Origin of the sequence: Pseudomonas sp. NPDC089734 (genome assembly GCF_044748865.1) — a bacterium.
Classification (GTDB): domain Bacteria; phylum Pseudomonadota; class Gammaproteobacteria; order Pseudomonadales; family Pseudomonadaceae; genus Aquipseudomonas.
This window is the reverse complement of sequence record NZ_JBIVGV010000008.1, coordinates 152133-241415: the sequence shown is the minus strand read 5'-3', so window position 1 is coordinate 241415 and position 89283 is coordinate 152133. Positions and strand designations below refer to the sequence as shown.

Here is an 89283-nt window from a genome sequence, read left to right as displayed (position 1 = left end):
ATGGTGCGTTTCAAGCGGCGTTTCCGACGTCTGTTCGTCGCGCCGTTCGAGGAGTTCGATGCGGTGATCACGCTGCTGCCCAGCGGCTACGGTTCCCACGACTATGCAATCACCCTCTATCACCGCTACACCAATACCCGACTCTGTCTCGCCACCAAGCTGCATACCCTCGGGCTGGACAAGGCCAATGCCCTGGCCTTCTGGGACTGCCTGCAACGCTACATGGACGTCACCCAGCCTTTGCCCGACCTGCCCGTGCTGGAACAAAGCCGCCACCTGGACCCCGTCACGGTCGCCCATGACGCTCATACCCAACGCAAACCCCGCCGCTGGCGCGACCAGGCCACCCGAGGCTGGAAATCGAACGGAGAAAAGAAACTGAACGAACAGTTGCAGCGCTACCCCTGGCAGCAACACCCCTGCGTCATCAAGACACGACTGAGCGAAGAACTGACCATCGAAGCCTGGTACCGCCGCCAGGAAGCCAAGGGCATTTTTGCAACGCCCAAGGCTGAGAACTTTGCACTCCACCTTGATGACGATGAGTGACAGATATGAACACCTATGCCAATAGCGCTTACCGAGGCGACAACAATGAATCTCTGCCTCTACCAAGATGGCGCAGCCAACTCAATCGAAGCGGACTATCCAGTACTCACATTGCCTTCGGCCATTACGCCGAACTGGACTCGGCGACAGAAATCACACGACAACTGGAATGCGAAAAAAACAGGACTCAAAAGAAACAGAAAAAGCTCGCCAGGCAACAAGACATATATTGCGATGCCAAGTGTTGGCACTTCCAGAGATCCAGCAAAATCGCCAGACTGCTGGACGTTTTAGAAATGATGTGCATTGCCTTCTCATTGATGAGCTGGGGAGTGGGAGTTATCTATTCATCTTTGGAGGAGCTTGGCTTCATTAGATATCCAACCGAAACAGCCTATTTCATGGCAGCAATACTGACACCTTTAGTCATTCTCTCCATTGGCACCCACATGGATGAAAAAAGACTCGCTCACGTTATTCAAATCTGCGGATTCATTATCAGTTCCAGCTTTGTCCTCTGGGCAAAAGGTAGTCTGTGGGGGAACAGCATGATACAAGTTGCCCTATGGCTAGGTGCCTTTCTCTATTTCATGGCCGCCATTGGCTTCAATTGCCTGTTCTGGCTATATGACACCTTCAGTAAGCATGACGGAAGCGAGTTCAATCGAGGAGACGGGATGGTGCGCTTCAAGCGGCTCTGTCAGGGCTTGTTCGTAGCCCCCTTTGAAGAGTTCGATCCGGTGCTGACCACACTGTCCGCAGGTTACGGCTACACGATAACGCTGCATCACCGTTACACCGACAACAAAGTCTGTCTGGCAGACAGGATGCATTCATTGGGTCTGGACACAGCCAATGCCCTGGCCTTCTGGGACTGCCTGCAACGTTACATGGACGTCACCCAGCCTCTGCCCGATCTGCCCGTGCTGGAGCAAAGCCGCCACCTGGACCCCGTCACGGTCGCCCATGATGCACGCACCCAACGCAAACCCCGCCGCTGGCGTGATCAGGCCATGAACGGCTGGAAAACCTCGGGAGAAAAGAAGCTGAACCAACAGTTGCAGCGCTACCCCTGGCAGCAACAACCGTGCGTTATCAAGGCACGGCTGAGCAAGGAACTGACTATCGAAGCCTGGTACCGCCGCCAGGAAGCCAAGGGCATTTTTGCAACGCCCAAGGCTGAGGACTTTGACTATCCTTTCGACTTTGAGAACGGCTAGGTGAAGAGGATCACCTGGCCGATTCGGAATGCCCCTGGGCCATGGCTACCACGACCTTGCGCTTACCGGTAAACGGCGAGCGCGCGTGGGCCGAGAGCATGTTGTCCAGCATCAGGACATCGTTTTCCAGCCACGGGAAGCTGATGGTGCATTCGTCGAGCACGCCACGGACTTCATCCAGCAGGCCCTCCTCGATAGGTGAGCCATCACCGTAATAGACGTTGCGCGGCAAGTCTTCTTCGTCCACGACATCCAGCAGGGTTTCGCGCACTTCCGGTTGCAGGTTGGAGATATGGAACAGGTGCGCCTGGTTGAACCAGACCATGTCCTGAGTCACCGGATGACGCGCCACGGCCTGACAGATCTGCCGGGTACGCAGTTCGCCATCGTCCTTCCATTCACACTGGATGTTGTGGGCGCGGCAATAGGCCTCGACGACACTTTCATCTTCGGTGTTGAACACCTGGCTCCAGTCCACATCCAGACCGTTACCAAAGTTACGGACGTACATCAGTTTCTTTTCGACGAAACGATCACGGATCCGCGCCGGAATGCGGCGGTAGATTTCACGGCTGTCTGCGATAGGGGTTTCACCACCGGTTTCGGCAGCAATCATGCTGTAGAACCAGATACGCATCGGCCATTCCAGTGTATAAGCCTGCTCGTTGTGCAGTGGAATGCTCTGGTGGGCCGGGTATTCGGTGGAGGTGTAGACACCTTTGGTCACGTTGCTGCGTGGCGTGGAACCGAACTCATAAGTGAGCAACGGATCGCCGAACCCGGCGGCAAACTCACGGAACGCCTCGGCGCCTCCGACGTTGAAGCCCCGGAACAGAATTCCGCCACAGCGATACAGGTGCTCGGCAACCAGTGGCTTGAACTCGCCCAGGGTTTCCATCAAGTCCAGACCCGGCTCGGGTGCCTGAACCAGCATGGGCAAGGTACCCGCCCCTGCCTGCAGTGGCCGGATATTCAAACTCAACGTATGACTCATGATGACTCTCCCTTGATGGCAAAGCGTCCGAGCCCCAACGGCCTGACGCAACACCGACGTCCTGATTGAACGTATCGGGCCGCCTGAAAATTAGGCTTTCCCGGCAGATGAGCAGCGCATCCATGCTCCCTGGAAACATTTACTTTCATTTGCACACAATAAATACTTACACCTATTTCATTCTCATTCGTCTTTATAAGATGCGGCGGCAGCATCGGCAAAAAGGCCATGACCGTTTTTCTCAAGAAGGAGCCCGTGTTATGCACAGGGAGGCTCCAAAACCGTGAATCGAGACCGTTTACACATGTCAAAGAAGTCCCGTTCCAAAATCTGGTTTCTGGTCCACAGCTGGCTGGCCTTACCGATCTGGTTTTTCGTGCTGATCGTCTGCGTCACCGGAACGCTGGCCGTGGTCAGCAAGGAAATCATGTGGCTGGCCAACCCGGAAATGCGGGCTGTCAAGCCATCGGACGATGCGCCACGCCTCAGTTTCGAGCAGATCAGGGCCACGATAGAGCGTAACGAACCGAACCTGATCATCGGGACCATGATGCAGCCCGACGGCGAGTATTTCGCCCTGAGCGTCAACGTGACCTACCCCGACGGACGCTCCGTGCCGGCCTATGTGAACCCGTACACCGGACTGATCCAGGGCGTCACGCCTTCGTTCGACTTCCGGCGCTTCACCCGTGCCCTGCACGGCTGGTGGCTGGTGCCGTTCACCAACGGGTATTCCTGGGGCTGGTACCTGGTATCGATTCTCGGCCTGCCGATGCTGGTATCGCTCATCACCGGGCTGGTGGTCTACAAGAAATTCTGGAAAGGCTTCCTGAAACCCACGCTGCGCTTCAAGCATGGCGCGCGTATCTTCTGGGGCGATTTCCATCGCCTGAGCGGCATCTGGTCGATCTGGTTCATTGCCGTCATTTCGATCACCGGCACCTGGTTCCTGATCCAGGCCCTGCTCTGGGATAACCAGATCAGTATTTCCAGCAAATCCCAGGCGGCCTCGATCATTCCCCACAGCAGCGTGCCTCTCACCGCGGATGGCAGCCCGGCCCCCACCATCAGCCTGGACAAGGCCGTCGAAATCGCAAAACAGCGGATTCCCGGCCTTGAAGCCAGCTTCATCAGCCCGCCCAGCAACGCCTACAGCAACATGGAGGTCGGTGGTCGCAGCTGGTATCCCCTGATGTATCAGACAGCCGAGATCAACCCGTACAGCGGTGAAATTGCCACCTCGCACCTGCTGTCGGACCGCAACAAGCTGGAGTTCGTGACCGAATCCATGCGTCCGCTGCACACCGGTGACTTCGGCGGTATCTGGATCAAGCTGATCTGGGCCTTCTTCGGTCTGGTGTTGAGTATGATGGTCCTCAGCGGCCTGCTGATCTGGAGCAAACGCACGGCGCTGGCCACCCTCAACGCCCTGAAGCGCGACGCCAAGGCCGAACAGACAGCCCTCAAGAAACAGCAACAGCCGCGCCCGACCCTGGCTACCGAGATTCCGGAGAACACCCTGTGAGCAAGGCCGCAACCGTACAACCCGCATCGTCTCTGGGTCAGTTCTGGAAGAAATGGCGTTTCCACATCAACATCCTGCTGGTGCTGATTCCATTGGGTTTCATGCCCAAGTATTTCGCTGACAATGCCCTGTCCCGTGGCGACAAGGGGCTTGGGCAGCGCGACATCGGTGAGGTCCAGGTCGGCCCCTGGAGCATGAAACTGGCCGAAGAGCGCAATGAGGCCCCGATCTTTTCCGGCGCCTCGGGCTACATGAAAAACTTCAATGCTTCGCTGTGCGAAAGCTGTGCCGATCAGGTCAAGGCCACTTACCTGCGGATCGGCAAGCCGCGCAGCCTGCGCACCGCCGGGGTGATTTTCTTCGGCGTGGCCTACCGCATGACAGCGTTCATGCAGATCCCGGAAAACACCGACCCCGATCTGGACCTCTGGATCACCATGGAAGGCTGGGACGGCTCCGTGCATCAGACCTCCATTCCTCTGCAACAGGCCTCCCCTACGACCGTAGCCTGGCTGAAAAAACAAGGAGCCCAAAAATGATCGTACGCTTCCCTCTACGCTGGCTGGGTTTCAGCGCCCTTTGCCTGCTCGGCGCGGGCCTGAGCAACAATGCCCTGGCGCACAACCCCATGTGCGAATGTAAACAGATCGACAGCGAGCAGATTCGCTGCACCGGCGGTTTTTCCGATGGCAGCGGCGCGCCGGGCGTGACCCTGGACGTCATTGGCTATGACGAAACCATTCTGGTGCCCGGCAAACTGGGGGCCGATTCGACCCTGACCTTCAAACGCCCTTCCGCCGAGTTCTATGTGTTGTTCGATGCAGGCCCCGGCCACGTCGTGGAAATCGACCAAGCCGATATCGAGGCCCCATGAGCACGCCGACCCGACAGATCGTCCGACCGGCCGGAGCCGGCCACGAAACGCTTTACGTCCTGCTGCTGTGCCTGTTGATCCTGAGCGTGGCCGCCACGGTGGTGGGCCTTCGCGGCGAAAAGCATGAAGCCGACGCGGTCGCCAGCCATCAACTGGATGCGCGTCGCGACCTGAGTGCCGCCGAACAAGGTATCTATGCCGACCTGCGCGTGACCCTGGATGAAATCCGGCTGCTGACGCAGGAACAGCAGACACCGGTCACCCCGCAACAACTGAGCGACGAAGGCTTTGCTCCCTTTGCCCAGGACGCCAGTTCCGTCAGCCGTGGCAACCATGCCTGGCAAATGCTGGAGCAATCCTATCTGGGCCTGAGCCAGGCACCGACGGTCGCTGGATCGTTTCTGATGCGCGTCCATGCCGACGATAAAGGCGAAGCCGATATCTGGATCAACCGTCAGGCCTCTGCGACTGCGCCCACCGACCTCGGTGACAAGGCTTTGATCAGCGCAGGCTGGAAACAGGTCGTCGCGCAATACGATGCCGGGGTCACCCGCGAGCATCGACACTGAACCCACGCATTCACTGAAAAGAAGACCGCTTGCCCATGCCCATTTCATTGAAACGCCGTCCATTGCTGCGCGTCGTACTGGTTGGCCTGCTCGCCACACTGCTCGCCCCTCTGGTCAATGCCGACCCGGCCAAGCGCCTGCGCATCGGCATCACCCTGCACCCCTACTACAGCTATGTCAGCAATATCGTGGGCGACAAGGCCGATGTGGTGCCGCTGATTCCTGCCGGTTTCAATCCGCACGCCTATGAACCCCGGGCCGAAGACATCAAGCGCATCGGATCGCTGGATGTGGTCGTACTCAACGGTGTTGGCCATGACGACTTTGCCGATCGCATGATCGAAGCCAGTGAAAAGCCGGATATCGCCACCATCGAAGCCAACGCCGATGTGCCGCTGCTGGCGGCCACCGGGATCGCGGCCCGCGGCGCAGGCAAGGTGGTCAACCCGCATACCTTCCTGTCGATCAGCGCGTCCATTGCCCAGGTCAACAACATCGCCCGCGAGCTGGGCAAGCTTGACCCGGACAACGCCAAGACCTACACCGCCAATGCCCGTGCCTACGGCAAACGCCTGCGTCAGATGCGCGCCGACGCCCTGGCCAAACTCACCAAGGCCCCCAATGCCGACCTGCGGGTTGCTACGGTGCATGCGGCCTATGACTACCTGCTGCGCGAATTCGGCCTGGAGGTGACGGCCGTGGTCGAACCGGCTCATGGCATCGAACCCAGCCCGAGCCAGTTGAAGAAAACCATCGACCAGTTGCGTGAGCTGGACGTGAAAGTGATTTTCTCGGAGATGGACTTTCCGTCCACTTACGTCGACACCATCCAGCGTGAATCCGGGGTCAGGCTCTACCCGCTGTCACATATTTCCTATGGCGAATACAGCGCCGACAAGTACGAGAAGGAAATGAAAGGCAATCTGGACACTGTCGTCCGGGCCATTCAGGAGGCAGGCGCATGACCGCTGCCGAACCGATCTCCCTCGCCAGTCGCGGGCCGGGCATAACCTTCGCGGATGTCAGCCTGACCCTGGGTCGCACCACCATTCTGGACCGCATCAACTTCAACGTACGGGCCGGTAGCGTACACGCACTGGTCGGGCCGAACGGTGGCGGCAAAAGCTCACTGATCAAGACCCTGCTCGGGCAGATGCCCCATCAGGGTCAGCTCAGCCTGCAATGGCCCGACGCTCCCGGCCTGATCGGTTATGTGCCTCAGGCGCTGGAGTTCGATCGCGGCCTGCCCATGACCGTCGATGACTTCATGGCTGCCATGTGCCAGAAACGCCCTGCGTTCCTCGGCCTGTCCCGTCATTACGCGAAAGCCATTGGCGAAGCCCTGGAGCGCGTCGGCATGCAGGACAAGCGCAAACGACGCATGGGCGCATTGTCCGGTGGCGAACGCCAGCGTGTGCTGCTGGCGCAAGGCCTGATTCCTGCACCGCAACTGCTGGTGCTCGACGAACCCATGTCGGCGCTCGACGAAGCCGGTATCCAGGTCTTTGAACGTCTGCTCGGCGACTGGCGTCAGGCGGGCATTACCGTGCTGTGGATCGAGCACGACCTGGAGGCCGTCAAACGTCTGGCCGACCATGTCACAGGCCTCAATCGCCGCGTGCTGTTCGATGAGCCGGCCCAGACCGCCCTTACCCCCGAACGGCTGCTGACGCTGTTTTCTGCCCACCCGCGCACAGCGGACACCACCGGGAGCGCTGCGTGATGGATTACGAAAGCTTCCGTCTGTTCATTCAAGGCCTGGCCTCCTCCGGCTACCTGCCCGAAGCGCTGGCCTATGGCTTCGTGGTCAACGCCCTGATTGCCGGCCTGTTGATCGGCCCGGTACTGGGTGGCCTGGGCACGCTGGTGGTGGTCAAGCGCTTCGCGTTCTTCTCCGAAGCCGTGGGCCATGCGGCCCTCACCGGCGTGGCCATCGGCATTCTGCTCGGCGAACCCTACACCGGCCCTTATGGCAGCCTGTTCGGTTACTGCCTGTTGTTCGGCATCGTGCTCAACTACCTGCGCAACCGCACCGGCCTGGCACCGGATACCCTGATCGGCGTGTTTCTTTCGGTCTCCCTGGCACTGGGCGCAAGCCTGCTGTTGATACTGGCCGGCAAGATCAACATCCACATTCTGGAAAACGTCCTGTTCGGCTCGGTCTTGACCGTCAACGGCAATGACCTGCTGGTGCTGCTGATTGTCGGCTCGCTGGTCATGGGGCTGAGCCTGCCGCTGTACAACCGCATCATGCTGGCCAGCTTCAACCCGCAACTGGCCGCCGTACGCGGTGTCGCGGTCAAGGCACTGGATTACCTGTTCGTGATCCTGGTGACCCTGATCACCGTGGCCGCCGTGAAAGTCATCGGTGCCATTCTGGTCGGTGCCTTGCTGGTGATCCCGGCCGCCGCTGCAAGGTTGCTGAGCCAGTCGCTGAAAGGCTTCTTCTGGATTTCGGTCTCCATTGCCACCGTCAGCACCTTGTGCGGCATCCTGCTGCCTATCGTCTTCGACCTGCCCGTTCCGTCCGGCGCGGCGATCATTCTGGTGGCCGGCATCGGCTTCGCCCTGGCCGCCATCGCTCGCGGCACGGTCCCCAGCCTCAAAGGGAATATTGGATAAATGCCTACTCTGCGCACATTGACCCTCGCCCTGGCCCTCACCGGCCTGTTCAGCCATACCTTGCAGGCCGCCGAAACCAAAAGCACCAGCCCGGAACCGGTTCGGGTCCTGGCCAGCCTGCCCATCACCTACGGGCTGGGGCAGATCCTGCTCAAGGACAGCGGCGTGGTACTGGAGCGTGCTGCCGCAGCCAACCTGCCGGGCTCGCGCCAGACCGCCTATTTCACCGGACGCGGCGCCGAGGCCCTGCGCAAGCTGAGTGTCGAAGCTGATGCCGTGATAGGGCTGCGCTCGATCTGGGCCGATGACCCGCTCTACCCCAATGCCCGTCGCAGCAATATCCGCATCGTCGAAATCGACGCCGCACGCCCGGTGGATGGCAGCCTGCCAGGCATCGCCGTCCAGCCCGGTCAGGGCACGGACGGTTTGAACAGCCAGCCGTGGCTGGCCAGCAATAACCTGGGACGCATGGCGGATGTGATGGCCGCCGATCTGGTGCGCCTGGCCCCGGCCGCCAAACCGCGTATCGAAGCCAATCTGGCAGCCCTCAAGCAGCAGTTGCTCAAGCTCAGTGCAGAGAGCGAGGCCAGTCTGGCCAGCGCCGACAACCTGAGCGTGGTCAGCCTGTCCGACCGTTTCGGCTATTTGATCAGCGGGTTGAATCTGGAGCTGATCGACACTCAGGTGCTCACTGATGAGCAGTGGACGCCAGAAGCCCTGCAGAAGCTGACCGCGACGCTGAAGGACAATGATGTGGCGCTGGTGCTGGATCATCGTCAACCGCCGGAAGCCGTGAAGGCTGCCGTGACTGCGGCGGGCAGTAAATTGCTGGTGCTGGGAATCGATGGTGAAGATCCGCTGGCCGAGTTGCAGGGAAATATCGGTCAGGTGATCGCCGGATTGAAAAAATAAATACCACCACAGTAGGAGCGAATTTATTCGCGAAAGCGGGGTCTCACCGGCCTCTTCGCGGATAAATCCGCTCCTACCTCTAAACAAAAACGCCCCGACAATCATCGGGGCGTTTTGCTTGTTGCGTCACTCAATCAATGTGCAGCAGCCTGGGCTTCCATCTTCTGGCGCAGGCTCAGAGGACGCATGTCAGTCCACACCTCTTCGATGTAGGCCAGGCATTCCTTCTTGAAGCCGCTCTTGCCCACGGTGCGCCAGCCGTTGGGGATGGCCTTGTAATCAGGCCAGATGGAATATTGCTCTTCGTGGTTGACCACGACCTGAAAGACGATGTCGTCGCGGTCGAAAACTGAAGTCATTGCTGTTCTCCATGGTTATATCAGTGCCGCTGCACTCATTCACAACGGCTATGTAGAGTGAACGTATCGCTACGCCAAAAAATTAAAGACTGGTCACCGCCGCCGAAAGCGCTCGCCCGAAGATCCCGGCCACTTCGTCGATCTGCTCGGCGGTAATGACCAGCGGCGGCAGGAAGCGCACCACGCTGCCATGGCGACCGCCCAGCTCCAGGATCAGCCCGCGCTTGAGGCACTCACGCTGCACCAGGGGTGCCAGACGGGCGAAAGCCGGTGGGTGTCCCAATGCATCGAGGGTGCCGTTCGGGTCCACCAGTTCGACGCCCAGCATCAGACCGCGACCGCGAATATCCCCCAGTTGCGGGAAATCGCGTTGCAGGTCGCGCAGGTGCTTGGTCAGGCGCGCACCGACAGTGTTCACGTGCTCGCAGACGTTGTGCTCCTTGAGATAGCGCATCACCGCAGAACCCGCGGCCATGGCCATCTGGTTACCCCGGAAAGTGCCGGCATGGGCACCCGGTTGCCAGGCATCCAGCCATTCGCGGTAGACCACGACGGCCAGCGGCAGGCTGCCGCCGATGGCCTTGGACATCACCACCACGTCCGGAATGATGCCGGCGTGCTCGAAGGCGAACATCTTGCCAGTACGGGCAAAGCCGCTCTGGATCTCATCGACGATCAGAGCAACGCCCGCCTTTTCGGTGATTCGGCGCAGGCCGCGCAGCCAGTCCAGATCCGCAGGAATGACACCGCCCTCGCCCTGCACCACCTCGACAATCACCGCAGCCGGTAGCTGCACCCCGGCTTCGGGATCGTTGAGCAGGTTTTCGAGGTAATTCAGGTTGGCCTTGACCCCTTGCTCACCACCCAGCCCGAACGGGCAGCGGTAGTCGTAGGGGTATGGCATGAACTGCACACCGGAGCTGAGCAAGGCACCCAGCGGTTTTTTCGGCCCCAGGCTGCCCATCAGGCTCAAGGCCCCCTGGCTCATGCCGTGATAACCGCCCTGGAATGACAGCACCGTGCTGCGACCGGTCGCGGTACGCACCAGCTTCAATGCCGCTTCCACGGCATCGGTGCCGGTAGGGCCGCAGAACTGGATTTTCGCTTCCTGCGCCAGCGCTGGCGGCAACAGGCCGAACAGGTCCTGAACGAACTGATCCTTGACCGGTGTGGTGAGGTCCAGGGTATGCAATGGCAATTCGTCGCTGAGAACCTGCTGGATGGCCTCGATCACCACCGGATGGTTATGCCCCAGCGCCAGCGTACCGGCACCGGCCAGACAATCGATGAAGCGACGCCCTTCGACGTCCTCGACATGAAGCCCCTTGGCACGCTTGAGCGCCAGAGGGATGCGTCGCGGATAGCTGCGAGCGTTGGACTCCTGGCTGTTCTGCCGGGCCAACAGTGGCGATTCGTCGAACTGGTAGAGCGTCTCGGCTGGCCCCGGTACGAGCCGGGCCGGCTGATCTTCAATAAACCTGGTAGCGACTGACATCTATGCAACCCTCAATACGCTGTTGATAAGCGAAATCGTTAAGTGTCCTGATGCTCAACCCGGGGGTCGTGCATCAGGCATTTATTCCTTTATTGAAAAACGCGCCAGTGGGCTGCGGATTTACACCCTGTTACGTGTTTTTTATCCGCAGCTCCTTCGGCCCGACGAGAGGCTGAATCACAGCCCCTCCAGTTCGGCCATCAGGTCGGCAAGCCGGTCGAATTTCTCCTCGTCGACCTTCTGCCCGCCCATCCCTTCCAGATGCTCAGCCAGGCCTTGAATGGTGTTGAACTCGAACATGGCGCGCAGCGGCACATTGCGTTGCAACACTTTCTGGGCACGGGTGACCACCTGGGTCGCCAGCAACGAATGCCCGCCCAGCTCGAAGAAGTTGTCCGTGATACCAACGCGCTCGACCTTCAGCACATCGGCCCAGATCGCAGCCAGTTGCTGCTCCAGTTCGGTCTGCGGCGCCACGTACTCGTTCTGCACCTGGCTGACATCCGGCTTGGGCAGAGCCTTGCGGTCCAGCTTGCCGTTCGGGGTCAATGGCATGGCGTCGAGCATCACCAGATGGCTTGGCACCATGTAGTCCGGCAGGCTGGTCTTGAGATGGCTTTTCAGCTCATCGCGCAGCAGGTCCGGGTCCTGGGCATTCCCACGCGGTACCAGATACGCCGCCAGCACCTTACCCAATGGCCCGTCGATATCCAGCACCACGGATTCACGAATCGCTTCGTGCTCCTGCAGGCGGGTTTCGATCTCGCCCAGCTCGATGCGGTAACCGCGGATCTTCACCTGATGGTCGACCCGGCCCACGTACTCGAGCACGCCGTCGGCACGTCTGCGCGCCAGATCGCCCGTGCGGTACAGACGCTCGCCCGGCGCACCGAACGGGTTGGGCACGAAGACCGGTACGGTGCGCAGCGGATCGCTGACATAACCGCGACCGACACCGGTCCCGGCCACGCACAGTTCACCCACGGCCCCCAGCGGCACCAGATCCAGCGCCTCGTCGAGCAGGTACAGACGGTTGTTGTCCGTCGGCGTACCGATCGGCAGGTAAGTGCTGCGGGTCGACGCCGGATCGACGCGGAAGAACGCCACGTCATCGGAACACTCGGCCGGGCCATAGGCGTTGACCAGTCCGATATCCGGGTAGCGTTGCAACCATTGATTAGCCAGTTCCGGCGGCATGGCCTCACCGGTCGGCAACATCCAGCGCAGACCGTCGAGGCTCACGCGCTCCTCGGCCAGCAAGCCTTGAATCAGGGACGGCACGCTTTCCAGTACCGTGATTTTCTGGGTCTGGACATGGCTCAGCAAAGCCTGCGGATCACGGGCAATATCGTTCGGCACGATGTCCACCCGCGCACCGAACAGCGGCGCGGCAAGGAACTGCCAGACCGAAATGTCGAAGCTCTGCGAAGCGGTCTGGGCGATCACATCGGCATCGCTCAGGCTCAGGTAAGGCACCTTGCTCAACTGGTTGTTGAGCATGCCGCGCTGCTCGACCATCACGCCTTTAGGCAAGCCGGTAGAACCCGAGGTGAAGATCACGTAGGCCAGGTTGTCCGGCGCGCTGTAACGGCCCGGATTGTTCCGGGCCTGCTCGCCCTGCTGCACCGTTTCCCAGACCAGCAGACGCGGACGATTCGCTTCGGCGATATCGGCCAGCAGGGCCTGGGCCTGTTCATGGCATTCGGCACTGCAGACCAGAACCGGCGTGCGGCTTTGTTCGATGATGCCGCTCAGACGCTGGTTCGGCAGCGCCGGGTCCAGCGGCAGGTAACCGGCACCGGCCTTGAAGCTGCCGATGATCATGCCCAGCAACTCCGGACCACGCTCGGCCAGCAGGGCAATCGGCTGATCGAAACCGGCACCGGCTTCGATCAGGGCATGACCGAGACGGTTGCTGAGGGTGTTCAGTTCGGCATAGCTGTACTGACGGTCCAGGCAACTGACGGCAACGCGTTGCGGATGGGCGTCGACCTGCGCCTCGAACAGCTCGACGTAGCTGCGCTCCAGCGGGTAGTCATGAGCGCTCTGGTTGCAGCCGTCGAGCAGGAATTCACGCTCCGTTTCGCTCAGCAACGCCAGTTCGGACATGTCGCCATGGAAGCCCTCGATCAACGCCAGCAACAGGCGCTTGAACTCGCCCAGCATGCCTTGAACGGTGCTTTCGTCGAAATAGCGCTGGTCATAGGACAAATGCAGCCCCAGGTCATCGCCGGGGTAGCAGACGGCGGTCAGCGGGTAGTTGGTGTGGGTACGGCCCGAATCCGAGGTGGCATTGAGGCTTTGCGCACGGTCCAGTACCGAGACTTCCACCGGTGCGTTCTCGAACACGAACAGGCTGTCGAACAACGGCTGGCCCTTGGGCAGCTCACTGTTTTCCTGGATGGTCACCAGCGGCAGGTATTCGTATTCGCGCAGCTCCATGTTGCTTTCCAGCAGGCCATTGAGCCACTGACGAACGCTGCAACGCTGGTCGTCCTGCGGCAAGGCCACGCGCAGGGCGATGGTGTTGATGAACAGGCCCACAGTGCGCTGCATCTGCGGCATGTCCACCGGCCGCCCGGCCACGGTGACACCGAACAGCACGTCGCGATCGCCACTCATGCGCCGCAGGGTCAGGGCCCAGGCCGCCTGGGCAAAGGTGTTGACGGTCAGCTTGTGCTGCTGGGCCAGTTCACGCAATCGCACGCCGTCCGTAACATCCAGACGGGTGTAGCAGTCACCGACCACCATGCCGCCGCTGTCACCGGCATGCTCACGCAGGAACGGACGGTCGCTCGGGATCGGCGTCGGACGCTCGAAGCCCTTGAGGTTATTGCGCCACCAGTCGCGGGCCTGCACCAGACCACGGCGTTGCAGCCAGCCGATGTAGTCGCGATAACGAGGCGGTGCCGCCAGTTGTGCATCGCGCCCCTCGCCCAGAGCGGTATAGATGTCGAAGAAGTCGTTCATCAGCAGCGAACGGCACCAGGCATCGATCAGGATGTGGTGGTTGCTCATCATGAACCAGTAGCGAGCGTCGTCCACGCGGATCAGGCGCAGGTGGAACGGCGGCTGATTGAGCAGATCAAAACCGGCCTCGCGCTCGGACTTGAGCAAGGCTTGCAGACGTGGCTCCTGCTCGTCCTGCGCCACATCGCGCCAGTCCAGATAATCGATCGGCGTATTGCCCGGTTTATGGATCACTTGCAGCATGGTTTCGCCGATGTTCCAGCAGAACGAGGCACGCAAGGCTTCATGACGGGCAATAACCGCTTGCCAGGCCTGGTCGAAACGCTGCGGGTCCAGTTCGCTGTTGATGCGGTAGCGATCCTGCATGAAATACAGACCGGTGCCCGGTTCCAGCAGGGTGTGCAGCAGCATGCCCTCCTGCATCGGGGTCAGCGGGTAGACGTCTTCGATACTGTTGGCCGGAACCGGCAGCGCATCCAGATGCGCCTGATCCAGCGCCGCCAGCGGGAAGTCCGAAGGCGTCAGGCCGCCGCTGCCGTCTGCCAGACAGTGAGCGATCAGCGCCTGCAATTGCGCCAGATAGGCCTGTGCCAGCTCGGTAATGGCCTCGGTCTGATAACGCTCGCCACTGAAGGTCCAGCGCAGTACCAGTTCGCCGCCATACACCTGACTGTCGATGCTCAGTTCGTTCGGCAACGGCGCATTCGCATCATGGGCCGCCCCCGCCGACTCTTCCACCGGCCGGAACAAGGCATCGCTACCGAAACTCTGGTCGAACTGCCCCAGGTAGTTGAAGGTGACAGGCGCGGTCGGCAGGGTCTGCATGGCCTGACGATTCGCGTCATCGGCCAGATAACGCAGGACGCCATAACCCAGTCCCTTGTGCGGCACCTGACGCAATTGCTCCTTGATGTGCTTGATCGAATCGCCCGGCCCGGCATCGGCAGTCAGTGCCGGAGTCAGACGGACAGGATAGGCACTGGTGAACCAGCCAACCGTACGGGTCAGGTCGATCTCGTCGAACAGCGTTTCGCGGCCATGGCCTTCCAGCTGGACCAGGGTCGAGTCCTGACCGGTCCAGCGGCAGATCACCTGGGCCAGCGCAGTCAGCAGCAGGTCGTTGACCTGAGTCCGATACGCGCTCGGCGCCTGTTGCAGCAACTGACGGGTGCTCTGGGCATCCAGACGCACGCTGACCGTCTGCGCATGCCGGTTCTGCCCGCCACCTTGCGGTGCATCGCACGGCAGTTCGACAGCCGGACCGCTCAACTGGTCTTGCCACCAGGACAGTTCTTCGCGCAACGACTCACTGCCCGCATAGGCTTTCAGACGTGCCGCCCAGTCCCGGAAAGCGCTGGTCTTGGCGGGTAACTGAATGGACGTGTCATCGCTCAATTGGCGATAGGCGACTTGCAGGTCGTCGAGCAGCACGCGCCACGACACGCCATCGACGACCAAGTGGTGAATGGCCACCAGCAAACGTTGCTGCCCTTGCGGCCCGTCCACCAGCAAGGCGCGCAGCAGCGGGCCATTTTGCAGGTCAAGGCTGCGCTGGGTGTCGGCGAACAGCGCCGCGCACTCGCTCATGTCGGCAACCTGCGCCTGAATCAACAGGCTTTCAGCCGTGAGTTCGCGGTGTTCGGCCTGCCATTTCCCGGCGTTCTCACGGAAGCTCAGGCGCAGGGCATCATGTTGCTCCAGCAGCGACAGCAAGGCCTGCTCAAGACGACGAGGCTCAAGCGCAGTGGTCGGCTCCAGCACCAATGCCTGGTTCCAGTGCTGACGCTCAGGTACAGGTGTCTCGAAGAACCAGTGCTGAATCGGCGTCAGGGCCGACTCACCGCTCAACAGGCCTTGCTCGGCCACCACCTGCTCGCTGGTGGTGGCGACAGCGGCCAGGGTCTGCACGGTCTGATGCTGGAACAGATCCCGTGGGCTGAAGTGAATCCCGGCCTGACGTGCCCGACTGACCACCTGAATCGACAGGATCGAGTCACCGCCCAGCTCGAAGAAGTTATCGTTGAGGCCGACTTTCTCGACGTTCAGCACCGCGCACCAGATACCCGCCAGGGTCTGCTCCAGCTCGCTGGTCGGTGCCACGTAGTTTTGACGATTGAGCTCAGGGTCCGGTGCCGGCAAGGCGCGGCGGTCGAGTTTGCCGTTGGCGGTCAAGGGCATGCTCGCCAGCAGGATCAGGTGCGTGGGCACCATGTAGTCCGGAAGCTGTGCTTTCAAATGCGCCTTGAGCGACTCACGCAGTTGCGCCTGTTGCTCCTCGCCCTCTTCGGCCACATCACTGACCAGATAACCGGCCAGTTGCTTGCCCGACGGCGTATCCAGCGCCAGCACCACGGCTTCGCGGATGGCCTCATGCTCCAGCAGGCGGGTTTCGATCTCGCCCAGTTCGATACGGAAACCACGGATCTTCACCTGATGGTCGATCCGGCCCAGGTATTCCACCAGACCATCGGCGCGCTGGCGCACCAGATCGCCGGTGCGGTACAGACGACCGCCGTTGCCGGTGAACGGGTCCGCGACAAAGCGCTCGGCCGTCATCGCTGCCCGCTCGTGATACCCCTGAGCCAGACCCGCACCGCCGACATACAGCTCGCCGGTCGCACCTTGCGGCACCAGCGCCAGATCGGCATCGAGAATGTAGGCCACACGGGCACCGACCACGCTGCCGATCGGCACGCTGGCTTCGCCCTCTTCCAGGTACGCCGGTGCCAGGCTGGCCAGCGGCATGACCACGGTTTCAGTCGGGCCATAGGCGTTGAAGAACAATTCAGGCTTGAAGACCGCACGGATGCGCTGCAAATGCTCGCCGGTCAGCGCTTCGCCACCGGTGATGCACATGCGCACCGGCAGGGTCTGGCCCTGAGTCGACAGCCATTGCGCCAACTGGCTGCCATAGCTTGGGGTGAAACCGAGAATGTTGACCTGCTGGCTGCGGATCAGCTCGCAGATCTCTTCGGCGTCCCATTGGCCCTGGGCGCGCAAGACCACACGTGCGCCGCTGAGCAGCGGCACCAGCAGACGCTCGGTGGCAGCGTCGAAGTTGATCGAATAGAAATGCAGCTCGCAATCATCGGGACGCATCTCGAAACGACGGATCACCGCCTGGCAATGCATGGCGATTTCGCCATGGGATACCACCACGCCCTTGGGCTTGCCGGTGGAGCCAGAGGTGTAGATCAGGTAGGCCTGATGCTGCGGCAGGCTGATGAACGGCAATTCGTCCGTCGGGTATGCCGCCAGCGCAGGCAAGTCATCTTCCAGGCACCAGCGACCGACGCCCTCCGGCAACTCGCCCAGCGCGTCGAACAACGCAGCATCGCTCAACAGCAGGCCAATGCCGCTGTCTTCGATCATGTATTGCAGACGCTCCAGCGGGTATTCCGGGTCCAGTGGTACATAAGCGCCACCGGCCTTGAGGATCGCCAGCAGGCCGACCACCATGTCCAGCGAACGCTCCAGCGCCAGACCGACACGCACTTGCGGGCCGACGCCACGCTCGCGCAGCATCCAGGCCAGACGATTGGCACGGCCCTCCAGTTCGGCATAACTCAGGGTTTCACCGGCAAAGGTCAGCGCCGGTGCATCGCCACGCGCCCTGGCCTGTTCGGCAAACAGGCTGTGGATGCACTGATCCAGACGCTGTTCGCCCGCTTCGATGCCCAGGCTGTCGAGCAATTGCTGACGCTCGGCGTCCTGCAACAGCGGCAGCTCGCTCAGACGCTGTGCCGGATCGGTCAACAAGGCTTGCAAGAGATTGAGCAAATGCCCGGCCATTTGTGCAATGCGTGGCTCGTCGAACAGGTCGGTGCTGTAGGTCAGGCAGCAACCCAGGCGGTGATCCAGTTCGGTGACTTCCAGGTTCAGGTCGAACTTGGTCGCACGGGCATCGTTGACCAGGTATTCCACGGTCATGCCCGCCAGTTCGCGGCTCTGCTGGAACTCCCAGCGCTGCACGTTGCACATCACCTGGAACAGCGGGTTATACGCCGCACTGCGCGGCGGTTGCAGGGCTTCGACCAAATGATCGAACGGCAGGTCCTGATGGGACTGGCCTTCGATGACCGTGTGACGGACCTGCTCGAACAGTTGATCGACGCTCATCTGCCCGTCGAGCTGCACACGCAGCACCTGGGTATTGAGGAAGGCACCGATCAACCCTTCGCTTTCCGGACGAATCCGGTTGGCCACCGGAGCGCCGATACGCAGGTCGGTCTGGCCGCTGTAGCGATAGAGCAGTGTCGCCAGGGTGGCGGTCATGGTCATGAACAGGGTCAGGCCATGGCTGGCGTTGAAGGCGCGCACCTTCGCCGCCAGTTCATCGCTCAGGTCGAAACGATACAGCTCGCCCTTGTGGCTCTGCACCGGCGGACGCGGACGGTCACTCGGCAGTTCCAGCAATGGGTGCTCGTTGCCCAGTTGCGCAGTCCAGTAATCCAGTTGGCGTTGACGCTCGCCCGCTTCCATCCACTGACGCTGCCAGACGCTGTAATCCAGGTACTGCACCGCCAGAGGCTCCAGCGGCGAAGGACGACCTTCAAGGAACGCTTCGTAGAGCAGCCCCAATTCGCGGGCGAAGATGTCCATCGCCCAGCCTTCAGTGACGATGTGGTGCAAGGTCAGGACGAAGTAATGCTCCAGCTCGCCCGCCCGGACCATGCAGGCCCGCAGCAATGGACCGGTTTCCAGATCGAACGGCGTGTGCGCCTCGCTGTCGGCGAATTCCTGCAGGCGGCGCTGGCGGGCTTCGCCTTGCAGCGCCGAGAAGTCCTGCCATTGCATGCGCAGGCCGGTTTCCTCGGAGACTTTCTGGCAAGCCACACCATTGACGCTCGGGAAGGTGGTGCGCAGGGTTTCATGGCGCAGGATCAAGGCCTGCAAGGCCGCTTCGAAGCATTCGATGTTCAGCACGCCGTTCAGGCGCGCCATCCCGCCCACGTTGTAGGCCGGGCTGTCCGGCTCCATCTGCCAGAGGAACCACATCCGTTGTTGGGAGTAGGACAGCGGCACTGGCTGATTGCGGTCGATCCGGGCAATCGCCTGTTGGCTGTTGCGGGCGCCGGAGGCCTGAATGGCCTGGACCTGCTCGACAAACGCGCCCAGCTCGCTGGCCTCGAACAAGGCACGCAGTGGCAGCTCGATGTCGCAGGCCTGACGAACCCGGGAAATGATCTGGGTGGCCAGCAACGAGTGCCCGCCCAGAGCAAAGAAGTCGTCACGCAGGCCAACACGCGGCACACCCAGCACTTCGCGCCAGATCGCCGCAACGTGTTTTTGCAAGCCGGTTTCAGGCTCGACGTGCTCACGGCTCTGCCAGACCGGCTCGGGCAAGGCACGACGATCCAGTTTGCCGCTGGGGCTCAAGGGCATGCTGTCCAGACGCACCAGTTGCGCCGGAACCATGTATTCAGGCAGCTCGAGGGCCAGAGCGCCCTTGATGCGCTCAATCTGCCCGGCCTCGGCTTCCTGCTCCAGCGTGGCGGTGTAGTAACCGATCAGTTGCGGGCCGGCAGCCGTTTCACGGATCAGCACGGCCGCCTGGCCGACACCGTCCTGAGCCAGCAGACGCGCCTCGATTTCCTGGGGTTCGACCCGGAAACCGCGCAGCTTGACCTGCTGATCCAGGCGTCCCAGATATTCCAGCGAGCCATCCGCCGCCCAGCGCACACGGTCACCGGTGCGATACAGACGCGCGCCCTCCTCGCCGGACGGGTCGGCCACAAAACGCTCAGCCGTCATTCCGGCACGGCCCAGATAACCACGGGCCAGACCGATGCCACCAATGCACAGTTCACCGGCCACGCCACGTGGCACCGGGTTCAGGTCGCTGTCCAGCACCCGGCACAGCACGTTGCCCAGAGGACGACCAATCGGAGAGCGCTCGCCGTCCGCCACCTGACAATGCCAGTGCGTCACGTTGATCGCGGTTTCGGTCGGGCCATAGCGGTTGTGCAACTGCACGTTCGGCAGTTGTTCCAGCACCCGGTTACGCAGCTCGGCCGGCAAGGCCTCGCCACCGGAGAACAACCGGCGCAGGCTGCTGCACTGCCGGGCCAGAGGCTCGTCGATGAACAGTTGCAGCAATGGCGGCACGAAATGCAGCGTGGTCACGCCGTATTCCTGGATGCGCTGCGCAATGCGGTGCGGATCGCGATGCTCGCCCGGCGAAGCAATGAACAAGCGGCAGCCGGTGATCAGGGGCCAGAAACACTCCCACACCGAGACGTCGAAACTGATCGGCGCCTTCTGCATCAGCACATCGGTTTCATCCAGCGCATAAGTGGCCTGCATCCATTGCAGGCGCTCGGCCAGCGCAGCATGGGTATTGCCCACGCCCTTGGGCTGACCGGTGGAGCCGGAGGTGTAGATCACATACGCCAGGTTGTCGCCCTGAAGGTGCAGGCCCGGCGCACTGACCGGCCAGTTATCCAGGTGCAGGGTGTCCATGGCGATGGTGCTGACGCCTTCGGCGCTCGGTAGATCGCCCAGCAGATGGCTCTGGGTCAGCAACAGGGACACGCCGCTGTCGCTGAGCATGTAGGCCAGTCGCTCGGTCGGGTAATCCGGGTCCAGCGGCACATAGGCACCACCGGCCTTGAGAATGGCCAGCAGGCCGATCAGCAGTTCAGGCGAGCGCTCGGCGGCAATCGCCACCTTGATGTCCGGACCGACGCCCTTGTCGCGCAGATAATGCGCCAGACGGTTGGCCTGGGCATGCAGGCTGGCGAAATCGAGGCTGCCGCCCTCCCACATCAGGGCAATGCGCTCAGGGGTTTGCTGGACCTGACGATTCAGCAGTTCCGGCAACCAGTGTCCGGCCGGCGCACAAGGCGCAGCGCCCCAGCGTGCCTGTTCGGCCTGTTCATCGGCGCTGAGCAGTTGCACGTCGCCCAGCACCGTGTCGGCCTGCTCGCAGACCTGCGTCAACAGGCGCACGAACTGAGCGGCCATGCGCACGATGGTGTCGCGCTCGAACAGCTCGTCGGCATAGTCGAAGGACAGGTTCAGACGACCGTTACGATCTTCTTCGCTGTGCAGTTGCAGATCGAACTTGGCTTCACGGCTGTGCCATGGCAACTCTTCGGCCAGCAGCCCCGGCAGACGGCGCAGAGCACTCAGGTCGCGCTGCTGATGGTTGAACATGACCTGGAACAACCCCTGCTCACGGGCCTGCGGGAAGGCTTCGACCAGTTGATCGAACGGCAGGTCCTGATTCGCCTGAGTCTCCAGAGCCACCTGACGTGTCTGCGCCAGCAAGGCGGAAAATGGCAGGCGCGAATCCAGTTGCGCACGCAACACCAGGGTGTTGATGAAGAAACCGATCAGCCCCTGGGTTTCCTGACGCGGACGGTTGGCACCGGGCACCCCGATACGGATATCGGTCTGCCCGGTGTAGCGATGCAGCAGGCTCTGGAAACCGGCGAGCAACACCATGAACGGTGTCGATTGGTAGGCCTGGGCAGCATGTTTCACCGCGGCACTCAGCTCGTTACTCAGACGCAGGCTGTAACGTGAAGCGCTGTGTTGCTGGCGAGCCGAACGCGGATGATCGGTGGCCAGACTCAGGGTCGGCTGCTCGTCGCCCAGTTGCGCTTTCCAGTAATCGAGCTGGCGCTGGGCTTCGCCACGGGCCAGCCAGTCGCGCTGCCACTGGCCATAATCGGCGTAACGCACCGACAACGGTGCCAGTTCCAGGGTCTGCCCTTGGAGGGCGGCACCGTAAAGACGCGAGAATTCGTCGATCAATACATTCAGCGACCAGCCGTCGGCCACGATGTGATGCAGCGTGACCAGCAATTGATGCTCTTCATCGTCCAGCTTCACCAGCGTCACGCGCAGCAACGGGCCGTTGACCAGATCGAACGGCAGACGCGCCTGCTCTTCACGAATGGCCTGAGCACGGGTCTGACGCTCTTCGCTGGACAGGTCGCTGATATCGATCACCGACAGCGGAAGTTCGCTGGCCGTATCGATGCGTTGCAGGGCCACGCCATCCTGCTCGTAGAAACGGGTGCGCAGGGATTCATGACGCTCGACCAGACGCTGGAAGCTGCTGCTCAGGGCCGTGACGTCCAGCTCGCCGCGCAGGTGCAGGCCGCCAGGAATGTTGTAGGCGCTGCCTTGCGGGTCCAGTTGCCAGAGGAACCACAGGCGGTTCTGGGCCAGGGATTGCGGCAAGGCCTCATGACCCGGCAAACGGGCAATGGCGTCCTGAGTCTGGCCATCGCGTTGCAGCACTTCGATCCGGGCGACCAGCGCGGCCAGGGTCGGGGCCTCGAACAGCAGACGCAGGTTCAGCTCGATACCCAGCGCTTCGCGCAGGCTCGCGACCACCTGGGTCGCAATGATCGAGTTACCGCCCAGCAGGAAGAAGTGGTCGTCGGCCGCCACTTCTTCGACCTGCAAGTGCTCACACCAGATTTTCGCCACCTGCGTCTGCAGATTGGAGCTGGAGGCTGAAGCGGCCTCCTTGGCGGCGGCGACGCTTTCAGGGAAGACCGCGTAGCTGTCCAGACTGCCATCGGCCAGTCGGGTACGGCAGGCAGAACGTTGCAGCTTGCCGCTGGAGGTCTTGGGCAGCGCACCCGGATTGAGCAGCACCACCACGCTCGGCGCTTCCTGGAAGGCTTCGGCCACCGCCTGACGAATCCTCTTGATCAACGCTTCGGGCGTCAGGGTTTTCTGCACGCTGCGACCGACCTCCGCCGCAATGCCGATCCCCTCGCTGCCTTGCTGGGTCACGGCAAACGCCGCCACCCGGCCCTTTCGCACCACATCGACATCGCGCTCGACGGCCTTTTCGATGTCCTGAGGGTACAGGTTGTGTCCACGCACGATCAGCATGTCTTTCAGGCGACCGGTGATGTACAGCTCGCCATGGCGCAGGAAACCCAGATCGCCAGTACGCAGCCAGGTACGACCTTCGTGCTCGACGAACGTCTTGGCCGTGGCCTCGGGGTTGCGCCAGTAGCCATGGGCAATGCTCGGACCACAGGCCCAGACTTCGCCCACGCTGTTTTCGCCCAGTACCGCCAGGGTCTGCGGATCGGCAATCAGGACGCCGTGCTCAGGCTGGCTGGTACCGCAACTCATGACCGGGTTGCCATCACCCGGCTCGGCCACGTTGCGGGCCAGAGCGCGCTCATCCAGACGCAGCGACGGAATGCCCTTGCCCCGCTGACCACCGGCCACGAACAGCGTGGCTTCGGCCAGGCCATAGGAGGCGAAGAAACTGTCCGGGGTGAAACCGCAGACAGCGAATTTTTCGGCGAAGCTGTCCAGGCTGTCCTGACGGATTGGCTCGGACCCCGAATAGGCCACGCGCCAGCGGCTGAGGTCCAGGCGCGCCAGGGCCGAATCGCTGACCCGCGAGCTGCACAGCTGGTAGGCGAAGTCCGGACCGCCACTGATGGTGCCGCCGTATTCGCTGATCGCTTCCAGCCAGCGCAAAGGCCGGGTCAGGAAATAGGCTGGGGCCATCAACACGCACGGCACGCCGCTGAAGATCGGTTGCAGCAGACCGCCGATCAGCCCCATGTCGTGGTACAGCGGCAGCCAGCTGACGATCACATCATCCGGGTTGACGTCAATCCCGAAGCCGCCGCGAATCAGCAACTCGTTGGCGACCAGGTTGCCATGACTGACTTGAACGCCCTTGGGCAAGGCCGTGGAACCGGAGGTGTATTGCAGGAAGGCGATATCGTCACTGACCAGCTCAGGTCCCTGCCAGCCTTCGGCAATGGCGCTGTCGAGGGTATCGACGCACAGCAGTTGCGGCGCATCGGCAGTCACCAGCTCATCCATCTGCAACAAGGCCGGGCGCAGGTCCGAACCGGTCAACAGCAGGCGCGGCTCGGCATCGGCGATGATCGACAGCAAACGCTCCTGGTGGTGACGGCGATTGGACTCCGGCGGATAGGCTGGCACGGCGATGACACCGGCATACAGGCAACCAAAGAATGCAGCCACGTAGTCCGGGCCGCTGTGGAACAGCAGAATCGCACGATCCCCCGGCACAGCTTCGGCCTTGAGAGCCGCCGCGATGGTCCGCGCCCGCAGGTCCAGATCATGGTAGGTCAGCACAATGCCCTGGTCTTTTTCGTCGGTCAGAAAACGCAGGGCCAGGCGGTCCGGCGTCTGCTGTGCACGACGCTGAAGGGCTTGGGCCAGGGTATCGGGGAGTTCAAACGCATCCATGATGGGGTTCCTGCTGTATTCGGCTTGCCAAATGAGGTCTGGATTTCAAGAAAAAACGCGCGCTCCGACAGGCAGAGACGCGCGCAAGGCAATAGGGGGTTAACCGGCAGCCCGGGCCATATGCCGCGCTGCGCTGTTGCGCCAGCGGGCCAGGTGTTGTTCGGCGTAACGCCGCAGATGGCGAAGCAATTGCGCCTGCTCATCGATCAGGTAGAAGTGATGGCCCTCGAACATGTCCAGCGAGAAACCGGTGCGGGTTTCTTCCTGCCAGTCGAGCAGTTCCTCGACGCTGACGCTGTCCTGCTTGCCGCCAAACACATGGATCGGCACGCTCAAGGGCTCGCGCTCGCCGTATTTGAAGCTGCCGCAGACCAGGAAATCGGCACGCAGGATCGGCAGCATCAACTGCATCAGCTCTTCGTTGGCGATGACGTTTTCACTGGTGCCTCCGAGCTCCCGCAGGCGGGCGATCAGTTGTTCGTCGGTCTTTTCCAGGGCGTACTCGCTCACGTCGCGACGTACCGGCCCCGCCGTTGCCGAGGTGAACATGGCCAACGGTGCAGGCAGGCCACGCGCCCGCAGGACATGCGCCAGCTCGAAAGCCAGCAGGCCGCCCAGGCTGTGCCCGAACAGGGCATAGGGTTTATCCAGCTCAACGCTGATTTCATCGGCCAGACGATTGGCCAGTTGCACGATATCGGTGTGCAGCGGCTCGTCCATGCGCATGCCGCGGCCTGGCAGCTCAAGCGGGCGAACGCTCAGCCACTCGGGCAACTTGCGCCGCCACGAGCTGTAAAACATCGCACTGGCCCCGGAAAAGGGCAGGCAGAACAGCGTCAGGTTCGAGGGAGTGCTCATATCAGACCCTGCCATCCGGTACGCCGATGAAAAAGCTGCGATGCGCGCGATCGAAACCCATTGTGTCCTCCTGATTGGTCCATGGCCGCAGTCGTGGACTGGCCTGTCATCAATGAGAACGGATGGCATCTGGAAATAATTAGTCGCATCTGAGCGATGCGCGTCAAAAGCGCACAGAGGGCCGAGTCGCACCTCACGAGGGCACTGAATCGTCTTCGCATTTGACAATAATTATCATTAAGACTAGTTTAGCCGCCCATCAGTTGGTGCCACCCCTCTGCCGGACACCTTCCCCAACGATTTCGCAGCAAGGTGAATTCCATGACGGAACAAGTGCTCACAAGTAAGTGCGACTCACCCTTACTCCAGGTTTTTATCGATAACTACATGCTGCTGGTCAAGATTGCCGCCCGCATCGTAGGTTGCCGCTCGCGTGCAGAAGATGTGGTACAGGATGCCTTTTTCAGGCTGCGCTCCGCTCCCCAGATGACCCTGTCGTTCAAGGCCCAGCTCAGCTATCTGTTCCAGATCGTGCGCAACCTGGCCATCGATCACTATCGCAAGCAGGCCCTGGAGCTGAAATACACAGGCCCCGAAGATGAAGGCTTGAATGTTGTGGTCCAGGGGGCATCACCGGAAAGCGCGCATATCAACTTCTCCAGCCTGGAGAAAATCGCCGACGCCCTGTCGGAGCTGCCGGACCGCACCCGGTACGCCTTTGAAATGTACCGCCTGCACGGCGTACCGCAGAAAGACATCGCCAAGGAGCTGGGCGTATCCCCTACCCTGGTGAACTTCATGATCCGCGATGCACTGATTCACTGCCGCAAGGTCAGCGGCGTCAGAAACTGACTTCGATTTCAGACACGCCAAAAAGCACATCCGGAGCAAAGGCTCCGGATGTGAATCAGACTCACGAGGTTTTGAATCAGCGGCTGACCTGATACTCAGGCTGCACTTCCGGCATGGCCGAAGAGTGGTGGTTCAGGATCTTCCACTGCCCGCCCACACGCTCGTACAGGAAGGTGTAACGCGCCTGCACCTTGCTCTTCTTGCCATCGGCAGCGGTCAGGGTGAAGGTGTAGACACCGCTGTCCACTGCTGCGTCCGCACCCAGGCGACGGATTTCACGGTAGTTGATCTCACCGGCCGGCTTGAGTGCCAGGAAGTGATCGAAGTAGTCCTTGATCTCTGCCGGGGTGGCACGCACCTTGTTGGAAACGGTCGGCTGCAATACGGCGTTCGATGCATACAGGCTGACGACCGTCTGAGGGTTGCCGGTTTTCAGCGCCGTGTTCCAGCGATCGAACAAACCTGCGATTTCCTGGTCTTTCACGTCAGATGGCTGCTCGGCCACCATGCGATAGGTGTATGGTGCGCTGTCTGCTGCCTGAACCAGTGGAGCACTCAGAGCAAAAAGCATGACCAGGGCGGTTTTTTTCAGTTTCATAGCAACACTCCTACCAGGGATCTGTTCAGGGATTCAGTGAGTGCTACTTTGCCGTTGCGAAGAATGTCGGCCATCGGCCAAACGGGGTTATTTGTCTATGCCATTCGGCAGATAGGCACCTTGTGCCATGACAGGTTCTAATAGCGCCATCATGTTGTGCCCGCGCGGGCATGAATCCACGCAGGAGCACTCTCTCGATGCACACCTCTCCCCATGATCCTGCAAGTGCGCTGGCCATCCGCACCCAGTATCGCCAGTCGCAGAGCCGCGCTGCACGTCTGAGGCTGCTGGTGGACACCGGACAGGAATTGACCCAACTGCCACCCGAAGCCATGCGTCAGTGCGTACTGCAAAGAGCCTGCGCCTTTGTCGCGATGGACCACGGATTGTTGCTGGAATGGGGCGAAGACAATTCAGTGCGGACAACCGCCAGCCACGGCAGCGAAGAACGCCTGCGCTGCGTGGAAATCGTGGCCGACACCCTGGCCATCGGGCCGCAATGGCTGGAACGGGCCAATACCGCCCTGCCCAACGTGCTGATGCTGCCGCTGCGCGGGGCCGACGATGTGTCCTTTGGCACGCTGGTGCTGGCCAACAGCGTGAACATCAGCGCTCCCGACAGTGAAGACATCGAATCCCTGCAACTGCTCGCCACCCTGCTGGCCGCGCATCTGGAAAACAACCGCCTGCTCGAAGCCCTGGTCGCGAGGGAGCGCACCATGTCCGAGCTGGTCAATCAGCTGTTTACCGCGCAGGAAGATGAACGCAAGCGCATGGCCTATGACCTGCATGACGGGCTGGCGCAAACCCTCGCCGGGCTGCATCAGCGTCTGCAGGGTTTCGCCGGGCGCTGCCCGGAACTGCCTGCTCCGCTGGACACCGATCTGCGCGCCATCCTGACCCTTGCCCAGCATTGCGTCGGCGAAGGCCGGCAGTTGATCAGCGGATTGCGCCCCAGCGTGCTGGACGACTTCGGCCTGCTGCAGGCCGTCGACAAGGAAGCAGACCGTCTGCGCGAGGCCGGTATCAACGTACACTGGGGCTCACGCTCCATGACCCGCCTGCCCAGCCACCTGGAAATCGCCCTGTTCCGTATTGCCCAGGAAGGCATCAACAACATCCTCAAACATGCCCATGCCGACAGCGTGCACCTGGCGCTGGAACTGAATGAAACCAACGCTTCGCTGCTGCTGGAAGACAACGGCTGTGGCTTCGTCACCGACCAGCAGTTCAACAGCGGCGGCGTCCAGAAACTGGGGCTGGTGGCCATGCAGGAGCGCGCCAGCCTGCTCGGCGGCCGACTGGTCTACGTCAGCAGCCCGCAATCCGGAACACGCCTGCGCGCAACTGTCCCTCTCAACACAGACAAGGCAGCATAATGACAAATACCTTGCGACTGGTCCTTGCGGACGACCATGAAGTGACCCGCACCGGCTTCGTTTCGCTTCTGGCGGGACACCCCGAATTCGAGGTGGTCGGCCAGGCTGCGGATGGCCAGCAGGCCATCGAACTGTGCGAACAGACCCAACCCGACATCGCCATCCTCGACATCCGCATGCCGGTGCTCAACGGCCTTGGCGCGGCGCGCATTCTTCAGCAGCGCATGCCGAAACTCAAAGTGGTGATCTTCACCATGGATGACAGCACCGACCATCTGGAGGCCGCCATCAGTGCCGGGGCGGTCGGCTACCTGCTCAAGGACGCCAGCCGCGACGAAGTGATCGCCAGCCTGCAACGTGTCGCCCGCGGCGAAGAAGCCCTCAACAGTGCCGTCAGCGCACGCCTGCTGCGACGCATGACCGAGCGCAACACCGGCAGCACAACGATGCCGGAATCCCTGACGCCCCGCGAACGCCAGGTGCTCGGACTGGTCGCCGGCGGCTTCAGCAACCGTGAAATCGGTGAAAAGCTCGGCATCACCACCGGCACCGCCAAGGCTCACGTCGAACGAGTCATCGGCAAGCTGGGGGCCTCGGACCGAACCCAGGCCGCCGTTCGAGGCGTGGCCCTGGGGCTGGTGAGTCAGGCACCCGGCGACTGGAGGTGACCTTGCTCAACGCCCGACGCTGGGAGGACCTGCCGCTACGCGGCAAGGCACTGGTGGCCATTTCCCTGCCGCTGATCATCCTGATGCTCTCGCTGATGCTCATCTACATTGCCGAGCGTCAGACCACCCGGGCCGAAGAAGATGTACGCCGGGTGCTGCTCGTACAAGGGGATATCCAGAGCGTCCACACCCAGCTCGCCGAGGCGGCCGCCAGCGTACGCGGCTACCTGCTGACACGACGCGAAGACTTCCTGCCGGGCTACCTGAACGCCCAGTCGCAGATCGAAGCGGCGCTGGACCGGCTCAACAGGAATGTGCGGGACGAACAGATGCGCGAGCACCTGAAAGCCATCAAACCCTTGATCGAAGACAAGGTCACCGGCCTGGAAGCCTTGCGCAACATGAGCCTGGAAGGACGGGAGTCGATTGCCGCCATCCTGATCGAAAACAAATACATTCTGGATGAACTGCGCGACCGCATCCGTACCATGCGCGAGCGCGAAGACACCCTCCTCGCAGAACGGACGGCCGAAGCAGCCGACACTCGGGCACACCTGATGTGGTCGACCTTTCTGGCCGCGGCCTCAGGGTTGTTCGGGGCCATCCTTGCCGTGCTGATGCTGTCCCGTGGCATCGTGGCCAGGGTGCAGCAGGTACAAGGCAATGCCCAGCGTCTGGCCCTGGGTCATCCGCTGATGCCACAACCGCCGGAAAACGACGAGATCGGCCAGCTAGGCACCCGTCTGGTGGAAGCAGGGCAATTGCTGGCCGAACGCGAACGGGCACTGCGTGACAACGAAGAGCGCTTGCGGCTGATCATCGAAGGCGTGAAGGACTACGGCATCTTCGCCCTGGATACCCAAGGTTATGTCACGACCTGGAATGCCGGCGCGGAACGCATCAAGGGCTATACCGAACAGGAAATCCTCGGCCGGCATTTCTCTTTGTTCTACCTGCCCGAAGAATGCCCGCAACACCCGGAGATGGCACTGCGCGAGGCCACGCTCAACGATCACTACATGGAAGAAGGCTGGCGCTGCCGCAAGGACGGCAGCCGGTTCTGGGCCAGTGTCGTCATCACCGCCCAGTACGACAACAGTGGCGCATTGCGCGGGTTCTCCAAGATCACACGGGACATTACCGACCGTCGTGCCGCCGAGATCGCCCTGGGCACGGCCCGTGAAGAAGCGGAGCGCGCCAGCCGGGCCAAGAGCGAGTTCCTGTCGCGCATGAGCCATGAGCTGCGAACCCCTCTGAACTCCATCCTGGGGTTTGCACAATTGCTGGACATGGATTCCACCCACCTCCAGAAACCCCAGATCGGCCATATCCTGCGCGCCGGGCAACACCTGCTCACGCTGATCAATGAAGTGCTGGATATCGCCCGGATCGAAGCCGGTCATCTGTCGCTGAATCTGGAGCCCGTGCTGCTGTCCGAAGTGCTTCAGGAAGCCTTGAGCCTGGTATGGCCCATGGCGGCAGATGGTGATATCCAGCTGGCCGAGCTGCCGGAACTGGGCGACGGCTGCGGTGTTATCGCCGATCGCCAGCGCCTGATTCAGGTCCTGCTGAACCTGCTGTCCAACGCCATCAAGTACAACCGCCCCAAAGGGCTGGTGAAGATCGAAGTCAGCCAGCAGGCCGAACGGGTCGCGATCACCATCAGCGATACCGGCAAGGGCATTGCGCTGGATCGCCTCGATCAATTGTTCAAGCCCTTCGAGCGACTGGAGGCCGACCCCAATGTGGAAGGCACCGGGCTGGGGCTTGCCTTGAGCAAAAGTCTGCTGGAAACCATGCAAGGCAGCATGACCGTGCAAAGCACGCCGGGACAGGGCTGCCGGTTCACGCTGGAATTACCCGGCGTCCAGATCGCAAAAACGGAAGCCCCGCTGCGCAGAATCAGTACGATCCCCGTAGAGTCACACCCGGCCCGGGTCGAATACTATGGCAAGGTGCTGTGCATCGAGGACAACCTGTCGAGCATGGCCCTGATCGAAACCCTGTTGCAACGTCGACCCGGCGTTCAACTGCTCTCCAGCATGCAAGGACAACTGGGCCTGGACCTGGCCCGGCAGCATGCACCGCAATTGATTCTTCTGGACATGAATCTGCCGGATCTCACCGGTTGTGAGGTATTGAAGCGTCTGCGTCAGTCGCCTCTCACTATCGACATACCCGTGCTGATGATCAGCGCCGACGCCAGTGACGGCACCCTGCGTGAACTGCGCCAGGCCGGAGCAACGGCCATCCTGACCAAACCCATCCAGGTGCCGGCCTTTCTGGCCCATCTGGACCAATACTTACCGGAGCCTGCATGAGCGGCGATTTCCGTATCCTGATTATCGATGACCAGCGGCCCAATCTGGAGCTGATGGAGCAATTGCTCGCCCGGGAAGGCCTGACCAACGTCCTGAGCAGTACCGAACCCCTGCGTACGCTGGACCTGTTCAACAGTTTTGAGCCTGATCTGGTGATTCTCGACCTGCACATGCCGGAGTTCGACGGCTTTGCCGTGCTGGAACAACTGAACCGGCGCATCCCGACCAACGACTATCTGCCGATCATGGTCCTGACCGCCGACGCCACACGGGACACCCGCCTGCGAGCCCTGGCACTGGGAGCCAGGGATTTCATCAGCAAGCCTCTGGACGCACTGGAAACCATGCTGCGCATCTGGAACCTGCTGGAGACCCGTGCGCTCTACAAGACATTGCGGCAGATGCTGCCACCGCACAAGATTGAACTGCTGCGCCAGTATCGGACACCGGCGCAGCCCTGAGCTCATCCTTACTTGATGAGAATCACCGGTACCGACACTTCATGAATCACGCGGTTGGCGACGGAGCCCAGCAGGAACCCGCCAAAGCTGCCCAGACCACGAGTGCCCATGACCACGGTGTCGCAACCCAGCTCGCTGACGGCCGACTTGACCTGATCGGCCACGTTCCCCAGATCCACATGGGTCTGATGGGCGATATCGGCCGACTTCAGAAGCACGACAGCCTCCTCGAGAACCCGGTTGGCTTCGTTGTACAGCCCGGCCCTGACACCCTCGATCATGTCAGGTGCCAGATAGTCGCTGTAGACAACCGGGCTGGCCTGCACATTGAGCAAATGAACTTGCAGCGGACGCGCAAGGTGGCTGGCCAGACCGATAACGTACTCCAGTGCATGTTTGGAAGGGGTCGATCCGTCGAAAGGTATCAGAACTTTGTGCATGTCATCTCTCCTTGAGTGGTGTATGGAATCAACATAGTCCCCTTCGGGACTAACGGCCACTGTAAAAGAGGCTTTAGTTGATCCAGAGCAAGCGCGTCATGATTATTTTCGCCGGATGTTTACTGCCACCCCGGGCAGAGGTTTGACGAACTTACTCAGGCATCTGGAGTCATCCTTGGGAAGTGTCAAGAAAATGCCTGTCATGGCCAAAAGCCGGTAACCGGCACTCTGGAGCACACAAGGCATGGAACCTTTCTGGAACAGGCCGCTTTCAGATCGCCAACTGCTGACGTTCATGCTGGCTGCCCTCTTTTTCCATATCATTCCCTTCCTGATGGCCGACGTTTCTTATATCGACGACCACTGGATATCCCAATACGCCCATGGCAGCTGGCTTGAACAGGGTCGCCCGCTGATCAAGCCGATCTACCAAGGGCTGACCTTCACTGCCGGTGCTCCCAATCTCTTTCCTCTGCCTCTGTTGATAGCCATAACGAGCATGGCTTTCGCCATGACAAGACTGGTCAGGCATTACTTCTCGACACCTTCCTTACTTCATGCACTGGTACCGCTGCCACTGTTCTATAACCCGTTCTTTCTGCAAAACCTGTCTTATCAATATGACGGCCCTGCAATGATCCTGAGTATGGCCACGATACTGTATGCCCTGACCTTCACAAACTCATCCGCCCTGATAAAAGTATTGGTACCGGGCTTGATGATTGCCATTGCGCTATCACTTTATCAACCAAGTCTGAATGTATTTCTGGGACTGTTCTGTATTGAACTTGTCAGGTGCCTGGAACAGAAAAAGTCTTGTCCGGCCACTTTAAAGTGTCTGGTTACAGGCTGGCTGCAACCGGGTGTCGGGCTGGTTATTTATCTGGTCAGTGTTTCTGTATTCATCAACAGCGGTCGCGATCAATTCTTGCCATTGAACAGTCACTGGGGACCGGAAATGATCGAGCGTCTGTTCTTTTTCAGTGAGAAGATCAGTCTTCTCTTCACGACGGGAAGTCTGTCATTCGGTATTCCGCTGCTGATCCTGGCCCTGTTGGGGTATGGTCAGATCCTGTCTGCCTCATGGAAAACAGCTGTCGGCCATTCGGACAAAACATGGGTTGCCACGCTCGGCCTGCTTTTACCCTTTGCCTTGCTGCTGGTTATTCCCGGCTTTTCTCTACTGTTGAAGGACTTCAATCCTCAGGCCAGGGTCTTGATGGGCTTTTCCACCCTGGGGGTCGCACTCTTTTATCTGGTCCACTCTGTCAAAACGAACCGACATTACCCGTTCGGCCTGATCCTGATAGCCCCCCTTGTCTTCATGACATCCCTGTCCTATGCCTATGGCAGGGTGTTGGTTCTGCAAAAGGAACTCAGTACCCAGGTGCTGTATAGCCTGACTTACGATCTGGAGACCCAACCCCGCCTGAAACAGATTTCGCGGTTCCATTTCAATGGCAGCCCGTTCGAGAACTGGCTGCCGGCAGCAGAAGGCACTTTCAGGTGGATGCCGGTCATCAAATACATCCTGAATGCCAACTATCTGGTCATGCCGCAAATGCTGCCGCGAGCTGGCGTTACGCAGATCGGCCTTTTTACAACGAAAGCTCCAGACCTGGATAAAGGCTTCGGCGCGCCCTTGGTCGACCGCAGGTTCTACAGCATTCATGTCCGTGACGAAGAGGCCTATATCGTCATGAAAAAGATTGCAGAGCCTGAGCACTATCCTTGGAAACAATGAAAAGCTCCCCGCTCCGGCCTTTAAAACGGGTGGTATTGATACAGCCAGGTTTCCGACAGCGTCTGCTCGCCCAGACGCAGATACAGACGAATCTCCACAGGGTCTTCGCCTTCTACAGTCAGATCGAACTGAGCGCGCCAGTGCCCCGCCACACCGTCGGGTATGGCTTCGGTGAAGACATAGGAAAATGTCCCCCGCGAAGCCGACAGCACCGCCTCGGGCGAAGTGCCGAAAGGCAATGTTTCCAGCGGGCCGCCCATGAACTCCACCATGAACTTGCGAACCCCTTGTGGTCGTGGCTGGCCGGGCTGACCGCCATTGCCCAGACGCGTTGCCACACAACGCGCCATCCCGGAAGGATAAGGCTCATCGGCCAGCCAGTGCAGGCGATAGTGCAACCGGTAATCACTACCCGGCCCGGCGATGGCCCTGGGCACCCACATGGCTACGATGTTGTCGTGAATTTCATCGTCGGTCGGGATTTCGACAAGCTGGACGGCCCCCTCTCCCCACTCCCCCAGAGGCTCGACCCAGACACTCGGACGGCGCTCGTAATGCACGCCGTCCAGATAATGGGAGAAGTCCCGATCCCGCTGAAGCAAGCCGAATCCTCTCGGGTTGTTATCAGCAAATGCTGAAGCCATGGTCCGGGAAGGATTATTCAGGGGACGCCAGATGTGCTCCCCCGCGCCAGTCCAGAGGGCCAGTCCATCGGAGTCATGCACTTCGGGTCGCCAGTCGACAGCCGTTTTCTTGGCCTGCTCGCTGAACCAGTACATCGAACTCAAGGGTGCAATCCCGAAACGCTCGACCTCACGACGCATGAACAGCGCCGCCTCGATTTCCATCACAACCCCTGCCCCACGCCCGATCACGAACCGGTAGGCACCGCACAGGCTGGGGCCATACAGCAGCGCATAAAGGGTGATGGCGTCGGCCTGGTCGTCAGAAGGCGTTTCCAGCCAGATGTGAGTGAAATCGGGAAACTCCTCTGGACGGTCCGCCTGCGCAACGTCCACGGCAATGCCCCGTGCCGACAGACCGTACTGATAAAGCTCGCCGATGGCCCGAAAGTAAGAAGCGCCCAGAAACGCGACCCAATCGTTGCTGCGCCAATCCAGCTTCTGCGGGTCGCCACGGCGGCTTTCCTGCACCCGGAATCCGGCAAAGCCACCACCCGCCGGAAGCTGCCGGGCCGGGCTGTCGGCAGGCATGTCGAAATAAGCCTTGTCGTAAAGCAGCTCACGAGCAATGCCCTGCTCGACCACATGGAAACGGACAGGCCGGGGAAAGAACTTGCCCGGATGAAAGAACGTCACCGGAAACTGTCCCGGCCCCTGGGCAAACAGCGCGAACTCAGACCGGAAATGAATCTTGCCCAGGGCTTCGTAATCCAGCTTGTCCAGCAACTCGGCCGGAGGGGCGGAAGGCACGATATAGGGTTGCGATGCGGTTGCCCGCGCACGCTCTATCAGGGCCTCAAAGGAAAAGGGTTCGGGAGCACCCGTTTTCAGGCTCTCATCGGCCCGGGCAGGATTGATACCTGATACGACAAACAACGCAGATATCGATGAAAACTCCAGGAAGTCTCGTCGATTCAACATGGTGAATTGCCGCTGGTGGCTGAACAGAAAGCTTAGAACAGTCTATTGCAACCACCCTGCCTGCGGACGGCTGGCAAGGCTCAATGCCCGGCCAGAAACTCCGCCGCCTGATCCAGCAACAGCAAAGGATTTTCGGCCTTGTGAATGTCTACCGACAGCAATTGACGAAAGCGTCGTGCACCCGGAAAACCATGGGCCATTCCCAGAATATGCCGGGTGATATGGTGCATCGTGCCACCACTCTCGATATGCGCCGCGATATAAGGTCGCAACGCTTCCAGAGCCCCCGAACGAGTGATGACCGGCTCGCTGCTGCCGAACAGTTGGCGATCCACCTCGGCCAGCAGATAAGGGTTGTGATACGCCTCGCGCCCCAGCATCACACCATCGAAGGTCTGCAAATGCTCACGGCACTGCTCGAGGGTCTTGATCCCGCCGTTGAGAATGATCTCCACATCGGGAAAATCCGCCTTCAACTGCGCGGCCACGTCATAGCGCAAAGGCGGAATGTCCCGGTTTTCCTTGGGCGAAAGCCCCTCCAGAATCGCGATACGGGCATGCACGGTAAAACTGTTGCAGCCTGCCTCATGGACCTTGCCGACGAAATCGCACAACTGGGCATAACTGTCACGACCATTGATCCCGATCCGGTGCTTGACCGTCACCGGAATCGACACCGCATCCTGCATGGCCTTCACACAATCGGCCACCAGCTCGGGATGCCCCATCAGGCAGGCCCCGATCATGTTGTTCTGCACCCGATCACTGGGACAGCCCACGTTCAGGTTGACCTCGTCATACCCCACCTCTTCAGCCATGCGGGCACAGGTCGCCAGATCCGCTGGATTACTCCCGCCCAGTTGCAAGGCCAACGGATGTTCAGCCTCGTCATAACGCAGAAAACGCTCACGATCGCCATGAATCAATGCACCGGTGGTGACCATCTCGGTATACAGCAAGGCATTCTTCGACAGGAGCCGCAGGAAGAAACGGCAATGACGGTCAGTCCAGTCCATCATCGGGGCGACGGAGAAGCGGCGGGATGGAGAGATCGTTTTATCGGAGTGTGTTGCTGACATGTTCAGTCGAAAGCTCGGGGGTGAAATAGGGCGATATTCTAGCATTGTCATATTTGCCGAGGGTAAATTGCCCAAGCACTGTCAGCCTGTTTTTCAAATGGACTGACCGATTACGCATGACGGACAGATACCCCGAGCGCTCTAAATCCGGCGAACCCTTCTTGTGAGAAATGGGCGTAGAGTTTCTATTCAAATGCTTTTACGCTCTAATACATGCCATTAGAGTGCCACTGTATTACCCAGCATGACCGCCCTTCAACACACAGGGCCCAGGCTGAAATCATGGAAGAGTATGCAAAACGATAGCGCTGCGCCCACCACCAAACAGATTAAGTACGCAGAGACATTAGCCAAAAAGGCTGGCATCCCCTTACCTGCCGAGGCCCGCAGTAATAGAGCGATGTGCAGCGACTTTATTGCTCAATGCAAAGGAAATACATCGCTTGCCCCCCAAGCTGCGGCGCCCGAAAAACCCACCGATGCCCAGCGCAAGTATGTCAATGATATTGCCAGCGGCCTGCCCGACCTGATTACCCCCCGACAATTGGCAGAAGCCCTGGAAAGTGCCACTGCATCCCAGGCATTTATCAGTGCTTACAAGGCTCAGCTTACCGAGAAAAACGAAGAAAAAGCCGAGTCAAAGGCCAGACAGAAACTTGAACAGGCCATCGCAAACCTCGACATCATTACCCCGGCATTGCGCAAAAGTGTCGCTGAAGCACCTTCTACTCAGGAAAAACTGGAGGCCGTCAAAGCCTACAAGTCTGGGGGTAAACATGGCTTTACTCAGCTGGATGCCACAAAGCTTGAATCGATCAATCTCAAATTGATGGGTTACTGGCTTGAAGGACTGAAAGCCACAGCATTCGATGCCATGGGAGGACTCGACAACCTGTTGGGAGACAAGCCCGATCATTCGTTTTGCGTAGATGAATTGCTCAAGCGCTTGTTGACCGTCGGTTGCAAAGATCTGAATTTTGAACGGCCTCAGTCTCCGCCTGTTCGACACCTTGTGCTCAAACTCGAAAAGATCGTTAAAGGCAAGCCAACTTCCTGGGTATTGAGCGTGCTCCCTCTGGAGGCTGTTGCGCAGGAAGAGTCCGATGTCTGTGGCTGGACACTGGCCAGGGAACGTGTACCACTGTTCAACCGTAATCTGCTGGGCGAAGTATCCCGCCTGCCAGGATTATCGTTCGATGAGGTCGACGACTATGACCAATGGATTCATGAGCAAATGTCGCTCAAGAACGAAAGCATTGAGGGACAGTCACCCGAGCAGACGCTGAACAAGGCACTGAAACTATGGGATAAAGCGTTCCTGATCCTGTCCGACTCTAACGGCGTAGCGGACTGGATCAAGCGTTTTAAAAAGACTCAGGCCAACTTCCCGGCCTTGAAGAACTACAAGCCTGTATTTGCCCTTGTCGACGGTGGTGCTGTCAAAGGCGCGTCTCAACATGTATGCAACACTTATGAACAAGTGCTGGCTGACATGTCAGTGATGGACAGCCCCGAACTCAGCCTGTTCAAGCGTATATCGCAGATCGACAGACCGGACAATCTTCTCCCTTATGTTCCCCGGGAAGAACAGGCCTTGCTGGACCACCTGCTGGCCTATGTCGGCCATATGGACTCGTTCAAGAACGGCAAGCGCGAGGCTTACGCTCTGGACCCGGCACAGCGCGATGCGCTGATCGCGCTGGAAAATACGGATGTCGGCCAGTTGCTCGCCGTCAACGGACCTCCGGGCACCGGAAAGACCAGTCTGTTGCGCGGCGTGATTGCCAGTGCCTGGGTCCAGCCTCTTTTATCGGAAAGCAATGAACCTGACTGCCCGGTAATCATCGCGTGTGCAGCGACCAACCAGGCCGTGACCAATGTCATTTCCAGCTTTCAGGAAGCTCCGGGGCAACCGCTGTTTGCCACAGATGGCAACAGGCTCGATAGCGTTGCAGCGGACCTGGACAGCCGTTGGGTCCCTCACCTCAATTCCTACGGCTGGTTTGCACCGCCCAGTGAGAAAAACGAGCAGACAAAACGCGACTACGGACACTTTCAATGGATAACCCGAAAAACTCATCGGACACCCTGGACATTCAACGGGGGCGTTCAGTCCTTCGACGGCATGACCGCACAGCAACTCGAATCAGGTTACCTGCGATGTGCCAGGGACTACTTCGACAAATCATTGAGCCTTGAGGAGGTCGTTGCTCACCTTCACGAAAAAGTCCGTAGCGGCCACCATGGCATGGTTGATTTGCATCGGTGCCTGACTCAGTGGCTTGCTCTATTGAATGGGCTTGAACAGGTTGCTCCCTGGACTGCTCAGCATGAATCGACGCGCCAGCAACTGCGAACACATCAGCAGGCCCGTACAGCAGAGTTCAATTCGTGCGCTCAACTGCAAAATGAAATTGACGCAATCAATGTCCGGCTTGCACGGCTTGAACCGATCATCGATTTCGATCAACCCAGTCATGGCTATGCACAGCTATTGGCACAGCTGCCTTCTGATGATGCTCTCAATGACCACAGTGTTTATATCCGTACCCGACAAACCCTGACAGTGGCGCATCGGCTCAGTGCCAGGCTCAAAGAACTGCACATCGGCAGTGTCAGACAGTGGATTGAAGACAAGGTAACGTCGATATTCGCCCCTGGGGCCCACGATCGACGGCTGAGGGAAATCGCTGACGCATTGCAGGCGTGCGGGGTAGACGTTTCGGCGGCAACGCCAGGTTTTGATGAGTACGGCAATCTGCTGACTGCCCGTATTCAAGACCTTCAGAGCCAGATGCAAGTCCAGGCGGCTGCAGGGCTGTCGATGTATATGAGCCGCTATGCCGTCGATTTATCCATGGACATTGGACAGCGTAATCGCTGGGCCGCGCTGATCGAAGGTCACCGTAGCGACTTACGGCATGCAAAGGCAGGACTGATGACGCAGCTCAGGATGCTGGAGCAACAACATTCGGATGTCGATGCCCGGCTATCCGAGCTTCAATTACAGTGGGAAACCTGTCAGGCCTTTTTCACACAACTGGCGTCAGCGCGCGAAGCACTGAATCAGTCACTGCACCGGTTAGGCCTGAATCTTGCGCAACCTTCGATACTGATCGACAGCCTGGACCAGGTGGGCGCTTGCGCACAGGCTGGTGAACCTCCCCCGGCAGCGTTTTTCAAGAAAGTGGCGCTTCTGCTTAAACAGCTACAGGACTGGCTTGATGTAAACGTACGCACGGCCTTGTTTCATGGTGCCGCACGCTACTGGGAAGGACGCTACATTATTTCGCGTCACACCCTGGCAAAGAACCTTGAGAAGGACGAAACATGGGTCGCCTCCAACATCATGCAATTGCGTGAAGTGGCAATGCTGGGCCCTGTGTTTGTCGTCACTGCGTATTCGGCCCCGAAGCTGATGCGATGTGACGTTCGCGACCTGAGCACTCAGTCTCAGCCCTACCTGTTCGGGGCCGCTGACTTGTTGATTGTCGATGAGGCCGGGCAAGGCACTCCCGAGATTGGTACCAGTGCGTTCATGTTCGCCCAAAAAGCCATTGTCGTTGGCGATATCGCTCAACTGGAACCTGTGTGGGCCATGGAAAAAGCCAGCGATACCCGCCTGGTGCAACGATTTGAACTGACTGCACACATCAAGGCTCAGAATCAGGTGCCCTATAAGGCACTGGAACCCAGCGGCGCCTTGCTTGCCAGTGGCAGTGTTATGCGTATGGCACAGAAAGTCTCGCAATGGTTCGATCCGGACTTCACCGAAACACCAGGCCTTACCCTGACCAATCATTACCGCTGCCTCAGCCCTATCATCACGATTTGCAACGACATGGTATACGGTGGCGATCTTACGGTTGCGACCCGCAGCCCCGCGAAGCTGTGGCGACCGGAGTTGCAGCGACTCGGCTTCCTTGTGACGGAGGAGGTCAAAGACACCAAGCACCCTGCAGGGTCACGCCGCAACGAAAAAGAAGCCCAGTGCATCGCCCAATGGATTCATGAAAATGAATCCAGCCTGGTCCGGCACTATGGCGAACCTCTGGCCAAGGTTCTGGCCATCGTGACGCCGTTCAAGGGGCAGGTTCCGATCCTCAAGCGCGCCTTGGCAGAACGCTACGGTGTTCATCACAACATGGATGATGAAAAGGCACTGCACAATGTCATGGTGATCGATACCGTGCACTCCTTGCAGGGAGCCGAGAAACAGATCGTGATTTTTGCGATGGTTGATACCCATGAGCCGGGTACAAGCCATTTTTACGATAAAGGCGCAAATCTCATTAACGTTGCGGTTTCCCGAGCCAAGGAAATGTTCATCGTGGCGCTGTCGCAAAACGCCCTTAACCATGGACGCAGCCTCAAACCCGACACCTTGGAAAAACCCAGCGATTACCTATGGCATGCGATCGCTACCAATGGCTCAAGACTCAATCAACGCCGTTTGGTGCTCGTGGAGTCACCACACAAGTGTGGCGCTATCCATGCCGCACTCGGTGATGGCATCGAGTGGGAAATACAAGCCACCGAAGGCCATATCGCACAACTGGAGCAACCCGACAAGTGGGACGCCAGGCACTCATCCCACCCTCTCTGGAGTCCGTTAAGCGAAACGGGCACGAGGATTTTCGAGCGCCTGGCCAACTTGTGGCCGGATCTGGAGACGATATATCTGGCCACAGACGCCGATGCCGAAGGAGAGCTGATTGCCTGGCATTGTCTGCGAACGCTGAAAGAACGCCTGAGATCTGCACAGATTCTCTCTGCGACCTCAGGCCCTGAAGTAAAACGTGTACGCTTCAATAATCTGAACCCGCAGACCTTGCGCGAAGCCTTCGAGCAGGCAGCGCAGGGACTGGATGCCGGGCTGGTGAAAAGCGCCCTGACACGCAGCCTGCTCGACCATCTGTTACATACGCAATATCCGGCGAAGATCGGTCATGGCAAGCCGAATGCTACGGCCAGAGGTATCGGTCGTGTGCAGCTGGGCGTATTGGATCTCGTCAGACAGTCAACTCAGACACCTATTCGATATGCGGTGCAGGTGGAGATTCCCATGGAGGATGGCCGTGCCTTGAAAACCTTTGCATGCCCCTCTTCGGAATCTGGCACCTCGATCTGGACGACAGAAGAATCGAAGGCTGCAAGCAAGGCACAGCAGGTCATTGAAAAAAAACTACGAGGGCACGACGGCAACTTCGCAATGCACGCTTCCCTGGGTCCCCTGCAGCAACTGGACACTTACCCGGCGCTCAACACCGCACGAATGCTGGCCTTGGGCTGGCGCGCTGGACGGCTCTGGCCGGATCGCGTGATGGAAGCGCTACAAGCCCTCTATGAAGGCCAGACAGCCATTTCCGAGTCCCAAACAAATACGGCAGCACCGATCCCTCTTGAGCAGGAGAGTCTTCAATGACGTCACATCACCCTTCTGCCCATCCAATGCTTGAACCCCTGGATTATCGGATAACGCCAGAAACAGCCGCCGCGACACTGGAAGGCGATTTGCTGCATATTTATCAGCTTCTGTGGAGCGCCGCAGTCGCCAGCGCAATGGACGGGCCAGCACTGCGTCAGCAGTTACTGGAAATACATCTGCAACCGGCCACCTCTCCACCTGAAACGGCACCGACCCTGGTACTACAAGCCGTACAGGAAGTCTGCATCGATCCTGGCTGGCGAACCCTGCTGGCGAATGAAGGGGCCCTCATGGAAAACGGGCTTACGCCCTTTCTGTCGCCCTTTCCGTCCAGCATGAACAGCGCACTTCAGGCATTACCGCCTGGACGTAAAGACAAAACGGGAGCAAGGCTAAACTCTTCCCAGGACTGCCAGCCCTTGCACAACCTGCTGCCCGATGTCGCACAGTGGCATGCAAGCAAAGTTGAACTCACATCCAGCCTGAGCGTGGATAGTCTTCTGGATCAAATGGCCGACAACGCCGTAGGACGTCCTTCCACATTTGCCAGCTCACTGATGCGGGCGATCAAGAATGATTTGATCGTCGCCACAAAAGATGGCCTGACGGTGGGCAAACATGGAAAACAGATTCTGGACGACATCGCCCTTCATCCGCAGATCGACACCTTGGGCGCGACTTACAGCAAGGATCTGGATGATGCACTCAAGATTGTCGAATCGGACGCGACGCAGGCGGGCCGAGTGCTTAATGAGTTCAGCCAGCGCGCTTTGGGAGATCCCACCGCGCTGGCCGAGTGGCTTGATGAGTTGATCATTGAAGGCGAAAGCCTGACACAAGCACTGGCTCGAGCAGAGGCTCGACTACCGTCGGCCAATAGCTGGAGTGCGGTAAATCTGCCCGCCGGACTCTCACCACGATTACTGACACGCCATCATGATCAGGCCGTGACATTACGCGAAGAAATCGATGGATTGCTCGCACAGATCAATCACATCCAGTGGAAGCGCTTCAGTTCTCGCGAACGGGCGGCCTGCCGTACCGCAGCATTACAACTGTGTGAAACACACTCACCGGAACAATGGCCCGTTCTGGTCTGTCGTGATATCGCATGGCGTTGCTGGGTCGATCTGGGGCCAGAGGAATCACCGTTTGATACTCAGGACCTCTACGCCGCTCAGCAACATATCCAGGGATTGCCTGATGAGATACGTACTCACCTGATGCGCAAGGCCGATATGGCCCTATCGTTAATCTGATGTCGTTGAGATCCTTATGACAAGCCTAATTACCTATCCGCGCACGGTGGGCGACCTGAAAGCCGTCATCGCTCAAGGCTATGACGAAGTCATGAAGCTGATGCGCGACAACAAATTGCGAGTCAACCTGAAGCGCTTCCTGCAAGTCCTGTTCAAGGGCCGCAATCACGATGACAAGACCCTGGAAATGTTCAATAGACGATTGCTGGATTGGCAAAATGCACGCCGCCTTGCAGGCAAGCCCGACGCCACAATGGTCTATCACCACTCCGGGGTGCATGTGTTGACCGGATTTACTTTTGAAGAGTTCAAGTTTGAAAAGAAAGCCGACAGAACGCTGTATGACTTCGAGCGCAACACGGAATACCCGAAGATCAAGCAAAAATGGTTGAAAGACATCGCTGTGAACCATACCAAAGTGTTGCTTGATGCCGGCTTCCCGCAAGCGGTCATCGACAAGATGGCTCGTGACGGACTCAACCCTATTGTGGGTGGAAAGAAATATCAGGTACACCATCGCAAGCCACTGGACGATGGTGGCGATAACAACACGGACAACTTCATCCTGATCCGTGACGACATGGAGCATCGTGCAGTGCATGGCCATTACAATCCTGCCGAACTGAGCATCGACCGCCTCAAGCCGGGCGAGTCAGTGATGGTTGCCTTGCCGACGCCACCGGCAGACTCTATCGTTTATCCCAATCCGGCCATGAACTATGACTCCGAGCGTGTGGCCAATGTCGATCTATTGAGTATCTATGATGACCATTGAAGCGATGGTCGACCACATGACGGCCGACCTGCTGCCAAGCGAAGTGCCGGCCGTTCCGCAGCCCTGCCCCGAGCAGTCCATTATGCAGGCTGAAGCGGCTTTCAAGCAGGCGCTTGGGGTCGAGTTTCCCGAGGTCTACAAACGCATCCTGCGACGTGCGAACGGCGTGATGTATAACGGCTTGACCATATGGCCAGCCGTGTCGGAACCGCTGTTTCAGGAAACGCTGCTGGAGGCCAACAACGATTTACGCGATGCCTTCAGCGAGGAGTTCATCTACTTCGGTCAACTGGACGAAGAGTTGTATGTACTGCAACTGAACAGCCAGACCTATTGCGCTATCGAGTTTGTCGGCAAACCGATCTGGAAACGCTTCCGTGATGCTCATGAAATGTTCGAGTTCATGCTGAATCGTGCATTCAGCCCCGGGTAAGTGTACGGCGAAGCGAGGCTATACCCTCACCCCTCCCACTCCGGCCTGGCAAACCGCTCCGCTAGAAAATTGATAAACACCCGCACCTTGGGGGCCAGGTGCTTGCGGGACGGGTAGACCGCATAGATGCCCAGTTCGACGGATTGGTATTCCGGCAGGATTTCGACCAGGGCTCCGCTGCGCAGATCGCCTGCGACCATGAAACTGGGTTGCAGCGAGATACCGCCCCCGGCCAGGGCGATGCTGCGGCAGGTGTCGCCGTTGTTGCAACGGACGATGGAGCGGGTCTGGACGCTTTCGCTGCCGTGCGGCCCCTGGAATTGCCATTCGTTGCCACTGGCGAAATTGGTGTAGGCCAGCACGCCATGGTCCTTCAGGTCGGTCAGGGTCAGTACAGGGGCATGGCTGGCGAGATAATCCGGTGACGCGCACAGGCACATTCGGGTGCCGGCCAGACGGCGGCCGATCAGGGAAGAGTTTTCCATTCGAGCGATGCGAACGGCGGCATCGAAACCTTCGTCGACCAGGTCCACGAGCCGATCATTCAAGCTGATATCCAGTTCCACTTTGGGATAGGCCTTCATGAAGTCGGCCCAGAGCGGGGCAAGGTGCAGGATGCCGAAGCTGACCGGAGCGTTCACCCGCAGCACGCCGGTGGGCTCAGGGGCTGCGGAAGATACGGCCTCCTCTGCCTCATCCATCATGGCCAGCACTTCCCGAGCCTGATGGTAGAACTGACGACCTTCGTCCGTCAGAGACAATCGGCGAGTCGTGCGGTGCAACAGACGCACACCCAGACGCTCTTCAAGCCCGCTGACGTAGCGCGAAATCGCAGCCTTGGACATTTCCAGCGGCTCCGCCGCACCAACAAAACTGCCTTTGTCGACGACCGTGCAGAACACCTGCATTTCCAGCGCTCGATCCATGATTGTCTCACTTAAAGGAACTATGTATCGCATTCAGCCCGATTTATCCACTTATCGCAATCTATAAACTGAGCCCATCGAAACGCAGCTCAAGCGAGGTCATCATGAAAATCACTGTCATCGGTACCGGCAATATGGGTTCAGCTTTTGCCAAACAGCTTTCCTCCGTTGGACATACCGTGCGCATCACCGGGCGCAACATCGACAAGGCCAGCGCGCTGGCCGATCAATACGCCAATGTCACGGCTTACGCAGCTTCCGAAGCGCTGGGTGACAGTGACGTGGTCGTCCTGGCAACCGCCTACGACGATGCCGTCACGGCGCTGAACAGCCTTGGCGACCTGAGCGGCAAGGTGGTCATCGACATCACCAACCCGCTGAGCGCCGATTACATGTCGCTCACTGTCGGCCACGTCACCAGCGCCTCGGAAGAAATTGCCAGGGCCGTGCCACACGCCAGTGTCGTAAAAGCATTCAATACCCTGTTCGCTCAAGTGCTGGCAGAGGGTTCCAGGTTCGCCAACGATCAGCGCGGCAGTGTGTTCGTGGCCAGCGACAGCGAGCGGGCCAAACAGACCGCCATCGCGCTGGCCCACAGTCTGGGCTGGAACACCGTGGATGCGGGCGGGCTGGTCAACGCCCGTTATCTGGAGCCTCTGGCAGGCCTGAACATTTACCTCGGCTACGGCGCAGGCCTGGGCACTTCGATTGCACCTGCCTGGCTGAGCAAGTAACCCCACGGAAGCCATGATCATGAACGCACCCTTTCCCCTGCTGTTTGTGTCCCATGGTGCTCCCATGCTCGCCATCGAGCCCGGTCTGGCCGGTCAACGGCTGGCCGAGGTCGGTCGCGAGCTGCCGAAACCCGACGCCATCGTCGTCATCTCGCCTCACTGGATGACTCGTAGCGAAATCAGCGTTACGGCGAGCACCGCCCCTCAAACCATTCACGATTTCGGAGGTTTTCCCGACGCGCTGTATGAACTGTCCTACCCCGCGCCCGGTGCACCGGCGCTTGCGGCACAGGTCGTGGAAATGCTGCAGGCAGCCGGCTGGCAATCCCGACTCGACCCGGTCCGTGGACTGGATCATGGGGCCTGGGTTCCTCTCCTGTACCTGGCTCCGAAAGCCGACATCCCCGTGGTGCAGGTATCCATGCCGGCCAGGCTCGACACACGCAGCGCCTGGCAACTGGGAGAAGCCCTGCAACCGTTGCGCGATATGAACGTATTGATCGTGGCGTCCGGCAGCCTGACCCATAACCTGTACGAGTTCCGTGGTGCTTCAGCCCATGGAGCCGATTACGTGAAGCAGTTTGCCGACTGGACAGCCCGGACCCTGAAGACGGGCAACATCGATGAACTGCTGGATTACAAGCAATACGCGCCCTCGGCCGAACGCGCCCATCCCACCGATGAGCATTTTCTGCCCCTGTTCATCGCTCTGGGCGCTGCCGGCAAGCACTATCAGACCCGTGTGCTGGACGGCGGGATCAGCTATGGCGTGCTGGCGATGGACAGCTATCTGTTTACCTCAGCCGATAACAACGCCTCCAAACCCGTTCAATCTGCCCAAGGTGTAACCCGACATGACTCATGAAATCCGCTTTTCCGAACCGGCCAGAGACCCCGAATCGGGCCTGTTCTTTCGCAGGGCCAGCAATACCGGGCAGCCCAAGGCCCGGTTGCTGCTGCTTCACGGGGTCGGCTCGAACGAAGCCAATCTGGCCGCGCTGGCGACTTCATTGCCCGAAGGTCTCGAGATTCTCCTGCTGCGCGGCCCGCTGCAGACAGGGCCACAAGGTTTTGCCTGGTACCAGGTCAATTTCACCAGCAATGGGCCATCGTTCAATCAGGAACAGGCCGAATCCAGCCGCCAGCTTCTGGGTCGTTTCATCAGTAACCTGCCGACACTGCCCACCGTGATCGCAGGCTTCAGCCAGGGCGGCATCATGAGCGCGAGTCTGGGTGTCACTGAACCGGAACAGGTTGCCGGATTTGCTGTATTGAGCGGACGAATGCTGCGGGAAATCGCTCCGCAGATCGCGGCTCCGGAGCGTCTTCAGACCACATGCGCCTTCATCGCTCATGGTCATCGGGATAACGTGCTGCCTGTGGACTGGGCACGCGAAGCCGATGCCTGGCTGGAGAGAATCGGCGTCGCCCACGAAACGCATCTGTATGACATGGCCCACGAAATAGTCCCGCAGGAACTGGCCGACTTCTCGCACTGGCTCGACCGGACACTCTCCCTGTCCAGCCGGGCACTGGCGTCGGGCTGATCCATCCGGAGTCATGGTGAAGTTCAAGGGAACAAGTGGCCTCGATCACGCTCAAAACCTGTCTGAATCGAATCGCCAGAACCCGGACGGCCTGTCGCCAGACGAAGAAAGCAGGCCATCGGACTCAGACTTCCCGGTCTGCGACCTTGAGTGGCAGGCAACGCTCGGGTAATGTCATCCAATCGCACAGGACAGAGCACGCTCATGACTTCCAAGCTGGATCAACTCAAGAAATTTACAACTGTTGTTGCCGACACGGGCGATTTCGATGCCATTGCCCGGCTCAAGCCGGTGGATGCCACCACCAACCCGTCCCTGCTGCTGAAAGCGGCTTCAAGCGAAAGCAACGCGGCGCTGCTGGCCGAAGCCTTCAGTGGCAGCAAGGGCGATATCGGTCTGGCTTCCGACCGCTTCGCCGTTGCCATTGGCCGCAAGATTCTCGATGTGGTGCCAGGCCGCGTGTCTACCGAGGTTGACGCCAGGCTGTCATTCGACACCCAGGCCATGATCGAGCGCGGCGAGCGCCTGATCGAGCTGTACGATGCCGCTGGCATTGGACGCGACCGCATTCTGATCAAGCTGGCGTCCACCTGGGAAGGCATCCGGGCTGCCGAGAAGCTTGAAAAGAACGGTATCCAGACCAACCTGACCCTGCTGTTCTCCTTCGCCCAGGCCGTGGCCTGTGCCGAGGCAGGCGTTTTTCTGATTTCGCCGTTCGTGGGCCGTATCTACGACTGGTACAAGAAAGCATCGGGCCAGGAATATGTCGGCGCAGACGATCCGGGCGTGCAATCGGTAACCCGGATCTACAACTACTACAAGGCCAACGACTTCAAGACCGTCGTGATGGGTGCCAGCTTCCGCAACCTGGGCCAGATCGAACAACTGGCTGGCTGTGACCGCCTGACCATCAGCCCGGACCTGCTCAAGCAACTGGCCGAAGACACCGGCAGCCTGCAACAGAAGCTGAAACCCGGCAACACCGGCGAGGCCCGTCAGAGCCTGAACGAAACCCAGTTCCGCTGGGCGTCCAACGAAGATGCAATGGCTAACGAAAAACTGGCCGAAGGCATTCGTCAATTCGCTCGCGACCAGGAAAAGCTCGAAGCCTTGCTCGCCGCCAAGGCCTGAAGGCACTAATGAAAAGGGCGACCTCCTCACGGGGGTCGCCCTTTTCATTGCCTGCCGTTCAGTACGGCACGCGATAGATTCGAGTCAGCGCTGCCCTTCCAGGGCATTGACCAGGTCATGAAACGCCTCGCGATTGGAGTCGTTCAGGCCCATCAGGATCTTGTGCGCTTCCAACACCTTGGCCTTGACCACTTCCTCACACTGATCCTGCGATGGCAGGTCAGTCAGGCATTCCGGGCGCGGGAGGGGACGATCGACGATATTGAACACCTGATCGAAGCCCATCGACTGCAACAGCCGCGTAATGTCTTCATGGGTCGTGACGAGGGTAGGCAGCAACCCTACCTTTTGACGTGACAGGATGGACAATTTGGCCAGCAGGCCAAGCGTCGTACTGTCGATGCTGCGCGTTTCGGTCAAATCGATCACCACCGCCGAAAAGTTCAGCGCCGTGAAGATTCTCTCGATTGTCGCATCCAAGGCCGAACACAGCGTTAAACGCACCTCGCCCACGAACTTCAGAACGAAGGTGCCTTCCTGCTCGGCGAACTGGATTCTACCGGTACTCATTCAAGATTCCTGCGTAACACTAACAAGGCGATATCATCCGGCATCTCCCCTAGCGTAGCCAATTCAAAAACCTCCTGCAGTCCTTCCAGGCTTCCACCCGCCGTTTTCACCATTTCAGGCAGGACGGCTTCTTTTTCCTTGAGTGTATCACCGGGCAGAAGATCCAGTATGCCATCAGACAACATCGTCAGACTGAAGGACGCAGGCAGCACCAGCTCATGATCCTGATAGGTCGCCTCATTGAACAACCCGACAGGAAGACCGCGACCTTGCAGGTAGCGTGCCTCCCCGTCCGTGAACAGCACCGGCAGCGGCAGATGGCCGCCAACCGCATAGGTCAGGATGCCAGTGTCTTCGTCAATGACCCCGCCGACCATCGTCACATGCTTGCCCAGCTTGCAGCTGATGAGGCCGCGGTTGATATGCGTCAGCACATCCGACGGCTTGAACTCGGGCAATGTACCGCCGCGCTTGGACTCGAACAGCAGACGCGTGGTCATGAACTTCAACAGCACCGTGATGAAGGCCGAGGACGCACCATGACCCGAAACATCGGCCAGGTAGAACGCCACACGCCGTTCATCGACACGAAAGTAATCCACGAAATCGCCGGACAGATACAGCGACGGGATGATCTGGTGCGCGAACTGGAATTCGTCGATCGACCAGGGACTGGTGGGCAGCATGTTCATCTGCACCTGACGACCGGCATCCTGGTCTTCCTGCAGCAGATGAAGGCTCGCCTCCAGCTCGCGGTTGGCCGTTTCAAGCTTCTCGCGATAGTTCTGGTTTTCCTGGAGCAGACGGGCGCGGTCCAGCGCCCGGTGCACGGAGTGCTCGAGCACGGCCAGGTCTTCCAGGGGCTTGATCAGATAATCGGCAGCACCCAGGCGCAAGGCTTCGACCGCATCGCTCATGACGCCAGCGCCGGAAACGACGATGACCGGCATTTGAGGGGCGATACCCGTCACCTGACGGATCAGCTCAAGGCCGCCCATCTGGGGCATGCGCAGGTCGCAGATGACCAGATCGGGTTTGTTCTGCTCGAATATCTGCATTCCCTGCAGACCATTACTCGCTTGCAGGACGCTGAAACCACTGTCTTCCAGATAGGCGGCGAGGCTCGCGCGCACTACGTCGTCGTCGTCGATAATCAGCAGCGTGGCACTGGTTTTTGGCATGTGGGCAAACGGCGCCAGATCAGGTTGTGTAGGCGGCCCGGCCGTGCCGGAACCTGCTTACTGGATTCGCTTCTAGCCTCTCTGTAACGGCAGTCCGATAGCAGAATACTGCGACCGGGTTTCAGAGGTGCCCTTCAAGGCGCAGACGGTACTCCCATCCGACGGGCGTTTCAAGCGTACTGCCCTGCTCACTTTGCGTCTTTACATCGCAAATCGCCGAGAGTTATAAGAACCTACAAATCAGCAACCAAAACGAAGGGCTAGACATGGGTCAAAATGATCGCAGCTACGAGGAGAAACGAGACTACATCCGCATGCGTATCGATGCCGACATCAGCCTGCTTCATGCTGGCCAGGTCATTCCGGCCGTCTGCATCGACCTGTCCAGCACGGGCATGCAGGTCCAGGCCCCACGGTCCTTCAAGGTAGGAGACAAACTCAGCGTCAGCATCGACTCGGATCATCCGGCGCTCAGCGGGCTGTCGGCCCAGACAGAAGTGGTCTGGCTGACGGACATTGAAGGAGGCGGACAGAAACTGGGGCTCTCCATCATCTCGATGAATTGATTGCAGAACCGCTTTCCACCCAAAACAAAGGCGACCGAGGTCGCCTTTGTGCATTTATCGCTGCCACATGCCGTAACAATCAGAAATCGTCTTCGACCTGACCATCCTTGACCTTGAACTCGCGGTTCTGCAGGTAGGCGTTACGGATGAAGGTGTACTTGTCGCCACTGACCAGACGCTCGGCCGACAGCAGGCTGGCGCGGGTATCGACCAGATTCACGCCCAGCGCCGTATTGCGGGTCGGGACATGATCGATATAGCGATAAGGGGTGGTGTAGGTATCAGGGTACTTGGCAAGGGCATCACGCACGGTGCTTGGACCAAAGAATGGCAGGACAACGAACGGACCGCTTCCTACACCCCAATAGCCCAGTGTCTGGCCGAAATCTTCGTCATTGCGTTGCAGGCCCATGTAGGTGCCGACATCGACAACGCCCAGCAGGCCGAACGTGGTGTTGACGATCAGTCGTGCCGTATCGACACCGGCAGCCTGCGGCTTGGCCTGCAGGATGTTGTTGGCCAGGTTGCCCACGTCACCGATGTTGTTGAAGAAGTTGTGCACGCCATCCTCGACGAATTGCGGCGTGATGTATTGATAACCCTGCGCAATGGGCTTGAGGGTGTAGGTATCGACCGTGTCGTTGAAACGGAAGATGGCGCGGTTGACGCCCTCCCACGGGTCTTCCTCGGCCGCCTGTGCCACCACAGGCACCAGAACCAACCCTACACATACACACAACCGAGCCAGACGCTCGGCAAAGCCTGCACCGATCACGGGCATAGCTGAAACTCCTGATCAAGATAATGACGCGAGTGCTGCGCGCCCACACGCAAGGATGCGCAGTATAAAGCGTTCCGCTCGAAATAAGTCAGTTCTGTAAGCATGGGGACATATATAAACACAGTCACCTCACCTTCATCCAAATGTCATACAAGCCCGGTAGCGTGCATGAGTATTTCAGAGAGTCCACCATGCTCGCGCCGGTTTCAAGCTCCCTCCCCGCCTTTCCCGCCCTGCTTTTCGGCCTCAGTGGTTGCCTGGTGGACTTTGGTGCGCAAGCCGGAATCGAACCACGAAACGGCAGCGACGACCTCGATCAGGACTGCGCTCAGGCCACGCCGGGCGCCAAGAATATCCTGCAAACCCTGAGCCACCAGGGCCTGCCCTGCGCATGGATCGATGAACTGCCGGAGGAGCGCAGCCATGCATTGGCCGCGCCACTGAGCGAATGGATCATTCCAGCCCCACGCGCGGCCGCCAGATGGCCAGCCCCCGATGCCTGCTGGATGGCGCTGATGGCGCTGGGCGTCAGCCAGCTGGACGGCTGCGTCCTGATCAGCGGCGACCCGCGCCTGCTGCAATCGGGCCTCAATGCCGGGCTCTGGACCATCGGCCTGGCGTCCTGCGGCCCATTGTGCGGCCTGTCTCCACAACAATGGAATGCGTTGAGCAATACAGAGCGCGAGCAACGACGTGCCCAGGCCACCCTCACACTCTATGCTCAGGGTGCGCACTCGGTCATCGATCACCTGGGCGAACTGGAGTCCTGCCTTGCGGATATCGCCCTGCGGCGCAGCAAAGGCGAAAAGCCCTGATACATATCAGGCAACTCACTCTGAAGTAGATTAGGCTTTATATGAAATGTATCTGCGCATCGGTGATACTGCGTTGAAAACAGGCTCAAAATGCTCATTTACAGCCAGTAAACTGCGCTTTCTCGCCTGTTTTCGCCTTGCCTCACCTTCGCTCGAAAACATTTCATACAGAGCCTAGTCTTAAAGCACCCTGGACCTTTCGTCTCCCGGCGCAGTCCATGGAACAGACTTATCAAGAGAAGGAGCGAGCCATGCCTGCCCGCGAGCTGCAAGAACAACTCAATACCCTGCGCGAGCAACTGGAACAGAACCCGCCGCTGTCCGAAGCCGAGCGCGTCAATCTGCATGAGCTGATGGAACAGATTGAAACAAAAATCCGGCTGGAAAACGCCACTCAGGACGCCAGCCTGGCGGACGGCGTCAACCTGGCCGTGGAACGCTTCGAGCTGGAACATCCCGCCATTGCCGGAACCCTGCGTAATATCGTCCAGACGCTGGGCAACATCGGAATCTGATCAAACGAAAAGGCCCGCCGGAATGACGGGCCTTTCCTGCTCACTGCCGGGCCAGACGACGATTGTCGACCGTCAGGGCCTCAGTGCTGCGATACGGGTTGATATCCAGCCCGCCACGGCGCACATAGCGCGCATAGACCGTCAGCTTCTCAGGCTTGAGCAAACGTTGCAGGTCGAGAAAGATCCGCTCCACGCACTGTTCATGGAAATCCGAATGCTGGCGGAAGCTGACGATGTAAGCCAGCAGGCTCGCAGGGTCCAGCGCCGCACCACGGTATTCCACCACCACACTGCCCCAGTCCGGCTGACTGGTCACCGGGCAATTGGACTTGAGCAAATGGCTGTGCAGGCTTTCCTCGACGACACGGGACTCATCGCAGCGCAGCAGCTCGGGTTGCGGATGATCGTAACGGTCGATGCTCACATCCAGATCATCGATGCAGGCTCCCGGCAATGTCGCCACACCCTCGCGCTCGATCTCGGCCAGACTGCTGATACGAACGCCCACCGGTTTGCCCGCCGCTGCCGACAGGTCTTTTTCAAGGGTTTCACGCAAGCGGTCACGACTCTCGAACGGCGTCTGGTTCAACGAGTTCAGGTAGAGCTTGAAGGACTTGGATTCAATGATATTGGGCGAGTCGGCCGGAATGCTGAACTCGGCAATGGCCACGACCGGCTTGCCCGAGGGCAGCAGCCAGGACAGCTCGTAGCAGTTCCAGTAATCGACACCCTGATAAGGCAAGGTCTGAGCGGTCAGCCCCAGTTCCGCCCATTTCGCGGCACGCGGAATCGGGAACAACAAGGATGGCGTGTAGGTGGCGATGTACTCACTGGACTTGCCCAGCGGTGAGTGTTCGGCTGCGGGATGCATGGCGATACCTGGAATCTCATAAATTAACCCGGCAAGTTTATAGGGTTTGCACCGGGCTTTCAGCGACAATATCCGCAGCCGATAGAACGGCTCGGGATTACAAGCCTGTCAGCTTTCACACCTCACGTCCCGGGTGCGCTATAAGGCCTGCATTGCCACGTACATGAGCCTCCCATGAAATTACTGATCGTCGAAGATCAACCCAAGACCGGTCATTACCTGCACCAAGGCCTGAGCGAAGCCGGATTCGACGTCGAACTGGTGAACGATGGCGTCACCGGCCAGCAACTGGCCTTGAGTGGCGACCATGCGCTGTTGATTCTTGACGTGATGCTGCCAGGGCGCGATGGCTGGCAAATTCTCGAGGCCGTGCGCTCTGCCGGGCTGGAGACGCCGGTGCTGTTCCTGAGCGCACGCGATGCCATCGAGGATCGGGTACATGGGCTGGAGCTGGGTGCCGACGATTATCTGGTCAAACCCTTCGCCTTTTCCGAACTGCTGGCCAGGGTCCGAAGCCTGCTGCGCAGGGGCGCGCCTCAGGCCTCGCCGACTCACCTGCAAGTGGCCGACCTGCGACTGGACCTGATGCGACGTCAGGTCGAGCGCAGCGGCAAACGCATTGACCTGACCGCCAAGGAGTTCACGCTGCTGGAACTGCTGTTGCGGCGTCAGGGCGAGGTGCTCTCGAAGTCGCTGCTGGCCTCCGAGGTCTGGGACATGCATTTCGACAGCGACACCAATGTGATCGAGGTCGCCATCCGCCGCCTGCGCCTGAAAGTCGATGACGACTTCACCGAAAAACTGATCCATACCGTGCGTGGCATGGGCTATGTGCTTGAAGAGCGCCCGTCATGATCGCGCCCCTGACACTGAATCGACTGTCATTGCGAAGCCGTCTGGCCTTGCTGTTTGCCGCCTGCACGGCTGTCGTTTCACTGACTGCCGGCATTCTGTTCAACCACGCCAGCGCCACGCACTTTGTCGAGCTCGATCAGCAGTTGCTGGATACCCGACTGGCCAACCTGCGGAGCACACTGCAAGGCGTAGAAACCCTCGACGCCTTCAATGACCGCAAAACACACCTGATTGCAGACCTGAATCACCAGCCGGACCTGACCTTGCGCATCGACAGCGTCGAGGGCCTGACCTGGTTCGACAGCACACCGCCCTTCTCCCAGGCCCGACCTGAAGACACAGGCCTGCATACCCGCCACGGCGATCAGGCGGCCTATCGTATTTTCAGCACGACACTACAGCCTGATTCGGCACACTCGCCACGGATTACGTTGGTGCTGGACATCACCCATCACCAGCACTTTCTGCAACGCATGCAGCATCTGATCTGGCTGACGGTCGGGCTTTCGGCCCTGGCCACCGCCCTGTTGGGTGCCTGGGCCACACGAAGCGGACTGAAACCACTGCACAGGATGAGCAAAGTCGCAGCCGGTGTTTCAGCCAGCTCCCTGACCACACGCCTGCCCGAAGAAGGCATGCCCCGGGAACTAGCAGAGCTGACCCGAACCTTCAACGCCATGCTTGCCCGTCTGGACGATGGCTTCCAGCGCCTGTCGGCCTTTTCCGCCGACATCGCCCATGAGCTGCGCACGCCCCTGTCCAACCTGTTGACCCACACCCAGGTCACCCTGACCCGGCCACGCTCGCTGGAAGACTATCGCGAAGCCCTGGCTGGCAACCTCGAAGAGCTGCAAGGCATGGCACAAATGGTCAATGACATGCTGTTTCTGGCCAAGGCCGAGCATGGGCTGCTCATTCCGGCTCGCGAGCGCCTGAAGCTTGAAGACGAGGTCGATGCCGTGCTGGAGTTTTTTGCGCCGCTGGCGGAAGACAACCGTATCGAGCTGTCCAGACAAGGACAGGCGACCATGAACGGAGATCGCACCTTATTGCGTCGCGTCCTCTCCAATCTGCTGGATAACGCGTTGCGTTTCACCCATCCAGATGGATACGTCAGGATCGACCTGCAAGCGTCTGCCTCCGGCATTTCCCTGAGCGTGGAAAACAAGGGCGCAGGCATCGCGCCTGAAGCCCTGCCCCGTCTTTTCGACCGGTTCTATCGAGCCGATCCGGCACGCCAGGAAAGCAGTGAGCATGCAGGGCTGGGGCTGGCAATCACCCGATCGATCATCCAGGCTCATGGCGGATCGATCGGATGTGAATCAAGCGAGGGAGTGACGCGCTTTAGAGTCGAACTCCCCCGGTAGGAGCGAATTCATTCGCGAAAAAAGCATTCCAGGCAGTGTTTCAGCTGCGGATGTGTGGGCTTTTCGCGGATAAATCCGCTCCTACAGGCGATTATTCGTAGCGCAGTGCATGAGCCGGCTGGACCTGTGCCGCACGCCACGCTGGGTAAATCGTGGCCAGGAAGCTCAGGATGAATCCGGCACTGCAAATCAGCAGCACATCGCCGCCCTGCAACTCGGAAGGCAGGTTGCTGATGAAGTACACATCGGAACTGAAGATGTGCTGGCCACTGACCCGCTCGATCCAGCCCACCAGACTGCTGACATTGAGCGCGGCAATCACGCCCAGCACGCCGCCGATCAAGGTGCCGACAATACCGATCACCGTGCCCTGGACCATGAAGATCGCCATGATCTGGCGCGGCGTGGCCCCGATGGTCCGCAGGATCGCGATGTCCGCGCCCTTGTCGTTCACCACCATGATCAGGGTCGCGATGATATTGAACGCCGCCACCGCGACGATCATCAGCAGCAACAGGCCGATCATGGTCTTTTCCATTTTCATGGCACTGAACAGGCTGCCCTGAGTGTGGGTCCAGTCATCGGCGCGGTAATCAGCACCCAGGCCCGACGCAATGGCGGTCGAAACCTGCGGGGCCATGTACAGGTCTTTCAGAGCCAGTCGCACGCCCTGCACCTGATCCGGCTGCCAACGCTGCATCTGGGCGGCATCGGCAATGTGGATCAGCGCCATGGAGCCATCCAGCTCGGCACCGACCTTGAACACGCCCACCACCGTCAGGCGTTGCAGACGTGGCGTGATACCGCCCGGTGCGCTGCTGACTTCCGGCACGATCAGGGTCAGCTTGTCACCCACGCTCAAGCGAAAGCGACGCGCCGTGATCTCACCCAGGACCACGCCGAACTCACCCGGTTTCAGGTCCTGCAGGTTGCCGCGCACGATATGCCGGGTCACGATCGAGACTTCATGCTCAAGCGCAGGGTCGACACCACTGACCTGAATCGGCTGCATGGCGCCCTTGTAAGACAGCATGCCTTCCATTTCGGTGAACGGCACCGCCGCCGTGACTTCCGGGTTCTTCAGTGCCGCCTCGGCCAGCGGCTTCCAGTCGTCCACCGGCTTGACCCCGGCAATCACTGCATGGGGCACCATGCCGAGAATCCGCGAACTCATTTCACGCTGGAAACCGTTCATGACCGACAGCACCACGATCATGGCCAGCACACCCAGTGCCAGGCCAATCATCGAGGTCATCGAAATGAACGAGATAAAGCTCTTGCGGCGCTTTGCACGGGTATAGCGTGCGCCGATGAAAATGGATAACGGTCTGAACATTCGCGAAGCACCGTAGAAGAAAGTGAAGGCCCCGAGACGATGACCGGCCTCGGGACCGGTGTTTCAGATGGCGACCAGATGACCATCTTCCAGGCGCAGGACGCGGTCCATCTGCCGGGCCAGATTCATGTCGTGGGTCACCACCAGAAACGCCGTGCGCGACGAAGTGCTCAGTTCACGCATCAGGTCCTGAATACCCTGGCCCGTGTGATGGTCGAGGTTGCCGGTCGGCTCATCGAGCATCACCAGCCCTGGCTGGTTGACCAGTGCCCGGGCAATCGCCACACGCTGACGCTCGCCACCGGACAACTCCGCCGGCTTGTGCGCCAGACGATGAGACAGGCCCACACGTTCCAGCAATGCCGTGGCCCGCTGGCGGGCTTCCGGAATCGGCGTCTTGCCGATCAGCAGGGGCATGCAGACGTTCTCCAGTGCCGTGAACTCAGGCAGCAGGTGATGAAACTGGTAAACGAAACCCAGCGCCCGGTTACGCAAGAGACCACGGGCCTTCTCGCCCAATGCCGACAGCTCTTCCCCGGCCAGCCAGACGCTGCCTTCGGAAGGTGTATCCAGGCCTCCGAGCAGGTTGAGCAAGGTACTTTTGCCCGACCCTGAACTGCCGACGATCGCCACGCGCTCGCCCGGATACAGCTCAAGCTGCAGGTTTGACAGGACCACGACGGATTCAGGGCCCTCCTCGTAGGATTTACCCAGGTTACGGCAACTCAATACTGCTTTATCCGACATGCCCGACTCACTCATAACGTAACGCCTCCGCAGGCTGGGTGCGCGCCGCACGCCAGGCTGGATACAGGGTGGCGAGGAAACTCAGGACCAACGCAGCGTCGCAGATCTGGAACACATCCTGGGCCATCAGCTGCGAAGGCAGGTAATCGATGAAATAGACATCGGCGTTGAGAAACTTGTGGCCGATCAGGCCTTCCAGCGCCGAGATGGCCGAACTCACATTGAGCGCAGCCAGAATCCCCACACCGGCACCGATCAGGGTGCCGACCACACCGATCACCGAGCCCTGGACCATGAAGATGGCCATGATCTGCCGTGGCGTGGAGCCCAGCGTACGCAGAATGGCGATATCGCCCTTCTTGTCGTTGACCACCATGACCAGTGTGGAAATGATGTTGAACGCCGCCACTGCCACGATCAGCAGCAACAGCAGGCCGATCATGGCCTTTTCCATGCGGATGGCCTGATACAGATTGCCGTGGGTACGGGTCCAGTCACGGGAGTAGAAGTTGTTCTCGCCCAGCTTCTGGGCGATTTCCCAGGACGTGCGAGGCGCGGCAAACAGATCGTCGAACTTCAGACGCAGCCCCTGGACCTGCTCGGGCTTCCAGCGATGCAGACGCCCAAGATCCTCGAGGTTGGTCAGACCCAGGTAGCCGTCCAGCTCACCGGCGCCGACGTGGAAGATACCCACGACCTCGAAACGCTTCATGCGCGGAAACATGCCCGCAGGCGTGACCGTGACTTCAGGGGCCACGAAGGTCAGCTTGTCGCCGATACCGACCCCCAGCTTGGTGGCGGCCTTGTCGCCGATCACGATGCCGAAGCTGCCGGGTTCGAGGCTGTCGAGCTTCCCCTGTTTCACAAAGTTGTCGATGATCGAAACCTTGCGCTCCTGGGACGGGTCAATACCGTTGAGCAGAACCTTCTGGACCTTGCCGTCATGGGTCAGCAGGCCCTGCATCTGGGTAAAGGGCGCAACCGCCAGCACCTGCGGGTTTTCCTGGACCTTTGCTGCCAGGCCTTGCCAGTTGCCGATCGGCTCTCCCGCTTCGATGGTCGCGTGAGGCACCATGCCCAGTACACGGGTACGCATTTCATGATCGAAGCCGTTCATGACCGATAACACGACTATCATCACCACTACGCCAAGCGCCAGGCCGATGATGGACGTCAGGGAAATGAAGGAAACAAAATGGTTACGGCGTTTTGCACGGGTGTAGCGCGTGCCGATGAATACAAAAAGAGGTCTGAACATTAGGGAATTGTTCGCAGGAATGGGGACGTCCGTGTGGCGGGCCTTGACGTGCAGCTTTACACTCGAAACTCTCTGACCACAGCAGCTACCATGGGTTCGCCATGTCGACATTAGATGAAGAAGAACGCCGCGAATACTACCGTATCGAAGACAGCGTCGCACTGGAAATTAACCCGCTGTCGGATGCAGACCAGGCCAGCCAGGAGGCCATGAGGGAAACCGCCGCCCTGTTCGATCTGCTCAGCGAGCTGCACGTCAGCGAGTTCGAGTCCCAGCACTTGCTGCGCCAGCTCGACGAGCGCGACCGGGTGCTCAACAGCTTCCTCAAGTCGCTGAACAAACGCATCGACCTGCTGGGACGGGTCGTCGCCCACACGGCACTGGGCAAGCTGGGCGCACCACAGCCGGTGAAGATTTCCGAGGGCGGCCTGCTGTTCACCTCCCCCCAGCGTTATAGCATCGGAGAAAAGCTGTCGATCAAGATGGTCCTGATGCCACAGGCTTCGGGATTGATGCTGAGTGCCACGGTCATTCACTGCAATCCGCTGGAAAACGGCGACTTCGACATCGGCACCGAATTCGTCGACTTGCCGGACGCCCAGCGTCAGTTGCTGGCACGCCATGTCTTGCAGCGCCAGGCCCTGCAACGCCGTCAGGCATTGGAACAGGGTTCGCCTCCCAGGACCTGAGTACATTTCGTTCCATCATCACACTCATGCAATGCCAGGAGTAAACGTGACCCTTATCTACGGCCACCGCGGCGCCAAGGGCGAAGCACCGGAAAACACCCTGACCAGCTTTCAGGAGTGCCTGAAGCACGGCGTACGCCGCTGTGAACTGGATCTGCACCTGTCCCGCGACGGGGAACTGATGGTCATTCATGACCCGACCCTCAAGCGCACCACGGACCGGCGCGGCAAGGTCAACGAGCACCTGGCCGCCGATCTCGTGACCTACGACGCACGCAAGGGCGGTCCCGGCTGGGTCAGGCCCTGCCCGGTTCCGCGTCTGGAAGAATTGTTCGAGCAATGCGACTTCGAGCACTGGCAGCTGGAGGTCAAGAGTGCTTCACGCACCCGTGCGGCCAATACGGTCCTGGCCATTCGTGAGCTGGTTCAGCGACACGGCCTGCTGGACAAGGTGACCATCACGTCAAGCTCAAGGGAAGTCTTGCGCGCCGCCGCGGAACTCACACCGGACATAAGCCGTGGACTGGTTGCCGAATATGCCTGGCTCGACCCGCTGAAGGTCGCCCAGAACTATGGCTGCGAGATACTGGCCCTGAACTGGACACTCTGCACCCCGGAACGCTTGCAGAAAGCCCAGCGTCAGGGGCTGCATGTGTCAGTCTGGACCGTCAACGAACCTGCACTGATGCGCAGGCTCGCCGACTTCGGCGTAGACAGCCTGATTACAGACTTTCCCGGTTTGGCCAGCGCCACCCTCGAGAATCGCTGAAATCGGTCTCCCCGGCCGGCTCAGGCCACCGGCCGGAGCCGCTTAAAAAAGCCGGTTCAGACCGTCGTAGGTCGCTACCCGATAGGCTTCGGCCATGGTCGGGTAGTTGAAGGTGGTGTTGACGAAATACTTGATCGTATTCGCCGCGCCTTCCTGATTCATGATCGCCTGACCGATGTGCACGATTTCCGAAGCCTGGTCGCCGAAGCAATGAACACCCAGGACTTCCAGGGTTTCGCGATGGAACAGGATCTTCAGCATGCCGACCCGCTCGCCGGAAATCTGCGCACGCGCCATGCCTTTGAAGAAGGCCTTGCCGACTTCATAAGGCACCTTGGCCTGGGTCAGCTCATGCTCGGTCTTGCCGATGGAGCTGATCTCGGGAATCGTGTAGATCCCGGTCGGCACGTCGTTGACATAACGCCAGCTGCCGTTGTCCACCAGACTGCCTGCTGCCGAACGCCCCTGGTCATAAGCGGCACTGGCAAGGCTCGGCCAGCCGATGACGTCGCCTGCGCCATAGATATTGGGCACGCTGGTGCGGTAGTTCTCGTCGACCTCGATCTGACCACGACCATTGGCCTTCAGGCCGATGTTTTCCAGCCCCAGCTTGTCAGTGTTGCCGGTACGGCCGTTGCACCAGAGCAAGGCGTCGGCCTTGATCTTCTTGCCGGACTTGAGGTGCAGGATCACGCCGTTATCCAGGCCTTCGACCCGGTCGTACTCTTCGTTATGGCGAACCATGACGTTGTTGTTGCTGAAGTGGTAGCTCAATGCCTGGGAGATTTCCGTGTCCAGGAAGCTCAGCAACTGGTCACGGTTATCAACCAGTTCGACCAGTACACCCAGACCACTGAAGATCGAAGCGTATTCGCAACCGATCACGCCGGCACCGTAGATGATCAGCTTGCGTGGCGTGTGGCCCAGGCTGAGGATGGTGTCGCTGTCGTAGATACGCTTGTGGCTGAAATCGATATCGGCCGGGCGATAAGGGCGCGAGCCGGTAGCGATGATGACCTGGTTGGCCACCAGTTTTTCGACGACACCATTGGCACACACCACATCGATGCTGTTTTCGTCGGCAAAGCTGCCGGTGCCGAAGAACACATCGACACGGTTGCGGGCGTAATAGCCGGTACGCGAGGCCACTTGCTTGGAGATGACGATTTCAGCGTTCTTCAACACATCCGGAAACGAAAACCAGCGAGGCTCGCCAATGGAGCGAAACATCGGGTTGGTGTTGAAGTGCATGATTTGCTTGACCGCATGACGCAATGCCTTGGAAGGAATCGTGCCCAGGTGAGTGCAGTTGCCACCGACCTGCCGACGACTGTCGACCATGGCGACCTTGCGCCCCGCCTTGGCGGCGTTCATCGCCGCGCCTTCTCCGGCCGGGCCGGAACCCAGTACCACTACGTCGTAGTTGTAGACAGCCATGCGTACTCCTTTAGAACATACCGAGCTGCCACTCTGGCACCTCTGGCTAAATCACGGGGCGCAGTCTAGCGCTGCATTAACGCGGCGAACATTACCCCTTGGTCGCGTTGAAGGCCACTTTTGTCTGTCTGGCCATGGCCCGATCAGTCAATTCACTGCGCCTGCACTGCACAGTGGTGATCGAACGCCGGATTGCTGCGCATGATAAAGCGCTTATCGGCACGAATCACAAAAAAAGCAGCGATTTGATGCTGCTGTGCGTAATTCCACCCCAGTTCAGGCCCCAGAATCAGCAACAGCGTCGACAGACCGTCAGCCATGAGCGTCGAAGGATGAACGACCGTCACGGAAGCCAGATCATGCTCGACAGGCGCGCCGGTCAGGGCATTGAGGGTATGGGAATAGCGTCGCCCCTCACGCTCGAAGTAATGCCGGTAATCTCCTGACGTCGAGACGCCACAGCCATCCAGGGCCAACACCTTTTCGACAGCCTGTCGGTCGTCACGGGGCTCCTCCAGCGCAACCCGCCAGGGCGAGCCATCGGGCTTGTGCCCTCTGGCCCTCAACTCACCCGTCACCTGCACCAGATAATCCTGTATCCCGAGCGCTTCGAGCCGGGCACCGATTCGATCCACGGTGTACCCGGCCGCCACGCTGCTCAGGTCCACCTCGACAGCCGCATCCTTGCACAATTGCGCCCCGTCGATTCTCAGGTGCCGATAGCCCGTTCGTTCCAGTGTCAGGGCCCGTTGCCGATCGGTGGGCACCTGTTCGCCACGGGACTGGGGGCCGAAGCCCCACAGGTTCATCAACGGCTGTACGGTGAGGTCGAACGCCCCGCCCGTTTCCCGGGACAAGTGCTCGCCCAGGCGAATCAGTTCCAGTACGGCGGAAGGCATCACCTGGCAGCGGTTGGCCGGCAGGGCATTGAAACGTTCGATGTCCGAGTCGCTGCGCCAGCCGGACATCTGCTGATCGACCTCGTCCAGTATCGCTTCGACGTCCGAGCGGACGGTACGCCTGTCCGGCTCGCCCGCACGACGCACATAGCTGATCGAATACCCGCTGCCCATTGTCGGCCCGCCGAAACGCTCCAGGGCAGGATTGGCATCACAACCGACAAGCACAACGCCTGCTAACAGCGCACACAACCCCATGGGCAGCCAGCGACTCATGGATTCAGCGCCAGAAACAGCCGTTGGGCGACATCCTTGCCGATGGCGCTGCGATAGATATTGACCACGTCCGTTGCCCCTCCCGAAGCCTTGATCAGCGACTTGTAGCCCAGCAGCCGTTGTTCGGGCAGCTTCAGGTGAGCTGCCGTAAAAGCCTGGGCACTGTCCGCCTCGTTTCTGTAGTGAAAATGCGCCCACCATAACAGGCGGTTGTCCTTGTCACGGATTGCATATTCCTGGAGGAAATCGTTGCGCTGGGCACCCGACATGTTTTTCCTGCCCTCGAAACGGGAAATGTTGACCTCCCTCTGGCGGTGCAGGTAGCTGACACGGGCGGCTGTCGGTGGCTGGGCCTTGGTCATGGCGATACGCAGACTACGGCCCTCGGCCGTCAGGCGGGCAGCCGCCTCACGTAAACGGGCCGCACTGTCGGCCACTGCCGGTGACAGATCGGCTGCCGGGCCTTCGGTCATTTGCCCGGCCAGGGCCGTCAGTTTGCCCGCCTTGAAGAGCAGAATATCCTCGATGTCTTCAGGCTCATACGCCCGGGTCGCCTGCTGGCGGGCCTTGGTCAGGGACTGCTCCACTTCCCTCAGGAGAGTCTGGGCACGCCTCTGCAGCTCACCGGCCGATACGGGCCGGGCAACGGGTGCCGGTCTGGCAGGCTCGACCGTCTGGATCTCCACCCACTGGTCATCGGGGTGCCGATGCCATGAACTGATGAGCTGGCCCGTCTGGGCATTTCTGATATCCGCGACCTCACCGGGAAAGCCCCCTTCTTCCTGGCGGACATGCCCGACCAGCGCGCGATGGTTGCGTGTTCTGATGACCCGCTTGCCCGGCTGCCGGACACGCGGCACATACTCGACCGCCACCGGCGGGGGCTCGACATTTTCCTGGATCGACTTGGCCAGTCGGTCCCGGGTCAGCTCGCAGAGCTCATCCAGCGCCGTCCTGAACTTTTCCAGGTACTGAGCCTGTGGCGGGGCGAATTGCGTCGCGTCGACATCGTCAGCGATGCCCTTGGCTCTCTGGTATTCACACAGAACGCTTTCCAGGACATCGATCCGCTCCGCAAGCGAATAGTCGTTGGGCCTTTCAAGTTCGGAATGGGAGGCAAACGCCCCGTTCAAGCCCAGTTCGGTACGCAATGCCTTGAAAGGTCGAAACTCTTCGACCTCGACCATAAGCTCTCGGCTGAAACACAGCTCCAGGGACGACATCATGTTCTGGATTTTCCAGTCCAGGACGCAGAACAGCTTGGTTTCATACGCCGAAATGAACTGTTGGCGCCAAAGCTCTTCGCCCACCTTGGGCACGGCGCGCAGCTTTTCCCAGAGCGATTCTCGAACCTGTGACCAGTGCAGTCCTTTTTCCTGCCGACTCAAGATCGACTTGAACATGCCCATATAGATTTCAACGCCCTGTGGCGCGCTCAGGCCGCCAGATTCGGCCAGTTTCGCCAGGGTAACGTTGGCCGTGCGGGCGTTGTCGGCGGCCAGACGCCCCTCCAGAAACTCAAGGTGGGACGTGACCAGAACAATCGTTTGCGCCATGTGGCGCTCGGCAGGCCGGTCCCCCACTCTCAATTGCTCCCACAGGCTCATGCGCTGCTTCATGAGTTCGACTTCTTCTGTCATCACGCCTTCCAGGCGGTCGAAAAAAAGCTGCCGAAGCTCCCCCGTAGCCGTGTTCAAGTGCGTGTGGTAGCCCACGATCCTGTCCACCAGTTCAAGGTCCCGGCGCTCGATCTGCTCCAGGCTCTGATTGATACGCGACAGGTTTGCAGCGTTCTGCTCGGCCAGCTTGCGAAGGCTTTTCTTAGGACCGCCCCCTCGCAGGTGCAGGGACAGGTCCAGGGACCAGCCCTGCCCGTCGTGCCTGAGCCTGGGACCTTTCACCGAAGGATCATCGGGCCGTACGACCCGGACCTCATCCTCTTCGACCACAACCCGGAACAGGTCGTTATCGACCCTGGCCAGCCAGGTACCGTTGTGCTCATGGAGACCGGAATGGACACCCGACGCCACCGGCTCGCCGCTCAGCCTGACAGACCGGACCTTGAACGATTCCAGTGCCAGACGTTGTGACTCGCTCAACCGATTGACCGGTTGCGACCAGGAGAAATCGAGCACCGTATGCACATCGCCTGGCGTGAACCTGGAAAGAACAGGCGCCTGACGAACGCCCGTGACAGAAGCGCCGGTCACGGCGGGCTCGACCTCAAGGCGATTGCCTGCCAGCATGCGCACCGACGTCAGGGTGTTGGGTGCAACGCCATGGTGCAGCAGGACCAGCGAAATATTGAGCAGCAGTTCGGCAAGCTGCGCAGCCCCCTCCTCCGAGCCCGGCGAACCGGCCCGGACCAGTTGCTGGTTGATGCCAGACAGCAATTGCGCAAGCCATACGGCATTGGCAATCGCGCCACTCAACAGCGGTAACACGGTATTGAGCAGCAACCAGCCACCTTCCTTGAACAGCGCCCAGCGGCTTTCGGCATTGGAGACCGCATTGCGGTCCGCCAGCTCGATCAATGCCTGCGCATTGGCATTGAACAGGGCGAGCATGATATCGCCCGATACCTCCTTTTCTCCCAGCACCGCAGGCCGGGGGCTCTCCAGCGGAGCGAACTCGGAGCCCTGACCAAAGCGGATGATGTGCGGTTCATGGAAACCACCCAGGGCGTATACAGGACGCGCCCCATCGCTCAGCCAGATCAGGATATCGTCCTGCAAGGCACCGGGACGTCTGACCGCCGCCATCAACGCCGACCAACTGGCAAATTCGGTCAGGACCGAACGGGCAAAGGGCCGGTAGAGCACATACGGGCCGACGCTTGTCTCCTGCGGCCCGATCACGAACATATTGGCCACCTCATCTGCCCGGTGCCCCGCCTGACGAACGAAGGCCAGGGGACGCAGCACGATTGACCGGCCACCGACCCGACGTGCCGACATGCGGGCCTGCATCATGGCGCAAACGTACTGGTAACCCTTCGGACTCAGTTCCCCCTTGATTTTCTGCTCCAGCGCCAGCAATGGCAGTTGCAAGCGCAGTTGATCGGCAAACAGGGCCTGACGCCGCCCGGCCTCGGCAGCGTCCGTCACCAGATAACGCTTGAGCAGGTCGGGGTAGACCTGGCCGATATCGACCCGTACGGTCAGTTGCTTCAGGTAGTCCGCCGTCATCCAGCCCGGTAATGGCCGACCGTCCGTGCGATGGACCGTGATGCGCCCCGGGGGCAATCCTGAAAGGTTTTCCAGGGCAAATTCGGGAAAGGTCATGTACACCGGCTCGACACTTCCCACCGCAAAAGGCTGCCCTCCTGCCGGGATCGTTGCAGCCGCGACGCTGTCGATCCGGACTTGAATCTGGTGGGGCAGAAAGTCCACGCCCGTGAAGTGGTCCTGGGCGATGGCGACGGCCAGAGAACGGGAAGCGAACTCAAGAATCGGGGGCAGCCCCTCATTGAATGACCGCCCTCCAGAACGTTGCTGAACCACTGCCAGCGCGCTCATCAGACGGCTGTACTCGTTGCGGTCCGCTTCCTGGGCACTTTGCATCCAGTCGGGCAAGCGATCCATGCTCAAACGGTCAGAAGGCTCTCCCGCCTTGAAAAGTGCGCAGACATCGGTCATGGCCGCCAGCACATGCTCCAGACGATCAAGATCATAAACCTGTTCACTCTTGAGGCCTTGCACCCCCACCAGCTGGTTTTCCAGTATCGCCTGGGTCAGCACATTGAAAATGTCCTCCTGCGGCTCATGGGTACTCCACTGCACGTTCTCTGGATCAACATAGTCACTCAGCAACCCGCTCAGGCTTTGCCCCCAGTCATCCAGCGACGACCAGACCTGACAATGCCCCGACATCTGATACATCAAGACCCGCCCCTGGCGTTCCTGGTTGCTGAACATCACCAGCACCGGCAACAGCAACGACACGGTATCCGGTCCATCGATCTGCAAACGGACCAGACAGGCGCGAGGTAACGGCGAGTGGGCCGCTCGCTGCTCGCGTTCGGCCTTCTCCGGAAACAGGGCAACATCACGCAGCCACTCGCGGATCATTGAGTCGGCCGGACGCGGGGGTGTTGCATCCAGCCCCTCGAGCAAGCCCTGCCGGACCTGGCTCGCCAGCCAGGCCCAGCGGCTACGGCAAACGACCTCGCCGCTGCATGCACTCCAGTAATCGAGCAAGGCCTGCTTGAAGTTCTCGAACAACCCGAGCACCAGGCGATTCACCAGCGCGCCGACATCGGCCATGTTCACGGGCAATGGAGCCGAAGCGGCAAGCAGCGTCGTGTGCTCCGGGCCCCATGTCACGCTGGATTGCGCCGCGAAATGCTCCAGCAGGCTATCGACGAGCGTTTTCGGCTCGACCGTCGCCGAGGATAAAGCCCCCGTGGAAGTGACGTCCTGTGAAACAACCGCCACCTGGGGGTCAATCTGCAACGCTGGATACAGCTCGCGCAGCGCCTGGCGCAGGCTGCTGGCAGCAACCTCTCGCAAGGTCGGCCGCGCGGCGAATTGTTCGGCAACATCGAATGCAATGGTCATGTGAAATTCAGCTCACTGGTTTGAATGTCGGCCCTTGACGCAAAAAACCGGGCGTTCTTTCAACGAGCTAAAACCATCCACCGCGTCCCCGTGACATAAGGAAATACTGCATTCGACTCTCCACCAACACGTCTCCAACGGGCCTTTCAGGCAGTGTTCATGTGACAGAAGGTTGTTTTCGAGCCGATTTACACATATGGTTACAATTATGCTTCGTGCGCAGGCTTGAGCCTTCGCCGCTGCACAGCAGGACATAAATACAACGATTCTCCCCCCTAGCTAGACAGCCTAAGTGAGTATTTCCCATGGCCTCAAACACAGGCAAAGGCAAGGCGATTTTTCGCGTTGTCAGCGGTAACTTTCTTGAAATGTTCGATTTCATGGTCTACGGCTTCTACGCCACAGCCATCGCCAAAACCTTCTTTCCTGCCGACAGCGCCTTCGCATCCCTGATGCTTTCGCTGGCCACCTTCGGTGCCGGCTTTCTGATGCGCCCGCTGGGTGCAATTTTCCTGGGGGCCTACATTGACCGCCATGGCCGTCGTCAGGGCCTGATCATTACCCTGGCTCTGATGGCGCTTGGCACCGTGTTGATTGCCTGCGTGCCGGGTTACGCAACGCTGGGCGTGGCCGCTCCGCTGCTGGTCTTGCTGGGACGTCTGCTGCAAGGCTTCTCCGCCGGCGTGGAACTGGGTGGCGTTTCGGTTTACCTGGCCGAAATTTCCACACCCGGTCGCAAGGGCTTCTTCGTGAGCTGGCAGTCGGCAAGCCAACAGGCCGCCGTGGTGTTCGCAGGCCTGATGGGCGTCGGCCTCAACCACTGGCTCAGCCCGGAAGAAATGGGTGAATGGGGTTGGCGCGTACCTTTCCTGGTGGGTTGCCTGATCGTCCCGGCCATTTTCATCATTCGCCGCTCGCTGGAAGAATCCCCCGAGTTCGAGGCTCGCAAGCATCGTCCTACCCTGAGCGAAGTCATGCGCTCGATCAGCCAGAACTTCGGCCTGGTGCTGGGCGGCATGGCACTGGTGGTCATGACCACCGTGTCGTTCTACCTGATCACCGCCTACACCCCGACCTTCGGCAAGAACGAACTGCACCTGTCGGACCTGGACAGCCTGCTGGTCACCGTCTGCGTCGGCGTCTCCAACTTTATCTGGCTGCCGGTCATGGGCTCGCTGTCCGACCGTATCGGCCGCAAGCCACTGCTGATCGCGGCCACCGTACTGGCCATCGCCACCGCTTACCCGGCCCTGTCGTGGCTGGTGGCTCACCCCAGCTTCGGTAATCTGCTGATGGTCGAGCTGTGGCTCTCGTTCCTGTATGGCTCGTACAACGGTGCCATGGTCGTGGCCCTGACCGAAATCATGCCGGTCGACGTCCGTACCACCGGCTTCTCCCTGGCCTACAGCCTGGCGACCGCGACATTCGGCGGTTTCACGCCAGCGGCCTGTACCTACCTGATCCACGCCATGGACAATAAGGCCGCACCGGGCCTGTGGCTGACAGGCGCAGCCATTCTGGGCCTGATCGCGGCACTGACACTGTTCCGCAAGGGCGGGCATCAGCTGCAACCGGGCACAGCGGCGACAGCCTGATTCAGATAGAGTCCCGCCGATAGAAAAAGCCCCGGTCACGTGCCGGGGCTTTTCATTTTCAGGCCTTCCGCTTCCAGGGCTTGAAGCTCAGCCAGAGCAACACCCCCGGCAACTGCAAGGCAATCATCAGGCCCAGCGACCACTGATACGCCTCGTTCGGATGCCCTGCCCCCTCGCCTGCCGGCCACAGGTTCAAGACGATCCCCATCAGCCATTGCAGGAAGAACGCAAGCACGAACACCACCAGGTTGAAGGACGAACTCACGCGCCCTGCCAGTTCGGGGGAAACCGACTGGGCCACGATGGCGTAGTTCATGGTGGTCGAGGTTCCGAAGAAGCTGAAGCCCATGGCAATCAGGTAGGGCGAAACAGGCAAGCCGCTGGCCATGAGCACCTGAAAGGCAATGAAGATCACCATTCCCGCGCCGCAGACCATAATCGGCTGTACACCGAAACGACGCAGGTAATCGGTGATGGCGCCAAACGCCAGAGACCCCGCCACCATGGCGACCGTGCCGAACAGCAACACGCTCGCCATGCCCGAGTCGCTCAGGCCGGCCATATCACGCAGCCATGGACCCATCCACAGCGACAGCACCGACATGTAAATGGCGTGGGCGAATACCGAATACAACGCCAGACGCCAGAAGGTCCATGACGAATAGAGCTTGCCCACCGCAGCGAACATGTCCGAGTAGCGGGTGCTCTTGGCCTCGTAAGTCCGAGGCACGCTGAAATGAATGATGGCGGCGACACAGAACGTCAACACCGCCAGAATCAGGAACGCCTCACGCCAGGTGAACCAGCTGAGCAGCACATGCAAAGGCGTTGTGGAGGCCATGGCCCCCAGCCCGCCGATGGACAGCAGGCACGCCGTGCTCAATGGCAGGCGCTCCACCGGCAGCCAGATGGCACAGGCCTTGATGGCGCTCATCAGGGACCCGGCCACCCCCAGGCCGATCAGGCCACGCCCGACCAACAAGCCAGCCTCCGTGCTAGACAGGCTGAAAATGACCGAGCCCAGCACCGCCAGCAACAGCATCGGTGCCTGCACGCTGCGAGGCCCGTAACGGTCCAGCATCACCCCCAGCGGGATCTGCGCAGCAGCGAAGGTCAGGAAGTAAACCCCGGTCAACAGGCCGAGGCTGCTGGCGGGCAGACTCAGATCGGACTGCAAGTCCACGTAAATCACGGCGTTGACCGTGCGGAACATGTAAGAGACGAAATGCCCCAGGCCAAAGGGGATGAAAATCGTCAGAAACAGAAAGAAGAAGCTGCTTTTAAGCTGTTTCTCTGCACGATCCATGGTCGAACTACTGCTCATCAAGCGCCACTCCATCATTCGTAAAGGTCGTACGTATTTCGCAGCAGAAACGCCCCCGCTCTTCTTCAAGCCAAAGCTCGTCCGGGGACGGGCACATCTCGGAGAACTTGACGTGACCGGCTTTCTTCATCGAATTGCTCACGCCGTCGAACGACAGCGGGTTGTCGAAATCGATGAAGATCGGCTTGGGCTCGATGTCGATCTTGGCAAACACATAGCGCGGCAGCCCGTGCTCCTGCGCCCAGGCACGCCAGGCGAGCGTATCATCGAGCTTGTCCATGCTGAACTCGGAACACGGCAACTGCTCCTGAGTAAACCACCAGGAAGCGCGTTTGTAGAGGGTCTTGCCCAGCCATATGCGACGCCTGTCATCCCTGGCCACCGTACTGCCAGCCAGGGCAAAGCCCAGCCGGTGCATGGGGGTCGAGTAGACACAGAGCAGATCCTCGCTGAACTCGCCCGCCACATCCTCGACACGCAACCGCCCCTGAACCATCGCCACCTGCGCCCTGCCAGCCGCGAAACGTTGCCCGGGCGCGACACAACCGCCGCCCGATGGCAACACCAGTTGCTGATAGCCGGGCAGCAAAGGCCAGTCGATGTGTGAGCGCTGATAACTGTCCGGCGAATCGGCCAGCACCATTTTCGATCCCTCGAACAGCCGCTCGACGCTCTGGTTGATCGCCTGATTGAAAGGCCCGAAAGGCTCAGCCACCGGCTGGCTCAAGGTGTGCACGCCCGGATGGACCTCACCCAGAACGATGTCGTAATCCCCCCGATTGAAAGCCTCTGTCGAAGCGCTTGAAATCAGGAAGTCCGGGGAATGGAAGTCGCTGCCAAAGACATCGAACGATCGGACATCCAGCCGGGTATCGAGCGTCGCGATCAGACGTTCAATATCCGTCACGGTCAGGCGCACCTGCTCATCGGCAGAGCGGTCTTCCAGCACATGCCGCCAGGCCTGCCCGAGCAGCGTATCGAGGTGTTCGACAATACCCGCTTCCACCTCGGCCAGCCTGGGCTGCACAGCCGCGAGGAACGCCAGGAAATCCACCGATCCCGGCTCATCGTCAGACCGAAGGCCTTGCCATACCTCGGCATAGAATTCGTGCAACTTGAGGGCACAGGCCTTGATCAGCCATTGGTGGATACGCATCAATGGCCCCAGATCGGCATTGACCTGTTCCAGCAGGGAATGCCCCAGCGTAACTTCGATATTGCGGGAGCAATCCTCATAAACCGGGTAGCGCCCCACATACATGGCACCGCTTTCCCGGGAGAGATCCACCCCGGCGTCACTCAGCAGCTGGTTCATTCGTTCCAGACAGGCAATGCGCGTCGACAGGTCTCCAGCGGCATAGGACTCACGCGTCACTTCCAGCGCATCCAGACGCTCATTCCATTGGGCACGGAAAGTGTCCGACAGGCGCGAGTCGGACAGGAATCCTTGCAGCACCCGGATCGGTTGCCGCTCACGCGGCGAAACCTGCCAGCCCCGACGTACGATCTGCTTCGCGACCAGATGATCCAGCAAGGAGTCCAACTGATCGGCCCCGACCTCGGGCAATGCAGCCCGCAGCCCATACAAGGTCGCCATGGAGGCGGTCTGATCCTGCACATGACGCAGCACCCGGGCGGTCAGCGGATTGAGAGGCTGACGCTTGTTGACCGGCATGTGCAGGGTGTTTTCAACCAGAAAGCACCCCTGATTGAGCTGCAAGGGCATGAATTCCGGGTCCGGGCATTGCAGGTTGAGCTGTTCGACCAGGCGTTGTACGACCCAGCTCTCGAAAAACGTGTGCCGTTCCTTGATCCAGTCGCCCTCACCCGGCGTGATACGAATGTTTTCGATCTGCGACCTGTCGAAACGCCCCCAGGCCAGTGGCCCGAAGAAACTCGACGTATCGTTTTTCGAGCAGAAGCGCTGGGCATAGCTCCAGGCCAGACGAAGCTTCTGTTTCTTGCGGCTGTCGGTTCTGGCAAAGCGCTCGGCAATCAGTTCCCGAATACGGCTCAGCGCTGCCGGATTGGAGATGAACAGTGCCTGCGCCACCTCTTCATCGTCCAGAAAATCGATCAATGATTGCCGGGAAGCCTCGATGAACGAGGCATACTCCTGATCCACATCGGCCCGTTGCGCCAGCCGCTCAAGCAGCCCGTTCCAGTGTTCGAGTGACTCTGCGAAGCCCTCGCGCAGGGCTTCCGGAAGATCGGAAACCTGCAAGGGCAGGTGCTCGTTGAGCTTGCGAATGAGCTTGCGGCAGGCCTGGGGCGAATAGTCCGTCGACGTCTGCAATAACGTCGAGTGCAATGCCCGCAGGGATCGATAATCGTCCTCGAAGGCCTTCAGCAAGGGCAATTCGGCCATTTTCCCCAGACGGGTCAGGTGGTGGACAGGAAAGCCGGTCGAACGAAGCCAGAAATACAGTGAGCTTTCCATAGGATTACGCAGGCGTCCTTATCGCATTGAGCTGTTCGAGCTTGCCCAGCAAGGCCAGGTCTTCCTGGCTCAGCGTCGTGGCACCCTCGGTATTCAGCAGTTGAGACAGCCCTGCCGGAAACTGTGGCTGCTCCAGACACGCGTACAGGTGCGCGGCACGCGGGCTGATCAGGGTGAACTTGTGACGGGATTGCAGGTTGGGCAGGTAAATCAGCACATGCTCGGTTTTCTCGGGCAGGCGCGTCAGACCCAACTGATCCTTTTGCCGCATCCAGGTGGAGAGCGCATGACGCGTCTGGTACACGCGCGCCATCGGCGTACGCTGGTAACGGCTATCCGGCTCGATCTCTCGAGGATTGACCAGCCCCAGATACAGGCGAACCGACTCCCGCTCCAGGCGCATCATGTCGAGGATTTCAGGGTAATCCTGCAACTCGGCCGCCTCGGCCAGAAACCCCAGCGCATCATCGCAATAGGTGTAGACACGCGGCCCGTAATCCAGCCACTCCTTGTAGCGCAGGAAGGCTTTCGACTGAGCGTTCAGGTCCAGCCCGATGTGCAGCAGTGCGCGCAAGGTCAACGGCGCACCGGTCTCCAGGGCATTGAGAAACGAGTTGATCAGGCGGAACTGGTAGTTCTCGACAAACCATTTGACCCGGTCGAACTGCTGCGCGTAAGCCGAGAGAATCGTCCGCTCGGCGGTATTGAAATGCTCCAGCCATTGGGTGGCACCCGAAGCCGAAAACAGCTGCGCCTGAAGGTTTTCATCGCGCAAGAGCCGTCGCCAGAGTTTCCAGACCTGTTCAGCTTCCATACTGACGCCCTCCTGGAGTCTTGTTGTAATGGTTCCAGATCGCCTGAGCCCGCTCCACGTCCTTCACGATCATCGATTCATCGGACGAATCCATGACCCGGGTCTCTGCATGGTGCGCTTGCCCCTGATACTCCAGGATCACTGCCGAAGGCTGCGAACGTGAAAGCAGTTCTTCATAGAGTTCCCAGACCGGCTCGGGAACACAGGCGTCATGCCAGTCGTGATACAGACCGCCATGCCAGCTACCGCCAGCCAGATGGACGGCAATCACCCTGTCCAGCGGCAACGTATCCAGGTAGTCCTTGAGATCGAAGTTCTTGAGGTTCAGGTGATTGGTGTAGATGTTATGCAGGTCCAGGTGCAGGAACGTCCCCGACCGCTGTACCAGACCCGCCAGAAATTCGGCTTCGCGCATTTCCGCACCCGGACACGCCAGGTAATAGGCCGCATTTTCGTGGGCCAGCGGCATGCCATAGAGCTGCTGCAACTCACGGGCACGATCGCCGCAACGGGCAATTTCGGCATGGGAAAACTGGATCGGGCTGCTCCAGATATCCAGCCAGGACTGATCACCGTAGAAGCAATGGTTGGCCACCCATGGGCTGTTCAGCATCCTGGCCAGCGGAATGTGTCGTTGAACCGCGGCAGTTTCTTCCAGCGGGCTGAAACCGAAATCACACCCGTAATTGGAATGACCCAGCAAGGTGAACTTCTCTCCCAGGCGCTCGATCATGGCCTGGGCCGATGGCTTGATGATCTGAGGACCATCCATCGGGGCCATGATGTTATCGAGCAGCACTTCCAGGATATCGACCTTGATGTCCTCGAACGGAAACCAGTCGAGGATTTCAGGGTTGTATTGAATACCCACGCCGACCGGCGCAGGCTTGACGAAATCAGCCATGGCTAACACTCGTACATATAGAAAGAAGCCCTCCCGCGTCGGCCTGAGCAGACCATCGGGAGGGCACCTGGTACTTAGGCAAAGACCTTGCTTTCAATGACCTCGATATCCTCCAGGTCGAACTCCTCGAACATGACCTCTTGCGAAGCCGCCGAAGTCTGTTCGACGTCTTTCACTTCAGCTTGCTCTTCCTTGTTTTCAACGGACTGAACGTTGGGCTGTCCCATGGGTAAATCCTCACTGATGATGAAATAGACGGAAAATCGTCTGCAGTACAAAGCTCCACACCAACACCCAGCCCAGGCACGTAATGGAAACCGTTGCCCAATACAGCCGCTGGAGTCGAACAGGAGTTTCGGAAGGCGCTCCGCGCAAACGGCCTTTCAGGTAATTGAAAGAACGCTGCCTCAACCGGGGCTCATTGATGAGCTCGGTAATCGCCAGATACGTATCGCCGTTGAACATCGGCAACAGGGTGGGAATCAGGGAGACGAACGACGCCACGATCATGACGATCGACAGCGACATCAAGGCCCCGCCCTCCTCGGCGTAAAGCCCCCAGATCACGACCCCGACCGCGGCATAGATCAGGCTGACCAGAGGCCCGGCCAGAATCGTCACCACCCGCTCGAAACGTGGCAGTGCACTCCATTGCTGCTGGACAGGCCGGACCCATCCGGTGGCCAGCAGCAGATAGATGCCGATCCCGAAATCACTGACCTGAACCTTGTAATGCCGACAGGCCAGGGCATGCCCGAACTCGTGCACGGCAATGGATGTCAGGATCACCGGGAAATGCCACCACAACCATTGATTGCTATGGACATAGACCGACAGCACATCGCTCCAGAACGCCTTGAACTGCATGCCCAGATACACATAGCTGGCCAGACACGCGATCAGCGTCAGCGCACAGAAAGGCACGCTGCACATCCAGCGCACGAAGGGATAGCAATAATCCAGCCCTCGTTGCGGATTCATCTTGAGCAGGTTGATCAGCAGGTATTTCTTCAACGGCCCGTAGGTGATACCGGTGGCAGGGTCACGCAGCTTCCCGACGCCGCCCTCTGCATTCGACAGAATGTTCAGCCCCAGCAGCTTGTTTTCAAACTGCGCCAGCTTTGCCGTACCGACCTTGATCCGGTAACGGGTTTCGGCCTCCCGGGCAATCTGCTCATGACTCGACAGGCCGTCGAACAAACGCGCCAGCGCATACTCGCTCTTGCCTAGTTCAAAGCCGATATCGTTTCCGGGGTCATACAACTTGTAACGAACACGACCGTCTTCACCCTGCAATTCCGTGACGACAATGTCGTCACGGAAACTGGAGGCAACCGGATTCTGCGTCAATGGTGTGGCCACTTCAGAGAACTGAGTCATGACGGCAACCGCAACGCCTGAAAGCGCTCCTGGTAATAACCGGCCAGTCGCTCGCGACCCTGTGCCTTGATCGGCTCCAGTTGCCCGTCGTCAGACGCCGACGTGCATCTGCCGAGAACGAAAACAGCACCGGGACGGGTTGGCCCGCACAAAGGCTCTTCCGTGACCAGCAACGGTTCCCAGCCATGCTGACGCATCAGCAGTTCAATGCTGGTCCCGTTGAGGTAGCGACGGTGGTTGTGGGTCAGCATCCCCAATTGCAGGCCATGGCCCAGGGCGCGCCCCTCGATCAGCAACAGACCGTCCTGCGCCGACGCCTGGCGACAACGCTCCATCACCTGATGCGCGTCGTACATGTGTTCCAGAGAACCGTTGATGATGATCAGGTCGACATTGCCCGGAGTGGCCATTTCTTCGGCGGCCGTCAGTTCGATGTTGAGGCCGATCTTCTTGCCATATTCGACATAGGCCCGATCCGGGTCGTTGCCGGTGACGGTCCAGCCTTTCTTGGCGAAGGGAATCATCAGTCCGCCAGCCGAACAGCCCACATCCAGCAGACGACCGCGCTCCGGGAGATATTCGCGCAGGCTCTGGTAGAGATGCTCGCCACGACGGATCTGATCCAGAAAGAAATTCCGCTCGGGCTCACTGTTGCCGAACAGCTTCAGACGATAGAACTTGTCGTAATAGTCCTTGTAGAACTGCGCATTGAAGCGGTACTTCTGGAAGATATGGCCGCAGCCAAGGCACCCCAGCACCGGCAGGTCGACGGTATAGTCATCAGGACCTGCAATGCGTTCCAGCAAGACTTCATGCCGTGCACTGCCACATATTTCGCAATCCATCGCTGTCGCCGGATAGCCGGCATCCATTTGCAACACATCAAGATAATGACTGATTGCCAAATCGTTCATCGCAACATCCTTGTCACTTGATACAGAAGAAACCTTCGAAACAGATGTATTTGAAGATGCTCATGACGTCCTTGAACCCTGCACGCCCGAGCATTTCCTGGTTACCCGCCGTCGAGAACGGTTCCAGAACACCCTTGAGGCTGCGCGTCTTGGCCAGAATCTCGCCGGGGGTGTAGCCCTGCTCCATCTTGTAATCCACATACAGGCTGCTGATCACATCCTGGAAACGTGCATCCGGGCCACGAACCTTCTCGAACAGGACAAAAGCACCGCCCCAGTTCAGGGATTCATAGATGCGGTTGAACAACTCCTGGCGCACACGGGGATGAATGAACTGAACCGTGTAATAAGCAACGATGAAATCGCTCTTCTCATAGGGGTAAGTCAGGATGTCGTCGGTCACGAAGGTGACATTGTTCAGCGATGTCTTGGCCAGCGACTGGTTGGCCTGCTGGGTCATGGCATCTTCCACATCGATACCGATCCATTTGCCCGATGAGCCATGACGTGTGGCCAGTTGACGGGTCAAGGTGCCCGTTGAACTTCCCAGTTCATAACAGACACTGTCGCTCTTGATGAAGAAGTCACTCAGCGACAGGACAATCTCATGACCATCCTTATATTTGGGGACCGACTTGGAAACATGAGAATCAAAGTGTTTCGGCGTATCGCCACCAAATGTCCAGGCGGCATTATTGGACGCAATACCATCACCAACCACTTCAAGATTTTTTACTTCAGGCACACTAGCAGGCATGATTATTTTCCTTTTTAACCTTCCACAAGAACCCGACGCCCACATCGCACCCCTGCGATGCAGTACAGATGAAACGTGTTACTTATTACTCAGGTATCAAGCCATTGCGGCAACAGACACTCTTCGCCACGCCAGTCGCCCCAGCGTGATGGACCAGTTCAATAGCGCAACCACCAGAATGATATAAAGCAGGGACAACATTCCGTAGGCGACGATGATCTTTCCCGCCAATAACGGAAAACCAAAGACACCGACAAAATACGACAGGCTGAACAGCAATAATGACTGTGCTGTCTGGCCGGCAGGCGCTTCATTGGCGGCCAGCCCGTTGATGACCGAATATGTCAGGCCATAACCGACACCCAATATGATGGCAGCCAGCAGATAACTGAACGTTGATTCAACCGAGAATACAAACATCAGGATTGAAATGATCATCAAGGACGTCAGTACACACGAAGAACGATAGGCATCACGCTTGACAATAAAACCTGCAATCAACAACCGGCAGGAAATCGCGGCGCACATGAACCCCAGAAAGAACAGCGAATAATCCAGATGATGAAGCGCGGCATAAGACGTCTGGAAACTGGAAAGACCGCCGAAGATCGCACCTCCCAGGCCCACCATGACAATCGGGAAGAACGCTCTGGAACGAAGAACCGACGACGCCGCGCGGGTCGAAATCCGGCAGACGCTGACCGGCCCCAGAACGGCCTGCTGCAGCTTGATCTTCGGGCCGATCAGAAAGAAAACCATCGCTCCGGCCAGACTGGCGACCGCGGCCACCAGAAAGGCCGACTCCACGGGATAGCCCATCGCTACGCCTGCACGCCCCACCAGCGGCCCCGTCCCGATGCCGCTCATCATGCTGCCTGACAGCAGGGCGAAGTATTTGACCCGGCGGGTCGGGTCAATGATCATCGCCACGATGATCGGACCCAGGGTGTAGAACACGCCCCAGCCGAACCCGAGAATCAGGCCGAATGACAACAAGGCCGCGCCGTAGAAAGGCGTTGTTGCAAAACCGATGCACGCCACGGTCAGCGCCAGCCCGCCCGCGGCAATCGCCTTGGGAGCACCGATCATATCGGTCAGGTGGCCTGAAAAGATCACGGCCAGGAACGTACTCAGCATCGCCACGGAAATCACCGTGCCGGCATCCGACTCGCTGCCTCCGTGGGAACCCAGCATCAGGGCCAGAAGGAAAGTGGAGCCATAAGACATGGACAACAGATAACTGGCGAGACAGAACAGGCCAAACAGCCCCTTCCCCGCCGATGTATGTTCAATTGCTTGCGAAGGCATTCGTGACATTCCTTATCGTGTAAAAACCGCTTCCCGTTCGTCGATTTCCATGGCTTGCTGCAAAGCGCAAACAACAACTTCGACATCGTCAAGCGTGGTCATCCAGTTACAGGCCGCCAGACGAAAAACCTTTTCACCGTTATAAACGCTGGGAGTCAAAAACAACTTTCCTGTTGCATTGATCCGGCGAAGAACAGTTTCACTGTGAGTTTCATGATTCCTGTCGCCCACGCTCTTGCATCTAAACATCAGAATATTCAGATAGACAGGGCATAACTTTTCATAATGCGAACTGTGATCGATCCATGATTCGATATGGCGAACAAACTCACAGTTTCTTTCAATCAATGCCCGATAACCGGACTTGCCATATGCCATGAGTGTCATCCACACAGGCAATGCGCGATAACGACGTGACTGTTCCACACCTCTGTTCATGAACGCTGGAAACCGGCCATCCATCGGAACATAAGGCGCATCCGCCGAGAAACTTCGTTCATGAAGAGCGGGATGACGGGTCAGGGCAATACCGCAGTCATAGGGAACGTTCAGCCATTTATGGGCATCCGCCGTGATGGAGTCGGCATATTCCAGCCCTTGCAACAGATGTTCATAAACAGGAGAACAACGGGCAAATGCGCCAAACGCCGCATCGACATGCAACCAGGCATTGTATGTTCGGCAAAGCCGGGCAATGCCCTGGATATCGTCGAACTCTCCGGCGTTTACCGTACCGGCACTGGCCACCACGATACGGGCCGGTGAAGTACAGCCTTGCAGTGCCGCTTCCAGCGCCTGAAGGTCCATGACTTCGCGCCCCGGCACACTGCGGACGGTCACGATGTTTTTTCGCCCGATGCCCAGTACGCCCAGGCTTTTTATGATGCTGGAATGCGGAGCGGCGCCGAACACCATGATGGGCAAGGATGCACTCAGGCCGTCATGGGCAATATGCAGACCTGCCTGCTCGCCGCACCACTCTCTTGCCGTGGACAAGGCGACCAGATTGGCGGCGGTTGCACCGGTTGTCAGGACGCCCTGGAACAGACCGGCCGGAAGATTCAGCAAGTCGCTGATAAAAGCCAATACCTGCGATTCAATGAATGCCGCCACCGAATGACGCTCGGTGGCGACATTCTGGTCGATGACGGAAACAAGCCAGTCGCCTGCAAGAGCCGCTGGTGTCACGCCTCCCGTCACGAAACCGAAATAGCGGGAACCCGTACTGCGCGTATGAGCAGTACCGTAGTTTTCCCAATAGGCATTCAAGGCACCCAGACTTCCCAGCCCCTCTTCGGGCAAGGTGTGCTCCAGCGTTCTGCTGATATCACGTGTGTCCACGACGTCTGCACTTCGAGCACCGGCCAGAAACGCCAGGGACAGGTTCCGGAGCTCTGTCAGCAACTCAGGTATGCACGCCTCATCCTTTAAAATGCAAGACACCTTGATCCCTCAATTGACTGCTGATTTTAACTTCAGCTTTTGGCTTCAATGCCGTTTCTGCCTTGAGCGAATAAGCTTATAACAATTATTTATTACTGAATGCAACGAAACCGTAACGACACTAAAAACCGCGAAAATCGTCAAAAACATACGATCTATCACGAAAAATATAGAAATTCAGAAAAAACAGAAAACCAGCTCGAACTCATCGTCTTCTGGATGTCGCAAGCAGAGAATCCAATAACGACAAAAGCATTCGGCACGAAGGTTTTACGAGGAAAAAACATCGGCGGGGAGCAAGACAGGCAGAAAGCCTTCGACATAAAAAAACGGGCTGAATACTGTCTTCACAGCACTCAGCCCGTTATTGCAGACTGCCCGACAGAGCGGGCAGCAGCCTTCAGACCTTACAGAGGAAACGCTGGCGGGTTGACGCCTGCGATATCTTCCATGACGCGAACCACCTGGCAGCTGTAACCGAACTCGTTGTCGTACCAGACGTACAGGACAACGCGGTTATCGTTGACGATGGTTGCTTCGCCATCCACGACACCTGCGTGGCGCGAGCCCACGAAGTCGGTGGAAACCACTTCCTGCGAGCTGACGAAATCGATCTGCTTGTGCAGCTCCGAGTGCAGCGCCGTGTGACGCAGGTACTCGTTCATTTCTTCGCGGGTGGTCGCTTTCTCAAGGTTGAGGTTGAGAATGGCCATGGAAACGTTCGGCGTCGGAACGCGGATGGCGTTGCCGGTCAGCTTGCCAGCCAGCTCAGGCAGAGCCTTGGCAGCAGCGGTGGCCGCACCGGTCTCGGTGATGACCATGTTCAGCGCGGCGCTACGGCCACGACGATCGCCCTTGTGGAAGTTGTCGATCAGGTTCTGGTCGTTGGTGTACGAGTGAACCGTTTCAACGTGACCGTTGACGATGCCGAACTTGTCGTTGACAGCCTTGAGCACCGGCACGATGGCGTTGGTGGTGCAGGAGGCCGCGGAAACGATCTTGTCGTCAGCGGTGATTTCGCCGTGGTTGATACCGTGAACGATGTTCTTGAGCTTGCCCTTGCCAGGCGCGGTCAGAACGACGCGGTCGATGCCCGGGCAGGCCAGGTGCTGGCCCAGACCGTCGGCATCACGCCATACACCGGTGTTGTCCACCAGCAGGGCGTCCTTGATACCGTACTGGGTGTAATCCACCTCGGCAGGGTTCTTGGCGTAGATGATCTGGATCAGGTTGCCGTTGGCCGTCAGCGTGCTGTTGGCTTCATCAACAGTGATGGTGCCGTCGAAAGGACCATGGACCGAATCGCGACGCAGCAGGCTGGCACGCTTGACCAGGTCGTTTTCCGCACCCTTGCGGACAACGATGGCACGCAGGCGCAGGCCTTCGCCGCCACCGGTCTTCTCGATCAGGATACGGGCCAGCAGGCGGCCGATGCGACCGAAGCCGTAAAGCACGACATCAGTGCCCTTGGCCGGGGTGGCGTTCTTCTTGCCAACCACGCTGGCCAGCTCGTCACGGACGAACTGCTCGGCGGAACGACCATTGCCTTCGGTCTTGAATTTCACGGCCAGCTTGCCCAGGTCCACCGAAGCGGCACCCAGATCAAGCTCGCTCATCGCCTTGATGAGCGGGAAAGTCTCGTGTACGGACAACTCAATTGCATCGGACTGGCGATGACGGGCAAAGCGGTGAGCCTTGAGAATCGCGATGACTGAACGGTTGATCAGGCTGCGGCCATAGATCGAACTCACCACATTGTTATTGCGGTAGAGCTGACCGATAAGCGGGATCATCGCCTCGGCGAGGGCTTCACGATCGATCCATTCACCAAGACACTGGTCGGGCTTCTGAGTCACGGGAACCTTCCACATGTAGGGGCTGAAAAAAGGGGCTACATTATGCCGCCGCCTTTGTTTATGAGCAATGCGCCGATGTCAGATCAGCGCGCACTACATTTTGTTCCTCCCATGACGTCAGAAAATGGCCATTGCGGTTTTTGCTCGCCTGAAAACTGACAGCCACCGCATTACCCCGGTACAATCGCCGCCCCTGCCGCAACGCCTGGAGCCTGACCTTCCGTGCCCGTCCTGCGTCTACCGCTTCTTCCTGCCACTGCTGGCAAACAACACTGGGGCAACCTGCCCGGTGCCGCACTGAGCCTGGCCATTGCCGAGGCCGCGAGCGCCGCCAGACGCTTCACCCTGCTCCTGACCGCCGACAGCCAGAGCGCCGAACGGCTGGAACAGGAACTGAAGTTCTTCGCTCCGACGCTACCGGTCCTGCATTTCCCGGACTGGGAAACCCTGCCCTACGACCTGTTCTCGCCGCACCAGGACATCATTTCCCAGCGTATTGCCAGCCTTTACAGCCTGCCGGAACTGGAACACGGGGTATTGGTAGTTCCCATTACCACGGCCCTACATCGACTGGCCCCGACCCGATTCCTGCTGGGCAGCAGCCTGGTGCTGGATGTCGGCCAGAAGCTCGATGTCGAAGCCATGCGTACGCGCCTGGAAGCCAGCGGCTATCGCTACGTGGATACGGTGTACGAACATGGCGAGTTCACGGTACGCGGCGCGTTGATCGACCTGTTCCCGATGGGCAGCAAGGTGCCTTACCGGATCGACCTGTTCGACGACGAAATCGAAACCCTGCGCACCTTCGATCCCGACACTCAGCGCTCCATCGACAAGGTTGATTCGGTTCGCCTGTTGCCGGCCCGTGAATTTCCGCTACAGAAAGAAGAAGTCACACGCTTCAAGGCCCGTTTCCGGGAGCGCTTCGATGTGGACTTCCGGCGCAGCACCATCTTCCAGGACCTGAGCAGCGGTATCACGCCGGCCGGCATCGAGTACTACATCCCGCTGTTCTTCGAGGAAACCTCGACCCTGTTCGACTACCTGCCACAGGACACCCAGGTGTTCTCGCTGCCTGGCATCGAGCAGGCCGCCGAGAACTTCTGGAACGACGTGCGCAACCGTTATGAAGAACGCCGCATCGACCCGAGCCGCCCTCTTCTGCCACCCGCCGAACTGTTCCTGCCGGTAGAAGACTGCTTTTCGCGCCTGAAGAACTGGCCGCGGATCGTGGCCAGCCAGCAGGATATCGAGCCCGGCGCCGGTCGAGAGCGCTTCCCGGCGCAAGGCCTCCCGGACCTGGCGATCGAAGCCAAGGCCAGTCAGCCACTGGCCGCGCTGTCGAACTTTCTCGACGGGTTTCCCGGTCGCGTACTGTTCACCGCGGAATCCGCCGGTCGCCGCGAAGTCCTGCTGGAACTGCTGGATCGCCTGAAACTGCGGCCAAAAACGGTCGATAACTGGCTGGATTTCGTCAACGGCAAGGACCGGCTGGCCATCACCATCGCGCCTCTGGACGAAGGTCTGGTACTCGAGCAACCCGCCCTGGCGCTGGTCGCCGAAAGCCCGCTGTTCGGGCAACGGGTCATGCAGCGCCGCCGTCGCGAGAAACGCACCGACAGCGGCAACAACGATGCCGTGATCAAGAACCTCACCGAGCTGCGCGAAGGCGCGCCGGTGGTGCACATCGACCACGGCGTCGGTCGCTATCTGGGGCTGGCAACGCTGGAAGTCGAAAACCAGGTCGCCGAATTCCTGATGCTGGCCTATGCCGAAGACGCCAAGCTCTACGTCCCGGTCGCCAACCTGCACCTGATCGCCCGCTACACCGGCAGCGACGACGAAATGGCCCCGCTGCACCGCCTGGGCTCGGAAACCTGGCAGAAAGCCAAGCGCAAGGCTGCCGAACAGGTACGCGACGTGGCGGCAGAACTGCTGGATATCTATGCCCGCCGGGCGGCTCGCGAAGGTTATGCCTTCCAGGACCCGAAAGCCGATTACGCGACCTTCAGCGCCGGCTTCCCGTTCGAGGAAACCCCCGACCAGCAGACCACCATCGAGGCCGTAAGGGCCGACATGCTCGCGCCCAAGCCCATGGACCGGCTGGTCTGTGGCGATGTGGGCTTCGGCAAGACCGAAGTGGCCATGCGCGCCGCCTTCATTGCCGTACACGGTGGACGTCAGGTGGCGATTCTGGTGCCGACCACCCTGCTCGCCCAGCAGCACTACAACAGCTTCCGCGACCGCTTTGCCGACTGGCCGGTGACAGTCGAGGTCATGAGCCGCTTCAAGTCCGCCAAGGAAGTGAACGCCGCCGTCGCCGAGCTGGCCGAAGGCAAGATCGACATCGTCATCGGCACTCACAAGCTGCTGCAGGACGATGTGAAGATCAAGAACCTGGGGCTGGTCATCATCGACGAAGAACACCGCTTCGGGGTGCGTCAGAAGGAGCAGCTCAAGGCGCTGCGCAGCGAAGTCGACATTCTGACCCTGACGGCCACGCCGATTCCGCGCACGCTGAACATGGCCGTGTCGGGCATGCGCGACCTGTCGATCATCGCCACGCCACCGGCTCGCCGCCTGTCAGTACGCACCTTCGTCATGGAGCAGAACAAGCCCACCGTCAAGGAAGCCCTGCTGCGGGAGCTGCTGCGCGGCGGCCAGGTCTATTACCTGCACAACGACGTCAAGACCATCGAGAAATGCGCCGCCGATCTGGCCGAACTGGTGCCCGAGGCACGTATCGGCATCGGCCACGGCCAGATGCGCGAGCGCGAACTCGAACAGGTCATGAGCGACTTCTACCACAAGCGCTTCAACGTGCTGATCGCCTCGACCATCATCGAGACCGGTATCGACGTGCCCAGCGCCAACACCATCATCATCGAGCGCGCCGACAAATTCGGCCTGGCACAGCTGCACCAGCTGCGCGGCCGGGTCGGTCGCAGCCACCACCAGGCCTACGCCTATCTGCTGACGCCACCCCGCAAGCAGATCACGCCCGATGCCGAAAAACGCCTGGAAGCCATTGCCAACACCCAGGACCTGGGTGCCGGCTTCGTGCTGGCCACCAACGACCTGGAAATCCGCGGCGCAGGCGAACTGCTGGGCGACGGCCAGAGCGGCCAGATCCAGGCCGTGGGTTTCACGCTGTACATGGAAATGCTCGAACGGGCCGTCAAGGCGATCCGCAAGGGCGAGCAGCCTAACCTCGACCAGCCGCTGGGTGGCGGCCCGGAAATCAACCTGCGGGTGCCGGCACTGATTCCCGAAGCCTATCTGCCGGACGTGCATACGCGCCTGATTCTCTACAAACGCATTGCCAACGCCACCGACGAAGACGGCCTCAAGGACCTGCAAGTGGAGATGATCGACCGCTTCGGCCTGCTGCCGGAACCCACCAAGAGCCTGATCCGTATCACGCTGCTCAAGCTGCATGCCGAGCAACTGGGCATCAAGAAGATCGATGCAGGGCCTCAGGGTGGACGTATCGAATTCGCGGCCGATACTCCGGTGGATCCACTGACCCTGATCAAACTGATCCAGAGCCAGCCCAACCGCTACAGGTTCAAAGGTGCCACACTCTTCAAATTCATGGTCCCCATGGAGCGCCCCGACGAGCGCTTCAATACGATCGAAGCGCTGCTTGAGCGCCTGACCCCGAAAACTGCTTGAAGGATTCATCCATGCGTCTGTTTCGTTCATTCATCCTGCTGTTGGCGCTTGTCGCCCCGCCAGCCTTTGCGGACGGCCTGTATCAGGTGGAAATGATCCTGTTCCGTCAGCTCGGCGAACCGGCCGGGACCTTGCAGTACGCTCCCGAAGACTGGAACGCCGGAGCCCGGAAGCTCGATGCCGGCAACGAACGAAGCCCGGCCCTGAACGACACCGTCAGGAAGCTTCAGGACAGCGGTGCCTATGAAGTGCTGCTGCAAAAGGCCTGGCAACAGACCATCGGCACCGAAAAGGACAAGGTGGCGATCACCAGCGGCCAGGAACGGCTCGGCCACTTCCCGATCGAGGGCACCGTCAGCCTGGCGATTGCCCGCTTCACCGATGTCGCGGCAGACTTCTGGATCAACCAGCTTGATCCGCATGGCATATTGATCAGCAGCGAACGCATGAAGCAGACCGCCAGGGTCAAGAACGGCGAGCTGATCTATCTGGACAACAGCAACCTGGCCCTGCTGATAAAAGTTTCTTCCCTTTGAGCATTCCGGAGCGCGGCTGCGCTCCCTTTCTTTTGAGCATCGCTACGGCGTAGGGCTTTTTAAAACTGTGTCGTCCATTCTCGAAAAAGTCCTTGCCTCTGCATGGACACAGCTATTCAAACCCCAGACTCTCGAGCGGGGGTATGCCTATGCCCAGCAAAAACGCATCACCCTCGAAGAATCCAGCCCGCAGATCATTCGCACCACCTGCCGTGGCTCGAGTCTGGAGCTCTACACCCAGACCCTGCTGTTCAAGGACCCGGATCGCTACAGGAATTACCTGATCTGCAAATGCACCTGCCCGGTACGCGACGATTGCAAACATTGCGTGGCAGCCCTGTATTTTCTGAAAGACCCGCAGAACAGGCCTGCCATCCTGGCCGCCATGGCCTCACAGGCCAGTGAGGCCGTGGAGCAACCGCCGGCATTGCCCGAGCGCCTGATCGATAACATGGCCCCCATACCGCGCCTGATTCTGGCCAGTATCGAGTTCAGCGCCTACGAACCGCGCAATGGTCGCATGCAGCGCCACATTCAGCATCGCGCAGCACTGGCCTTCGCCTATGGCAAGCACTATGCGGTCGGCACCACCAATGTCAGCATCCTGGTGAGTTCGCTGGGCAGCGATCTGGTCAACCAGAAGAGCGACATCATCGAACACACTGAAACCGAAACCCTGCGCATCCGACGCCAGGGCGAGCAGGAGCGGCAGTATCGCCAGGTCCTGAACGACATCGGCTTCAAGGTTGCCACCCGGCAAAGCAAGGCCCTGCCCGACAGCGCTGGCGACATGTATGAACTGCCCACCGACAAGGCATGGCTGCATTTTGTGCTCGACGACCTGCCGAGGCTGCGCGAGCAAGGCTGGGAAATCGAAATACGCGACGATTTCGGCTTTGACGTCACCCCCGTGGACGACTGGTACGCCGTCATCGACGAGGAAAACGAACGCGACTGGTTCGACCTTGAATTGGGGATCATCGTCAACGGAGAACGCCTGAGCCTGCTGCCGATCCTGATCAATCTGCTGCGCAGCCACCCCGAACTGATGAGCCCTTCAGCCGTCGCCAAACGCGGCGACGAAGAGCAATTGCTGGTTCAACTCAATCACTTCACCCAGAACGGAGGCGGGCCGGTTCAGGTCGCCCTGCCCTACGGCCGACTCAAACCGGTACTGGCCACCCTCGGCGACTTCTACTGGCGCGAGGAAGACAGCAACAAGCTGCGCATGAGCACCGCCGACGCCGCGCGCCTCACCGAACTCGACGACATGCCGTTGATCTGGCAAGGCGGCGACCGGCTGCGTCAGTTCGCCGAACGGTTGACGAACATCAAGGATGCCCCTGTCAGCCTCCCCGAAGGCCTGAATGCCACCCTGCGGCCTTATCAGCTGGAAGGCCTGAGCTGGATGCAATCCTTGCGCGAGCTGGAAGTCGGAGGCGTGCTGGCTGACGACATGGGGCTGGGCAAGACCCTGCAGACCCTGACGCACCTGTTGATGGAAAAACAGGCCGGACGCCTGGACCGCCCCGCACTGGCCATCATGCCGACCAGCCTGATTCCCAACTGGCTGGACGAAGCCGAGCGGTTCACGCCGCAGCTCAAGGTACTGGCCCTGTATGGTGCCAACCGCCATCAGGATGCCGGCAACCTTCAGGACTACGACCTGATCCTGACCACCTACGCCCTGCTACCAAGGGATCTCGAACTTCTGGAAAAACAGCCGTTTCACGTGCTGATTCTCGACGAAGCGCAATACATCAAGAACCCCAACAGCAAGGCGGCCCAGGCAGCGCGCAACCTCAATGCCCGTCAGCGCCTGTGCCTGAGCGGCACACCGCTGGAAAACCACCTGGGCGAGCTGTGGTCACTGTTTCACTTCCTGATGCCCGGCTGGCTGGGCAGCAGCAAGGAATTCAACAGCAACTATCGGACGGCCATTGAGAAACACGGCAATGAGGATCGCCTGCACCACCTCAACGCCCGCATCAAACCGTTCCTGCTGCGCCGCACCAAGGAACAGGTCGCAACCGAACTGCCGCCCAAGACCGAGATCATTCATTGGGTAGAACTCAATGACGCGCAACGCGACGTCTATGAAACCGTGCGACTGGCCATGGACAAGAAGGTTCGCGACGAGATCACCCGCAAGGGCGTTGCACGCAGCCAGATCATCATCCTTGAAGCTCTGCTCAAGCTGCGTCAGGTCTGCTGCGACCTGCGTCTGGTCAACGACGACATGCCCGTCAACAGCAAGCAGGGCAGCTCGGCCAAGCTGCAAAGCCTGATGGAGATGTTCGAGGAGCTG

At 59.5% G+C, this 89283-nt stretch carries 65 protein-coding genes and 1 pseudogene (1 of these 66 cut by a window edge); 35 read left to right on the top strand and 31 right to left on the bottom strand.

The window, feature by feature from the left end; translation table 11 throughout:
- Together ACIPY9_RS13335 and ACIPY9_RS13330 are read left to right on the top strand one after the other, a co-directional pair.
- Positions 1 to 549, top strand: a pseudogene (locus tag ACIPY9_RS13335) (hypothetical protein); the annotation flags it as partial.
- Between the two features lie 5 nt (positions 550 to 554).
- The gene (locus ACIPY9_RS13330) at positions 555 to 1769 is read left to right on the top strand and encodes a hypothetical protein (RefSeq protein WP_400701570.1); all 1215 of its coding nucleotides are present in this window, start codon (positions 555 to 557) and stop codon (positions 1767 to 1769) included.
- Between the two features lie 10 nt (positions 1770 to 1779).
- Here ACIPY9_RS13330 and ACIPY9_RS13325 read toward each other — a convergent pair whose 3' ends face one another.
- Complete coding sequence (locus tag ACIPY9_RS13325) at positions 1780 to 2763, bottom strand: TauD/TfdA family dioxygenase (RefSeq protein WP_400701567.1); 984 nt, start codon at positions 2761 to 2763, stop codon at positions 1780 to 1782.
- Positions 2764 to 3067: 304 nt separating this feature from the next.
- On the opposite strand from ACIPY9_RS13325, the gene ACIPY9_RS13320 reads away from it, so the two are divergent.
- Genes ACIPY9_RS13320 through ACIPY9_RS13285 form a run of 8 tightly spaced genes read left to right on the top strand, consistent with a single transcriptional unit; the run spans position 3068 to position 9265 of the window.
- Positions 3068 to 4288 (top strand): PepSY-associated TM helix domain-containing protein, encoded by a 1221-nt coding sequence (locus tag ACIPY9_RS13320; RefSeq protein WP_400701564.1) that lies wholly within the window; start codon positions 3068 to 3070, stop codon positions 4286 to 4288.
- Positions 4285 to 4827 carry a thiamine pyrophosphate-binding protein gene (locus ACIPY9_RS13315; RefSeq protein WP_400701561.1) on the top strand — a complete coding sequence of 181 codons (543 nt, stop codon included), beginning with the start codon at positions 4285 to 4287 and terminating at the stop codon, positions 4825 to 4827. Before ACIPY9_RS13320 ends, ACIPY9_RS13315 begins: the two co-directional genes overlap by 4 nt.
- Entirely contained in the window at positions 4824 to 5162 is a 339-nt protein-coding gene (locus ACIPY9_RS13310; RefSeq protein ID WP_400701558.1) for a hypothetical protein, read from the top strand. The genes ACIPY9_RS13315 and ACIPY9_RS13310 overlap by 4 nt, the downstream gene beginning before the upstream one ends.
- Entirely contained in the window at positions 5159 to 5731 is a 573-nt protein-coding gene (locus ACIPY9_RS13305; RefSeq protein WP_400701555.1) for a DUF6162 family protein, read from the top strand. Before ACIPY9_RS13310 ends, ACIPY9_RS13305 begins: the two co-directional genes overlap by 4 nt.
- A 35-nt stretch (positions 5732 to 5766) precedes the next feature.
- Positions 5767 to 6696: a metal ABC transporter substrate-binding protein gene (locus ACIPY9_RS13300; RefSeq protein WP_400701552.1), complete on the top strand. Its 930-nt coding sequence runs from the start codon at positions 5767 to 5769 to the stop codon at positions 6694 to 6696.
- Positions 6693 to 7454 (top strand): metal ABC transporter ATP-binding protein, encoded by a 762-nt coding sequence (locus ACIPY9_RS13295; RefSeq protein WP_400701549.1) that lies wholly within the window; start codon positions 6693 to 6695, stop codon positions 7452 to 7454. Before ACIPY9_RS13300 ends, ACIPY9_RS13295 begins: the two co-directional genes overlap by 4 nt.
- Complete coding sequence (locus ACIPY9_RS13290; RefSeq protein ID WP_400701546.1) at positions 7454 to 8353, top strand: metal ABC transporter permease; 900 nt, start codon at positions 7454 to 7456, stop codon at positions 8351 to 8353. Before ACIPY9_RS13295 ends, ACIPY9_RS13290 begins: the two co-directional genes overlap by 1 nt.
- On the top strand, positions 8354 to 9265 hold the full coding sequence (locus tag ACIPY9_RS13285; protein WP_400701543.1) for a metal ABC transporter substrate-binding protein: 912 nt from the start codon (positions 8354 to 8356) through the stop codon (positions 9263 to 9265).
- A 134-nt stretch (positions 9266 to 9399) separates the two neighbouring features.
- Here the strand turns inward: ACIPY9_RS13285 and ACIPY9_RS13280 are convergent, their stop codons facing one another.
- The 4 genes from ACIPY9_RS13280 to ACIPY9_RS13265 all read right to left on the bottom strand — a co-directional run bounded on the left by ACIPY9_RS13280 (position 9400) and on the right by ACIPY9_RS13265 (position 25159).
- Positions 9400 to 9624, bottom strand: a complete 225-nt coding sequence (locus ACIPY9_RS13280) for an MbtH family protein (RefSeq protein WP_400701540.1) — start codon at positions 9622 to 9624, stop codon at positions 9400 to 9402.
- Positions 9625 to 9706: 82 nt separating this feature from the next.
- A complete protein-coding gene (locus ACIPY9_RS13275; RefSeq protein ID WP_400701537.1) occupies positions 9707 to 11119 on the bottom strand; it encodes an aspartate aminotransferase family protein in 1413 nt (470 codons plus the stop codon).
- Between the two features lie 177 nt (positions 11120 to 11296).
- Entirely contained in the window at positions 11297 to 24304 is a 13008-nt protein-coding gene (locus ACIPY9_RS13270) for a non-ribosomal peptide synthetase (protein ID WP_400701604.1), read from the bottom strand.
- Between the two features lie 96 nt (positions 24305 to 24400).
- Positions 24401 to 25159 (bottom strand): thioesterase II family protein, encoded by a 759-nt coding sequence (locus tag ACIPY9_RS13265; RefSeq protein WP_400701534.1) that lies wholly within the window; start codon positions 25157 to 25159, stop codon positions 24401 to 24403.
- A gap of 321 nt (positions 25160 to 25480) precedes the next feature.
- Between ACIPY9_RS13265 and ACIPY9_RS13260 the strand changes: the two genes are divergently transcribed.
- A complete protein-coding gene (locus ACIPY9_RS13260) occupies positions 25481 to 26011 on the top strand; it encodes an RNA polymerase factor sigma-70 (protein ID WP_400701531.1) in 531 nt (176 codons plus the stop codon).
- Positions 26012 to 26087: 76 nt separating this feature from the next.
- On the opposite strand, the gene ACIPY9_RS13255 is transcribed toward ACIPY9_RS13260, so the two are convergent.
- Positions 26088 to 26609, bottom strand: a complete 522-nt coding sequence (locus tag ACIPY9_RS13255) for an SgcJ/EcaC family oxidoreductase (protein ID WP_400701528.1) — start codon at positions 26607 to 26609, stop codon at positions 26088 to 26090.
- 197 nt (positions 26610 to 26806) lie between these two features.
- Here ACIPY9_RS13255 and ACIPY9_RS13250 point away from each other — a divergent pair, with 197 nt between their 5' ends.
- From ACIPY9_RS13250 to ACIPY9_RS13235, 4 genes are read left to right on the top strand one after another with little or no spacing between them, the layout of a single operon-like run.
- Positions 26807 to 27988 carry a sensor histidine kinase gene (locus ACIPY9_RS13250; protein ID WP_400701525.1) on the top strand — a complete coding sequence of 394 codons (1182 nt, stop codon included), beginning with the start codon at positions 26807 to 26809 and terminating at the stop codon, positions 27986 to 27988.
- Positions 27988 to 28656: a response regulator gene (locus tag ACIPY9_RS13245; protein ID WP_400701522.1), complete on the top strand. Its 669-nt coding sequence runs from the start codon at positions 27988 to 27990 to the stop codon at positions 28654 to 28656. Before ACIPY9_RS13250 ends, ACIPY9_RS13245 begins: the two co-directional genes overlap by 1 nt.
- Positions 28653 to 30977, top strand: coding sequence for an ATP-binding protein (locus ACIPY9_RS13240; protein WP_400701519.1), 2325 nt, complete (start codon positions 28653 to 28655; stop codon positions 30975 to 30977). The genes ACIPY9_RS13245 and ACIPY9_RS13240 overlap by 4 nt, the downstream gene beginning before the upstream one ends.
- Positions 30974 to 31438 (top strand): response regulator, encoded by a 465-nt coding sequence (locus tag ACIPY9_RS13235; protein WP_400701516.1) that lies wholly within the window; start codon positions 30974 to 30976, stop codon positions 31436 to 31438. The genes ACIPY9_RS13240 and ACIPY9_RS13235 overlap by 4 nt, the downstream gene beginning before the upstream one ends.
- 8 nt (positions 31439 to 31446) lie before the next feature.
- Here ACIPY9_RS13235 and ACIPY9_RS13230 read toward each other — a convergent pair whose 3' ends face one another.
- Entirely contained in the window at positions 31447 to 31878 is a 432-nt protein-coding gene (locus ACIPY9_RS13230; protein WP_400701513.1) for a universal stress protein, read from the bottom strand.
- Between the two features lie 244 nt (positions 31879 to 32122).
- On the opposite strand from ACIPY9_RS13230, the gene ACIPY9_RS13225 reads away from it, so the two are divergent.
- Positions 32123 to 33622, top strand: a complete 1500-nt coding sequence (locus tag ACIPY9_RS13225; protein WP_400701510.1) for a glucosyltransferase domain-containing protein — start codon at positions 32123 to 32125, stop codon at positions 33620 to 33622.
- Positions 33623 to 33642: 20 nt separating this feature from the next.
- Here the strand turns inward: ACIPY9_RS13225 and ACIPY9_RS13220 are convergent, their stop codons facing one another.
- Positions 33643 to 35136, bottom strand: a complete 1494-nt coding sequence (locus ACIPY9_RS13220) for a glucan biosynthesis protein (RefSeq protein ID WP_400701601.1) — start codon at positions 35134 to 35136, stop codon at positions 33643 to 33645.
- A 170-nt stretch (positions 35137 to 35306) separates the two neighbouring features.
- Positions 35307 to 36305 (bottom strand): tRNA dihydrouridine(20/20a) synthase DusA, encoded by a 999-nt coding sequence (dusA, locus tag ACIPY9_RS13215; RefSeq protein ID WP_400701507.1) that lies wholly within the window; start codon positions 36303 to 36305, stop codon positions 35307 to 35309.
- A gap of 244 nt (positions 36306 to 36549) precedes the next feature.
- Here dusA and ACIPY9_RS13210 point away from each other — a divergent pair, with 244 nt between their 5' ends.
- From ACIPY9_RS13210 to ACIPY9_RS13195, 4 genes are read left to right on the top strand one after another with little or no spacing between them, the layout of a single operon-like run.
- The gene (locus ACIPY9_RS13210; protein ID WP_400701504.1) at positions 36550 to 41730 is read left to right on the top strand and encodes an AAA domain-containing protein; all 5181 of its coding nucleotides are present in this window, start codon (positions 36550 to 36552) and stop codon (positions 41728 to 41730) included.
- The gene (locus ACIPY9_RS13205) at positions 41727 to 42992 is read left to right on the top strand and encodes a hypothetical protein (protein ID WP_400701501.1); all 1266 of its coding nucleotides are present in this window, start codon (positions 41727 to 41729) and stop codon (positions 42990 to 42992) included. The genes ACIPY9_RS13210 and ACIPY9_RS13205 overlap by 4 nt, the downstream gene beginning before the upstream one ends.
- Positions 42993 to 43008: 16 nt before the next feature.
- Complete coding sequence (locus tag ACIPY9_RS13200) at positions 43009 to 43767, top strand: HNH endonuclease signature motif containing protein (protein ID WP_400701498.1); 759 nt, start codon at positions 43009 to 43011, stop codon at positions 43765 to 43767.
- A complete protein-coding gene (locus ACIPY9_RS13195; protein WP_400701495.1) occupies positions 43754 to 44200 on the top strand; it encodes an SMI1/KNR4 family protein in 447 nt (148 codons plus the stop codon). The genes ACIPY9_RS13200 and ACIPY9_RS13195 overlap by 14 nt, the downstream gene beginning before the upstream one ends.
- Before the next feature lie 26 nt (positions 44201 to 44226).
- Here the strand turns inward: ACIPY9_RS13195 and ACIPY9_RS13190 are convergent, their stop codons facing one another.
- Positions 44227 to 45126 (bottom strand): LysR family transcriptional regulator, encoded by a 900-nt coding sequence (locus tag ACIPY9_RS13190; protein WP_400701492.1) that lies wholly within the window; start codon positions 45124 to 45126, stop codon positions 44227 to 44229.
- A gap of 104 nt (positions 45127 to 45230) precedes the next feature.
- On the opposite strand from ACIPY9_RS13190, the gene ACIPY9_RS13185 reads away from it, so the two are divergent.
- From ACIPY9_RS13185 to tal, 4 genes are all read left to right on the top strand, one after another.
- Complete coding sequence (locus ACIPY9_RS13185) at positions 45231 to 45860, top strand: NADPH-dependent F420 reductase (RefSeq protein WP_400701489.1); 630 nt, start codon at positions 45231 to 45233, stop codon at positions 45858 to 45860.
- 19 nt (positions 45861 to 45879) lie between these two features.
- Positions 45880 to 46725, top strand: coding sequence for a DODA-type extradiol aromatic ring-opening family dioxygenase (locus tag ACIPY9_RS13180; RefSeq protein ID WP_400701486.1), 846 nt, complete (start codon positions 45880 to 45882; stop codon positions 46723 to 46725).
- Complete coding sequence (locus tag ACIPY9_RS13175) at positions 46715 to 47407, top strand: alpha/beta hydrolase (RefSeq protein WP_400701483.1); 693 nt, start codon at positions 46715 to 46717, stop codon at positions 47405 to 47407. Before ACIPY9_RS13180 ends, ACIPY9_RS13175 begins: the two co-directional genes overlap by 11 nt.
- A 204-nt stretch (positions 47408 to 47611) precedes the next feature.
- The gene (gene tal / locus ACIPY9_RS13170; RefSeq protein WP_400701480.1) at positions 47612 to 48538 is read left to right on the top strand and encodes a transaldolase; all 927 of its coding nucleotides are present in this window, start codon (positions 47612 to 47614) and stop codon (positions 48536 to 48538) included.
- Positions 48539 to 48622: 84 nt separating this feature from the next.
- On the opposite strand, the gene rssC is transcribed toward tal, so the two are convergent.
- Entirely contained in the window at positions 48623 to 49108 is a 486-nt protein-coding gene (rssC, locus tag ACIPY9_RS13165) for an anti-sigma factor antagonist RssC (protein ID WP_003315067.1), read from the bottom strand.
- On the bottom strand, positions 49105 to 50289 hold the full coding sequence (rssB, locus tag ACIPY9_RS13160; RefSeq protein WP_400701468.1) for a two-component system response regulator RssB: 1185 nt from the start codon (positions 50287 to 50289) through the stop codon (positions 49105 to 49107). The genes rssC and rssB overlap by 4 nt, the downstream gene beginning before the upstream one ends.
- A gap of 266 nt (positions 50290 to 50555) precedes the next feature.
- Here rssB and ACIPY9_RS13155 point away from each other — a divergent pair, with 266 nt between their 5' ends.
- Entirely contained in the window at positions 50556 to 50855 is a 300-nt protein-coding gene (locus ACIPY9_RS13155; RefSeq protein ID WP_400701466.1) for a PilZ domain-containing protein, read from the top strand.
- Between the two features lie 79 nt (positions 50856 to 50934).
- On the opposite strand, the gene ACIPY9_RS13150 is transcribed toward ACIPY9_RS13155, so the two are convergent.
- A complete protein-coding gene (locus ACIPY9_RS13150) occupies positions 50935 to 51636 on the bottom strand; it encodes a VacJ family lipoprotein (protein ID WP_400701463.1) in 702 nt (233 codons plus the stop codon).
- Positions 51637 to 51827: 191 nt separating this feature from the next.
- On the opposite strand from ACIPY9_RS13150, the gene ACIPY9_RS13145 reads away from it, so the two are divergent.
- Together ACIPY9_RS13145 and ACIPY9_RS13140 are read left to right on the top strand one after the other, a co-directional pair.
- Positions 51828 to 52451, top strand: a complete 624-nt coding sequence (locus tag ACIPY9_RS13145; RefSeq protein WP_400701460.1) for an HAD family phosphatase — start codon at positions 51828 to 51830, stop codon at positions 52449 to 52451.
- Between the two features lie 251 nt (positions 52452 to 52702).
- Positions 52703 to 52966: a DUF4404 family protein gene (locus ACIPY9_RS13140; RefSeq protein WP_400701598.1), complete on the top strand. Its 264-nt coding sequence runs from the start codon at positions 52703 to 52705 to the stop codon at positions 52964 to 52966.
- A gap of 40 nt (positions 52967 to 53006) precedes the next feature.
- Here the strand turns inward: ACIPY9_RS13140 and queF are convergent, their stop codons facing one another.
- Complete coding sequence (gene queF, locus ACIPY9_RS13135; protein WP_400701457.1) at positions 53007 to 53837, bottom strand: NADPH-dependent 7-cyano-7-deazaguanine reductase QueF; 831 nt, start codon at positions 53835 to 53837, stop codon at positions 53007 to 53009.
- Positions 53838 to 54011: 174 nt separating this feature from the next.
- Between queF and ACIPY9_RS13130 the strand changes: the two genes are divergently transcribed.
- Entirely contained in the window at positions 54012 to 54692 is a 681-nt protein-coding gene (locus tag ACIPY9_RS13130) for a heavy metal response regulator transcription factor (RefSeq protein WP_400701454.1), read from the top strand.
- A 14-nt stretch (positions 54693 to 54706) separates the two neighbouring features.
- On the top strand, positions 54707 to 56059 hold the full coding sequence (locus ACIPY9_RS13125) for a heavy metal sensor histidine kinase (protein WP_400701595.1): 1353 nt from the start codon (positions 54707 to 54709) through the stop codon (positions 56057 to 56059).
- A gap of 91 nt (positions 56060 to 56150) precedes the next feature.
- Here the strand turns inward: ACIPY9_RS13125 and ACIPY9_RS13120 are convergent, their stop codons facing one another.
- The 3 genes from ACIPY9_RS13120 to ACIPY9_RS13110 form a co-directional block, all read right to left on the bottom strand.
- Complete coding sequence (locus ACIPY9_RS13120; RefSeq protein ID WP_400701451.1) at positions 56151 to 57395, bottom strand: lipoprotein-releasing ABC transporter permease subunit; 1245 nt, start codon at positions 57393 to 57395, stop codon at positions 56151 to 56153.
- Between the two features lie 63 nt (positions 57396 to 57458).
- The gene (gene lolD / locus ACIPY9_RS13115; RefSeq protein WP_400701448.1) at positions 57459 to 58142 is read right to left on the bottom strand and encodes a lipoprotein-releasing ABC transporter ATP-binding protein LolD; all 684 of its coding nucleotides are present in this window, start codon (positions 58140 to 58142) and stop codon (positions 57459 to 57461) included.
- A 7-nt stretch (positions 58143 to 58149) separates the two neighbouring features.
- Positions 58150 to 59400 carry a lipoprotein-releasing ABC transporter permease subunit gene (locus ACIPY9_RS13110; RefSeq protein WP_400701445.1) on the bottom strand — a complete coding sequence of 417 codons (1251 nt, stop codon included), beginning with the start codon at positions 59398 to 59400 and terminating at the stop codon, positions 58150 to 58152.
- Positions 59401 to 59501: 101 nt separating this feature from the next.
- Between ACIPY9_RS13110 and ACIPY9_RS13105 the strand changes: the two genes are divergently transcribed.
- On the top strand, positions 59502 to 60089 hold the full coding sequence (locus tag ACIPY9_RS13105) for a PilZ domain-containing protein (RefSeq protein ID WP_400701442.1): 588 nt from the start codon (positions 59502 to 59504) through the stop codon (positions 60087 to 60089).
- A 46-nt stretch (positions 60090 to 60135) separates the two neighbouring features.
- On the top strand, positions 60136 to 60858 hold the full coding sequence (locus tag ACIPY9_RS13100) for a glycerophosphodiester phosphodiesterase (RefSeq protein ID WP_400701439.1): 723 nt from the start codon (positions 60136 to 60138) through the stop codon (positions 60856 to 60858).
- Between the two features lie 42 nt (positions 60859 to 60900).
- On the opposite strand, the gene sthA is transcribed toward ACIPY9_RS13100, so the two are convergent.
- The 3 genes from sthA to ACIPY9_RS13085 all read right to left on the bottom strand — a co-directional run bounded on the left by sthA (position 60901) and on the right by ACIPY9_RS13085 (position 68029).
- Entirely contained in the window at positions 60901 to 62295 is a 1395-nt protein-coding gene (gene sthA, locus ACIPY9_RS13095) for a Si-specific NAD(P)(+) transhydrogenase (RefSeq protein ID WP_400701436.1), read from the bottom strand.
- 152 nt (positions 62296 to 62447) lie between these two features.
- On the bottom strand, positions 62448 to 63470 hold the full coding sequence (locus tag ACIPY9_RS13090) for an FAD:protein FMN transferase (protein ID WP_400701433.1): 1023 nt from the start codon (positions 63468 to 63470) through the stop codon (positions 62448 to 62450).
- Positions 63467 to 68029, bottom strand: coding sequence for a dermonecrotic toxin domain-containing protein (locus ACIPY9_RS13085; RefSeq protein WP_400701430.1), 4563 nt, complete (start codon positions 68027 to 68029; stop codon positions 63467 to 63469). Before ACIPY9_RS13085 ends, ACIPY9_RS13090 begins: the two co-directional genes overlap by 4 nt.
- A gap of 305 nt (positions 68030 to 68334) precedes the next feature.
- Between ACIPY9_RS13085 and ACIPY9_RS13080 the strand changes: the two genes are divergently transcribed.
- Entirely contained in the window at positions 68335 to 69624 is a 1290-nt protein-coding gene (locus tag ACIPY9_RS13080; protein WP_400701427.1) for an MFS transporter, read from the top strand.
- A 58-nt stretch (positions 69625 to 69682) separates the two neighbouring features.
- On the opposite strand, the gene ACIPY9_RS13075 is transcribed toward ACIPY9_RS13080, so the two are convergent.
- From ACIPY9_RS13075 to ACIPY9_RS13025, 11 genes are all read right to left on the bottom strand, one after another.
- Positions 69683 to 70948, bottom strand: a complete 1266-nt coding sequence (locus ACIPY9_RS13075) for an MFS transporter (RefSeq protein WP_400701424.1) — start codon at positions 70946 to 70948, stop codon at positions 69683 to 69685.
- A complete protein-coding gene (locus tag ACIPY9_RS13070; RefSeq protein ID WP_400701421.1) occupies positions 70938 to 73388 on the bottom strand; it encodes a lantibiotic dehydratase in 2451 nt (816 codons plus the stop codon). Before ACIPY9_RS13070 ends, ACIPY9_RS13075 begins: the two co-directional genes overlap by 11 nt.
- Before the next feature lie 4 nt (positions 73389 to 73392).
- Positions 73393 to 74202 carry a hypothetical protein gene (locus tag ACIPY9_RS13065; protein ID WP_400701418.1) on the bottom strand — a complete coding sequence of 270 codons (810 nt, stop codon included), beginning with the start codon at positions 74200 to 74202 and terminating at the stop codon, positions 73393 to 73395.
- Positions 74192 to 75106 (bottom strand): DUF692 family multinuclear iron-containing protein, encoded by a 915-nt coding sequence (locus ACIPY9_RS13060; RefSeq protein ID WP_400701415.1) that lies wholly within the window; start codon positions 75104 to 75106, stop codon positions 74192 to 74194. The genes ACIPY9_RS13065 and ACIPY9_RS13060 overlap by 11 nt, the downstream gene beginning before the upstream one ends.
- 74 nt (positions 75107 to 75180) lie before the next feature.
- A complete protein-coding gene (locus tag ACIPY9_RS13055; RefSeq protein ID WP_400701412.1) occupies positions 75181 to 75333 on the bottom strand; it encodes a TglA family RiPP precursor in 153 nt (50 codons plus the stop codon).
- A gap of 10 nt (positions 75334 to 75343) precedes the next feature.
- Positions 75344 to 76486, bottom strand: coding sequence for a M50 family metallopeptidase (locus ACIPY9_RS13050; RefSeq protein WP_400701409.1), 1143 nt, complete (start codon positions 76484 to 76486; stop codon positions 75344 to 75346).
- The gene (locus ACIPY9_RS13045) at positions 76483 to 77400 is read right to left on the bottom strand and encodes a class I SAM-dependent methyltransferase (RefSeq protein WP_400701406.1); all 918 of its coding nucleotides are present in this window, start codon (positions 77398 to 77400) and stop codon (positions 76483 to 76485) included. The genes ACIPY9_RS13050 and ACIPY9_RS13045 overlap by 4 nt, the downstream gene beginning before the upstream one ends.
- Positions 77401 to 77413: 13 nt before the next feature.
- Complete coding sequence (locus tag ACIPY9_RS13040) at positions 77414 to 78157, bottom strand: methyltransferase domain-containing protein (protein WP_400701403.1); 744 nt, start codon at positions 78155 to 78157, stop codon at positions 77414 to 77416.
- A gap of 96 nt (positions 78158 to 78253) precedes the next feature.
- The gene (locus ACIPY9_RS13035) at positions 78254 to 79465 is read right to left on the bottom strand and encodes an MFS transporter (RefSeq protein ID WP_400701400.1); all 1212 of its coding nucleotides are present in this window, start codon (positions 79463 to 79465) and stop codon (positions 78254 to 78256) included.
- A 12-nt stretch (positions 79466 to 79477) separates the two neighbouring features.
- The gene (locus ACIPY9_RS13030) at positions 79478 to 80806 is read right to left on the bottom strand and encodes a pyridoxal phosphate-dependent decarboxylase family protein (RefSeq protein ID WP_400701397.1); all 1329 of its coding nucleotides are present in this window, start codon (positions 80804 to 80806) and stop codon (positions 79478 to 79480) included.
- Positions 80807 to 81315: 509 nt separating this feature from the next.
- Complete coding sequence (locus ACIPY9_RS13025; RefSeq protein ID WP_400701394.1) at positions 81316 to 82779, bottom strand: glyceraldehyde-3-phosphate dehydrogenase; 1464 nt, start codon at positions 82777 to 82779, stop codon at positions 81316 to 81318.
- Between the two features lie 207 nt (positions 82780 to 82986).
- On the opposite strand from ACIPY9_RS13025, the gene mfd reads away from it, so the two are divergent.
- The 3 genes from mfd to ACIPY9_RS13010 form a co-directional block, all read left to right on the top strand.
- A complete protein-coding gene (gene mfd, locus ACIPY9_RS13020; RefSeq protein WP_400701391.1) occupies positions 82987 to 86439 on the top strand; it encodes a transcription-repair coupling factor in 3453 nt (1150 codons plus the stop codon).
- Between the two features lie 11 nt (positions 86440 to 86450).
- Positions 86451 to 86975, top strand: coding sequence for a CsiV family protein (locus tag ACIPY9_RS13015; RefSeq protein WP_400701388.1), 525 nt, complete (start codon positions 86451 to 86453; stop codon positions 86973 to 86975).
- Positions 86976 to 87042: 67 nt separating this feature from the next.
- On the top strand, positions 87043 to 89283 hold the 5' portion of the coding sequence (locus ACIPY9_RS13010; RefSeq protein WP_400701385.1) for a DEAD/DEAH box helicase. It continues 495 nt past the right edge of the window; the window shows 2241 of its 2736 coding nt (coding positions 1-2241); the start codon lies at positions 87043 to 87045; its stop codon lies beyond the right edge, outside the window.

Coding starts and splice junctions, on each gene's coding strand:
- ACIPY9_RS13330 (WP_400701570.1), top strand. CDS start 555: ATGAACACCTATGCCAATAGCGCTTACCGAGGCGACAACAATGAATCT.
- ACIPY9_RS13325 (WP_400701567.1), bottom strand. CDS start 2,763: ATGAGTCATACGTTGAGTTTGAATATCCGGCCACTGCAGGCAGGGGCG.
- ACIPY9_RS13320 (WP_400701564.1), top strand. CDS start 3,068: ATGTCAAAGAAGTCCCGTTCCAAAATCTGGTTTCTGGTCCACAGCTGG.
- ACIPY9_RS13310 (WP_400701558.1), top strand. CDS start 4,824: ATGATCGTACGCTTCCCTCTACGCTGGCTGGGTTTCAGCGCCCTTTGC.
- ACIPY9_RS13305 (WP_400701555.1), top strand. CDS start 5,159: ATGAGCACGCCGACCCGACAGATCGTCCGACCGGCCGGAGCCGGCCAC.
- ACIPY9_RS13300 (WP_400701552.1), top strand. CDS start 5,767: ATGCCCATTTCATTGAAACGCCGTCCATTGCTGCGCGTCGTACTGGTT.
- ACIPY9_RS13295 (WP_400701549.1), top strand. CDS start 6,693: ATGACCGCTGCCGAACCGATCTCCCTCGCCAGTCGCGGGCCGGGCATA.
- ACIPY9_RS13290 (WP_400701546.1), top strand. CDS start 7,454: ATGGATTACGAAAGCTTCCGTCTGTTCATTCAAGGCCTGGCCTCCTCC.
- ACIPY9_RS13285 (WP_400701543.1), top strand. CDS start 8,354: ATGCCTACTCTGCGCACATTGACCCTCGCCCTGGCCCTCACCGGCCTG.
- ACIPY9_RS13280 (WP_400701540.1), bottom strand. CDS start 9,624: ATGACTTCAGTTTTCGACCGCGACGACATCGTCTTTCAGGTCGTGGTC.
- ACIPY9_RS13275 (WP_400701537.1), bottom strand. CDS start 11,119: ATGTCAGTCGCTACCAGGTTTATTGAAGATCAGCCGGCCCGGCTCGTA.
- ACIPY9_RS13265 (WP_400701534.1), bottom strand. CDS start 25,159: ATGAGCACTCCCTCGAACCTGACGCTGTTCTGCCTGCCCTTTTCCGGG.
- ACIPY9_RS13260 (WP_400701531.1), top strand. CDS start 25,481: ATGACGGAACAAGTGCTCACAAGTAAGTGCGACTCACCCTTACTCCAG.
- ACIPY9_RS13255 (WP_400701528.1), bottom strand. CDS start 26,609: ATGAAACTGAAAAAAACCGCCCTGGTCATGCTTTTTGCTCTGAGTGCT.
- ACIPY9_RS13250 (WP_400701525.1), top strand. CDS start 26,807: ATGCACACCTCTCCCCATGATCCTGCAAGTGCGCTGGCCATCCGCACC.
- ACIPY9_RS13245 (WP_400701522.1), top strand. CDS start 27,988: ATGACAAATACCTTGCGACTGGTCCTTGCGGACGACCATGAAGTGACC.
- ACIPY9_RS13235 (WP_400701516.1), top strand. CDS start 30,974: ATGAGCGGCGATTTCCGTATCCTGATTATCGATGACCAGCGGCCCAAT.
- ACIPY9_RS13230 (WP_400701513.1), bottom strand. CDS start 31,878: ATGCACAAAGTTCTGATACCTTTCGACGGATCGACCCCTTCCAAACAT.
- ACIPY9_RS13225 (WP_400701510.1), top strand. CDS start 32,123: ATGGAACCTTTCTGGAACAGGCCGCTTTCAGATCGCCAACTGCTGACG.
- dusA (WP_400701507.1), bottom strand. CDS start 36,305: ATGTCAGCAACACACTCCGATAAAACGATCTCTCCATCCCGCCGCTTC.
- ACIPY9_RS13210 (WP_400701504.1), top strand. CDS start 36,550: ATGACCGCCCTTCAACACACAGGGCCCAGGCTGAAATCATGGAAGAGT.
- ACIPY9_RS13205 (WP_400701501.1), top strand. CDS start 41,727: ATGACGTCACATCACCCTTCTGCCCATCCAATGCTTGAACCCCTGGAT.
- ACIPY9_RS13200 (WP_400701498.1), top strand. CDS start 43,009: ATGACAAGCCTAATTACCTATCCGCGCACGGTGGGCGACCTGAAAGCC.
- ACIPY9_RS13195 (WP_400701495.1), top strand. CDS start 43,754: ATGATGACCATTGAAGCGATGGTCGACCACATGACGGCCGACCTGCTG.
- ACIPY9_RS13190 (WP_400701492.1), bottom strand. CDS start 45,126: ATGGATCGAGCGCTGGAAATGCAGGTGTTCTGCACGGTCGTCGACAAA.
- ACIPY9_RS13185 (WP_400701489.1), top strand. CDS start 45,231: ATGAAAATCACTGTCATCGGTACCGGCAATATGGGTTCAGCTTTTGCC.
- ACIPY9_RS13180 (WP_400701486.1), top strand. CDS start 45,880: ATGAACGCACCCTTTCCCCTGCTGTTTGTGTCCCATGGTGCTCCCATG.
- ACIPY9_RS13175 (WP_400701483.1), top strand. CDS start 46,715: ATGACTCATGAAATCCGCTTTTCCGAACCGGCCAGAGACCCCGAATCG.
- tal (WP_400701480.1), top strand. CDS start 47,612: ATGACTTCCAAGCTGGATCAACTCAAGAAATTTACAACTGTTGTTGCC.
- rssC (WP_003315067.1), bottom strand. CDS start 49,108: ATGAGTACCGGTAGAATCCAGTTCGCCGAGCAGGAAGGCACCTTCGTT.
- rssB (WP_400701468.1), bottom strand. CDS start 50,289: ATGCCAAAAACCAGTGCCACGCTGCTGATTATCGACGACGACGACGTA.
- ACIPY9_RS13155 (WP_400701466.1), top strand. CDS start 50,556: ATGGGTCAAAATGATCGCAGCTACGAGGAGAAACGAGACTACATCCGC.
- ACIPY9_RS13150 (WP_400701463.1), bottom strand. CDS start 51,636: ATGCCCGTGATCGGTGCAGGCTTTGCCGAGCGTCTGGCTCGGTTGTGT.
- ACIPY9_RS13145 (WP_400701460.1), top strand. CDS start 51,828: ATGCTCGCGCCGGTTTCAAGCTCCCTCCCCGCCTTTCCCGCCCTGCTT.
- ACIPY9_RS13140 (WP_400701598.1), top strand. CDS start 52,703: ATGCCTGCCCGCGAGCTGCAAGAACAACTCAATACCCTGCGCGAGCAA.
- queF (WP_400701457.1), bottom strand. CDS start 53,837: ATGCATCCCGCAGCCGAACACTCACCGCTGGGCAAGTCCAGTGAGTAC.
- ACIPY9_RS13130 (WP_400701454.1), top strand. CDS start 54,012: ATGAAATTACTGATCGTCGAAGATCAACCCAAGACCGGTCATTACCTG.
- ACIPY9_RS13120 (WP_400701451.1), bottom strand. CDS start 57,395: ATGTTCAGACCGTTATCCATTTTCATCGGCGCACGCTATACCCGTGCA.
- lolD (WP_400701448.1), bottom strand. CDS start 58,142: ATGTCGGATAAAGCAGTATTGAGTTGCCGTAACCTGGGTAAATCCTAC.
- ACIPY9_RS13110 (WP_400701445.1), bottom strand. CDS start 59,400: ATGTTCAGACCTCTTTTTGTATTCATCGGCACGCGCTACACCCGTGCA.
- ACIPY9_RS13105 (WP_400701442.1), top strand. CDS start 59,502: ATGTCGACATTAGATGAAGAAGAACGCCGCGAATACTACCGTATCGAA.
- sthA (WP_400701436.1), bottom strand. CDS start 62,295: ATGGCTGTCTACAACTACGACGTAGTGGTACTGGGTTCCGGCCCGGCC.
- ACIPY9_RS13090 (WP_400701433.1), bottom strand. CDS start 63,470: ATGAGTCGCTGGCTGCCCATGGGGTTGTGTGCGCTGTTAGCAGGCGTT.
- ACIPY9_RS13085 (WP_400701430.1), bottom strand. CDS start 68,029: ATGACCATTGCATTCGATGTTGCCGAACAATTCGCCGCGCGGCCGACC.
- ACIPY9_RS13080 (WP_400701427.1), top strand. CDS start 68,335: ATGGCCTCAAACACAGGCAAAGGCAAGGCGATTTTTCGCGTTGTCAGC.
- ACIPY9_RS13075 (WP_400701424.1), bottom strand. CDS start 70,948: ATGAGCAGTAGTTCGACCATGGATCGTGCAGAGAAACAGCTTAAAAGC.
- ACIPY9_RS13070 (WP_400701421.1), bottom strand. CDS start 73,388: ATGGAAAGCTCACTGTATTTCTGGCTTCGTTCGACCGGCTTTCCTGTC.
- ACIPY9_RS13065 (WP_400701418.1), bottom strand. CDS start 74,202: ATGGAAGCTGAACAGGTCTGGAAACTCTGGCGACGGCTCTTGCGCGAT.
- ACIPY9_RS13060 (WP_400701415.1), bottom strand. CDS start 75,106: ATGGCTGATTTCGTCAAGCCTGCGCCGGTCGGCGTGGGTATTCAATAC.
- ACIPY9_RS13055 (WP_400701412.1), bottom strand. CDS start 75,333: ATGGGACAGCCCAACGTTCAGTCCGTTGAAAACAAGGAAGAGCAAGCT.
- ACIPY9_RS13050 (WP_400701409.1), bottom strand. CDS start 76,486: ATGACTCAGTTCTCTGAAGTGGCCACACCATTGACGCAGAATCCGGTT.
- ACIPY9_RS13045 (WP_400701406.1), bottom strand. CDS start 77,400: ATGAACGATTTGGCAATCAGTCATTATCTTGATGTGTTGCAAATGGAT.
- ACIPY9_RS13040 (WP_400701403.1), bottom strand. CDS start 78,157: ATGCCTGCTAGTGTGCCTGAAGTAAAAAATCTTGAAGTGGTTGGTGAT.
- ACIPY9_RS13035 (WP_400701400.1), bottom strand. CDS start 79,465: ATGCCTTCGCAAGCAATTGAACATACATCGGCGGGGAAGGGGCTGTTT.
- ACIPY9_RS13025 (WP_400701394.1), bottom strand. CDS start 82,779: ATGTGGAAGGTTCCCGTGACTCAGAAGCCCGACCAGTGTCTTGGTGAA.
- ACIPY9_RS13015 (WP_400701388.1), top strand. CDS start 86,451: ATGCGTCTGTTTCGTTCATTCATCCTGCTGTTGGCGCTTGTCGCCCCG.